The organism is Streptomyces sp. NPDC001530, assembly GCF_042894545.1.
Classification (GTDB): domain Bacteria; phylum Actinomycetota; class Actinomycetes; order Streptomycetales; family Streptomycetaceae; genus Streptomyces.
Map to the genome: position 1 here is coordinate 114,915 of NZ_JBIAVS010000015.1, position 112,568 is coordinate 227,482.

At 70.5% G+C, this 112,568-nt stretch carries 99 protein-coding genes, 1 tRNA gene, 1 pseudogene and 1 riboswitch (2 of these 102 cut by a window edge); of the genes and pseudogenes, 51 read left to right on the forward strand and 50 right to left on the reverse strand.

Features of this window, described 5'->3' with window-relative positions:
- Positions 1-398: the 3' end of an ABC transporter permease gene (locus tag ACFY0T_RS29885; RefSeq protein ID WP_388877114.1), read on the forward strand. The gene continues 478 nt to the left of window position 1, outside the view; the window shows 398 of its 876 coding nt (coding positions 479-876); the start codon falls outside the window, past its left edge; the stop codon is at positions 396-398.
- Between the two features lie 48 nt (positions 399-446).
- The gene (locus ACFY0T_RS29890) at positions 447-1,511 is read left to right on the forward strand and encodes an ABC transporter substrate-binding protein (RefSeq protein WP_388877117.1); all 1,065 of its coding nucleotides are present in this window, start codon (positions 447-449) and stop codon (positions 1,509-1,511) included.
- Between the two features lie 51 nt (positions 1,512-1,562).
- On the opposite strand, the gene ACFY0T_RS29895 is transcribed toward ACFY0T_RS29890, so the two are convergent.
- From ACFY0T_RS29895 to ACFY0T_RS29910, 4 genes are all read right to left on the reverse strand, one after another.
- On the reverse strand, positions 1,563-2,243 hold the full coding sequence (locus ACFY0T_RS29895) for a response regulator (RefSeq protein WP_388877120.1): 681 nt from the start codon (positions 2,241-2,243) through the stop codon (positions 1,563-1,565).
- Positions 2,240-4,009, reverse strand: a complete 1,770-nt coding sequence (locus ACFY0T_RS29900; protein ID WP_388877122.1) for an ATP-binding protein — start codon at positions 4,007-4,009, stop codon at positions 2,240-2,242. The genes ACFY0T_RS29895 and ACFY0T_RS29900 overlap by 4 nt, the downstream gene beginning before the upstream one ends.
- A 214-nt stretch (positions 4,010-4,223) precedes the next feature.
- Positions 4,224-5,168: a sucrase ferredoxin gene (locus ACFY0T_RS29905; RefSeq protein WP_388877125.1), complete on the reverse strand. Its 945-nt coding sequence runs from the start codon at positions 5,166-5,168 to the stop codon at positions 4,224-4,226.
- 172 nt (positions 5,169-5,340) lie between these two features.
- A complete protein-coding gene (locus tag ACFY0T_RS29910; protein ID WP_388877128.1) occupies positions 5,341-6,600 on the reverse strand; it encodes a citrate/2-methylcitrate synthase in 1,260 nt (419 codons plus the stop codon).
- Positions 6,601-6,697: 97 nt separating this feature from the next.
- Here ACFY0T_RS29910 and ACFY0T_RS29915 point away from each other — a divergent pair, with 97 nt between their 5' ends.
- The gene (locus ACFY0T_RS29915) at positions 6,698-7,864 is read left to right on the forward strand and encodes a citrate synthase (protein ID WP_388877131.1); all 1,167 of its coding nucleotides are present in this window, start codon (positions 6,698-6,700) and stop codon (positions 7,862-7,864) included.
- A gap of 48 nt (positions 7,865-7,912) precedes the next feature.
- On the opposite strand, the gene ACFY0T_RS29920 is transcribed toward ACFY0T_RS29915, so the two are convergent.
- From ACFY0T_RS29920 to ACFY0T_RS29935, 4 genes are all read right to left on the reverse strand, one after another.
- The gene (locus ACFY0T_RS29920; RefSeq protein WP_388877134.1) at positions 7,913-8,512 is read right to left on the reverse strand and encodes a DUF6082 family protein; all 600 of its coding nucleotides are present in this window, start codon (positions 8,510-8,512) and stop codon (positions 7,913-7,915) included.
- A 204-nt stretch (positions 8,513-8,716) separates the two neighbouring features.
- Positions 8,717-8,953: a hypothetical protein gene (locus ACFY0T_RS29925; RefSeq protein ID WP_388877137.1), complete on the reverse strand. Its 237-nt coding sequence runs from the start codon at positions 8,951-8,953 to the stop codon at positions 8,717-8,719.
- A gap of 470 nt (positions 8,954-9,423) precedes the next feature.
- Positions 9,424-9,660 carry a hypothetical protein gene (locus ACFY0T_RS29930; RefSeq protein WP_388877140.1) on the reverse strand — a complete coding sequence of 79 codons (237 nt, stop codon included), beginning with the start codon at positions 9,658-9,660 and terminating at the stop codon, positions 9,424-9,426.
- A 133-nt stretch (positions 9,661-9,793) separates the two neighbouring features.
- A complete protein-coding gene (locus ACFY0T_RS29935; protein WP_388877143.1) occupies positions 9,794-10,318 on the reverse strand; it encodes a DUF6082 family protein in 525 nt (174 codons plus the stop codon).
- 439 nt (positions 10,319-10,757) lie between these two features.
- On the opposite strand from ACFY0T_RS29935, the gene ACFY0T_RS29940 reads away from it, so the two are divergent.
- Positions 10,758-11,840, forward strand: coding sequence for a CobW family GTP-binding protein (locus tag ACFY0T_RS29940; RefSeq protein ID WP_388877550.1), 1,083 nt, complete (start codon positions 10,758-10,760; stop codon positions 11,838-11,840).
- A gap of 1 nt (position 11,841) precedes the next feature.
- On the opposite strand, the gene ACFY0T_RS29945 is transcribed toward ACFY0T_RS29940, so the two are convergent.
- Positions 11,842-14,310: a DNA topoisomerase (ATP-hydrolyzing) subunit A gene (locus ACFY0T_RS29945; RefSeq protein WP_388877146.1), complete on the reverse strand. Its 2,469-nt coding sequence runs from the start codon at positions 14,308-14,310 to the stop codon at positions 11,842-11,844.
- A 258-nt stretch (positions 14,311-14,568) separates the two neighbouring features.
- Here ACFY0T_RS29945 and ACFY0T_RS29950 point away from each other — a divergent pair, with 258 nt between their 5' ends.
- The 4 genes from ACFY0T_RS29950 to ACFY0T_RS29965 all read left to right on the forward strand — a co-directional run bounded on the left by ACFY0T_RS29950 (position 14,569) and on the right by ACFY0T_RS29965 (position 19,372).
- Positions 14,569-15,921, forward strand: coding sequence for a M16 family metallopeptidase (locus ACFY0T_RS29950; protein ID WP_388877150.1), 1,353 nt, complete (start codon positions 14,569-14,571; stop codon positions 15,919-15,921).
- Positions 15,918-17,306, forward strand: coding sequence for a M16 family metallopeptidase (locus ACFY0T_RS29955; protein ID WP_388877153.1), 1,389 nt, complete (start codon positions 15,918-15,920; stop codon positions 17,304-17,306). The genes ACFY0T_RS29950 and ACFY0T_RS29955 overlap by 4 nt, the downstream gene beginning before the upstream one ends.
- A gap of 235 nt (positions 17,307-17,541) precedes the next feature.
- Positions 17,542-17,702, forward strand: a riboswitch (cyclic di-AMP (ydaO/yuaA leader).
- Between the two features lie 12 nt (positions 17,703-17,714).
- Positions 17,715-18,479 (forward strand): M23 family metallopeptidase, encoded by a 765-nt coding sequence (locus ACFY0T_RS29960; protein WP_388877156.1) that lies wholly within the window; start codon positions 17,715-17,717, stop codon positions 18,477-18,479.
- A 197-nt stretch (positions 18,480-18,676) separates the two neighbouring features.
- A complete protein-coding gene (locus ACFY0T_RS29965; protein ID WP_388877159.1) occupies positions 18,677-19,372 on the forward strand; it encodes a GntR family transcriptional regulator in 696 nt (231 codons plus the stop codon).
- Between the two features lie 237 nt (positions 19,373-19,609).
- On the opposite strand, the gene ACFY0T_RS29970 is transcribed toward ACFY0T_RS29965, so the two are convergent.
- The gene (locus ACFY0T_RS29970) at positions 19,610-19,891 is read right to left on the reverse strand and encodes an HPr family phosphocarrier protein (protein ID WP_388877162.1); all 282 of its coding nucleotides are present in this window, start codon (positions 19,889-19,891) and stop codon (positions 19,610-19,612) included.
- Between the two features lie 178 nt (positions 19,892-20,069).
- On the opposite strand from ACFY0T_RS29970, the gene ACFY0T_RS29975 reads away from it, so the two are divergent.
- From ACFY0T_RS29975 to ACFY0T_RS29990, 4 genes are all read left to right on the forward strand, one after another.
- Positions 20,070-23,015 carry a GNAT family N-acetyltransferase gene (locus ACFY0T_RS29975; protein WP_388877165.1) on the forward strand — a complete coding sequence of 982 codons (2,946 nt, stop codon included), beginning with the start codon at positions 20,070-20,072 and terminating at the stop codon, positions 23,013-23,015.
- A gap of 215 nt (positions 23,016-23,230) precedes the next feature.
- On the forward strand, positions 23,231-23,818 hold the full coding sequence (locus tag ACFY0T_RS29980) for a DUF5998 family protein (protein ID WP_388877168.1): 588 nt from the start codon (positions 23,231-23,233) through the stop codon (positions 23,816-23,818).
- Positions 23,818-25,005: an alkaline phosphatase family protein gene (locus ACFY0T_RS29985; protein WP_388877170.1), complete on the forward strand. Its 1,188-nt coding sequence runs from the start codon at positions 23,818-23,820 to the stop codon at positions 25,003-25,005. Before ACFY0T_RS29980 ends, ACFY0T_RS29985 begins: the two co-directional genes overlap by 1 nt.
- Positions 25,006-25,066: 61 nt before the next feature.
- On the forward strand, positions 25,067-25,714 hold the full coding sequence (locus ACFY0T_RS29990; RefSeq protein ID WP_388877173.1) for a thymidine kinase: 648 nt from the start codon (positions 25,067-25,069) through the stop codon (positions 25,712-25,714).
- Between the two features lie 21 nt (positions 25,715-25,735).
- Here ACFY0T_RS29990 and ACFY0T_RS29995 read toward each other — a convergent pair whose 3' ends face one another.
- Positions 25,736-26,539: a VOC family protein gene (locus ACFY0T_RS29995; RefSeq protein ID WP_388877176.1), complete on the reverse strand. Its 804-nt coding sequence runs from the start codon at positions 26,537-26,539 to the stop codon at positions 25,736-25,738.
- 323 nt (positions 26,540-26,862) lie between these two features.
- On the opposite strand from ACFY0T_RS29995, the gene ACFY0T_RS30000 reads away from it, so the two are divergent.
- Positions 26,863-27,690 carry a sulfurtransferase gene (locus ACFY0T_RS30000; RefSeq protein ID WP_388877179.1) on the forward strand — a complete coding sequence of 276 codons (828 nt, stop codon included), beginning with the start codon at positions 26,863-26,865 and terminating at the stop codon, positions 27,688-27,690.
- Positions 27,691-27,823: 133 nt separating this feature from the next.
- Here ACFY0T_RS30000 and sepH read toward each other — a convergent pair whose 3' ends face one another.
- From sepH to ACFY0T_RS30015, 3 genes are all read right to left on the reverse strand, one after another.
- Positions 27,824-28,915, reverse strand: a complete 1,092-nt coding sequence (gene sepH, locus ACFY0T_RS30005; RefSeq protein ID WP_388877182.1) for a septation protein SepH — start codon at positions 28,913-28,915, stop codon at positions 27,824-27,826.
- 596 nt (positions 28,916-29,511) lie between these two features.
- Positions 29,512-30,831, reverse strand: coding sequence for a D-arabinono-1,4-lactone oxidase (locus ACFY0T_RS30010; RefSeq protein WP_388877185.1), 1,320 nt, complete (start codon positions 30,829-30,831; stop codon positions 29,512-29,514).
- Entirely contained in the window at positions 30,791-32,029 is a 1,239-nt protein-coding gene (locus ACFY0T_RS30015; RefSeq protein WP_388877187.1) for an MFS transporter, read from the reverse strand. The genes ACFY0T_RS30010 and ACFY0T_RS30015 overlap by 41 nt, the downstream gene beginning before the upstream one ends.
- Before the next feature lie 213 nt (positions 32,030-32,242).
- Between ACFY0T_RS30015 and ACFY0T_RS30020 the strand changes: the two genes are divergently transcribed.
- Together ACFY0T_RS30020 and ACFY0T_RS30025 are read left to right on the forward strand one after the other, a co-directional pair.
- A complete protein-coding gene (locus ACFY0T_RS30020) occupies positions 32,243-33,370 on the forward strand; it encodes a ferrochelatase (protein WP_388877190.1) in 1,128 nt (375 codons plus the stop codon).
- A gap of 8 nt (positions 33,371-33,378) precedes the next feature.
- The gene (locus tag ACFY0T_RS30025) at positions 33,379-34,194 is read left to right on the forward strand and encodes an inositol monophosphatase family protein (protein WP_388877193.1); all 816 of its coding nucleotides are present in this window, start codon (positions 33,379-33,381) and stop codon (positions 34,192-34,194) included.
- 174 nt (positions 34,195-34,368) lie between these two features.
- Here ACFY0T_RS30025 and ACFY0T_RS30030 read toward each other — a convergent pair whose 3' ends face one another.
- Positions 34,369-34,542, reverse strand: coding sequence for a hypothetical protein (locus ACFY0T_RS30030; protein ID WP_167459062.1), 174 nt, complete (start codon positions 34,540-34,542; stop codon positions 34,369-34,371).
- 413 nt (positions 34,543-34,955) lie between these two features.
- On the opposite strand from ACFY0T_RS30030, the gene ACFY0T_RS30035 reads away from it, so the two are divergent.
- From ACFY0T_RS30035 to ACFY0T_RS30050, 4 genes are all read left to right on the forward strand, one after another.
- Entirely contained in the window at positions 34,956-35,609 is a 654-nt protein-coding gene (locus tag ACFY0T_RS30035) for a response regulator transcription factor (RefSeq protein WP_010983842.1), read from the forward strand.
- Positions 35,610-35,615: 6 nt separating this feature from the next.
- A complete protein-coding gene (locus ACFY0T_RS30040; protein ID WP_388877197.1) occupies positions 35,616-36,863 on the forward strand; it encodes a sensor histidine kinase in 1,248 nt (415 codons plus the stop codon).
- A 393-nt stretch (positions 36,864-37,256) separates the two neighbouring features.
- Complete coding sequence (locus tag ACFY0T_RS30045; RefSeq protein WP_003997302.1) at positions 37,257-37,553, forward strand: DUF4193 domain-containing protein; 297 nt, start codon at positions 37,257-37,259, stop codon at positions 37,551-37,553.
- A 13-nt stretch (positions 37,554-37,566) separates the two neighbouring features.
- Entirely contained in the window at positions 37,567-38,478 is a 912-nt protein-coding gene (locus tag ACFY0T_RS30050; RefSeq protein ID WP_388877200.1) for a hypothetical protein, read from the forward strand.
- A 191-nt stretch (positions 38,479-38,669) separates the two neighbouring features.
- Here ACFY0T_RS30050 and ACFY0T_RS30055 read toward each other — a convergent pair whose 3' ends face one another.
- Positions 38,670-39,131, reverse strand: a complete 462-nt coding sequence (locus tag ACFY0T_RS30055) for a DUF3093 domain-containing protein (RefSeq protein ID WP_388877203.1) — start codon at positions 39,129-39,131, stop codon at positions 38,670-38,672.
- 58 nt (positions 39,132-39,189) lie between these two features.
- Here ACFY0T_RS30055 and ACFY0T_RS30060 point away from each other — a divergent pair, with 58 nt between their 5' ends.
- From ACFY0T_RS30060 to ACFY0T_RS30080, 5 genes are all read left to right on the forward strand, one after another.
- A complete protein-coding gene (locus ACFY0T_RS30060; RefSeq protein WP_388877207.1) occupies positions 39,190-39,774 on the forward strand; it encodes a PaaI family thioesterase in 585 nt (194 codons plus the stop codon).
- Positions 39,771-40,286 carry a dUTP diphosphatase gene (gene dut, locus ACFY0T_RS30065; RefSeq protein ID WP_388877210.1) on the forward strand — a complete coding sequence of 172 codons (516 nt, stop codon included), beginning with the start codon at positions 39,771-39,773 and terminating at the stop codon, positions 40,284-40,286. The genes ACFY0T_RS30060 and dut overlap by 4 nt, the downstream gene beginning before the upstream one ends.
- Position 40,287: 1 nt before the next feature.
- Positions 40,288-41,052 (forward strand): DUF3710 domain-containing protein, encoded by a 765-nt coding sequence (locus tag ACFY0T_RS30070; protein WP_388877213.1) that lies wholly within the window; start codon positions 40,288-40,290, stop codon positions 41,050-41,052.
- A gap of 207 nt (positions 41,053-41,259) precedes the next feature.
- On the forward strand, positions 41,260-42,480 hold the full coding sequence (locus ACFY0T_RS30075) for an alginate lyase family protein (protein ID WP_388877216.1): 1,221 nt from the start codon (positions 41,260-41,262) through the stop codon (positions 42,478-42,480).
- A 59-nt stretch (positions 42,481-42,539) separates the two neighbouring features.
- Positions 42,540-43,232 carry an ABC transporter ATP-binding protein gene (locus ACFY0T_RS30080; RefSeq protein WP_388877219.1) on the forward strand — a complete coding sequence of 231 codons (693 nt, stop codon included), beginning with the start codon at positions 42,540-42,542 and terminating at the stop codon, positions 43,230-43,232.
- Positions 43,233-43,260: 28 nt separating this feature from the next.
- Here the strand turns inward: ACFY0T_RS30080 and ACFY0T_RS30085 are convergent, their stop codons facing one another.
- Positions 43,261-43,500 carry a hypothetical protein gene (locus ACFY0T_RS30085; RefSeq protein ID WP_388877222.1) on the reverse strand — a complete coding sequence of 80 codons (240 nt, stop codon included), beginning with the start codon at positions 43,498-43,500 and terminating at the stop codon, positions 43,261-43,263.
- Between the two features lie 119 nt (positions 43,501-43,619).
- On the opposite strand from ACFY0T_RS30085, the gene ACFY0T_RS30090 reads away from it, so the two are divergent.
- The 5 genes from ACFY0T_RS30090 (at position 43,620) to ACFY0T_RS30110 (ending at position 51,989) form a co-directional block, all read left to right on the forward strand.
- Positions 43,620-47,267, forward strand: a complete 3,648-nt coding sequence (locus ACFY0T_RS30090; RefSeq protein ID WP_388877225.1) for an NACHT domain-containing protein — start codon at positions 43,620-43,622, stop codon at positions 47,265-47,267.
- A gap of 182 nt (positions 47,268-47,449) precedes the next feature.
- The gene (locus ACFY0T_RS30095; RefSeq protein WP_388877228.1) at positions 47,450-50,053 is read left to right on the forward strand and encodes an ATP-binding protein; all 2,604 of its coding nucleotides are present in this window, start codon (positions 47,450-47,452) and stop codon (positions 50,051-50,053) included.
- On the forward strand, positions 50,047-50,763 hold the full coding sequence (locus ACFY0T_RS30100) for a response regulator (protein ID WP_388877231.1): 717 nt from the start codon (positions 50,047-50,049) through the stop codon (positions 50,761-50,763). The genes ACFY0T_RS30095 and ACFY0T_RS30100 overlap by 7 nt, the downstream gene beginning before the upstream one ends.
- Positions 50,764-50,825: 62 nt before the next feature.
- The gene (locus ACFY0T_RS30105; protein ID WP_099920258.1) at positions 50,826-51,224 is read left to right on the forward strand and encodes an OB-fold nucleic acid binding domain-containing protein; all 399 of its coding nucleotides are present in this window, start codon (positions 50,826-50,828) and stop codon (positions 51,222-51,224) included.
- Between the two features lie 3 nt (positions 51,225-51,227).
- A complete protein-coding gene (locus tag ACFY0T_RS30110) occupies positions 51,228-51,989 on the forward strand; it encodes a DUF3159 domain-containing protein (RefSeq protein WP_388877234.1) in 762 nt (253 codons plus the stop codon).
- 170 nt (positions 51,990-52,159) lie between these two features.
- Here ACFY0T_RS30110 and ACFY0T_RS30115 read toward each other — a convergent pair whose 3' ends face one another.
- Complete coding sequence (locus ACFY0T_RS30115) at positions 52,160-52,837, reverse strand: TrkA family potassium uptake protein (protein WP_099506151.1); 678 nt, start codon at positions 52,835-52,837, stop codon at positions 52,160-52,162.
- Positions 52,837-53,508: a potassium channel family protein gene (locus tag ACFY0T_RS30120; RefSeq protein WP_388877237.1), complete on the reverse strand. Its 672-nt coding sequence runs from the start codon at positions 53,506-53,508 to the stop codon at positions 52,837-52,839. The genes ACFY0T_RS30115 and ACFY0T_RS30120 overlap by 1 nt, the downstream gene beginning before the upstream one ends.
- A 474-nt stretch (positions 53,509-53,982) precedes the next feature.
- On the opposite strand from ACFY0T_RS30120, the gene ACFY0T_RS30125 reads away from it, so the two are divergent.
- Positions 53,983-56,034, forward strand: a complete 2,052-nt coding sequence (locus tag ACFY0T_RS30125) for an APC family permease (RefSeq protein ID WP_388877240.1) — start codon at positions 53,983-53,985, stop codon at positions 56,032-56,034.
- Positions 56,035-56,125: 91 nt separating this feature from the next.
- Positions 56,126-57,457, forward strand: coding sequence for a class I SAM-dependent RNA methyltransferase (locus ACFY0T_RS30130; RefSeq protein ID WP_388877243.1), 1,332 nt, complete (start codon positions 56,126-56,128; stop codon positions 57,455-57,457).
- A gap of 466 nt (positions 57,458-57,923) precedes the next feature.
- Here ACFY0T_RS30130 and ACFY0T_RS30135 read toward each other — a convergent pair whose 3' ends face one another.
- The gene (locus ACFY0T_RS30135) at positions 57,924-58,283 is read right to left on the reverse strand and encodes a nuclear transport factor 2 family protein (RefSeq protein WP_388877246.1); all 360 of its coding nucleotides are present in this window, start codon (positions 58,281-58,283) and stop codon (positions 57,924-57,926) included.
- A gap of 70 nt (positions 58,284-58,353) precedes the next feature.
- Positions 58,354-59,139, reverse strand: coding sequence for an SDR family oxidoreductase (locus ACFY0T_RS30140; protein ID WP_388877249.1), 786 nt, complete (start codon positions 59,137-59,139; stop codon positions 58,354-58,356).
- Positions 59,140-59,238: 99 nt separating this feature from the next.
- On the opposite strand from ACFY0T_RS30140, the gene ACFY0T_RS30145 reads away from it, so the two are divergent.
- Both ACFY0T_RS30145 and ACFY0T_RS30150 read left to right on the forward strand, forming a co-directional pair.
- Positions 59,239-59,757, forward strand: a complete 519-nt coding sequence (locus ACFY0T_RS30145; protein ID WP_388877252.1) for a winged helix-turn-helix transcriptional regulator — start codon at positions 59,239-59,241, stop codon at positions 59,755-59,757.
- Positions 59,758-59,987: 230 nt separating this feature from the next.
- Positions 59,988-60,524: a hypothetical protein gene (locus tag ACFY0T_RS30150; protein WP_388877254.1), complete on the forward strand. Its 537-nt coding sequence runs from the start codon at positions 59,988-59,990 to the stop codon at positions 60,522-60,524.
- 338 nt (positions 60,525-60,862) lie between these two features.
- Here the strand turns inward: ACFY0T_RS30150 and ACFY0T_RS30155 are convergent, their stop codons facing one another.
- From ACFY0T_RS30155 to ACFY0T_RS30180, 6 genes are all read right to left on the reverse strand, one after another.
- Positions 60,863-61,549, reverse strand: coding sequence for a response regulator (locus ACFY0T_RS30155; protein ID WP_388877257.1), 687 nt, complete (start codon positions 61,547-61,549; stop codon positions 60,863-60,865).
- Positions 61,550-61,653: 104 nt separating this feature from the next.
- Entirely contained in the window at positions 61,654-62,835 is a 1,182-nt protein-coding gene (locus tag ACFY0T_RS30160) for a sensor histidine kinase (protein WP_388877260.1), read from the reverse strand.
- Positions 62,836-62,946: 111 nt separating this feature from the next.
- Positions 62,947-65,157, reverse strand: a complete 2,211-nt coding sequence (locus tag ACFY0T_RS30165) for an MMPL family transporter (protein WP_388877263.1) — start codon at positions 65,155-65,157, stop codon at positions 62,947-62,949.
- Between the two features lie 296 nt (positions 65,158-65,453).
- Entirely contained in the window at positions 65,454-66,497 is a 1,044-nt protein-coding gene (locus tag ACFY0T_RS30170; protein ID WP_388877266.1) for a zinc-binding dehydrogenase, read from the reverse strand.
- 46 nt (positions 66,498-66,543) lie between these two features.
- Positions 66,544-67,314 carry an SDR family NAD(P)-dependent oxidoreductase gene (locus ACFY0T_RS30175; protein ID WP_388877268.1) on the reverse strand — a complete coding sequence of 257 codons (771 nt, stop codon included), beginning with the start codon at positions 67,312-67,314 and terminating at the stop codon, positions 66,544-66,546.
- Between the two features lie 74 nt (positions 67,315-67,388).
- On the reverse strand, positions 67,389-68,339 hold the full coding sequence (locus tag ACFY0T_RS30180; protein ID WP_388877271.1) for an SGNH/GDSL hydrolase family protein: 951 nt from the start codon (positions 68,337-68,339) through the stop codon (positions 67,389-67,391).
- Positions 68,340-68,920: 581 nt separating this feature from the next.
- Here ACFY0T_RS30180 and ACFY0T_RS30185 point away from each other — a divergent pair.
- Positions 68,921-69,436, forward strand: coding sequence for a MarR family winged helix-turn-helix transcriptional regulator (locus tag ACFY0T_RS30185; protein WP_388877274.1), 516 nt, complete (start codon positions 68,921-68,923; stop codon positions 69,434-69,436).
- A 341-nt stretch (positions 69,437-69,777) separates the two neighbouring features.
- On the opposite strand, the gene ACFY0T_RS30190 is transcribed toward ACFY0T_RS30185, so the two are convergent.
- Positions 69,778-71,547, reverse strand: coding sequence for a hypothetical protein (locus tag ACFY0T_RS30190; protein ID WP_388877276.1), 1,770 nt, complete (start codon positions 71,545-71,547; stop codon positions 69,778-69,780).
- A 97-nt stretch (positions 71,548-71,644) separates the two neighbouring features.
- The gene (locus ACFY0T_RS30195) at positions 71,645-72,064 is read right to left on the reverse strand and encodes a molybdopterin-binding protein (RefSeq protein ID WP_388877279.1); all 420 of its coding nucleotides are present in this window, start codon (positions 72,062-72,064) and stop codon (positions 71,645-71,647) included.
- 226 nt (positions 72,065-72,290) lie between these two features.
- Between ACFY0T_RS30195 and ACFY0T_RS30200 the strand changes: the two genes are divergently transcribed.
- The 4 genes from ACFY0T_RS30200 to ACFY0T_RS30215 all read left to right on the forward strand — a co-directional run bounded on the left by ACFY0T_RS30200 (position 72,291) and on the right by ACFY0T_RS30215 (position 75,045).
- Complete coding sequence (locus ACFY0T_RS30200; RefSeq protein WP_388877282.1) at positions 72,291-72,680, forward strand: cell division protein SepF; 390 nt, start codon at positions 72,291-72,293, stop codon at positions 72,678-72,680.
- A 97-nt stretch (positions 72,681-72,777) separates the two neighbouring features.
- The gene (locus ACFY0T_RS30205) at positions 72,778-73,935 is read left to right on the forward strand and encodes an ATP-binding protein (RefSeq protein ID WP_388877284.1); all 1,158 of its coding nucleotides are present in this window, start codon (positions 72,778-72,780) and stop codon (positions 73,933-73,935) included.
- A gap of 95 nt (positions 73,936-74,030) precedes the next feature.
- Positions 74,031-74,363, forward strand: a complete 333-nt coding sequence (locus ACFY0T_RS30210; RefSeq protein ID WP_388877287.1) for a nucleotide pyrophosphohydrolase — start codon at positions 74,031-74,033, stop codon at positions 74,361-74,363.
- A gap of 202 nt (positions 74,364-74,565) precedes the next feature.
- Entirely contained in the window at positions 74,566-75,045 is a 480-nt protein-coding gene (locus ACFY0T_RS30215; RefSeq protein ID WP_388877553.1) for a DUF6099 family protein, read from the forward strand.
- Positions 75,046-75,242: 197 nt separating this feature from the next.
- On the opposite strand, the gene ACFY0T_RS30220 is transcribed toward ACFY0T_RS30215, so the two are convergent.
- Together ACFY0T_RS30220 and ACFY0T_RS30225 are read right to left on the reverse strand one after the other, a co-directional pair.
- Positions 75,243-75,407, reverse strand: a complete 165-nt coding sequence (locus ACFY0T_RS30220; protein ID WP_388877290.1) for a hypothetical protein — start codon at positions 75,405-75,407, stop codon at positions 75,243-75,245.
- Positions 75,408-75,697: 290 nt separating this feature from the next.
- Complete coding sequence (locus ACFY0T_RS30225) at positions 75,698-76,624, reverse strand: LLM class F420-dependent oxidoreductase (protein ID WP_388877292.1); 927 nt, start codon at positions 76,622-76,624, stop codon at positions 75,698-75,700.
- Positions 76,625-77,056: 432 nt separating this feature from the next.
- Between ACFY0T_RS30225 and ACFY0T_RS30230 the strand changes: the two genes are divergently transcribed.
- Positions 77,057-79,294: a heavy metal translocating P-type ATPase gene (locus ACFY0T_RS30230; protein ID WP_388877556.1), complete on the forward strand. Its 2,238-nt coding sequence runs from the start codon at positions 77,057-77,059 to the stop codon at positions 79,292-79,294.
- Complete coding sequence (locus tag ACFY0T_RS30235) at positions 79,291-79,974, forward strand: copper chaperone PCu(A)C (RefSeq protein ID WP_388877295.1); 684 nt, start codon at positions 79,291-79,293, stop codon at positions 79,972-79,974. The genes ACFY0T_RS30230 and ACFY0T_RS30235 overlap by 4 nt, the downstream gene beginning before the upstream one ends.
- Positions 79,975-80,097: 123 nt before the next feature.
- On the opposite strand, the pseudogene ACFY0T_RS30240 reads toward ACFY0T_RS30235, so the two are convergent.
- The 3 genes and pseudogenes from ACFY0T_RS30240 to ACFY0T_RS30250 form a co-directional block, all read right to left on the reverse strand.
- A pseudogene (locus ACFY0T_RS30240) lies at positions 80,098-80,747 on the reverse strand (hypothetical protein).
- 370 nt (positions 80,748-81,117) lie between these two features.
- Positions 81,118-82,551 carry a rifampin monooxygenase gene (rox, locus tag ACFY0T_RS30245; RefSeq protein ID WP_388877298.1) on the reverse strand — a complete coding sequence of 478 codons (1,434 nt, stop codon included), beginning with the start codon at positions 82,549-82,551 and terminating at the stop codon, positions 81,118-81,120.
- 443 nt (positions 82,552-82,994) lie between these two features.
- Positions 82,995-83,279: a DUF6233 domain-containing protein gene (locus ACFY0T_RS30250; RefSeq protein WP_388877301.1), complete on the reverse strand. Its 285-nt coding sequence runs from the start codon at positions 83,277-83,279 to the stop codon at positions 82,995-82,997.
- Positions 83,280-83,446: 167 nt separating this feature from the next.
- Here ACFY0T_RS30250 and ACFY0T_RS30255 point away from each other — a divergent pair, with 167 nt between their 5' ends.
- Entirely contained in the window at positions 83,447-83,965 is a 519-nt protein-coding gene (locus ACFY0T_RS30255; RefSeq protein WP_388877304.1) for an ATP-binding protein, read from the forward strand.
- A 133-nt stretch (positions 83,966-84,098) separates the two neighbouring features.
- Positions 84,099-84,221, forward strand: a complete 123-nt coding sequence (locus tag ACFY0T_RS30260) for a hypothetical protein (protein ID WP_388877307.1) — start codon at positions 84,099-84,101, stop codon at positions 84,219-84,221.
- Between the two features lie 343 nt (positions 84,222-84,564).
- Here ACFY0T_RS30260 and ACFY0T_RS30265 read toward each other — a convergent pair whose 3' ends face one another.
- On the reverse strand, positions 84,565-85,011 hold the full coding sequence (locus tag ACFY0T_RS30265) for a hypothetical protein (protein ID WP_388877310.1): 447 nt from the start codon (positions 85,009-85,011) through the stop codon (positions 84,565-84,567).
- Between the two features lie 397 nt (positions 85,012-85,408).
- Here ACFY0T_RS30265 and ACFY0T_RS30270 point away from each other — a divergent pair, with 397 nt between their 5' ends.
- The 3 genes from ACFY0T_RS30270 (at position 85,409) to ACFY0T_RS30280 (ending at position 91,008) form a co-directional block, all read left to right on the forward strand.
- The gene (locus ACFY0T_RS30270) at positions 85,409-86,869 is read left to right on the forward strand and encodes a 3' terminal RNA ribose 2'-O-methyltransferase Hen1 (RefSeq protein ID WP_388877313.1); all 1,461 of its coding nucleotides are present in this window, start codon (positions 85,409-85,411) and stop codon (positions 86,867-86,869) included.
- A complete protein-coding gene (locus ACFY0T_RS30275; protein ID WP_388877316.1) occupies positions 86,866-89,415 on the forward strand; it encodes a polynucleotide kinase-phosphatase in 2,550 nt (849 codons plus the stop codon). The genes ACFY0T_RS30270 and ACFY0T_RS30275 overlap by 4 nt, the downstream gene beginning before the upstream one ends.
- Before the next feature lie 303 nt (positions 89,416-89,718).
- Positions 89,719-91,008, forward strand: a complete 1,290-nt coding sequence (locus ACFY0T_RS30280) for a class I SAM-dependent methyltransferase (protein WP_388877318.1) — start codon at positions 89,719-89,721, stop codon at positions 91,006-91,008.
- Between the two features lie 48 nt (positions 91,009-91,056).
- On the opposite strand, the gene ACFY0T_RS30285 is transcribed toward ACFY0T_RS30280, so the two are convergent.
- Both ACFY0T_RS30285 and ACFY0T_RS30290 read right to left on the reverse strand, forming a co-directional pair.
- A complete protein-coding gene (locus ACFY0T_RS30285) occupies positions 91,057-93,588 on the reverse strand; it encodes an ABC transporter permease (protein WP_388877321.1) in 2,532 nt (843 codons plus the stop codon).
- Positions 93,589-93,720: 132 nt separating this feature from the next.
- Positions 93,721-94,491, reverse strand: a complete 771-nt coding sequence (locus tag ACFY0T_RS30290; protein ID WP_388877324.1) for an ABC transporter ATP-binding protein — start codon at positions 94,489-94,491, stop codon at positions 93,721-93,723.
- A gap of 415 nt (positions 94,492-94,906) precedes the next feature.
- Here ACFY0T_RS30290 and ACFY0T_RS30295 point away from each other — a divergent pair.
- From ACFY0T_RS30295 to ACFY0T_RS30305, 3 genes are all read left to right on the forward strand, one after another.
- Positions 94,907-94,989 (forward strand) — tRNA-Leu (locus ACFY0T_RS30295).
- A gap of 153 nt (positions 94,990-95,142) precedes the next feature.
- Positions 95,143-96,318: a 4-hydroxybenzoate 3-monooxygenase gene (locus ACFY0T_RS30300; protein ID WP_388877327.1), complete on the forward strand. Its 1,176-nt coding sequence runs from the start codon at positions 95,143-95,145 to the stop codon at positions 96,316-96,318.
- 179 nt (positions 96,319-96,497) lie between these two features.
- The gene (locus ACFY0T_RS30305; protein WP_388877330.1) at positions 96,498-97,400 is read left to right on the forward strand and encodes a Bax inhibitor-1/YccA family protein; all 903 of its coding nucleotides are present in this window, start codon (positions 96,498-96,500) and stop codon (positions 97,398-97,400) included.
- Positions 97,401-97,513: 113 nt separating this feature from the next.
- On the opposite strand, the gene ACFY0T_RS30310 is transcribed toward ACFY0T_RS30305, so the two are convergent.
- Positions 97,514-97,744, reverse strand: coding sequence for a DUF4287 domain-containing protein (locus ACFY0T_RS30310; RefSeq protein ID WP_033323288.1), 231 nt, complete (start codon positions 97,742-97,744; stop codon positions 97,514-97,516).
- Between the two features lie 104 nt (positions 97,745-97,848).
- Here ACFY0T_RS30310 and ACFY0T_RS30315 point away from each other — a divergent pair, with 104 nt between their 5' ends.
- The gene (locus tag ACFY0T_RS30315) at positions 97,849-98,160 is read left to right on the forward strand and encodes a hypothetical protein (RefSeq protein ID WP_388877334.1); all 312 of its coding nucleotides are present in this window, start codon (positions 97,849-97,851) and stop codon (positions 98,158-98,160) included.
- Positions 98,161-98,339: 179 nt separating this feature from the next.
- Here the strand turns inward: ACFY0T_RS30315 and ACFY0T_RS30320 are convergent, their stop codons facing one another.
- From ACFY0T_RS30320 to ACFY0T_RS30330, 3 genes are all read right to left on the reverse strand, one after another.
- A complete protein-coding gene (locus tag ACFY0T_RS30320; RefSeq protein ID WP_388877559.1) occupies positions 98,340-99,122 on the reverse strand; it encodes a hypothetical protein in 783 nt (260 codons plus the stop codon).
- A gap of 304 nt (positions 99,123-99,426) precedes the next feature.
- Positions 99,427-100,647, reverse strand: coding sequence for an acetyl-CoA C-acetyltransferase (locus tag ACFY0T_RS30325; protein ID WP_388877337.1), 1,221 nt, complete (start codon positions 100,645-100,647; stop codon positions 99,427-99,429).
- Between the two features lie 436 nt (positions 100,648-101,083).
- Positions 101,084-102,103: an SGNH/GDSL hydrolase family protein gene (locus tag ACFY0T_RS30330; RefSeq protein WP_388877340.1), complete on the reverse strand. Its 1,020-nt coding sequence runs from the start codon at positions 102,101-102,103 to the stop codon at positions 101,084-101,086.
- 143 nt (positions 102,104-102,246) lie between these two features.
- On the opposite strand from ACFY0T_RS30330, the gene ACFY0T_RS30335 reads away from it, so the two are divergent.
- Positions 102,247-103,641, forward strand: a complete 1,395-nt coding sequence (locus tag ACFY0T_RS30335) for a cystathionine beta-synthase (RefSeq protein ID WP_388877343.1) — start codon at positions 102,247-102,249, stop codon at positions 103,639-103,641.
- A 594-nt stretch (positions 103,642-104,235) separates the two neighbouring features.
- Here ACFY0T_RS30335 and ACFY0T_RS30340 read toward each other — a convergent pair.
- The 5 genes from ACFY0T_RS30340 to ACFY0T_RS30360 form a co-directional block, all read right to left on the reverse strand.
- Positions 104,236-104,673, reverse strand: a complete 438-nt coding sequence (locus ACFY0T_RS30340) for a hypothetical protein (RefSeq protein ID WP_388877346.1) — start codon at positions 104,671-104,673, stop codon at positions 104,236-104,238.
- Positions 104,674-104,683: 10 nt separating this feature from the next.
- A complete protein-coding gene (locus ACFY0T_RS30345; RefSeq protein WP_388877348.1) occupies positions 104,684-106,297 on the reverse strand; it encodes a SulP family inorganic anion transporter in 1,614 nt (537 codons plus the stop codon).
- Between the two features lie 248 nt (positions 106,298-106,545).
- Positions 106,546-107,238 carry a carbonic anhydrase gene (locus ACFY0T_RS30350; protein ID WP_388877351.1) on the reverse strand — a complete coding sequence of 231 codons (693 nt, stop codon included), beginning with the start codon at positions 107,236-107,238 and terminating at the stop codon, positions 106,546-106,548.
- A 149-nt stretch (positions 107,239-107,387) separates the two neighbouring features.
- Positions 107,388-107,888: a cysteine dioxygenase gene (locus tag ACFY0T_RS30355; protein WP_388877354.1), complete on the reverse strand. Its 501-nt coding sequence runs from the start codon at positions 107,886-107,888 to the stop codon at positions 107,388-107,390.
- Positions 107,885-108,820 carry an amidohydrolase gene (locus tag ACFY0T_RS30360; RefSeq protein WP_388877357.1) on the reverse strand — a complete coding sequence of 312 codons (936 nt, stop codon included), beginning with the start codon at positions 108,818-108,820 and terminating at the stop codon, positions 107,885-107,887. Before ACFY0T_RS30360 ends, ACFY0T_RS30355 begins: the two co-directional genes overlap by 4 nt.
- A 173-nt stretch (positions 108,821-108,993) precedes the next feature.
- Between ACFY0T_RS30360 and ACFY0T_RS30365 the strand changes: the two genes are divergently transcribed.
- Positions 108,994-109,998 carry a LacI family DNA-binding transcriptional regulator gene (locus tag ACFY0T_RS30365; protein WP_388877359.1) on the forward strand — a complete coding sequence of 335 codons (1,005 nt, stop codon included), beginning with the start codon at positions 108,994-108,996 and terminating at the stop codon, positions 109,996-109,998.
- 117 nt (positions 109,999-110,115) lie between these two features.
- On the opposite strand, the gene ACFY0T_RS30370 is transcribed toward ACFY0T_RS30365, so the two are convergent.
- The 4 genes in view from ACFY0T_RS30370 to ACFY0T_RS30385 are tightly spaced (at most 14 nt apart) and all read right to left on the reverse strand, a layout consistent with a single transcriptional unit that may run on beyond the window.
- Complete coding sequence (locus ACFY0T_RS30370; protein ID WP_388877361.1) at positions 110,116-111,048, reverse strand: ABC transporter substrate-binding protein; 933 nt, start codon at positions 111,046-111,048, stop codon at positions 110,116-110,118.
- A 14-nt stretch (positions 111,049-111,062) separates the two neighbouring features.
- Positions 111,063-111,737 carry an ABC transporter permease gene (locus ACFY0T_RS30375; protein ID WP_388877562.1) on the reverse strand — a complete coding sequence of 225 codons (675 nt, stop codon included), beginning with the start codon at positions 111,735-111,737 and terminating at the stop codon, positions 111,063-111,065.
- Positions 111,737-112,378 carry an ABC transporter permease gene (locus ACFY0T_RS30380; protein ID WP_388877364.1) on the reverse strand — a complete coding sequence of 214 codons (642 nt, stop codon included), beginning with the start codon at positions 112,376-112,378 and terminating at the stop codon, positions 111,737-111,739. The genes ACFY0T_RS30375 and ACFY0T_RS30380 overlap by 1 nt, the downstream gene beginning before the upstream one ends.
- A protein-coding gene (locus tag ACFY0T_RS30385; RefSeq protein WP_388877368.1) for an ABC transporter ATP-binding protein crosses the window boundary here: on the reverse strand, positions 112,375-112,568 show its 3' portion. Its footprint extends 841 nt past the window's final position; only the last 194 of its 1,035 coding nucleotides appear in the window; its start codon lies beyond the right edge, outside the window; its stop codon occupies positions 112,375-112,377. Before ACFY0T_RS30385 ends, ACFY0T_RS30380 begins: the two co-directional genes overlap by 4 nt.

Consider the following 112,568-nt stretch of genomic DNA (forward strand, 5'->3'; position numbering starts at 1 on the left):
TCGCGTCGGCCGTGGTGCTCGTCTTCTTCCCGGTCTTCTTCAACGCCTTCCAGGGCGCCCGGGAGGTCGACCGCAACCTGGTGGCCAACGCCAGGATCCTCGGCGCCAGCGACCGCAGGGTGACGCTTCAGGTCGTCATCCCGTCCGCCACTTCGTGGATCTTCACCAGCCTCCACGTCAGCTTCGGCTTCGCGCTCATCGGCGCCATCGTCGGCGAGTACATCGGCGCCACCAAGGGCATCGGCCTGCTCGTCGCACAGTCGCAGGGCACCTTCAACGCGGCCGGTGTGTACGCCGCCATGGTCATCCTCGCGGTCGTCGCCCTGCTGGCCGAGGGACTGCTGACCTTCGCCGAGCGCCGCATCTTCCGGTGGAAGCCGTCGGACTCCGACCGCTGACCCAGCCGTACGCACCAACCCTCTTCTCTCACAAGGACGTGACCCACCATGCGCAAGACCGCCAGATACTCCGCGCTGGCAGCCGCCGGTCTGCTCGCCCTCACCTCGCTCACCGCCTGCGCCAATGACGCGGCCAGTACGACGGCCGACTCCGGAAGCAATGGGGGTGGCGGCAAGGGCGAACACGTCAAGATCATGGTCGGTGGCCTGGACAAGGTCATCTACCTGCCCGCGATGCTCACGCAGCGGCTCGGCTACTTCAAGGACGAGGGTTTGGATGTCCAACTCCTGAGTGAGCCGGCCGGCGTTCAGGCCGAGACCGCCCTCGTCTCCGGACAGGTGCAAGGAGCCGTCGGCTTCTACGACCACACCCTGGACCTGCAGACAAAGGGCAAGTCGGTGGAGTCCGTCGTGCAGTTCTCGCACGCGCCCGGCGAGGTGGAGATCGTCTCCAACAAGCGGGCCGACGACATCACGTCGCCCAAGGACTTCAAGGGCAAGAAGCTCGGCATCACCGGCCTCGGCTCGTCGACCGACTTCCTCACGAAGTACCTGGCGGTCAAGAACGGTGTGAACGTCAGCGAGTTCACGCCGGTCGCCGTCGGCGCCGGACCGACGTTCATTTCCGCCCTCCAGAAGGGTGCCATCGACGGCGGCATGACGACGGACCCGACCGTCGCCACGGTCATGCAGAAGAACCTCGGCAAGGTGCTCATCGACATGCGTACGCCGCAGGGGTCGCAGAAGGCGCTCGGCGGGCCGTACCCCTCGTCCAGCCTCTACATGCAGACGGACTGGGTGAACAGCCACAAGGAGACGGTCCAGAAGCTGGCCAACGCCTTCGTGAAGACCCTCAAGTGGATGTCCACGCACAGCGCCGCCGACATCGCCGACAAGATGCCCGCCGACTACTCCCAGGGCAACAAGACGCTCTACGCCGGGGCGATCCAGAGCACGCTGCCGATGTTCACCAAGGACGGCGTGATGCCCGCGGACGGTCCCGAGACCGTCGAGAAGGTCCTCAAGGCGTTCAACCCCAACATCAAGAACGCCAAGGTGGATCTGAGCAAGACGTACACCACGGAGTTCGTGAAGAAGGCCGTCACAGGTTGATCAGGTGAGGGAGGCCGGTCACGGTCGCTTCCCCCCTTCTCGGCCGTGCCCTCAGGCGCGGGTCGCCCAGACGTAGCGATGCTCCGGGCGGCCCGCGTCGCCGTATTTGAGGGTCAGCCTGGCCCTCCCCGTGCGCTCCAGGAGCTTCAGATAGCGCTGTGCGGTCTGCCGGCTCAGCCCGGTCTCCTCCGCGACCTCCTGGGCCGACAGCGGGCCCTCGGCGTTCACCAGGGCGCGGCGCACCAGCTCCGCGGTGGTGGGGGAGTGGCCCTTCGGCAGATCCGGCTCCGCGGTCGCCGACAGGGCGCCAAAGATCCGGTCCACCTCGGACTGTTCGGCCTCGCCGCCGCCGTCGAGGGTGCGGCGCAGATCCGCGTACGCCTCCAGCTTGGCGCGCAGGCCCGCGAAGGCGAAGGGCTTGACCAGGTACTGGAGCGCGCCCTGCCGCATCGCCGCCTGGACGGTCGAGATGTCACGGGCCGCGGTCACCATGATCACGTCGGTCTGGTGGCCGCGACGGCGCATCTCCTGGACGACGGCGAGTCCCGTCTCGTCCGGCAGATAGTGGTCCATGAGGACCAGGTCCAGGTGGGGCAGCGCCTCCATCCGGTGCAGCGCCTCGGCCGCGCTGTGCGCCTCGCCCGCGACATGGAAGCCCGGAACCTTCTCCACATAGGCGGCGTTGACCCGCGCGACACGGGTGTCGTCGTCCACGACCAGGACCTCGATCATCGCGACTCCTCCTTGGCGTCCGTGGCGTCCTTGACGTCCAGGGCGGTGGCAGCGGCCTCCGCAGAGGGGGACGGCGTCGGCACGAGCCGCGGTCCGGGCTCTGCCGCAAGGCCCGCATCCAGTGTCGTCGCAACCTCAGGCTCCGGCGCGAGCCCCGGCTCCGTGAGCGCCTCCGGCAGGACGATTGTGAACTCCGCGCCCCCGCCGTCCGCCTCGGCCACCTCGGCGCTGCCGCCCTGCCGCTCGGCGAGCCGGCGCACCAAGGAGAGGCCGATTCCGCGCTTTCCGTGCGCCGGGGGCTTCTTGGTGGTCCATCCGTCGGTGAAGATCAGCTCTCGCCGCTCCTCCGGGATGCCGGGCCCGGTGTCCCGTACCCGCAGTACGGCGGTACGCCCCTCGGCGCGCAATTCGACCTCCACGCGCGCGTGGGGCGTCCCGGCGACGGCGTCGAACGCGTTGTCGACGAGATTCCCGACGACGGTCACCAGCCCCCGTGGGTCGATCAACCGATCCGGCAGCAGGGTCTGGTCCGAGATCCACAGGGCCACACCGCGCTCGGCCGCGACGGTCGCCTTGCCGACCAGCAGGGCGGCGAGCAGCGGATCGTGGATCTTCTCGGTGACCTGTTCCGCGGTGACCCTGTGGTCGCCGACCACCTCTCCTACGAACTCCACGGCGTCGTCGTACATCTCCAGTTCGAGCAAACCCAGGAGCGTGTGCATGCGGTTGGCGTGCTCGTGGTCCTGGGCGCGCAGCGCGTCGATCAGACCGCGCGTGGAGTCGAGCTCGCGGCCGAGCTGCTCCAGCTCCGTGCGGTCGCGCAGGGTGGCGACGGCGCCGCCGTCGTCGGTGGGCATGCGGTTGGCGACCAGGACGCGCTGGCCGCGGACGGTGAGCAGGTCGGTTCCGGTGACGCGGCCGGCCAGCACATCGGTCGTACGTCCCGGACCGAGCGCGTCGTCGAGCGGCTGCCCGATGGCCTCGGCGTCGACGCCCAGCAGACGTTGCGCCTCGTCGTTCAGGAGCCGCACCCGGCCGCCGCGGTCCAGGGCGACGACGCCCTCCCGTATGCCGTGCAGCATCGCCTCGCGCTCCGCGAGCAGCGCGGAGATGTCGGAGAAGGCCAGGTCACGGGTCTGCCGCTGCACCCTTCGGGAGATCAGATACGCGGCCAGCGCACCGACGGCCATGGCCCCGCCGGCGTACGCGAACAGTCCTGGGATCGCGTCGATCAACCGGGCCCGCACACTGTCGTACTTGATGCCGACGGAGACCGCTCCGATGATCTTCCCGTCGGCGTCACGCAGCGGCACCTTGCCGCGTGCGGAGCGGCCCAGGGTGCCGGTGTCGATCTCCATGACGTTCTTGCCGGCCAGGGCCTGCTTCGGGGAGGTCGAGACGAGTTTGCCGATCTCCGTGGTGTCGGTGTGCGACCAGCGCACACCTTTCATGTTCATGACCACGACGTACTCGGCTCCGCTTGCCTTCCGTATCCGCTCCGCCTCGGCCTGCACGGGTCCGTCCGCGGACGGCCGAGTCGTCTGCAGGTCCTCGGCGATCTGCGGCTGGACCGACGTCGTCTGCGCGATCGCGAGAGCGCGGCGCATCGCCTGGTCGTCCAGCTGCGCGCTGAGCGGTGCGAGGAACAGCCCGGTGGCGAGCACGGCGACTCCCGCCGCGATCGCCACCTGCATCAGCAGCACCTGCGAGAACACCCGCCGCGGCAGACCGAGGCGCAGTCGTCGTGCGGGGGGAGTGGGGCTCATGCCTATGACGGTACGGGGGCGGGCGCGCCACGCCGTAGGGAGTGTGGCGTGGATCTCTTGATCGTCGGGTGGGGGAGCCCTGGAAGAGGTCAGAGGGACGCGTCGGCGCGTCAAGATCGGAGGCGCTTGTCAGTGGGTCACGGTCACTGGTTCGTGCGGGCGCCGTGTCGCAGGAATACCGGTATGGGGCCGCCGGGTGCGGGATCCGCTGCCGTCAGCAGGGCACGGCGAGAGCCGTCCGCGCCAGCTCCCGTACCGCCACCACGTCCATCCGGGCCGGCGACCCCAGTGCCGAACCGCAGCTCTCCGGGCGGGGCGGCAATGAGGCGCCCTGCGCGACGACGACGCGCCACAGGCGGCCGTCGCTGTGGGCGACGGTGACCTCCCAGCGCGGGGCGGCGCCATCCGTGCGGACCACGGTCAGGGCATCGGCGGCGTGCTCTCCCGTGGCCGTACGTACGGCCAGCTCTGCCGCCTGGCCCGGCCGCTCCCAGGCGGAGTTTCCCCGGCACCCCTCGGTGACCACACGCCCCTCCTGGACGCCCTGGAGGATCTCCTTGACGGCATGGGCCTCGGCGCGCCCGTACGCGTATCCGTACGGCAGGACGAGCAGCGTGGGTGAGAAGCGGTGACCGCCCAGGTGAGTGACCTCCCAGGTGCTCTCCACCCGGGAGGCGGCGAGCTCGGCCGCGAGGGGGCGTCCGAGCAGGGCGCAGCAGCGGTCGCGCTTGCCGTTGGTGCAGACGAGGGCGAGCGGGTCACCGGTATGGGGCCGACCCTGGAGAACCGCGTCGAAGGTATGCGGATCACCCATTCCGAGCGCGGCGAAGTCGAGGTTGAGCACCTGCTCGGGGTCGGACGTGATGGCGCTGTGCAGCCATACGTTTCCCGGAGTGGTGTGGGCCGCATACACATGGCGTTCGGCGGGCGTACCGCAGTCGGCGTGCCGTCCGGGGCGGCGGATGAGCGCGATCCGTACGCCGGTGCCCTCGGCTGCCGCTTCGAGGGCGCGGCCGAGCACGGGGTCCAGGTGGCTCGACGTGAGCGCCTTGGCACCCCAGGGCCCGGGCTGCTCGATCAGCAGCCATGTCCTCGCGGTGGCCGCGGTCCCCGCGAGGGGCTCGTCGAGGTGCCGCGACGCGGTCGTGCACGTACTCACGGAGGTGAGCCTAACCTGACTTGGGTCGGCGCGACTTCCAGCCGCGCATACGGGGGCGCGGTCGGGGCGCATTCGGCGCGCGTCAGGGCGTGCGGAAGCGTGTGGGCGAGCCCTCGGAGAGCGCCCAGCGTGTGCGGCGCCCAGCGTGTGCGCGCCCCGCGGGCGGACCGCGTCAGCCAGGCAGCGGCTGCGGTGGTCGCGCGCCCGCGTACTGGCCGCTCGGGCGCATGCGCAGCGGGCGCTCCTCGTACTCCTCCAAGGTGTGGGCGATCCAGCCCGCGGTACGGGCGATGGCGAAGACCGTCTCGCCCGCGGAGGACGGCATGCCGGAGGAGACGGTGAGCACGGCCAGGGCCAGGTCGACGTTGGCGTGCAGAGGCGTGTGGCGGGCGGTGGTGGTCACGATGTCGTGGGCCGCGGCCAGGGCGGGCGCCGCGCCGGGGACGTCCTCCAGGAGGGCGAACAGCGCACGCGCGCGTGGATCCTCGCCGGGGTAGAGCCGGTGGCCGAGCCCGGGGACCCGGCGCCCTGCGCGCAGCTCATCCGCGACCACGGGAGCCGCGGTGCCGCGGTCCAGCACGTCGAGGAGCAGCCGGTGCGCGAGACCGCTGGCCGCGCCGTGCAGCGGGCCTTCGAGCACGCCGAGGCCCGCCGACACGGCGGCGTACGCGTGGGCCCGGGCCGACGCGGCGACCCGGACGGCGAGCGTCGAGGCGGCCAGGTCGTGGTCGACGAGCAGTCCAAGTGCCGTGTCCAGCACGCGCAGTGACGCCTCGTCGGGCTTGCGGCCGGTGAGCCGTGGCCAGAGGCGGTGGGCCAGCGGGCCCTCGTCGCGGTGGTCGTGTCTCAGGGGCGGAAGCGCGGCGACGAGGGTGGGGATGAGGGTGCGTCCGGTGCCGAGGACGGCGTTCTCGGAGAGGTCGAAGCGCAGCGGGTCGGCGGCCCCCGCGGCGATCGCGGCGACGCGCAGCCGGTCCGTCGGGCCGCTGTGCTCGGGCAGCGCGTCGACGGCGCGGCGGGCGACGGCGACGGACGCCTCCGGGGCGGTGAACGTGACGCCGGGACGCAGCTCTCCGGTCCACAGCCATTCGGCGATCTCTTCGTAGGAGTACCGCGCGGCCAGCTCGGTCGCGTCGACGCCGCGGAAGTAGTACCGGTCCTTGTCGATCAGGGTGATGCGGGTGCGGACCGAGAGCTCGCCGCCGGTGCTCGAACTCCCGCCGGTCTCCCGCTTGTTGCGGTGTGCGAGCGCCTCCACCTCCTTGGCGTCGAACGTGCTCCCTCGCCCGCCGGGTTCACGCCGACTGCTGAGCTGGCCGCGGCTCACATACGCGTACACGGTCTCGGGCTTCACGCCGAGCAGCTCGGCGGTCTCCTTGGTGGTGAGCCGTCGGCCCTCGTGCCCTGGCGCTGCCGCTTCTCGATCCCTCATGGACGCCACCGTATCTGTGTATCCGCATATTGATTGAATCAATATTGACAGGAATTGAGTCAATCATAGACAGTCGAATCAAGTTCAGGGAGGAAACATGCCGATCAACCGGGCCGCGTCCACCTCTGTCGACGTACCGCGAGGGCTCGCGGGCGTCGTCGTCACCGACACCGAACTGGGTGACGTCAGGGGGCTGGAGGGCTTCTATCACTACCGCCAGTACTCGGCCGTCGAACTCGCGCAGACCCGTGGCTTCGAGGACGTCTGGCACCTGCTCGTCCACGGCGAACTGCCCGACGCGGCGCAGCGCGCCGCCTTCGTCGCACGGACCGCCGAGCTGCGCCGACTGCCGGACGACGTACGGGCCGCGCTGCCCGTGGTCGCGGCGGCGACGGGACTGTCAGGGCCGCTGGCCGGACTGCGCACCGCGCTGTCCCTGCTCGGCGCCTCGTTGGGGTTCCGGCCGGTGTACGACATCGACGTCGACCGGCGGCGGGCGGACACCCTCGCGGCGACCGCGGCCGTACCGACGTTGCTCACCGCGCTGTATCGGATCGGGCAGGGGCTGGAGCCGGTGGAGCCGCGCGAGGACCTCGGGCATGCCGCCAACTACCTCTACATGCTGACGGGTTCGGAACCGGATGCCGCGCGTGCCCGTGCGGTCGAGCAGTACTTGATATCGACCATTGACCATGGATTCAATGCATCAACGTTCACGGCGCGGGTGATCGCGTCGACGGGGGCGGACGTGGCGGCGTGCCTCGTGGGTGCGGTCGGTGCGCTCTCCGGGCCGCTCCACGGTGGCGCGCCCAGTCGTGCCCTGGACACCCTCGATGCGATCGGCACTCCCGAGCGCATCGATCCATGGATCCGTGAACGCGTTCTCGCGGGCGATCGCATCATGGGCTTCGGGCACCCCGTCTACCGCACGGAAGACCCCCGCTCGCGCATGCTCCGCGGCATCGCGCAACAGTTCGGCGGCCCGTTGGTCGACCTCGCCGTCGAGGTCGAACGCCAGGTGGAAGCGATCCTGGCCGAGCTCAAGCCCGGCCGCGAGCTGCACACGAACGTGGAGTTCTACGCGGGCGTGGTCATGGAACTCTGCGGCCTGCCCCGCGAGATGTTCACCCCCACCTTCGCCGCGGCCCGCGTCGTCGGCTGGAGCGCCAACATCCTGGAACAGGCGGAGGACTCGAAGATCATCCGACCGGCGGCTCGGTATGTGGGGCCGGGGGCCCCAGTGGCCGTGCCGGAGGTGGCCTGACCAGAGGGTGCGCGCCGTGGGCCCGGGAGGCCGACACCTGCCGCGCCCTCACGTGGAGGGCGGGTGCGCGCGGCGGTCCAGATCCGCGAGAGCCTGCTCGAAGAAGTGGAAAACGCGCCCTTCGTCGCTCTCACGCGGCAGCTGACTCTTACGGCCCTTGGTGGCCTCCCAGTAGCGGCGGAAGATGGGGCTGCGCAGCATGCTGTGGGCGTTGACCAGTAGCTCCGTCTCCGAAAAGCTTCCCCAGCTCTGGGCGAGCACGAAGTGATTGAAGGTTAAATTGGCGAAGAGCATCTGACGGCGCCCGGAGTCGGATTCGCCGGGGAAGACGTTCCAGACGTCGGCGAGTGCGCTGTCGGTCATGGCCATCTGCGTCAGCTGCATGTGCAGGCTTCGCATGTCGGAGGCGGCGCTCCGCCGCAACTCATCGCGGGATGCGGCGAGTTCCTCACGTTGTAGGGAGAGCTCCTGTCTCTGCAGCCGAAGTTCGTGCTGCTGGTACAGCAGTGCGACGACGAGCAGGAGCAGTGCGAGTCCGGAGAAGACGGCACTGACCCCGCCGAAGTACTGCCCGAGGGCGCTGCGCTCCGCGGCTGTCCGCCGGTCGGAGTTGAGCTGTTCGACTCCGTCTATGAGCCAGCCGCTCATGGCAACGGAAGCGGCTCCTACCAGGGCGATCCCAGCAGCCCCGGCGCTCAGCCACGCGAGTGACGAAATCACTGAGCGCCGTATCCGACCAGGCGTCATCCAGCCCTCCCCCCCTGCGGTCCCGCGTCATTGCTTCCCCCTGTGAGGGGTGGAAAACGGGAGCCTTGGAGCAAGGGGGTGCGGATCAGCCGATGCGCGCGGAGATTAGGCGTCCGGGATGTCGGCTTTGGCTCGAGTCAACGTCTCACGGCTGATGATGACGATGCGATCGCGGTCGGCGAGTGCACCATCGTCGGGCAGCTGGCCTCGGAGTTGGGCGGTGGCTTCGGTGCCGATGACGGCGAAGTTCCCGTCGCTGAGAAGGAAGATGTCGGGGCAGGTCTCGCCCAGGAGGCTGCCGCGTTCACGTGGAGATGCGCCTATACGATACACAATCTTCAAGGGTGTGCCTCTTCCTGTGAGTTGAAGCTGATTTGCGGTGGTGCAGATTAACGTATTGCGTTCTCGGACGCGGTCCGTTGCCGTGGGGGCTTCCGGCGATTGCGGACGTCGAGGTTCGCTTGCTCGAGAGGCATGGCTGACCTGCGAGCTTGTGCTGCTGCTGATGGCTTCACGAGGAGTGACATGGCGGCGCGGCGGCTCGCGCCGAACGAGGAGGAGGTGGGCGCCGCAGAGGCGGCGGCCCGGAGGCGCAGTGGTCCACGGCGACGTCGGTCGGTGGCGGCGTGCGCGGCGCCCCGGCGGCGTAGCACGTGAGGCCCGGAACCGGTCTGGCGCCGGGCCTGATGAAGTGTGCCGCCAAGCAAGGACCGGGTGATGCGCTGCTCGGTCGGGGTCGGCCCCGGCACGCAGATGGCGTGCGGTGGGGGCGTATCGCAGAGCGAACGGGGTGGACTCGCTGTCCGACGAGCTCAGGCGTCGGGAATTTCGGCCTTGGCGCGAACCAAGGTCTCCCGGCTGACGATGACGATGCGTTCGTAGGGGGCCCGTGCGGCGTCGGCGGGCAGTTCGTTGTCGAGCGTGGCGGTGGCTTCGGTCCCGATAACGGCGAAATTGCCGTCGCTGAGTTCGAAGATGTCGGGGCAGGTCTCGCCTGTCACGCTGCCGCGTTCACGGGGAGATGCACCGATGCGGCGCACAATCTTCAAAGGTGATCCCGGTCCTCAGAGCAGTAGGGGATGGGGGCGGGCTCAGATTACCTCCTGATGCCTGTGGTGCGATCGGAGAAGCTCTAGTCCAACTGGGCTTACTTCAAAGGAGGTTCGCTGACCGCCGCAGCGCTTAATCCGAGGGCAGTTCACCCACCACCCACCACTCTTCCGTGTCCGCATCTTCCAGATCGCGGACAAGACCATCCACCATTCGGCCCACACGCGCCTCGTCCGACGACTGGTCGAGGCTGTCCCGGTGGTGTCGGGTCGCCTCCCAGTAGTCGCGGAAGACCCCGCTCTGGCAGAGCACCCGAAGGTGGCCGTGCAGCTCGTGCCAGTTGACGTTGCCGGCGCGGTAGGTCTGCAGGGCATTCGTGTACAGGGCGTTGGCGAAGAGGTATTGGCGGCGCAGCCTGGTGTGCTCCTCCGCAGGCTCGCCGCTGAGATCGACGGTGCTCATCACGGCGGCCAGCTCAGGGTCGTCCATGGCCTTGCTCAACAGCTGGAAGTGCCTATGTTGCTGCTCCACCCGCAATCGCAGTTCGTTGTACTTGCGCTGCTGTGCGGTGAGGAGTGCGAGAGCTCCTGCCGTGAAGGCGAGTCCCGCCGCGGCGGCGGAACCCCACCCCCGTACCCCGAAATTCCGTGTGGCCATGTCAACCCCCGAATCAGGCGACCGTCCGCCGGTCGTCGGGTGCGGGGCGACAGGGAGCGGACCGGCGAGCGGTGGGCGGCGCGCTTGCCGTCTCCCAGTTTTGCCGAGCGGCTCTGATCGGCAGGGAGGCGGAGAGGAGGCGCACGGAGGGAAGTGCGGGTCGCGTTTCCCGGCGCCATGTCCAACGTGTGCCCCGCGAGCGCCGCTAACAATCGTTCACTTCGCGGCGATTCCTCCCGCTCGTATCCTGGGTCGGCATTGATTCCTCGTACGAGTGCCGGTGCGTGAGCCGCCTTCGTACGGGAGCCGGTCCGCGAGCCGGTGTACGCACTGGTGTGAAAGAGGTCGCCCGTTGAGCCAGCCCAGTCAGCAGCCGATCCCGATCGAGCAGCCCCTGATCGAGCAGCCCCTGATCGAGCAGCCCCTGATCGAGCAGCCCCTGATCGAGCAGAGCGCGGCCAAGCAGATCCCGGTCGTCGTCCTCGCCGGATTCCTGGGCTCCGGCAAGACCACCGTGCTGAACCATCTGCTGCACCGCAGCGGCGGCAGCCGGATCGGGGCCATCGTCAATGACTTCGGCGCGATCGAGATCGATGCCATGGCGGTGGCGGGAGCGCTGGGGGACTCCACCGTCTCCCTGGGGAACGGGTGCCTGTGCTGTGCCGTCGACGCCGGCGAACTCGATGCGTACCTGGAGCGGCTTGCTCAGCCCTCGGCCCGGATCGACGTCATCGTCATCGAGGCGAGTGGACTCGCCGAGCCCCAGGAGCTCGTACGGATGGTGCTCGCCAGCGAGCATCCGCGGATCGTGTACGGGGGGCTCGTGGAAGTGGTCGACGCCGCCGAGTTCGACGGCACGCGCGAGAACCATCCCGAGATCGACCGGCATCTCGCGCTCGCCGATCTCGTCGTCGTCAACAAGGTCGACCGGGCCGATGACGGCGAGCGTGTGCTCCGTGCCGTCCGGGAACTCGCTGATCGCGCCGCCGTCGTACCCGCCACCTACGGCCGCGTCGACCCCGAATTCCTCTTCGACTGCAGGCCGACCGAGGAGCGCATCGGGCAGCTGTCCTTCGACGACCTCCACCGGCAGGAGGAGGGCGGTCATGAGGTTCACCGTGACCATCTGCACTCCGCCTACGACACCCTCTCCTTCACCTCCGAAGTCCCGCTCGGCCCCCGGCGGTTGATGGACTTCCTCGACAGCAGGCCCGAGGGGCTCTACCGGATCAAGGGGTACGTCGATTTCGGCGTCCAGGACAGCGTCAACCGGTATGCCGTGCATGCCGTCGGGCGGTTCCTGCGCTTCTATCCGGAGCCCTGGTCCCGTGCCGAGGCGCGGCTCACTCAGCTCGTCCTCATCGGCTCCGGCATCGACACGGCGGCTTTGACCAAGGAGCTGGACGCGTGCAAAGAGGACGCCCCACACGCCGACGAACACAGCATGTGGGGCGTCCTCCGCTACGTACATGACGGCCACGCACAGGACGAGGAGCCCGAAGGTCTCGACGAGGCCGGCTGAGCTACACCGGGCCCGCCACCACCGACACGGTCTTCGCCAGGGACACGCCCGAGCCGTCGCGGCGCGGGTCGATCTCCGGCAGCTCGACGGGCGTGCCGTTCTTCTGCGCGGCCCGTGCCGGGACAGCGCCGGCCCAGGCCAGGGACAGGCAGTCCTCGCCCTTCAGGAACCGCTGGCAGCGCACGCCACCCGTGGCGCGGCCCTTGCGCGGGTACTGGTCGAAGGGGGTCAGCTTGGCCGTGGTCTGGACGGAGTCGTCCAGCGTGCCGCGCGAGCCCGCCACCGTGAACACCACCGCGTCCACCGCCGGGTCGACCGCGGTGAAGGAGATCACCTTCGCGCCGTCGGCGAGCTTGATGCCCGCCATGCCGCCCGCCGCGCGGCCCTGCGGGCGCACCTGCGAGGCCTGGTAGCGCAGCAGCTGGGCGTCGTCCGTGATGAAGACCAGGTCCTCCTCGCCGGTGCGCAGCTCGACCGCGCCGACGATCCGGTCGCCCTCCTTGAGGGTGATGACCTCCAGCTCCTCCTTGTTCGAGGGGTAGTCGGGCACCACACGCTTGACGACACCCTGCTCCGTGCCGAGCGCCAGGCCCGGCGACGACTCGTCGAGGGTGGTCAGGCAGACCACCGTCTCGTCCGCCTCCAGGGAGGACAGGAACTCCGAGATCGGCGCGCCCCCGGAGAGGTTGGGCCGCGCCGCCGTCTCCGGCAGCTGCGGGAGGTCGATCACGTTCAGCCGGAGCAGGCGGCCGGACGACGTGACCGCGCCGATCTCGCCCAGGGCTGTCGCGGGGACCGCGGAGACGATCACGTCGTGCTTGGTGCGCTTGGCCTCGTCGGCCTCGTCGGCCTCCTCGAACGGGTCACCGTTCGCCGTACGGGCCAGCAGGCCCGTCGAGGACAGCAGGACCCGGCACGGGTCGTCCGCCACCTGGAGCGAGACCGTCGCGGCGGGGGTGCCCGCGGACTCCAGGAGCACGGTGCGCCGGTCGGTGCCGAACTTCTTGGCCACCGCGGCCAGTTCGCCGGAGACGAGCTTGCGCAGCTCCGCGTCCGACTCCAGGATGCGGGTCAGCTCGTCGATCTCGCCGTTGAGCCGGTCGCGCTCCGACTCCAGCTCGATGCGGTCGAACCTGGTCAGGCGGCGCAGCGGCGTGTCCAGGATGTACTGCGTCTGGATCTCGCTCAGCGAGAAGCGCTCGATCAGGCGCTCCTTGGCCTGCGCCGAGTTGTCGCTGGAGCGGATGAGGCGGATGACCTCGTCGATGTCCAGGAGGGCGACGAGGAGGCCCTCGACCAGGTGCAGCCGGTCGCGCTTCTTGCCGCGGCGGAACTCGCTGCGGCGGCGCACGACGTCGAAGCGGTGGTCGAGGTAGACCTCGAGGAGCTCCTTGAGGCCCAGGGTGAGCGGCTGGCCGTCGACCAGCGCCACGTTGTTGATGCCGAAGGACTCCTCCATCGGCGTCAGCTTGTAGAGCTGCTCCAGGACCGCTTCCGGCACGAAGCCGTTCTTGATCTCGATGACCAGGCGCAGGCCGTGCGCACGGTCCGTGAGGTCCTTCACATCGGCGATGCCCTGCAGCTTCTTGGAGCCGACCAGGTCCTTGATCTTGGCGATCACCTTCTCCGGGCCGACAGTGAAGGGCAGTTCGGTGACGACCAGGCCCTTGCGGCGCGCCGTCACGTTCTCCACCGACACCGTGGCGCGGATCTTGAAGGTGCCGCGGCCCGTCTCGTACGCGTCCCTGATGCCGGAGAGGCCGACGATCCGGCCGCCGGTGGGCAGGTCGGGACCCGGGACGTGCTTCATCAGCGTCTCGAGGTCGGCGCCCGGGTAGCGGATGAGGTGGCGGGCGGCGGAGATGACCTCGCCGAGGTTGTGCGGCGGCATGTTGGTGGCCATGCCGACGGCGATGCCCTGCGAGCCGTTCACCAGCAGGTTCGGGTAGGCGGCCGGGAGGACGGACGGCTCCTGCTCCTGCCCGTCGTAGTTCGGCGTGAACTCGACCGTGTCCTCGTCGATGGACTCGGTCATCAGTGACGTGGCGTCGGCCATCCGGCACTCGGTGTAACGCATGGCGGCCGGCGGGTCGTCGTTGCCGAGCGAGCCGAAGTTGCCGTGGCCGTCGACCAGCGGCAGGCGCATCGAGAAGGGCTGCGCCATGCGCACCAGCGCGTCGTAGATCGACGCGTCGCCGTGCGGGTGGAGCTTACCCATGACCTCGCCGACGACGCGGGCGCACTTCACATAGCCGCGGTCGGGGCGCAGGCCCATCTCGTTCATCTGGTAGACGATGCGGCGGTGCACGGGCTTGAGGCCGTCGCGCGCGTCCGGCAGGGCTCGCGAGTAGATGACCGAGTACGCGTACTCGAGGAAGGAGCCCTGCATTTCGTCCACGACGTCGATGTCGAGGATCTTCTCCTCGTACGAGTCGTCGGGCGGCGGGGTCTTCGTGCTGCGGCGGGCCATCGCTGCTGCGGCTCCTTCACAGTCTCTGCCGGGGCATGAACGGGATCTGACGCGGTCCATTGTGGACCGCCCCACTGACAACGCGGACCGCGACCCATCCGTAGCGGGCCTCGGAGGGCCTCCTGGCACACGGCTGTGACCTACCCGAGTCTCGCTCTCGGCGTACGAGGTGCGGGAACTTCGCCACCTGTCGGCGCGCTTGCATACAGTGGCAGGACCGACAGGAACGACGCAGTTTCCGCGATCGAAGGGACGTACATGCCCATGGGTCACACGGCCACAGCTGAGGCAGGCTCCGGCGGCCTGACAGCGACCGAGCACCGCCTGGCCAACGGCCTGCGCGTGGTGCTCTCCGAGGACCACCTGACCCCGGTCGCGGCGGTGTGCCTCTGGTACGACGTCGGCTCGCGCCACGAGGTCAAGGGCCGTACCGGCCTGGCTCACCTTTTCGAGCACCTGATGTTCCAGGGCTCCGGCCAGGTGAAGGGCAACGGCCACTTCGAGCTGGTGCAGGGCGCGGGCGGTTCGCTCAATGGCACCACGAGCTTTGAGCGCACCAACTACTTCGAGACCATGCCCGCCCACCAGCTGGAGCTCGCGCTCTGGCTGGAGGCCGACCGCATGGGCTCGCTGCTCGCCGCGCTCGACGACGAGTCCATGGAGAACCAGCGGGACGTCGTGAAGAACGAGCGCCGGCAGCGCTACGACAACGTGCCCTACGGCACCGCGTTCGAGAAGCTGACCGGGCTGGCGTACCCCGAGGGCCACCCGTACCACCACACCCCGATCGGGTCGATGGCGGACCTGGACGCGGCGACCCTGGAAGACGCCCGCGCGTTCTTCCGTACGTACTACGCGCCGAACAACGCCGTCCTGTCGGTCGTCGGGGACATCGACCCCAAGCAGACGCTCGCCTGGATCGAGAAGTACTTCGGCTCCATCCCTGGGCACGACGGCAAGCCGGCCCCGCGCGACGGATCGCTGCCCGTCACCATCGGCGAGCAGCTGCGCGAGGTCGTCGAGGAGGAGGTCCCGGCGCGCGCCCTGATGGCCGCCTACCGGCTCCCGGAGGACGGCACGCGCGCGTGCGACGCGGCCGACCTGGCGCTCACCGTCCTCGGCGGCGGCGAGTCCTCCCGGCTCTACAACCGGCTCGTACGCCGCGACCGTACCGCCGTCGCGGCCGGGTTCGGCCTGCTGCGGCTCGCCGGGGCGCCCTCTCTGGGGTGGCTGGACGTGAAGACGTCCGGCGACGTCGAGGTCCCGGTCATCGAGGCCGCCGTCGACGAGGAGCTCGCCCGGTTCGCCCAGGAGGGCCCCACGGACGAGGAAATGGAGCGTGCCCAGGCCCAGTTGGAGCGCGAGTGGCTGGACCGGCTCGGCACCGTCGCGGGCCGCGCCGACGAACTGTGCCGGTACGCCGTCCTGTTCGGCGATCCGCAGCTCGCCCTGACCGCCGTGCAGCGCGTCCTCGCCGTCACCGCCGAGGAGGTCCAGGAGGTCGCCAAGTCCCGCCTGCGTCCCGACAACCGCGCGGTGCTCGTCTACGAGCCGATCGCCCCCGAGGACACCGACGCCGCTGAAGACACCGACGAGGAGGCGGCGAAGTGACCGAGCTCGCCAGCATGGACTTCCACCCGCAGCCCCAGGCCGGCGAGGCCAAGCCGTGGGCCTTCCCGTCGCCCGAGCGCGGCACGCTCGACAACGGCCTGACCGTCCTGCGCTGCCACCGCCCCGGCCAGCAGGTCGTCGCCGTCGAGGTGATCCTCTCCGCGCCGCTGGAGGCCGAGCCCGCGGGCCTCGACGGCATCGCCACGATCATGGCGCGTGCCTTCTCCGAGGGCACCGACAAGCACTCCGCCGAGGAGTTCGCCGCCGAGCTGGAGCGCTGCGGCGCCACCCTCGACTCGCACGCCGACCACCCCGGCGTACGCCTGTCGCTCGAAGTGCCCGTCTCGCGCCTGCCCAAGGCGCTCGGTCTGCTCGCCGACGCCCTGAGGGCACCGGCGTTCGCGGACAGCGAGGTCGAGCGCCTGGTCCGCAACCGCCTGGACGAGATCCCGCACGAGACGGCCAACCCGGCCCGCCGCGCCGCCAAGGAGCTCTCCAAGGAGCTGTTCCCGGCGACCTCGCGCATGTCGCGCCCGCGCCAGGGCACCGAGGAGACCGTCCAGAAGATCGACTCGGCGGCCGTACGGGCCTTCTACGAGAAGCACGTACGCCCCGCGACGGCCCACGCCGTCATCGTCGGTGACCTGACCGGCGTCGATGTCGACGCGCTGCTCGGCGACACGCTCGGCTCCTGGACCGGCTCGTCCGCAGAGCTGCGCCCCGTGCCGCCGGTGAGCGCCGACGACACCGGCCGGGTGATCATCGTGGACCGCCCCGGCGCCGTCCAGACGCAGCTGCTCATCGGCCGCGTCGGCGCGGACCGGCACGACCGCGTCTGGCCCGCCCAGGTGCTCGGCACGTACTGCCTCGGCGGCACCCTCACCTCGCGCCTGGACCGCGTCCTGCGCGAGGAAAAGGGCTACACCTACGGTGTGCGGGCCTTCGGTCAGGTGCTGCGCTCCGCGCCCGACGGCACGGGCGTCGCGATGCTCGCCATCAGCGGCTCGGTGGACACCCCGAACACCGGTCCGGCGCTCGACGACCTGTGGAAGGTGCTGCGCACCCTCGCCGCCGAGGGCCTGACGGATGCCGAGCGCGACGTCGCCGTACAGAACCTGGTGGGTGTGGCGCCCCTCAAGTTCGAGACCGCGGCGGCTGTCGCGAGCACGCTCGCCGACCAGGTCGAGCAGTACCTGCCGGACGACTACCAGGCGACGCTCTATCAGCAGCTGGCAGCGACCGGCACCGTGGAGGCCACCGCAGCCGCCGTGAACGCCTTCCCGATGGACCGTCTGGTGACCGTCCTGGTGGGTGACGCCGCGCAGATCGCGGAGCCCGTCAAGGAGCTCGGAATCGGTGAAGTGACCGTCGTCCGGGCCGAGTAGAGCGGCGCGACTCCCTGCGGACCCAGGTGGCTGAAGAGCCACCTGGGTCTTCTCTTGCCTGGACTTCGTCCCTTTTTCCCGGACTTCGTCCTCAAGTCGTCCGTATTGGTAGGGAGGTCGCCTGTCTGCCCTGTGGCATGCGCTACAAAAGCCGTGATCCGTTTGTTGATTGAAAGATGCCCCGTTTAGCGTCGGTCCGGCTGTCCGTCAGGCAGTGCGCCGCGCCCGCGGCACCGGACAGTCATCGCCGAGTCCCCGTACGGCGCGAGCCAGGGGAGCCGGGGACCCACACGCAGTCCCTGGGGTGAATCGGACGCCCTCCCAGGAGGGAGTCCGTAGGAGACCTTCCTGCTCCGAACCCGTCAGCTAACCCGGTAGGCGAGAAGGAAGGAAAGGATCAGCCCCTACATGGCGTTCACCTGTGGCACAGGGAAGCACCGTCGTCCGAGCCGCGTGAAGCGCACGACCACGAACGCCGTCGGCGTCGCGGCGCTCACCACCACCGGTGTCATCGGAACCCTGGCCGCTCCGGCGCTCGCCGCGGAGACCTCCGCCGAGCAGACCGGGCTGACCCCGGTCATCACCATCGGCGACACCCTCGCCGAGAAGATCGACGCGCAGGCCGCCGCGCAGCAGCACGCCGCCGACGAGGCCGCCGCGCAGAAGAAGGCCGAGGAGGCCGCCCGCAAGCGGGCCGCGGAGCAGGCCAAGGAGGCGCGCGAGGCCAAGGAGCGCGCCGCCCGCGAGGCCGAGCGCAAGCGCCTCAACTCCTTCGTCCTGCCGGTCACCGGCTCGTACATCTCCACCGGCTACAAGGCCGGCGGCAGCCTCTGGTCCTCCGGCAGCCACACCGGCGTCGACTTCCACGCCGCGTCCGGCACCTCGGTGCACGCCGTCGGCTCCGGGACGGTCGTCACGGCCGGCTGGGGCGGCGCCTACGGCAACCAGGTCGTCATCAAGATGCACGATGGCACGTACACGATGTACGGCCACCTGTCGTCCATCGGCGTCTCCGTGGGCCAGGTGGTCACCCCGGGCCAGCAGATAGGCCGCTCCGGGTCCACCGGCAACACCACCGGGCCGCACCTCCACTTCGAGGCTCGTACGACCGCGGAGTACGGCTCGGACATCGACCCCGTCGCGTATCTCCGCTCGCACGGCGTGAACGTCTGACGACCGCCGCACCGCCTCTTCACCACTTCCGACGCCCCGGCTCGCCGAGCCGGGGCATCGTCGTTTCGTGCGACCGTCTGTCCAAAAAATATCCATGGATTCCGGCCTGCCATCGGAAATTCCGGCTCCCTGCAATAGAGTCACTGAACAAGCGTCAATCGACGGCGTTTCACGGGGATTAAAGCGGAGGTCCGGTCATGCGTATTCCGGCGCACTCGGTATGCACGGCGATCCGTGACGACATCGTCGCGGGTGTCTACGAGCGAGGAAGCCGGCTCACCGAGGAACTGCTCGCGCGCCGCTACGGCGTCTCGCGCGTCCCCGTGCGCGAGGCCCTGCGCACGCTGGAGGCCGAGGGCTTCGTCGTCACCCGCCGGCACGCGGGCGCGTGCGTCGCGGAGCCCACCGAGCAGGAGGCCTCCGACCTGCTCGAGATGCGCGTGCTCCTCGAGCCGCTGGGCGCTGCGCGGGCCGCGCAGCGCCGCACCGAGGCCCACCTCAAGGTGCTGCGAGGCCTGGTCAGGTTGGGTCAGGAGCGGGCCAGGAGGGGGCACAGCGAGGATCTGCGCTCGCTCGGCGGCTGGTTCCACGAGACCCTCGCCCAGGCCTCCGGAAGCCCCGCGCTGACCTCCACGCTGGCCCAGCTGCGGCACAAGATCGCCTGGATGTACGCGGTGGAGGCGCCGGCCAACCCGGCGGAGTCCTGGGCGGAGCACGGCGCCATCGTGGACGCCGTCGCCCGCGGCGACAGCGAGCGGGCCCGGGCGATCACGGCCCTGCACAGCGAGCGCGCCACGACCGCGCACCGGCTCCGTTTTCCCGGCGGCGGAGACCGTCCGGAACGTGTGAGGACTTCGCAACATCCCGTAAACATGACAGGCCCGCGGCATTAACAAGGGCACCGTATACAAAGAGGGATATTCGGCGGGGGTCTATTTACGCTGCCCCTCTTTTCGCGTGCCGGGAATTCCGGTGCGCGTCATTTTCGTGTGTGCGGTGCGAGGTACGTGGGCCGCGTTCGGAGAATTCCTGGACGGTGTACGGAAAACGGCGGAGCCGCGCCGCCCGGCAAGGGGCGACGCGGCTCCGCCGCACAAAATCCGAGACGTTCGGCTCGGTGTCCCGGAGGCTCAGACCGTCTCGGGGAGCTCCTCGAGCCCCTCGGCGACCAGCTTGGCCAGACGGTCGAGGGCCGCGTCCGCGCCCTCGGCGTCGGAGGTGAGGACGATCTCCTCGCCGCCCTGGGCGCCCAGGCCGAGGACGGCGAGCATGGAGGCCGCGTTGACGGGGTTGCCGTCGGCCTTGGCGATCGTCACGGGGATGCCGGAGGCCGTGGCCGCCCGGACGAAGATGGAAGCGGGGCGGGCGTGGAGGCCCTCGGCCCAGCCGACGTTGACGCGGCGCTCAGCCATGTGATGCTGCCCTTCAGGTATTCAGGGTTGTCTAGACCAGTGTCCCATATCGTGAAGCGACCCCGGAGCGGTCCTTCGTCCCGTCCCGGAGTGTCGTCGAACCGCGGCCTCGATCCGACCTCCGTCCCCCACAGACTGCCTCGCGCCGTTGTCGGACGCGAGCCGTACTCTGGGGCCCATGCAGACCTCGTCGGACCGGCACGAGTACCCCGCTCACTGGGAGGCGGACGTGGTGCTGCGTGACGGTGGTACCGCACGCATCAGGCCCATCACCGTTGATGACGCCGACCGCCTGGTCAGTTTCTACGAGCAGGTCTCTGCCGAGTCGAAGTACTACCGCTTCTTCGCGCCGTACCCACGACTGTCCGCCAAGGATGTCCACCGCTTCACGCACCACGACTTTGTGGACCGGGTGGGGCTCGCGGCCACGGTGGGCGGCGAGTTCATCGCCACCGTACGCTATGACCGCATTAATGCCGACGGCCTGCCCGCCTCCGCACCCGCCGACGAGGCCGAGGTCGCCTTCCTCGTGCAGGACGCGCACCAGGGCCGCGGTGTCGCCTCGGCCCTCCTCGAACACATCGCGGCCGTGGCCCGCGAGCGCGGTATCCGCCGTTTCGCCGCCGAGGTGCTGCCGGCCAACACCAAGATGATCAAGGTGTTCACGGACGCCGGGTACCAGCAGAAGCGGCACTTCGAGGACGGCGTCGTACGCCTGGAGTTCGACCTCGAGCCCACCGACCGGTCGCTCGCCGTGCAGCGCGCGCGGGAGCAGCGCGCCGAGGCCCGGTCCGTGCAGCGGCTGCTCGCACCCGGCTCGGTCGCCGTCATCGGCGCGGGCCGCTCCCCCGGCGGCGTCGGCCGCAGCGTCCTCGCCAACCTCCGTGACGCCGGATTCACCGGCCGGCTGTACGCGGTGAACAAGGCGCTCCAGGACAAGGAACTCGACGGAGTCCCCGCGTACCGCTCCATCCGCGACATCGACGAGCCCGTCGACCTCGCCGTCGTCGCCGTGCCCGCGCCGCACGTCCCCGAGGTCGTCGCGGAGTGCGGCGAGCACGGGGTGCAGGGGCTCGTGGTCGTCTCCGCCGGGTACGCCGAGAGCGGCCCCGAAGGGCGCGAGCGCCAGCGCGAACTCGTCCGCCAGGCGCGTACGTACGGGATGCGCATCATCGGCCCCAATGCCTTCGGGGTCATCAACACGTCCCCCGGGGTGCGCCTCAACGCCTCGCTCGCCCCCCAGATGCCGCGCCCGGGGCGGATAGGCCTGTTCGCCCAGTCCGGCGCCATCGGCATCGCCCTGCTGTCCCGGCTGCACCGGCGCGGCGGCGGTGTCACGGGCGTCACCGGCGTGTCCACCTTCGTCTCCTCCGGCAACCGGGCGGACGTGTCCGGCAACGACGTACTCCAGTACTGGTACGACGACCCGGACACCGACGTCGCCCTGATGTACCTCGAATCCATCGGCAACCCGCGCAAGTTCACGCGCCTCGCACGGCGGACGGCGGCCGCGAAGCCGCTGGTCGTGGTCCAGGGGGCGCGGCACGGCGGGGCGGCTCCCCAGGGGCATGCCGTACGGGCCACGCGGTTGCCGCACGCCACCGTGTCCGCGCTGCTGCGGCAGGCCGGGGTGATTCGGGTGGACACGATCACCGAGCTCGTCGATGCGGGGCTTCTGCTGGCGCGCCAACCGCTTCCTCTTGGGCCCCGGGTGGCGATCCTCGGGAACTCCGAATCGCTCGGGCTGCTCACGTACGACGCGTGTCTCGCCGAAGGGCTTCGGCCGCTGCCTCCGTTGGACCTGACCACGGGGGCTTCGGCGGAGGACTTCCACAGGGCGCTGTCGGAAGCCCTCGCCGACGACGGCTGTGACGCAGTCGTGGTGACCGCCATTCCCGCGGTGGGGGAGACCTCGGCCGCGGATGAGGCCTTGGCCGAGGCCCTGCGTTCCTCTGCCGCGGCGGCTCCGGCGAAGCCGGTGCTTGTGGTGCATGTGGAGCTTGGCGGGCTTGCTGAGGCGTTGTCCGCGGCGGCAAGCACTGCACCACAGGCAGGTTCAGCACAGGTAGCTTCACCACAGGTAGGTTCAACGGCACCCGGCGCTACAGGCGATGCCCACCCTTCCCCACTCTCGGCTTCGCTCGAGCGGGGGGACCCCCATCGCCCCGCGGAACGCCTGCCCACCGAGAGAGCCGGAGCGGCACGTCAGCCCGGCGAGGAAGCGGTGCAGTCGCCCGCCGCGCGCGCGACCCCGCCCGACTCCCGTCTCATCCCCGCCTACCCCGCCGCCGAGCGTGCCGTGCGTGCCCTTGCCCAAGCAGTGAAGTACGCACAGTGGCGGCGGGAGGCCGGCGATCCCGGCAAGGTGCCCGAGTGCGAGGACATCGACGAGAGGGGGGCCGCCGAGCAGATCGACGGCCTGCTCGCGCGCGGCGAGGGGCTGACGCTCGGCGCGGAGGAGACCTGCGTGCTGCTCGGGCGGTACGGCATCGACGTACGCCGTGCGCTGCCCGCGCCCACGCCGGACGACGCCGTGGCAGCCGCCCGCACCCTGGGCTACCCCGTGGCCCTCAAGACCACCGCCCCGCACCTGCGGCACCGCGCCGACCTGGGCGGCGTACGGCTGGACCTGGCGGACGAGGAGCAACTGCGACGGGCGTACGCGGAGTTGACCGAGCTGTTCGGGAAGCCTGAGGAGCTGCGGCCGGTCGTCCAGGGGATGGCACCACGCGGGGTCGACACCGTCGTACGGACGGTGATCGACCCGGCGGCCGGGGCCGTGCTGTCGTTCGGGCTCGCCGGGGCCGCCTCGGAGCTGCTCGGGGACACGGCGCACCGGCTGATTCCGGTCACGGACCGGGACGCGACCTCGCTGGTCCGGTCGATCCGGACGGCGCCGCTCCTGTTCGGCTGGCGGGGCTCCGCCCCGGTCGACACGGCGGCCCTCGAAGAGCTGATGCTGCGGGTGTCGCGGCTGGTGGACGACCACCCGGAGGTCGTCGCGGTCTCGCTGGAGCCCGTGGTCGTCGCCCCGCGCGGCCTGAGCGTGCTCGGCGCCACCGTGCGGCTGGCCCGGGCCCCTGCCCGCGACGACCTCGGCCCACGGACGCTTCCCGTCGTCTGATCCGCAAGGGAGCACTTGATCCGCAAGGGATCACTTGATTTGCAAGGGATCACCTGGTCTGCGCGGGAGCAGCTGATCCATAAGGAAGCACCTGGTCTGCAAGGGATCACATGATCCGCTACGGATCACCTGTTCCGTAGCCGTATCTGATCCGTCCACGACAGAGACCCGCGAGCGGTGCCTCGCAGTCAGTGGGCCCCCGTAGGATGGACGTCATGGCCAAGACCAGTACGACGACCCAGGGGCTGCGAGCGGCGATCGAGCGCAGCGGCTACTACCCGGCCCTCGTGGCCGAGGCGGTGGAGGCCGCGATCGGCGGCGAGACCATCCGGTCGTACCTGGTCCATCAGGAGACGACGTTCGACGCGAACGAGGTGCGGCGGCACGTCACCGTGCTCGTCCTCACCGGCAACCGCTTCATCGTGAGCCACACCGACGAGCAGGCCGCGGACACCACGTCGCCGACGCCGTACGCGACGACGTCCACGGAGTCCGTGAAGCTCGGCCGGATCTCGTCGGTCGTCGTCAGCCGTGTCGTCGCCAACCCGGAGTCGTACACGCCGGGCACGCTGCCCCGCGAGGTCGTCCTGACCATCGGCTGGGGCGCCGTCTCCCGCATCGACCTGGAGCCCGCCGCCTGCGGCGACCCCAACTGCGAGGCGGACCACGGCTACACGGGCAACTCGACGGCGGACGACCTGAGCCTCCGCGTCAGCGAGGCCGGAGACGGCCCGGAGACGGTGCGCCAGGCCCTCGCCTTCGCGCAGTCCCTCTCCGAGGCGACCGCGGACATCACCCGCTGATGGCACTGCCCACCTGGGACCACCCGGAACCGCTCGCCGTCGACACCGCGCCCGTCCCCGAGTACGGCACCGGTTCACTGGCCGACCTGCTGCCCACGCTCGCCGCGGGCATGGCCGTACCCGGCATGACCGCCGCCATACCGGAGCTGACCGAGGCCGACCGGAACTGCGTCTTCCTGATCGACGGCCTCGGCTGGGAGCAGCTGAAGGCGCACCCCGACGAGGCCCCCTTCATGACGTCACTCCTGGCGTCCTCCCGCGGCGGCACGGGACGGCCGATCACCGCCGGTTACCCCGCGACCACCGCGACCTCCCTCGCCTCCGTGGGCACCGGCCTGCCGCCCGGCGCGCACGGCCTGCCCGGCTACACCGCGCGCAACCCGGCGACCGGCGAGCTGATGAATCAGCTCCGCTGGAACCCATGGACGTCTCCGCGCGTCTGGCAGCCCTACCCCACGGTCTTCGAGCTGGCCGACGCGGCCGGTGTGCACACCGCCCAGGTCTCGTCCCCCGCCTTCCAGAACACACCCCTGACGAAGATCGCGCTGAGCGGCGGCACGTTCCACGGACGGCTGTCCGGCGAGGAGCGCATGGACCTCGCGGCCGAGCAACTGGCCGCCGGTGACCGCTCCTTGGTCTACACGTACTACGCCGAGGTGGACGGCAAGGGGCACCGCTTCGGCGTCGACTCGGACCCCTGGCGCGGCCAGCTCATGTACGTCGACCGGCTGGTCCAGCGCCTCGCGGAGCAACTGCCGCCGCGAACGGCCCTGTACGTCACCGCCGACCACGGCATGATCGACGTCCCCTTCGACGAGCAGCACCGCATCGACTTCGACGAGGACTGGGAGCTGCGCGCCGGCGTCGCCCTGCTCGGGGGCGAGGGCCGCGCCCGGCACGTCTACGCGGTGCCGGGCGCCGAGGCGGACGTCCTGACCTGCTGGCGCGAGGTGCTCGGCGAGCAGTTCTGGGTGGCCTCGCGGGACGAGGCGATCGCGGCGGGCTGGTTCGGCCCACAGGTCGACGAGCGGGTGTACGCCCGGATCGGCGACGTCGTGGCGGCGGCCCGCGACGACGTCCTGATCATCGCGTCGGAGCGGGAGCCGAAGGAGTCGGCGATGGTCGGCAACCACGGCTCGATGACCCCCGTCGAGCAGCTCGTGCCCCTCCTGCAAGTACGCTCCTGACGCGTCTTCCTGCCCGTCTTCCGTCCCCGGTCCTCCGCTGCCGAAAGGTGCTCAACTTCCCATGCCCGAGCTGGTGTTCTTCTCCGGAACGATGGACTGCGGGAAGTCGACGCTGGCCCTCCAGATCGAGCACAACCGCTCGGCGCGGGGTCTGCAGGGCATGATCTTCACGCGTGACGACCGCGCGGGCGAGGGCAAGCTCTCCTCGCGCCTGGGCCTGGTCACGGACGCGGTCGAGGTGGCGGACGACCAGGACCTGTACGCCTACCTCGTCGATCACCTCTCCCAGGGCGGCCGGGCGGACTACGTGATCGCCGACGAGGCCCAGTTCCTGGCCCCCGGGCAGATCGACCAACTGGCCCGCGTGGTGGACGACCTGGGCATCGACGTCTTCGCCTTCGGCATCACCACCGACTTCCGCTCCAAGCTCTTCCCCGGCTCCCAGCGCCTCGTGGAGCTGGCTGACCGGGTCGAGGTCCTCCAGGTCGAGGCCCTGTGCTGGTGTGGCGCCCGCGCCACCCACAACGCCCGCACGATAGGCGGCGAGATGGTCGTCGAGGGTGCCCAGGTCGTCGTCGGCGACGTCAACCAGCCGGAGGACATCGGCTACGAGGTCCTGTGCCGCCGGCACCACCGCCGCCGGATGACGGCCGCCACGGCTCGCGCGGGCGCCCTGTCGCCTGACGTACTGCCGATCGCCTCGGCCTGACCCCGCGAGCTTTTCAAGGCCTCAGCGGACGGCGTGGATCAGCGAGAACACCGCGCCCTCCGGATCCGCCACCGTCGCCACGCGCCCGTACGGCGAGTCGTGGGCGGCCTTGAGGAGATGTCCGCCGAGTTCGGTGACCCGGCGGGCGGCGTCGTCCACGTCCGCGACTTCGAAGTACGTCATCCAGTGCGGGCCCCGGTCGCGCGGCAGACCGTGTCCGACGCCGTGGATGCCGGCCACCGGGCGACCGTCGACGTGCAGGGTCACGTAGTCGAAGTCCGCCGAGACGACCGGCTCCAACTCGTAGCCGAAGACCCCCTGGTAGAACTTGACGACGCTTTCGGTGTCGCGGGTCACGAGCTCGTTCCAGGCGGGCGTGCCCGGCACGCCGGTGATCCCCGTGCCGAGGTGGGCCGCCGCCTGCCAGATGCCGAAGACGGCGCCCGTCGGGTCCGAGGCGATCGCCAGGCGCCCGGCGTCGGCGGCGTCGAGTGGACCGACGCCCACGGTGCCCCCGCTGTGCCGTACCGTCTCGGCGGTCAGGTCCACGTCGTCCGAGGCGAGATACGGCGTCCACGCGACGGGCAGATGCCGGTCGGGCGGCAATTGGCCGATCCCCGCCACCTCATGGTCGTCGAGCAGCGCCCGCACGTATGGGCCGAGCTGCTGCGGCCCCGGCCGGAACTCCCAGCCGAACAACGCTCCGTAGAACTCCTGGGTCGCGGCCATCCCGTGCACCATCAGACTCACCCAGCAGGGTGTGCCGGGCGCGTGCCGAGCGTGCGTTGTGCCGTTCAGGCCGGCCGACCCCCGTGCCTCGGTCATCGTCACTCTCTTCTCGGCCCCTCGCGGTGGCCGGTCACCTTCCGCCTACGAACACGCCTACCGCGGTCGCGTGCGTGCGCGCCCCGTGCCGATGTTCGCACCACCGGTCGCACCGTACGCCCGACCGCGCCGCCCTTCAGCGGCTCACGGCCGGAGGATGCCCGATGTGCCGTTTCCCATCCGTTTCGGCGTGATTGCCGCATGGTGTCCATCGGCTGTACAGCATGTGCCCGATCCCATACGCCTCGTGATCGGACCTGTCCGGCCGAGCAGAGTAGCCGGACCTGGACGACGCGGCCACCCCGTGCGCAAGGATGGTGGCCATGAACGCCATCATCTCCGCATCCGAACTCGCGAGCGACCTGGCCGGACCGACCCCTCCGGTCCTCCTCGACATCCGCTGGCAGCTGGGTGGCCCGAACCTGCGCGCCGAGTACGAGAAGGCGCACATCCCAGGGGCCGTTTTTGTCGATTTGGATTCCGAACTTGCAGGTCCGGCCGGTTCGGAGGGCAGGCATCCGCTGCCCGACCTGGAGATCTTCGGCGCGGCGATGCGGGCCGCGGGAGTGTCCACGGACCGCGATGTCGTCGTGTACGACGGCGGCCTGGGGTGGGGCGCCGCGCGCGCGTGGTGGTTGCTGGGCTATACGGGTCATCCGTCGGTACGCGTGCTTGACGGCGGGTTCGCCGCCTGGAGCGGACCGGTGTCCTCGGAGGTCCCCACACCAGGCCCCGGGAGCTTCGTACCGGCGCCCGGCGCCCGGCCGTTGATCGATGCGGACGGGGCGGCGGCGCTCGCCCGCACCGGGGTGCTGCTCGACGCCCGGGCCGGTGAACGGTACCGGGGCGAGGTCGAGCCGATCGACCCTGTCGGCGGGCACATCCCCGGGGCGCTCTCCGCGCCGACCACGGAGAACGTCGCCGACGACGGACGGTTCCTGCCCGCCGCCGAGCTCGCCGACCGCTTCAAGTCCCTCGGCGCGACCGGGACTTCCGAGGTCGGCGTCTACTGCGGCTCCGGTGTCTCCGGCGCCCATCAGGTGCTCGCACTCGCTGTGGCGGGCATCCCCGCCGCCCTGTACGTGGGCTCCTGGTCGGAGTGGTCCCAGGACGAGAGCCGCCCGGTCGCGGTGGGGCCCGACCCGCAGTAGCGGCGCTGCGCACGGGAGTCCGGCCCGCAGTGACGGCGATGGGGCTCGCACCGACCTGGCGCGGGCCCCGAGCGGTGGTAACGAAAAGAGGGCTCGCACCGAACCGGCGCGCGCCCTCTCCTCGTACAACTGACTAGTCCTGCTTCTTCCGCCGCGTCCCGAAGACGATCTCGTCCCAGCTCGGGACCGCCGCTCTGCGGCCCGGGCGGACGCCGTCGGCCTCGGCCTGGCGGTCGGTGGAACCGACGAGACGGTCGCGGTGACTGCCGACCGAGCGGGGCATGAGGACGTCCGCGTAGGCGGAACCGGCACCGGCCGAGGCCGCGGGAGCCGGGGGCTCCTCCGGCTCGGGCTCGGGAGCGGGCTCCTCCGTGGCGGGCCGCTCCGTCGTGGCGGGCCGCTCGGGCACCACCATGTCGCCCCGGAAGCTGGGCACCGCTTCCAGGAGGCTGGTGAGCGAATCCCGGTCGCCGGACTCCTCGACCGACTCCGGGGACGGCGACGGAGAGGGCAGGCTCGGGCGCTCCATCTGCCGGTCCAGGGCACGGTCCAGCGGACGGTCGCGCGGCAGGCGTGCGATCCGCGGCACGAACGGGAAGCTCGGCTCGGGCGCCGCGAGGTCGTCGGACTCGCCGATCAGTGAGCGCGCCTCGTCGTCGACGGCCTGGACGAGCCGCCGCGGCGGGTCGTAGGTCCAGCTCGCCGAGTGCGGTTCGCCCGCGACCCGGTAGACCAGCAGGACTTCCCAAGTGCCGTCGTCACGACGCCAGGAGTCCCACTGGACGGTGTCCTTCTCGGCGCCGCGCAGCAGCAGTCGCTCCTGGACGGCCTCGCCGAGTTGGGGTCCGGCGTTCTCACCGGGGCGGCGGACGGGGGTCTTCCTGGCACGCTCGGCCATGAAGGCGCGCTCGGCAAGCACGGGGCCCTCGAAGCGGCGTACGCGATCGACGGGGATTCCGGCGAGCTGGGCGACTTCCTCCGCGGAGGCGCCTGCACGTATCCGCGCCTGAATGTCTCGGGGGCGGAGATGGCTCTCCACCTCGATCTCGATCTGGCCGAGGCGGGGACGGTCGCCGCGTACGGCGGCGCGCAGACGCTCGTCAATCGGAAGCGTGTACTCCGTGCTGTCCGCAGCCTTCAGCACCAGCCGTGTGCCGTCGTTAGAGACGGCCACGACACGCAGTTCGGGCATGGGGACCTCCCGGGTGGTGCCTGCCGACGTCACGTGCGTCGCTGCTTCCGCTAGTCGAGTGTGGCCTGCCCGGGTGCAGCCTGCCACAACCTTGCCGAGTTGCCCGGCGTGTCGGGCACGGGCCCGGGATCGCCGTTATGGCACGGTTACCTTTTCGCAACGCTAAGTGACGAACTTCATCACCCTGTGCAACGAGCCCCCTCCCGGCGGTCCTGCAAGGCCCCGGACACCCTGGCGGGAGTCCGGACCCAGGGCTCGCAACAGTACTCCATTCGGACCACCTGCGTGGATCGGCACGCCGCCCAACTTCTGGCGGGGGGTGGTAGTTGGCCGCCCGATGCGCCGTTTTCGCAACCATGGAACGCGCTGCACTTCACGTAATCACCAGAAATGGAACGAATCGTTTCGCCCGCACGTCCCTTTCTCGTGCAGTCGGTCGATCAAGTTCTGAGGGCCTATCACGTACGGGAAGGCAGGCAAGGTCCGCGCACGCGTGAGAAGTTCGGATGCCCAGGACGTCTTCCGGCAGAACTCGTGTCGGGCGAGAGCTTCAGCGGCGACGGCACTGTCGCCGTCGTCCTCCGACGCGGAGGCCGGGGACGCCACCCTGCCCCCCACGCCCAGCGCGACTACGAGCCCAGCACTCGACGCAAGTAGTCATTCCCAAAGCGCCGATCCGGGTCAAGTCGATCCCGCAGAGCAGTGAACTCGCCGAAGCGCGGATAGACCTCGGAGAAGTACTCGGCGTCGCGCGTGTGCACCTTGCCCCAGTGCGGCCGGCCCTCGTGCGCGGTGAAGATCCGCTCGGCGGCGGTGAAGTACGCCTGATAGGGGGTGCCTCTGAACATGTGGACGGCGATGTACGCGGTCTCCCGCCCCGACGCCGTGGAGAGCGTGATGTCGTCGGCGGGGGCCGTACGCACCTCGACGGGGAAGCTGACCCGCAGGGGCGAGCGGTCGACCATCGCCTTCAGCTCGCGCAGCGTCTCGACCAGGGCCTCGCGCGGGACGGCGTACTCCATCTCCACGAAGCGCACCCGGCGCGGAGAAGTGAAGACCTTGTAGGGGATGTCGGTGTACGTGCGCGCGGACAGTGCGCGGCTGGAGATCTTCGCGATCGTCGGGATGGTGGCGGGCACGGCGCGGCCGAGCAGATTGGCCACCTGGAAGACGCCGTTGGAGAGGAACTCGTCCTCGATCCAGCCGCTCAACTGCCCGACGGGCTTCTCGGGGCCGGCGCTGCGGTTGTTGCGCTTGGTGTTGCAGTTGCCCGTGTGCGGGAACCAGTAGAACTCGAAGTGCTCGTTCTCGGCGAAGAGTTCGTCGAAGTCGGCGGTGACCTTGTCGAAGGTCATCGGCTCCTCGCGGGCCGTGAGCAGAAATATGGGCTCTACGGAGAAGGTGATCGCGGTGACGATCCCCAGGGCGCCGATGCCGATCCGGGCCGCCGCGAAGACCTCCGGATTCTCCTTCTCCGAGCAGGTGAGGACCGAGCCGTCCGCCGTGACCAGCTCAAGTTCCTTGATCTGCGCGGCGATCGAGGCCGAGTCGCGTCCCGTGCCGTGCGTTCCGGTGCTGGTCGCCCCCGAAACCGTCTGCTCCATGATGTCGCCCATGTTCGTGAGCGACAGCCCCTCGCGCGCGAGAGCCACATTGAGACGCTTGAGCGGGGTGCCCGCCTCGACGGTGACCGTGCCGGCCTCACGATCAATCTTGCGGATGCCGGTCAACAGTTGAGGGCGGATCAATACGCCGTCGGTCGCGGCGGCGGCGGTGAAGGAGTGCCCAGTGCCGACGGCCTTCACCTGCAGACCGTCGTCGGCGGCCTTGCGTACGGCCGCGGAGAGTTCCTCGACGGAGGCGGGAGCGACCTCCCGTACCGGACGGGCGGTGACGTTCCCCCCCCAGTTACGCCACGTGCCGCTCTTCCCGCTCACTGTGGTGCTCATGGGACCCTCCCCGCTGCGGAACCGGCCTGCTCAGCCGGCGAAACCCGAGGAAACCCACCGCGACCGCGACGGCCCCGGACACCGCCGGAACCCCGTACCCGGCCTTCGCACCGGCGGCGTCGATCACCCAGCCGGCCACGGAGGAGCCGAGCGCGACCCCGACCGCGAGTCCGGTGCTCACCCAGGTCATGCCCTCGGTCAGTTTCGCGCGTGGTACGTGCTGTTCGATGAGGGACATCGTCGTGATCATCGTGGGAGCGATGGACAGGCCCGCAACGAACAGCGCCACGGCCAGGAACGGCAAGTTTCCGACCAGTAGGAGGGGGATCATACTCACGGCCATCGCGCATATGCCCAGCAGCCACCGACGTTCGGGCGCCCCCTTGAAGTGCAGCAGTCCGAACACGGCTCCCGCGACGCAGGAGCCCGCCGCGTACAGGGCCAGGACGACGCTCGCGGCGCCCTTGTGGCCCTGCTCCTCGGCGAAGGCCACGGTGACCACGTCGACGGCTCCGAAGATCGCCCCGGTCGCCACGAACGTGGCCACCAGGACCTGGAGTCCGGCCGAGCGCAGCGCCGAACCGGCGGTGTGCTGCTCGCGCGGATGCCGCATGGGCTCGGTCGCGCGCTGGGCGGTCAGCCAGAAGACACCGGCCGCGAGGAAGCAGGCGGCGAGCAGCGGCCCGGCCTCCGGGAACCACACCGTGGACAGGCCGATGGAGATGATCGGCCCGAAGATGAAGCAGATCTCGTCGACCACGGACTCGAAGGAGTACGCGGTGTGCAGTTGCGGGGTGTCGCGGTAGAGGGCGGCCCAGCGGGCCCGGATCATCGCGCCGATGCTCGGGACGCACCCGATGCCGGCCGCGCAGACGAACAGCACCCAGTCCGGCCACCCGAAGTGCGCGGTGAGCAGCAGCCCGGCGGCCGCGCCCAGCGCGAACAGCGTCACGGGGCGCAGCACCCGCCGCTGCCCGTACTGGTCCACCAGGCGCGAGACCTGCGGGCCGAGGACCGCGGCGGCGAGGGCCATGGTCGCGGACAGCGCCCCCGCGAGCCCATACCGGCCGGTGAGCTGGGAGATCATCGTGACCACGCCGATGCCCATCATCGACAGCGGCATCCGGCCGAGGAAGCCCGCGGCGGAGAAGCCCTTGGAGCCGGGAGCGGCGAACAGGGCGCGGTACGGGCTGGGCAAGGGGGTCTCCGGTCGGCTCGGCCCGGCCACCCGGTCACCACGGGCGGTCCGAACTCCGGTAAGGCGTGAAGCTAGCCGATACAGCTTACGGGTTAGGTGAACCTAACGCACTCCCTCGTTCCGCATCGTCATATGGCTGTCGTTCGGTCGCTGTGCGGCCGTAGTCGGGTGGCTGTTGTCCGGCTGTCAGTCGCGGGTGGCAGGATCGGAGACATGCCAGATGCGCTCGATGCCACTCCCTACGACGCCCTGCTCCTGCTCTCGTTCGGCGGCCCGGAAGGCCCGGACGACGTGGTCCCGTTCCTGGAGAACGTGACGCGGGGGAGAGGCATCCCCAAGGAACGGCTCAAGGAGGTGGGGCAGCACTACTTCCTGTTCGGCGGGGTCAGCCCCATCAACGACCAGAACCGCGCCCTGCTCGACGCCCTCCGCAAGGACTTCGCGGACCACGGCCTGGACCTGCCCATCTACTGGGGCAACCGCAACTGGGCGCCGTACCTGACCGACACCCTGCGTGAGATGGTCGCCGACGGCCGCCGCCGCATCCTCGTCCTCGCCACCAGCGCGTACGCCTCGTACTCGGGCTGCCGCCAGTACCGCGAGGACCTCGCCGGTGCCCTGGCCGCGCTCGAAGCCGAAGGCCTGGAGCTGCCGAAGATCGACAAACTGCGGCACTACTTCAACCACCCCGGCTTCGTGGAGCCCATGACCGAGGCTGTCCTGAAGTCCCTCGCCGAACTCCCGGAGGACGTGCGCGCGGGCGCGCACCTCGCCTTCACCACGCACTCCATTCCGAACGCCGCGGCGGACACCTCCGGTCGGGTCGAGGACCACGGCGACGGCGGCGCGTACGTCAAGCAGCACCTGGACCTCGCGCGGCTGATCGCCGACACCGTGCGCGAGCAGACCGGGATCGAGCACCCCTGGCAGCTCGTCTACCAGTCGCGCTCCGGAGCCCCGCACATCCCCTGGCTGGAGCCCGACATCTGCGACCACCTGGAGGAGCTGCACGGCGCCGGGGTGGCGGCCGTCGTGATGGCGCCCATCGGGTTCGTCTCGGACCACATGGAGGTCCTGTACGACCTGGACACGGAGGCGAAGGCCAAGGCCGAGGAGCTGGGGCTGCCGGTGCGCCGCTCGGCCACCGTGGGCGCCGACCCCCGGTTCGCCGCGGCGATCCGTGACCTCGTCCTGGAGCGCGCCGCGACCGAGAGCGGCCGCCAGGTGACCCCGTGCGCCCTCGGCGCGCTCGGCGCGAGCCACGACCTGTGCCCGGTGGGCTGCTGCCCGGCCCGCTCCCCCAAGCCCGCCGCCGCGGGCGCCGACAGTCCGTACGCGTGAGGAACCCCGTGACCGAGCCCCTGCACACCGAACTGCTCCAGCTCGCCCAGGAGGCCGCCCGTCGCGCCGGTGCACTGCTGCGGGACGGCCGCCCGGCGGACCTCGCGGTCGCCGCGACCAAGTCCAGCCCGATCGATGTCGTCACCGAGATGGACATCGCCGCGGAGAAGCTGGTCACCGACCTGATCTCCGAGCACCGCCCCGACGACGGCTTCCTCGGCGAGGAGGGCGCTTCCACGGAGGGCACCAGCGGCATCCGCTGGGTCATCGACCCGCTCGACGGCACGGTCAACTACCTGTACGGACTGCCGACCTGGGCCGTGTCCATCGCGGCCGAGCAGGACGGCGAGGCCGTCGTCGGAGTCGTCGCGGCTCCGATGCGCGGCGAGACGTACCACGCGGTGCGCGGCAGCGGAGCCTGGGCCGTCGGGGCCTGGGACGGCGAGCGCCGGCTGGCCTGCCGCCCGGCGCCGCCCCTGGACCAGGCCCTGGTCTCGACCGGGTTCAACTACGTGGCCGAGGTCCGCGCCCATCAGGCCGACGTCGCCCAGCGGCTGATCCCGCTGCTGCGCGACATCCGGCGCAGCGGCTCGGCGGCGGTCGACCTGTGCGACGTCGCGTCGGGCCGCCTCGATGGCTACTACGAGCGCGGCCTCCACCCCTGGGACCTCGCGGCGGGCGACCTGATCGCCCGTGAGGCGGGCGCCCTGACCGGTGGGCGCCCCGGAGAGCGCCCCGCACGCGATCTCGCGGTGGCTGCCTCCCCAGGCGTCTTCGAGCCCCTCCAGCGGCTCCTGGAGGAGTTCGGCGCCTGGCACGACTGACGGCGCGTACGCATGACGGCGACTGACGGCGCGTACGCGGACTGATGGCGCGTACGCGCGACTGTCGACGCGTACGACAGCGCGGTGACGACCGCGCGGACAACAGGCGGCAAACGGAGCGGGGCCCCGGCACTGGATCGATACCGGGGCCCCGCTCTCGTACGAACGAACTGATCAGACGCGCGTCGCGCCGACCTCCACACCGTGCTCGGCGGCAAGGCGGTGCAGGTCGTCCAGCTCGGCCTGCTCGACCTCCGCGAGGAAGTCGTCGCCTGTTTCGCGAGCCCGCGTCAGGTCGGACTCGGTCGCCCTTATGCGCTGCAGAAGTCCTGCGGTGAATGCGTCCATGCTGCGCCCCCTCGTCCTGGGTCGTGGGTCGGTGGCACGGGGGTGTGCCGTTCGGAAGGGGCGATCACGTCTCCAGATGGGTGCCCAGCGCTGCCCAGGCTGGGCGGCGACGGTGCCGGACACCCACGCCCGCTCTGCGGAAGCGGTTGGACCTACCACAAGGTGGCTTGCCACATGCAGAGCGTGATCGCGGGGTGTAAAGCCGTCCTCCCCCCACTCCCTTCCGTGGAAACCTCAACCCGACGAGAAAATCTGGCATTCCCAGGCCCCAGGACCGTGTTCTCGGGGCCTCCCACCGTCTTACAGCCGGTTTATGGCCGAAAAGGGCAGGATGGAGGTCTCATCCGTGACAGACCTGCCCGCGTGGTGCCCTCAAGCGCGCCACGCGGGTAGACAGAGGAAGGACAAGCGACGTGCGCGTACTCGTCGTCGAGGACGAGCAACTGCTCGCCGATGCGGTGGCCACCGGACTGCGCCGGGAGGCCATGGCCGTCGACGTCGTGTACGACGGTGCGGCCGCCCTGGAGCGCATCGGCGTCAACGACTACGACGTGGTCGTCCTCGACCGCGACCTCCCGCTCGTGCACGGCGACGACGTCTGCCGCAAGATCGTCGAGCTCGGCATGCCCACGCGCGTACTGATGCTCACCGCCTCCGGCGACGTCAGCGACCGCGTCGAGGGCCTGGAGATCGGCGCCGACGACTATCTCCCCAAGCCGTTCGCGTTCAGCGAGCTGACGGCACGCGTGCGTGCCCTCGGACGCCGTACGAGCGTGCCGTTGCCGCCCGTCCTGGAGCGCGCCGGGATCAAGCTCGACCCCAACCGCCGCGAGGTCTTCCGCGACGGCAAGGAGGTCCAGCTCGCGCCCAAGGAGTTCGCCGTCCTGGAGGTGCTGCTGCGCAGCGAGGGCGCCGTCGTCTCCGCCGAGCAGCTCCTGGAGAAGGCCTGGGACGAGAACACGGACCCGTTCACCAACGTCGTACGGGTCACGGTCATGACCCTGCGCCGCAAGCTCGGTGAGCCACCGGTGATCGTCACCGTGCCCGGCTCCGGCTACCGGATCTGATCCCCGGTGGCCACGACCCCCGCGCCCCCCGCGGCGCCTCCGAAGCCCACGTGGGACCCCAGGCGGCAGGAGCCCCCGTTCCCCTGGCTGCGCCCGACCATCCGGATACGGCTCACGCTGCTGTACGGCGGCATGTTCCTGATCGCCGGCATCATGCTGCTGTCGATCATCTATCTGCTGGCGGCGCAGGCGCTGAACACCGGCAACGAACCGCTCTTCAAGATCGTCGGCGGCGCGCAGATCAAGGTCACCAGCGAGAACTGCCCCACGGTCAACACGAGCAACCTGTCACTCGACGCGTTCAACGCCGCGATCAGCGACTGCATCGACCACCAGCGCCAGGCGGCCCTGGACAACCTGCTCAGCCGTTCGCTGCTCGCCCTGCTCGGTCTCGCGATCATCGCCTTCGCCTTCGGCTACGCGATGGCGGGCCGCGTCCTGTCGCCGCTCGGCCGGATCACCCGCACCGCGCGCGCGGTGGCGGGCTCGGACCTGTCCCGGCGGATCGAGCTGGACGGCCCGGACGACGAGCTCAAGGAGCTGGCGGACACCTTCGACGACATGCTGGAGCGGCTCCAGCGGGCCTTCACGGCCCAGCAGCGGTTCGTGGGGAACGCCTCGCACGAGCTGCGCACCCCGCTCGCGATCAACCGCACGCTCCTGGAAGTGCACCTCTCCGACCCGGGTGCCCCGATGGAGCTCCAGCAGCTCGGCAAGACGCTGCTCGCCACCAACGAACGCAGCGAACAGCTCGTCGAGGGCCTGCTGCTGCTCGCCCGCAGCGACAACCAGATCGTCGAGCGCAAGCCCGTGGACCTCGCCGAGGTCGCCTCGCAGGCCGTTGACCAGGTGCGCGCCGAGGCCGAGGCCAAGGGCGTGGAGATCCGCGGGGAGCGTGCCGTGGCGGTCGTCCAGGGCAACGGCGTCCTGCTGGAGCGGATCGCCCTGAACCTCGTCCAGAACGCCGTTCGGTACAACGTGCCCCAGGACGGCTGGGTCGAGGTCACGACGCACGTCCAGAACGCCCAGGCGGTCCTGGTGGTGTCGAACACCGGGCCGGTGGTACCCGCCTACGAGATCGACAATCTCTTCGAGCCCTTCCGGCGGCTGCGGACGGAGCGCACGGGCAGCGACAAGGGCGTGGGCCTCGGCCTGTCGATCGTCCGGTCGGTGGCCCGTGCTCACGGGGGACACATCGTCGCGGAGCCGCGCGAGGGAGGTGGACTCGTGATGCGCGTGACCCTTCCCATCTGAGAGCATGTCGCCGACACGCGACGATGTTCGCTTTGCGCGGAATTTTCTGGTCACCCATCCGGGAGGCCCGTGTGTGATCGATCACAAGGGCGATTTTCCGGCCATCTACTCTCCGTGATCATGCAAGCTGTCGGAAAGCCGGGAAAATCCGGGTTTTCGGGGGTCGTGATCACGGGAAGTACACGGTGGGACGCCTTTGAAGTGCGGCCTTCGGACCGTGTACGGTCCGCATCGCCATCCAAGCCGATCACTCTTGAGGAGTCCGGTTGGGTGTCGATTGAGTAACAGACCTTGATGTGAGGCAAAATCTCCGCCTCGGGTCGGGCACAAGTCCGGCCTCTCACGCGTTACGTGCGCTGGAGACACCGCAGACACCCAGAGGGGGAGAGCGACATGGCAACGGATTACGACACCCCACGCAAGACCGACGACGACGTCGACTCGGACAGCCTTGAAGAACTGAAGGCCCGCCGGAATGACAAGTCGACCTCGTCCGTCGACGTAGATGAGTTCGAGGCCGCAGAAGGCCTCGAGCTGCCCGGAGCCGACCTCTCGAACGAAGAGCTGGCCGTCCGGGTCCTGCCGAAGCAGCAGGACGAGTTCACCTGCATGAGCTGCTTCCTGGTGCACCACCGCAGCCAGCTGGCCCGCGAGAAGAACGGTCAGCCGATCTGCCGCGACTGCGACTGAGGCAGGGTCGGCCGTGACTGGCTCGACCCCTCCTTGGAAGCGCCGCTTCCCCCCGCGGGAAGCGGACGACGGGCCGTCCGACGGCTCTGAAGGCGTGCGTGACGACGAGCGGGGCTCTTCCGAACCGGGATCAGCCTCGCTCGATCTGGCGCCCGCCACAGGCGACCTGCCGGCCCGCACGGGCACGCCCGCGCCCGCTGCCAGGCGCCGCGCGGCGGCCGTCCGGGACGGGGTCAGGAAAGGCGTCCAGAAGGGCGGCAGCCGGGCCAGGGCAGGCCTGGCGTATCTCGCCGACCGGATCATCGACATCGCCCCGCGTATCCCCGTACGGGACCTCGCGACCCTTCGCAAGCAGTTCCCGGGCCTCGGTCCCGAGCAGCTCGCGGACAAGCTCGTCGCGGGCGCGGCCGCCGCGACGTCCACGGTCGGCGCCGGGATCGGCGCGGCCGCGATGCTGCCGGTGCCGCCCGCGATGCCCACGGAGCTGGCCGCCGAGATCACCGGCGTCGCCGCGATCGAGCTGAAGCTGATCGCCGAGCTCCATGAGGTCTACGGACTGCGGCCGCCCGGCAATCTCAAGCAGCGCAGTACCGCGTATGTGAGTTCCTGGTCCTCGGAGCGCGGGATCGACGTGACCAAGCCGTCGACCGTCAACGCTGCGCTGGGCGTCCAGATGAAGCGTGAGCTGCGTCAGCAGATCATGAAACGCGTGGTGCGGGATCTGCCCAACCTGATGCCGTTCATGGTCGGCGCTGCGGTCGGGGCGGTCATGAACCGCCGCGATACGAAACGCGTCGCGGCGCGTATTCGCAAGGACCTGCGCAAGGCCCAGGTGCCGTGGGACGCGCTTCCCGAACTGCCGCCGCTGGAGAAGCCGGCGGATCCGCTGCGGGTCGGGGAGATCCCCAGAGAGCTCGGGCGCTAGCCCGCCACGCCCTGCCTGCCGCTCGCCCTACGGGCGGATTCCCTTGGAGGTCGCGCTCTCTGAGTGGTCGCGTTCTCTCGGTGCTCGTGCCGATTTCGGCAGCGCCGGACAGCGCCGCCGTGGCGCATCGCCGCTGCGGCGGAGAACGACGCTCCCGCCGGACGTGCGCCCCGCGCTCGCGGGAAGGCGGGCTACGCCGTCGCTCGTGCGGCCTTCAGCGCTGCCGACAGGCGTTCCGGCTCCCGGGTCGACAGGTACAGGTACGGCGTCGGGTCGGCCGGGTCCGTGACCTGGACGCGCAGGGCCGTGGGGATGTAGGCGCGCAGGAGCATGAAGGCGCGGGGGTCGGCCTTGTACGTGCGCCAGGCGCGCGCCTCCTCCTGGTCCAGGATCTCGGCGTCGCCGAGGGCCGCGACCGGGATCTTGGCCTCGCCGGCGATCAGGGAGTCGCCCACGACACGGATGCGGATCGAGCCGTACGAGCTGGCCACGACCGCCGAGACCGCGGCGCCGCCGACCAGGCCGCCCAGCAGCGGCAGTGTGCCGAACGGGAGGAGGATCAGGGCCATCGCGACCCCGACCATGAAGCAGACCAGCCACCAGGTGCGGGGCGCGGTGAGGCGTTCTTCGTACGGCGAGGCGGAGAGCTGCATGAAGCCAAGCTTGGCACGGTGCCAACAGATGGTGGACGCGCGGGTAAGGTCTGCGGCTGTGAGTGGTACTTCCGCAGCTCTGACGCCCCCCGCCGACGCCATAGCGCCGGTGCGGCACCCCGACGCGCCCGCCCCCGGCGAGCTCCTCGGGGCCCACTACGAACAGTGTTTCGGGTGTGGCGGAGAGCAGCCCCATGGACTGCACCTGGAGGCCCGCGCGGGCGAGGGGGTGCGGATCACGGCCGAGTTCACCGTGCGGCCCGCCCACCAGGGCGCCCCGGGTCTCGCGCACGGTGGCGTCCTCGCCACCGCGCTGGACGAGACGCTCGGCTCGCTGAACTGGCTGCTGCGCACGATCGCCGTGACCGGACGTCTGGAGACCGACTTCCGCCGCCCCGTGCCCGTCGGCACCGTGCTCCACCTGGAGGCCGAGGTCACCGCGGTGGCCGGGCGGAAGATCTACTCCACCGCCACCGGGCGGCTCGGCGGTCCCGACGGGCCCGTCGCCGTCCGCGCCGACGCCCTCTTCATCGAGGTGAAGGTCGACCACTTCATCGACAACGGCCGCCCGGAGGAGATCCGGGCCGCCATGAACGACCCGGACCAGATCCGGCGCGCCCGCGCCTTCGAGGTGAACCCGTGACCCGTCATCCCGTGAACGTGCTGATCCGGCGCGTCGACCCGGAAGTCCCCCTTCCCGAGTACGCGCACCCCGGTGACGCGGGCGCCGATCTGCGCACCACCGAGAGCTGTGAACTGAAGCCGGGTGAACGGGCGGTTCTGCCCACGGGCGTGTCCATCGCGCTGCCCGAGGGGTACGCGGCCTTCGTGCACCCGCGTTCCGGGCTCGCCGCCCGCTGCGGTGTCGCCCTCGTGAATGCCCCGGGGACGGTGGATGCCGGGTACCGTGGGGAGATCAAGGTGATCGTGGTGAATCTCGACCCGCGCGAGACCGTGCGGTTCGAGCGCTTCGACCGGATTGCCCAACTGGTCGTCCAGCAGGTCGAGAAGGTCCGCTTCCAGGAGGTCGCGGAGCTTCCCGACTCGGCGCGGGCCGCAGGGGGCTTCGGGTCCACTGGCGGTCATGCCGCTGTGGGCAGCACAACGGGTGGGAATCGATACGCTTCGGTCGTATCCGACCGGGAAGGACAGTGACGTGTTCGGACGTCGCAAGAAGGGCAGTGCCGCCGAGGACGCGGCGAGCGAGGCCGAGCAGGTCGTCGACGACGTCGACACTGAGGCGGACGAAGAAGCCGAGCGCGAGCGCGTACGGCTCGAGCCCGAGCCGCGGCCCGACGGGCCCTGGGACAGCTCCGAGGTGCGCGATCCGGCCGAGGGCCGGGTGGACCTGGGCGGTCTCTTCGTGCCCGGAATCGACGGCATGGAGCTGCGGGTCGAGGTCGCGGGCGACGCGATCGTCGCGGCCACCGTCGTTCTGAGGGACAGCGCCATCCAGCTGCAGGCCTTCGCCGCTCCCAAGCGCGAGGGCATCTGGGGCGAGGTGCGCGAGGAGATCGCCTCCGGCATCACCCAGCAGGGCGGTGTCATCGACGAGGTCGAGGGCCCGCTGGGCTGGGAGCTGCGGGCACAGGTGCCGGTGCAGCTGCCGGACGGCACGGGTGGTTTCCAGGTCGTGCGGTTCGTCGGCGTGGACGGCCCCCGCTGGTTCCTGCGCGGAGTGATCTCCGGGCAGGGCGCGGTGCAGCCGCAGGCCGCGGGTCTGCTGGAGCAGATCTTCCGCGACACGGTCGTCGTCCGCGGTGAGGGTCCGATGGCCCCCCGCGACCCGATCGTCCTGAAGCTGCCGAACGACGCGCAGATGGTCCCCGAGGGTGTCCAGCAGGAGGAGCAGAGCGGTTCCCGCTTCTCCGGCGGCATGGGGCAGCTGCAGCGCGGACCGGAGATCACCGAGGTCCGCTGACCGTTCTCCGACATACGAGTCGGGCCGCACCCCCTTCGCCGGGGGTGCGGCCCTTTCGTATGCCCAAGTTCTCCTCCATGAAGGGCGGTTGAGCAGCACGTCTTACTTCACGTATTGACGGAAGCATGGTCTGGACCTATGTTCTGCGGCCAGCGCGCGTGTTCAGAAGTCCATGTGTCGTTCACGTACGAGAACGGATGGCCCCACATGTCCGATGCCCCCACCCGTCACCGCCGCAGACCACGCCCCGCACTCCTCGCCACCGTCGCCGCCGTGACGGCGGCCCTCGTGGGCGGGCTCCTCGCCTGGCCCGGCGCCCACCGTGCCGATGCCGCGCCCGCCGCCTTCGCGCACCCCGGAGTCACCGTCTCCAAGGGCCAGTTGGACTTCGCCCGCGGCAAGGTCAACGCCGGCGCCCAGCCCTGGAAGGGCGCGTACGACCAGATGATGGCGAGCAAGTACGCCTCGCTGTCCCGCACCGCGACGCCCCGCGCGACCGTCGAGTGCGGCTCGTACTCCAACCCGAACTACGGCTGCACCGACGAGCGCGAGGACGCGATCGCCGCGTACACCGATGCCCTCGCCTGGTACATCACCCGCGACGAGCGGTACGCGAAGAAGTCCATCGAGCTGATGGACGCCTGGTCGGCGGTGATCAAGGACCACACCAACAGCAACGCGCCCCTGCAGACCGGCTGGGCCGGCTCCTCCTGGCCCAAGGCCGCCGAGATCATCAAGTACACGTACACCGGCACGTGGGCCAACTCCGGCCGCTTCGCGACCATGCTGCGCACCGTCTACCTCCCCGAGATCATCAACGGCTCCAACTCCAACGGGAACTGGGAGCTGTCGATGATGGAGGCCGCCGTCGGCATCTCCGTCTTCCTCGAGGACAAGACGTCGTACGACAAGGCCATGGCGAAGTTCCGGACGCGTACGGCCGCGTACGTCTATCTCTCGTCCGACGGCGCTGTGCCGAAGACGGTGCCGAGCCAGAACCTCGACACGACCGCGAAGATCGTCAGCTACTGGCAGGGACAGTCCACCTTCGTCACCGGGCTGACCCAGGAGACCTGCCGCGACTTCACGCACACCGGGTACGGCATCTCCGCCATCTCGCACGTCGCCGAGACCAGCCGCATCCAGGGTGCGGACCTGTACGGCACGGACGTCGGCGAGCGGCTGCGGCAGGCGCTCGGCTTCCAGTCCAAGTACCAGCTGGGCGAGGCGGTGCCGAGCTGGCTGTGCGGCGGGTCGCTGAAGCTCGGCCTCGGACCGGTCACCGAGGTCGGCTACAACGCCCTGCACAACCGTCTGGGCATCGCGATGACCAATACCCAGAAGCTGACCGAGCAGAACCGCCCGGCCGGCAGCAACAACCTCTTCGTGGCCTGGGAGACGCTGACCCACGGGGACAACCCGAGCTGACCCATTGCCCGGCCGGGCGCCCGCTGGACATACTGGCGCCCGGTCGACGGGGGAGGATCATGAGCCAGGTCGTCACGGACACCATGGTGCGCGTCGAGAACGTCCATCGCTCGTACGGCACCGGAGCCGCCGCCGTGCACGCGCTGCGCGGCGTCTCCTTCGACGTACCGCGCGGCGAACTCGTCGCCCTCAAGGGCCGCTCCGGGTCCGGCAAGACCACGCTCCTCAACCTCGTCGGCGGGCTCGACGAGCCGGACGAGGGGCGCATCACCGTCGACGGCCTCGACCTCTCGACGCTCGACGAGAACGGGCTCCTGGGGCTGCGCCGCGACCGCATCGGCTTCGTCTTCCAGTCCTTCGGGCTGATCCCCATCCTCACCGCCGCCGAGAACGTCGGCGTCCCGATGCGGCTGCGCCGGGCCGATCCGCGCGAGCGCGAGGAGCGCGTCGAGCTGCTGCTCTCCCTCGTCGGCCTCGCGGACCACGCGGCGCAGCGCCCCGGCGAGCTGTCCGGCGGCCAGCAACAGCGCGTGGCCATCGCCCGCGCCCTCGCCAACGACCCCTCGCTCCTCATCGCCGACGAGCCCACCGGGCAGCTCGACGCCGAGACCGGTATCGCCGTGATGGAGCTGCTGCGCGCCGTCGTCCGCAGCGAACACGTGACGGCGCTGGTCGCCACGCACGACGCGACTCTGCTCGATCTGGCCGACCGGGTACTGGAGTTGAGCGACGGGGAGATCGTCGAGCACTGAGCGCCGCGGAGCCACGCGTCGCGGCACCTCACCGTCCGCTCCCCGGGTGCCGCTCCACCGTCGAGTGCAGCTCGGCGCACGCCCGCACCACCGCCGCGCGCCGGGCCGGATCCGACCCCTCCACGGCGATCAGGGTGCGGCGCGTGTTCTCCTCCTCGGTCCGTACCACGGTCCGGTGCCGGATCCAGGACCGGGCCAGCGCCAACGCCCCCGGAGCGAGGGCGAGAAGGGCGGCGGTGAGGGAGGCGAAGGGGTCGATCCCGGTCATCAGGTGCTCCTCGGTGTCGGTGGCGACGGGCTTGCCCCAACTCTCCGAGCAGGCAAGGGTTTCCCACTACGCTGGGGAAACTGCGGGAAACCGAGTGCCGCCGGGTTGCAGGGAGACGTATGGCTGGGGGGCGTCCGCCGAAGGGCGACACGGAGCGGTACCCCGCGCTCGAAGAACTCGCCGAGTGGTTCCGCCGGGCGATAGCCGACGCGGGCTACGAAAGCCCCAACGCGGTGGTCCGCGCGGAGATCGCCCACAAGAACGTCGTCTACGGCGCCTGCAGTGCCACCCGGCTCCTGAAGCTCCCCGTCCTCAAGTCGCTCGCCGTCGCGTTGGAGCGCGACCCGGACGAGATCGTCCCGCTCTGGGTGCGGGCCAAGGAGGCCCTGGACCGGGCCGGCGCCGAGAGCAGGCAGGCGGCCGCACCCCGGCTGAAGGAGTGGACCGAGCTCCCGCTGCCGAATCCGGCCGTCCGCAACCTCCTCGAAGCGCAGGCGAAGGCGGTGGAGCGGCTGCCGTACGACATGCTCGGCGTGGCCGAGCCGCCGCTGTCGGCGGTCTACGTACGCCAGAGCATGCGGGCCCAGTGGCACTCCGCGGAGGGCGGTGCCCGCAACTCCACCCAGCTGGACGGCGGTTCGGCCACTCAAGGCGACTCCGCCGCGCGCGACGAGACGCAGACCATCGACGCACAGCTCCCGGTCCCGGAGGCCCTCGCCCGGCACGAGCACCTCCTGATCACCGGGGAGCCGGGCGCCGGGAAGTCGACGCTGTCGAGCCACCTGGCGTGGACCCTCTCGCGGATCTGGCTGCGCGAGGACACCAGCCTGGAAGCGCCTGTCGCCGAGCCGGTGCTCCCGGTCAGGGTCGCGGCCCGCACGCTCGTCGACCAGCCCGGCTCATGGAGCACGGTGCTGTGCCAGGCGTTACGGCGGACGCTGGGCCACAGCCTGGTCGCCGACCCCGACGCACGGCTCTTCCTGGGACGGATGCACGGAGCGCGCTGGATGGTCCTGGTCGACGGGCTCGACGAGATCGCGGACCGTGAGTCGCGTGCCGAGGTCGTCCGGATGATCGCGCAGCACGCGCGCACCGACAGCGACTACCGCTTCGTCATCACCAGCCGCCCGCTGTCCGACCCCGAACTGGCACCGTTGCGGGGGGCGTTGATCGGCGAGTACCGCATGGAGCCGTTCGGCACCGACGAGTTGAGCGACTTCGCCGCCAAGTGGTTCGCGGCGCAGTACCAGGATAAGGAACAGGCGCGCACCGCGGCGGACCGCTTCCTCGGCGAAACCGAGGACGGCCGGCTGCGCGACCTGGTCCGCAACCCGCTGCTCGCCACCATCGCCGCGGTCACGGCGACGGCGGTCCCCACGCATCCGCTGCCCACCAGCAGACTCAGCCTCTACCAGCGGTTCTTCGAGCATCTGCTGACGCGGGGAGCGGGCAGTGAGGGCGCCGTACGGCAGGGGCTGATGCGGCGCTACCGCGACGACCCCGGGCGGCGCGAACTGCACCTGTGGCTCAACCAGCGGAAGCGGGACGTCCTCGGTGTGCTCGGGAGGTGCCGCCTCGAAGGGGAGTCGTCGCTTCTGGAGGCGGCCCTGGAGTGGGTGCGGCCGCAGTTGCGGGAGGGCTGGGCCGTGACGGGCTGGGAGGCCGACGTACGGGAATTCCTGCAGGGCACCGGCCTGCTCGTCAGGGACGAGGACGACTACCGGTTCCTCCACCACTCGTTCGCCGAGTACTTCGCCGCCCAGTCGTACGCGCAGCGGATACCGCCCTCCTTCCCGGACGCGGAGGACTGGATCCTGCGCGCCTTCAAGGACGACGAACGCACGCTCGCCATGTTCGTGTTCTGCCTGTGGGGCGAACGCGACGACTGCGACGGTGGCCGGCTCGCCGAACAGCTGCGCACGGGTGCCGTCGGCGGCCATGAACGGCCCCTGCTCGCCGGGCTGCTGGTCGCCGAGGGCGTCACGTTCGGCGAGGCGGACCGGGAGCAGACGTTCGACCGCCTGGAGGCCGTGGCCCGGTGCTCCGTCGACGACGAGTACCGGGAGCGGGCGGCCCAGGTCCTGGGGGCGCTCGGGGGACAGCCCGGGGTGCTGGAGCGGCTGGAGCGCATGGCGCGCTGCGAGTTCCTCGACGCGAGCATCCGGTTCTACGCGGTCGAGGCGTACGGAAAGGCCGGGACGGCGGAGGTCACCCAGGAGCTCCTGGGCCTCGTGCTCAGCGGTGTCTACGGGCTGCTCGGCAGGGCCGCGCGGATCGCCTGCACCCTCGGCGAGGACGCCCGGGAGGCCGTGCGCGGACGGGCCTGGCAGATGGTGGCGGAGCCCGACGCCAACAGTTGGGAGATGTCATTCGCGACGGAGGCACTGGCCGGCTTGGGCCGGGCGCAGGAGGCGGAAGAGCTGGCGCGGCGCATACTCCAGGAGACGACATCGTGGCCGACCCATACGGAGCGTGCCGTCGAGGCCTGGCTGACCTCGGCGTCGGATCGCGCGATGGCAGAGGCTGAGCGGCTGACCCTGGCCCTGCCCGAGACCGACCAGGCGCGGCGATGGGTGGTCGGCAAGGTCCTCGACAAACTCGGCGCGGAGGAGGCGGCCGCGCGTATAGCCCACCAGATACTTGGCGCGAACGCGTTCCATCTGAGCGCCCTGGAGTGGGCGGCGGAGATGTGGGTCAAGGCCCGTGGGGCCGGGGCTCGTGAAGCGATCACCGCGGCGTTCGAGCGCAGCAGCGCCGATATAGGCCACTTCTACTGGCATCCGGCCTCTCTGCTGCGCACGATCGCCCCCTTCGATCCGGACGAGAGCACGGCCGACTGGGCGCGGGGAGTCTTCGGCGTGGAGCGGTGGGCTGTGTACGGGACCGGTGAGGCCGTCCGGACCTGGCTGGCCGCGGCCGGTGTCACCGAGGCCGAGCAGATCATGCAACGTCTCGACCGGGGGCATGTGCTCTCCTCATACGATCGCTCGCGGGCCGCGAAGGCCTTCTTCGAGGCCGGAGCCCTCGACCAGGCCAGGGAGATGGCGGAACTCGCGCTGAGCACGCCCAACGCGCGCCGGGACAGTTTCGAGGAAGCGGCACGTGTGCTGCTCAAGACGGGCGGGGACGACGGGGTCGTCCAGCTGAAGGAGATCTGGTTCGCCCACCCGATGCTGAGCGCGGATGTCAACTGGCTGAACGGAGTACTGGACGCGCTGCCGCGCTTCGAGGACCGGGCGACGGACGCCGTCGTCGGACGATTCGCCCGGGAGCTCGTCGGTCTCCCCGCGGCGGCGACAGCCGATGTGCTCCGTGGGTTGCAGGTGCTGCTCAGCAACGAGGGCCACGCTGTGGTGCCGTGGGTGCTGGAGACGGCCATGGCGCATCGTGATCTGTTCTGGGTCCAGCGGTGCACCCTTGCCCGGGAGCTGGCGGCCCTCGGTGAGCGCGACGCCGCGCTGACGCTCTGGCGGCATGTGCTGGGCTTCCCCAACTCGCCGCGGAGCGGTGAGCTGCAGTTGCTGTCGGACCTGCAGGCCGCGGGGGAGACCGAGACGGCGGTGACCTGGCTGTCCGAACTGATCGCGGACCCGGCCACGGCGGCACCCCGGCGGCTGCGGCTCCGGCAGCTCCTGGCATGGCTCGTCACGGCCGATCCCGGCCTGCTGGCCCTGGTCCCGCACGACGCGGGGCCGGTGGCGGGTCTCCAGGCGGTGCAGCGCACCGCCTCGGCCCTGCCCAAGGAACCCAGGGAAGCCTCCGCCTGACGCGCGGTGCACCAGAGCTGCGTCGCGTTGCGTCACGCGGTGCATCGGAGCTGCGTCGCGGTGCGGTGCATCAGAGTTGCGTCAAAGACGTCCCTGACCGACCCCTCGGTCCCTTTTGCCGGGATTCTTGGTCGTAAGGTCGACGCTGCGTACACAGTGGTGACAGGAAGACAATAGGGGTCATGGGACGCGGCAGGCTTCGGATCTACCTCGGTGCGGCACCGGGCGTCGGCAAGACGTACGCGATGCTCTCCGAGGCGCACCGCCGCGTCGAGCGGGGCACCGACTGTGTGGTCGCGTTCGTGGAGCCTCACCGCCGGCCGCGCACCGAGGTGATGCTGCACGGGCTGGAGGAGCTGCCGCGCAAGGAGCTGGAGTACCGGGGGTCCGTCTTCACCGAGATGGACGTGGACGCGGTGCTCGCACGGCACCCCCAGGTGGCCCTGGTCGACGAGCTCGCGCACACGAACATCCCCGGCTCGCGCAACGACAAGCGCTGGCAGGACGTGGAGGAGCTGCTGGCGGCCGGCATCGACGTCGTCTCGACGGTCAACATCCAGCACCTGGAGTCGCTGGGCGACGTCGTCGAGTCGATAACGGGCGTACGGCAGCGGGAGACCGTGCCGGACGAGGTGGTGCGCCGGGCGGACCAGATAGAGCTGGTCGACATGTCGCCGCAGGCGCTGCGCCGGCGGATGGCGCACGGCAACATCTACAAGCCCGACAAGGTCGACGCGGCCCTGTCCAACTACTTCCGGCCCGGCAACCTCACGGCCCTGCGTGAGCTGGCGCTCCTCTGGGTCGCCGACCGGGTCGACGCCTATCTGACCGAGTACCGCAGCGAACACCAGGTCTCGGCGATCTGGGGGTCGAGGGAGCGGATCGTCGTCGGACTGACCGGCGGCCCCGAAGGACGCACGCTCATCCGCCGGGCCGCGCGGCTCGCGGAGAAGGGCGCCGGCGGCGAGGTGATGGCCGTCTACATCGCCCGCAGTGACGGTCTCACCTCCGCCTCACCCAAGGAACTCGCCGTCCAGCGCACTCTGGTCGAGGACCTGGGCGGCACCTTCCACCACGTCATCGGCGACGACGTCCCCGCGGCGCTCTTGGAGTTCGCGCGCGGGGTCAACGCCACCCAGATCGTGCTCGGGGTGTCCCGCCGCAAGGGCTGGCAGTACGTCTTCGGGCCGGGCGTCGGCGCCACGGTCGCCCGCGAGTCGGGGCCCGATCTCGACGTCCACCTGATCACCCACGACGAGGCGGGCAAGGGGCGCGGCCTGGCCGCCATGCCGCGCACCAAACTCGGCCGCTCCCGCCTCATCTGGGGCTGGCTCGTCGGCATCGGCGGTCCCGCGCTGCTGACCCTGCTGCTGAGCACGGCCGCCCCGGACCTCGGTCTCGCCAACGACATGCTGCTGTTCCTGGCGCTGACCGTGGCGGCGGCTCTGCTGGGTGGCCTCTACCCGGCGCTGGCCTCGGCGGCCCTCGGCTCTCTGCTGATCAACTGGTACTTCACCCCGCCCATCCGCACGTGGACGATCGCCGACCCCGAGAACATCCTCGCCATCGCGGTCTTCTTCGGCGTTGCCGTGTCCGTCGCCTCGGTGGTGGACCTGGCGGCCCGCCGCACCCACCAGGCGGCGCGCCTGCGTTCGGAGTCGGAGATCCTCTCCTTCCTCGCGGGGAGTGTGCTGCGCGGCGAGACCAGCCTGGAGGCGCTGTTGGAGCGGGTCCGGGAGACCTTCGGCATGGAGTCGGTCGCGCTGCTGGAGCGGGAGAGCGACGTCGATCCGTGGACGTGTGCGGGCAGCGTCGGGCCGCGTCCGCTGGTCGAGCGCCCCGAGGAGGCCGACGTCGACATGCCGGTCGGCGACCACATGGCCCTCGCCCTGTCCGGCCGGGTGCTGCCTGCCTCCGACCGCCGGGTGCTCGCCGCCTTCGCCGCGCAGGCCGCCGTGGTCCTGGACCGGCAGCGCCTCCAGCACGAGGCCGACCAGGCCAAGGAGCTGGCCGAGGGCAACCGGATCCGCACCGCGCTGCTGGCCGCCGTCAGCCATGACCTACGCACCCCGCTGGCCGGGATCAAGGCGTCCGTCTCGTCTCTCCGCTCCGACGACGTGGCCTGGTCCGAGGAGGACCGGGCGGAGCTCCTCGAAGGCATCGAGGAGGGTGCCGACCGCCTCGACCACCTGGTGGGCAACCTGCTGGACATGTCCCGGCTGCAGACCGGCACGGTCACCCCGCTGATCCGCGAGATCGACCTCGACGAGGTGGTCCCGATGGCGCTCGGCGGCGTACCGGATCCCGAGGAGAGCGTCGAGCTGGAGATCCCGGAGAGCCTGCCGATGGTCGCCGTCGACGCGGGGCTGCTGGAGCGCGCGGTCGCCAACCTCGTCGAGAACGCCGTCAAATACAGCCCCGTCGAGGAACCGGTCCTGGTCTCCGCGAGCGCCATCGCCGACCGGGTGGAGGTGCGGGTGGTGGACCGTGGTCCGGGCGTCCCGGACGAGGCCAAGGACCGTATCTTCGCGCCCTTCCAGCGCTACGGCGACGCCCCGCGCGGCGCCGGAGTCGGCCTCGGCCTCGCGGTTGCCCGCGGTTTCGCCGAAGCGATGGGCGGCACCCTCGACGCCGAGGACACCCCCGGCGGCGGACTCACCATGGTGCTCACGGTCCGGGCGGTGGCCGGCCGGCCGGACCTGGCCACGACAGCAGAACGAGCCGCGGCGACAGCACGAGCTACGGCAACAGCAGGACCAGTGACAGAAAGGCAGGCCCCATGCTGAGCTCGACCGGGGGAGACCCGCGGACCCCCACAAGGGTCCTCGTGGTCGACGACGAGCCGCAGATCACCCGAGCCCTCGTGATCAACCTGAAGGCACGCAAGTACGAGGTCGACGCCGCCCCCGACGGAGCCACCGCGCTCGAGCTCGCCGCCGCGCGGCACCCCGATGTCGTCGTGCTCGACCTGGGCCTGCCCGACATGGACGGCGTCGAGGTGATCAAGGGGCTGCGCGGCTGGACCCGGGTGCCGATCCTGGTGCTCTCCGCCCGGCACTCCTCCGACGAGAAGGTCGAGGCGCTCGACGCGGGCGCCGACGACTACGTCACCAAGCCCTTCGGCATGGACGAACTGCTCGCCCGGCTGCGCGCCGCGGTCCGCCGCGCGGAGCCCACCGGGGGCGGCGAGGACGACGTGATCGTCGAGACCGACGACTTCACCGTCGATCTGGCCGCCAAGAAGGTCAACCGCGCGGGACGCGATGTCCGTCTGACCCCCACCGAGTGGCACCTCCTGGAGGTCCTGGTGCGCAACATGGGCCGCCTGGTCAGCCAGAAGCAGCTTCTCCAGGAGGTGTGGGGGCCGTCGTACGGCACGGAGACGAACTACCTCCGGGTCTACATGGCACAGCTGCGCCGCAAGCTGGAGGTGGATCCCTCGCATCCGCGGCACTTCATCACGGAACCCGGGATGGGGTACCGGTTCGAGAAGTGAGCGTGCTTGAGGGGTGATGCCGCGGGTACGTCGCTGTCACCGCACCCCGGTACGCTTTCGGTATGAGTGCTGTTCCTCGTTCCGAAAAGCCGGCGGGCCGGTTCCGGCGCATGATAGACCGGCTCTCCTCGTCCCAGCAGGACCTGGAGTCCGAGGAACTGCGGGAGGACGCCGAGACCGCGGGCTGTACGCGCATCGGTGACTGCCACGACCGACAGATCGTCACGGTTACTGGTACGTTGCGCACGGTCACTCTGCGGCCACGGGCCGGTGTCCCGGCCCTGGAGGCCGAGTTGTTCGACGGCTCGGCCGCCCTGGACGTGGTCTGGCTCGGCCGGCGCTCCATCGTCGGCATCGAGCCGGGGCGCAAGCTGATCGCATCGGGCCGCATCTCGATGAGCCGGGGCCGTAGGGTGCTGTTCAACCCGAAGTACGAACTCAGACCGCTTGGACGGGAGTAGCCGGTGACGTCGCTCGACAAGCCGACCAAAGACGCCCAGCAGGATTCGAGGGCGGTGACCGAGGCCGCGCTCTTCGAGGCATTCGGCGGCGTGCGGGGCATGGTCGAGACCGTGGTGCCCGGCCTCCTCTTCGTCACCATCTTCACGATCAACAAGGACCTGCACTGGTCGGCGATCGCCGCCCTCGCGGTGTCCCTGGTGCTCGTCGTGGTCCGCCTCGTGATGCGGGACACCGTCAAGCACGCCTTCAGCGGCGTCTTCGGCGTCGCGTTCGGCGTGGTCTTCGCGATGATGACGGGCAACGCGAAGGACTTCTACCTGCCGGGCATGCTCTACACGCTCGGCCTGGCCATCGCCTACATCGTCACGACCCTCGCGGGCGTCCCGCTGATCGGCCTGATCCTCGGCCCGGTCTTCAAGGAGAACCTCTCCTGGCGCACCCGCAACCCCGGCCGCAAGAAGGCCTACGCGAAGGCGAGTTGGGCCTGGGGCCTGATCCTGCTCGCCAAGTGCGCGGTCCTCTTCCCGCTCTACTGGTGGGCCGACACCACCAAGTTCGGCTGGATCCTGATCGCCCTCAAGATCCCGCCCTTCCTCCTCGCCGTCTGGCTCACCTGGGTCTTCCTCGCCAAGGCGCCCGCCCCGATCGACGTGTTCGCGGAGATGGAGGCGGAGGAGAAGGCCGAGAAGGCCGAGAAGGAGCGCCGGGCGGCTGCCGCCGAAGGGAACGAGACGACTGCGGGCCGACACCGTCGAGAGGCGTAACCAAGCGCTGGTACGGGCGTCTCGCTGAGGGCTGCCGCCCCCAGACCCCCGCTTCGGCCTGAACGGCCTCGTCCTCACGCCGGACGGGCTGACAATGGGGCGCCCGGAGATCTCCGGGCGCCCCATCCTCGTACGGCCGCCAGATCGGCCATCCTCGTATGACCGCCGGATCAGCTCGTCGCGTCCTCGCGGCGCACCGAGAGCAGGTCCTCCAGCTGTTCCTCGCGGGCCTGGGCGGCCACGAAGAGCAGTTCGTCGCCCGCCTCCAGGGAGTCCTCCCGGGACGGCGTGAGGACGCGGGTGCCGCGGATGATCGTCACCAGGGACGTGTCCTCGGGCCACTCGACGTCGCCCACCGTCGTGCCGGCCAGGGCGGACTCCGGCGGCAGGGTCAGCTCGACGAGGTTGGCGTCGCCGTGGCTGAAGCGGAGCAGCCGGACGAGGTCGCCGACGCTGACCGCCTCCTCCACGAGGGCCGACATCAGGCGCGGGGTGGAGACGGCGACGTCGACGCCCCAGGCCTCGTTGAACAGCCATTCGTTCTTGGGGTTGTTCACGCGGGCGACGACCCGCGGGACCCCGTACTCGGTCTTCGCGAGCAGGGAGACGACGAGGTTGACCTTGTCGTCACCCGTGGCCGCGATGACTACGTTGCAGCGCTGCAGCGCCGCCTCGTCCAGGGAAGTGATCTCGCAGGCGTCGGCGAGCAGCCACTCCGCCTGCGGGACGCGCTCCACCGAGATGGCGGTCGGCGCCTTGTCGATCAGCAGGACCTCGTGGCCGTTCTCCAGGAGCTCGCCCGCGATCGAGCGGCCCACGGCACCGGCACCGGCAATGGCGACCCTCATCAGTGACCGGCCTCCTCTTCAGGGCCTTTGGCGAACGCCGCCTCGACCTTGTCCACCTCGTCGGTGCGCATCATCACGTGCACCAGGTCGCCTTCCTGCAGCACCGTCTGGGAGGAGGGCAGGATCGCCTCGCCCAGCCGGGTGAGGAAGGCCACGCGCACGCCCGTCTCGTCCTGGAGCCGGCTGATCTTGTGGCCGACCCAGCCGGCCGAGGCGTGCACCTCGGCGAGCTGCACCCCACCGGTGGGGTCCCGCCACAGCGGCTCGGCGCCCGAGGGCAGCAGCCGGCGCAGCATCTGGTCGGCCGTCCAGCGGACGGTGGCGACGGTCGGGATGCCGAGGCGCTGGTAGACCTCGGCGCGGCGGGGGTCGTAGATGCGTGCCGCGACGTTCTCGATGCCGAACATCTCGCGGGCCACCCGGGCAGCGATGATGTTCGAGTTGTCGCCGCTGGAGACCGCGGCGAATGCGCCGGCCTCCTCGATGCCCGCCTCACGCAGGGTGTCCTGGTCGAAGCCGACGCCGGTGACGCGACGGCCGCCGAACCCGGAGCCCAGTCGTCGGAAGGCGGTGGGGTCCTGGTCGATCACGGCGACCGTGTGCCCCTGTTGCTCCAGGGTCTGGGCAAGAGCGGAACCCACTCTTCCGCAGCCCATGATGACGATGTGCACGACCGTCCTTCCGCACGCGAATGGTTACAGCTCAGGCTAATCAGGGTCTCAGACCGCCGCCCAAGCTACACAGGCGCGGTCCGTCGGGGGCACCCCTGTGCACGTTCGCCTGCGGGTTTTCGTGGAGCGGCGGCGAACGGGCGCATGGAGCGGCGGCGAACAGGCTTCGTGCAGCGGCGGCGAACTGGGGGAAGGTCAGCGGCGTGTGATGCTGCGGACACTCGCCAGGGTCAGGATTCCGAGGCCGACGAGTCCGGCGACGGCGCCGATGAGTTCCGCGGTCATGTGCATGGAACCTCCAATGCGGGACAGGGGCGGGGTTTTGTCATATAGACACGTGGATCTCCAGGACCACGGAATCCGCAGCGGGACCCGTCCCCGTTTTCACTCGTAGAGCAGATGGAGAGAAGATCCGGAGCCGATGCGGGACGGCGGGTGGGCGACCGCCAGTTCGAAGCCCTACGATTCTCTGTTGTGTCCAAACTGACCGACGTGCCCAAACGGATCCTGATCGGGCGCGCACTGCGCAGTGACCGGCTCGGAGAAACGCTCCTGCCGAAGCGCATCGCCCTCCCCGTCTTCGCTTCCGACCCGCTCTCCTCCGTGGCGTATGCGCCCGGCGAAGTGCTCCTGGTGCTGTCCATCGCGGGTGTGTCGGCCTACCACTTCAGCCCCTGGATCGCGGTCGCGGTCGTCGTGCTGATGTTCACGGTGGTCGCCTCCTACCGGCAGAACGTGCACGCCTACCCGAGCGGCGGCGGCGACTACGAGGTCGCCAACACCAACCTCGGGCCCCGGGCCGGACTCACCGTCGCCAGCGCCCTGCTCGTCGACTACGTCCTCACCGTCGCCGTCTCCATCGCCTCCGGCATCGAGAACCTCGGCTCGGCGGTCCCCTTCGTGGTCGAGCACAAGGTGGCCTGCGCGGTGGCCGTCATCGTGCTGCTCACGCTGATGAACCTGCGCGGAGTCAAGGAGTCCGGAAAGCTCTTCGCGATTCCGACGTACGTCTTCGTGGCGGGCGTCTTCATCATGATCGCGTGGGGCGCCTTCCGCGGACTCGTCCTCGACGACACCATGCGGGCGCCGACCGCCGACTACCACATCAAGGCCGAGCATCAGGGGCTCGCGGGCTTCGCCCTCGTCTTCCTGCTGCTGCGCGCCTTCTCCTCCGGCTGTGCAGCCCTCACCGGCGTGGAGGCGATCTCCAACGGCGTCCCGGCCTTCCGTAAGCCGAAGTCCAAGAACGCCGCGACCACGCTCGCGATGATGGGCCTGCTCGCCGTCACCATGTTCTGCGGCATCATCGCCCTGGCCATGGTGACCAAGGTCCGGATGGCCGAGAACCCGGCCACCGACCTGATCCACAACGGCGTCGCGCTCGGCTCCGGCTATGTCCAGAACCCGGTGATCTCGCAGGTCGCCGAGGCCGTGTTCGGCAAGGGCAGCTTCCTGTTCATCGTGCTGGCCGCCGCCACCGCGCTGGTCCTGTTCCTCGCGGCCAACACCGCGTACAACGGCTTCCCGCTGCTCGGCTCGATCCTCGCCCAGGACCGCTACCTCCCGCGCCAGCTGCACACCCGCGGCGACCGCCTCGCCTTCTCCAACGGCATCGTGCTGCTCGCGGGCGCGGCCACGCTCCTGGTCGTCATCTACGGTGCCGACTCGACCCGCCTGATCCAGCTCTACATCGTCGGCGTGTTCGTCTCCTTCACGCTCAGCCAGACCGGCATGGTGCGGCACTGGAACCGCCACCTGGCCGTCGAGAAGGACCAGGCCAAGCGGCGCCACATGGTCCGCTCCCGCGCGATCAACGCCTTCGGCGCCTTCTTCACCGGGCTGGTGCTGGTCGTCGTCCTGGTCACCAAGTTCACGCACGGCGCCTGGGTCGCGCTGCTCGGCATGGTGATCTTCTACGCGACGATGAGCGCGATCCGTAAGCACTACGACCGGGTCGCCGAGGAGATCGCCGCGCCCGAGGGCCCGAGCGACGACAGCGTACGGCCGTCCCGCGTCCACTCGGTCGTCCTGATCTCCAAGATCCACCGCCCCACCCTCCGGGCCCTCGCCTACGCCAAGCTGCTGCGCTCCGACACCCTCGAAGCGCTCAGCGTCAACGTCGACCCGGCCGAGACCAAGGCCCTGCGCGAGGAGTGGGAACGGCGCGGCATCGACGTACCGCTGAAGGTCCTCGACTCGCCGTACCGCGAGATCACGCGGCCGATCATCGAGTACGTGAAGGGGCTGCGCAAGGAGTCGCCGCGCGACGCGGTCTCCGTGATCATCCCCGAGTACGTGGTCGGCCACTGGTACGAGCACCTGCTGCACAACCAGAGCGCCCTGCGCCTCAAGGGCCGGCTGCTGTTCACGCCCGGCGTCATGGTGACCTCCGTGCCCTACCAGCTGGAGTCCTCCGAGGTGGCGAAGCAGCGGGCCCGCAAGCGGCAGGACTGGAACGCGCCGGGTGCGGTACGCCGGGGTCCGGCCGAGGAGCGGCCCAAGGAGCCCTCGAGCACCAAGAGGTGACGGCCTCGTGGTGAGCGGCCGGGCAACGTCCACGTAGACTGGTGGGCTGTTGTCCGGCCGTTCCCCTTTTCGCATCTGGAGTCACCCCGCCATGCAGGCAGAACCGAAGAAGTCGCTGGTGGGGGAGGAGTACGAGGTCGAGATCGGTCCCGTCGCGCACGGCGGGCACTGCATCGCCCGTACGACCGAGGGCCAGGTCCTGTTCGTCCGGCACGCCCTGCCCGGCGAGCGCGTCGTCGCGCGCGTCACGGAAGGCGAGGAGGGCGCGCGCTTCCTGCGCGCGGACGCCGTCGAGATCCTGGACGCCTCCAAGGACCGCGTCGAGGCCCCCTGCCCCTACGCGGGCCCCGGCCGCTGCGGCGGCTGCGACTGGCAGCACGCCAAGCCGGGCGCGCAGCGCCGCCTCAAGGGCGAGGTCATCGCCGAGCAGCTCCAGCGGCTCGCGGGGCTCACGCCCGAGGAGGCGGGCTGGGACGGCACGGTGATGCCCGCCGAGGGCGACAAGCTGCCCGCGGGCGAGGTCCCGGCGTGGCGGACGCGCGTGCAGTACGCGGTCGACGCCTCCACCGGCAAGGCGGGCCTGCGCCGCCACCGCTCGCACGAGGTCGAGCCCATCGAACACTGCATGATCGCGGCGCCGGGCGTCAGCGAGCTGGGCATCGAGCGGCGCGACTGGTCCGGGATGGAGTCGGTCGACGCGATCGCCGCGACGGGTTCCCAGGACCGCATGGTGATCCTGGAGCCGCGGCCGGGCGCCCGCCTGCCCCTCGTCGAACTCGACCGGCCCGTCTCCGTCATGCGCGTCGAGGAGAAGGACGGCGGCATCCACCGCGTGCACGGCCGCCCCTTCGTGCGCGAGCGCGCCGACGGCCGTACGTACCGTGTCGGCAGCGGTGGCTTCTGGCAGGTCCACCCGAAGGCCGCCGACACCCTGGTGCTCGCCGTGATGCAGGGCCTGCTGCCGCGCAAGGGCGAGATGGCGCTCGACCTGTACTGCGGCGTCGGCCTCTTCGCGGGCGCCCTCGCGGACCGCCTCGGCGACAAGGGCGCGGTCCTCGGCATCGAGTCCGGCAAGCGCGCGGTGGAGGACGCCCGCCACAACCTCGCCGACTTCGACCGGGTCCGCATCGAACAGGGCAAGGTCGAGGCGGTCCTCCCGCGCACCGGCATCACCGAGGTCGACCTCATCGTCCTCGACCCGCCCCGCGCCGGCGTCGGCAAGAAGACGGTCGAACACCTGTCATCCCTGGGCGCCCGCCGCATCGCCTACGTCGCCTGCGACCCGGCGGCACTCGCCCGCGACCTGGCGTACTTCCGCGACGGCGGCTACAAGGTGCGGACGCTGCGGGCGTTCGACCTGTTTCCGATGACGCATCACGTGGAGTGCGTGGCGATTCTGGAGCCTGTGGCGAAGGGTTCCTGACCTGCGGTATCTCGGGTGCTCGTGACGGGTATTGGGTGCGGTACGGGTCGGACTGACCATCGCGGCGCGTGGGCGGCGGTCATGACCGGCCGCCCCTTGTCGAAGGCGCCCCGGCCCAGGTGGTCAGGGCGTCGGTCCGTTCCATGCGCCGTGCGACCGCGTGGGTGGTACGCGGGATCCAGGCGATGTGACCGCGTCAGGGCGCACGAGGACTTCGGTCACTCCGGTGAGGCCCGGGTGCATGTCGTGCTCGGTGAGGGGCGCGGGGGTGATCCGCGAGCCCCACTCGGGTGACGGTCTGCAGCAGGTCGGCGTCGCCAATCCCGCGTCTCGCCGCGACCGTGCCCACTCTGACCAGAGCCGATCACACCGCCCACTTCGCATTCGGCCCGCGCCTGCCCGTCGACGGGCTGGGGGTGCCGCGCACATCCGGTGCAGGACCGGTGGGGCCGGCACCAGAGTGGACTCAGGGTTCGATGACGAGGCGTTCGATCAGGTCGTCGCGGAGTGTGAACCGATAGTTCAGATCGATGGTGCCGCCGGGGAAGTTGCCTTCGAGGTGGTGCGTGGCGATGTAGTCGGTCGTGTCGGTCTGCTGGGCGCCTGTGAGGTGGGTGGTGTAGGTGAATTCGGTGGCGGATCGGCCCAGCCACCTCTCGATCGCCGGGGTGCCCTCGTAGGTGTTGCCGTCGTCGATCACCGTCGCGTCGCCGGTGAAGGCCGTGACCGCGGTGGCGGTGTCGTGGGTGCGGTGGGCCTTGAGGTAGAGGGTGATCACGTCGGGCAGGGCGTCCGGGGTGATGGTCCGGGGCTGGTCGTGCTGCATGAGGTCCTCACGGTGGTGACGGGTTCGGGCGGTGGGGGCGGTGCCGGGGTCGATGTGGTGGTGGCGGGGTTCAGACGGTGGGGGTCGTGCCGCCGTCGATGACGTGCTCGGCGCCCACGATGGACGAGGCGCGGTCGGAGACGAGGAAGGCGACCAGTTCGGCGACTTCCTCGGGCCGGTTGGGGCGGCCGAGGGGGATGCCTCCCAGGGTGTCCATGAGCCGGCCCAGCGCTGCTTCGTGGGTGATCCCCGCGTCCTGGGCGATCCGGGCGACGAGATGGTCGGCGGCCGACGTCTGGACGAAGCCGGGCGAGACGGTGTTGACGCGGACGCCGTGCGGGGCGACCTCGTTGGCCAGGCCCTTGCTGTAGGTGGTCAGGGCGGCCTTGGCGGCGGCGTAGGCCAGGGTTCCGTTCCACAGCGGCATGCGGCGCTGGATCGAGGTGACGTGCACGATCACGCCCTTGCCCGTGGCGATCATGCGCGGGAGGAGAGCGCGATCCAGACGGACGGCGGCGAGCAGGTTCACGTTCAGCTCCCTGGCCCAGTCGTCCTCGCCGAGCGCCGCGAATCCGCCGGCCGGTGCCTCGGAGCCGCCGAGGGTGTTGACCAGGATGTCGACGCCTCCCATGCGGGCGTCCGCCTCGGCGACGACGTGATCGGCGCCGGCGGCGGTGGACAGGTCGGCGGCGATGAACGTCTTCTCCTCGACGTCGTCGGGATGGCTGCGGGCGGTGACGAGCACGGTCGCTCCGGCCTCGGCGAGGCGTCGGGCGATGGCGGCTCCGGTGCCCTTGGTGCCACCGGTGACCAGAGCGCGCCGGCCTTCGAGGGATTCGCTGATGGATGTGGTCACGGTGTGTTCCGTTTCCGGGTGCGGCCGTGGGAATCGCCGCTCCCCTTGGTACTGCTAAAATAGAAGCCAATAACTTCGACTTTAGCAGTTACTGAGGGGATGGTCGCCGTGGCGAGCCGGATCAGGCTGGAGGACCGGGAGTGCCCGCTGTCCACGACGGTGGAACACGTCGGCGAGTGGTGGACGCTGCTGATCCTCCACGACGCCTTCGACGGCTACACCCGCTTCGACCAGTTCCAGGAGAACCTGGGCATCTCCTCCAGCATGCTCACCACCCGGCTGAAGACCCTCGTCGCGGACGGACTGTTGGAGCGCCGGCCGTACCAGACCAACCCCGTCCGCCACGAGTACGTCCTGACCGAACTCGGGCGCTCCCTGCGCCCGGTGATCGTCGCCCTGGCCGCATGGGGCAACTCCCGCCTCACGCCCGCGGAGCGCAGCATGATCCTCGTCGACACGCACAGCGGCGAGGAGGTCGAGCCCGTCGTTGTCGATGCCAGAACCGGCCACCGACTCGACGACAGCGACACGTACGTCTTCAGGGCAGGGCCCGCAGCCGGCGAGGCCATGCGCAGCCGCTATGCGTCACGACCGGGGGGCCCGGCGGAAGGGGCGTGAGGCCCGCGCAGTCGTTTCGAAGAATCGCCATCAGGCCGCCGCCCATCCTCGGAGCGGGGCGACCTGCTTCTCCGCTCTCGCGTACTTCACCGGTCGCAGCCCCCTGAGGCACCCTCACCCGATCGGCCGCCCCCATGTGGCGGAGCGCCCGGACCGGGCGGAGGCTCGGAGTCGCCTCGGCGTTCGCCGCACCGGGCGGGGACGCGCCGACACCACGCAAGGGGTCGACCATGAGCCAGGAGGCCTCGCAGCCGTCGGGCACTCCGCACGGCACCGGTACGGGAGCACAGCCGACCGGTGAGGACAGACCGCTCGGGGGAGAGCAGGGACAGCGGGCGGGGAAGGCCCCGGGCGAGGGCGGCTCGGGAGCGCCGCCGTCGGGCCGGAGCGCCTGGGCGACCGGGGGCGTCACCTTCGCGGGCGTCCTGATGCTGGTGAACGGCGTCCTCAACGTCCTGCAGGGCATCGCCGCGATCGTCGAGGACGAGGTGTACGCGCGCGTGGACGACTACATCTACCGGATCAACCTCACCGGCTGGGGCTGGATCCTGGTGGTCCTGGGCGTCGTCGTCGCCGTCACCGGTTTCGGCATCCTCAAGGGTGCCGACTGGGCACGCCTCACCGGCATCGTGCTCGCCTCGCTGAGCATCATCTTCCAGTTCATGTTCCTGCCGTACGCGCCCCTCTGGGGTCTCATCATGATCGCCGTCGACTTCTTCGTGATCTGGGCGCTCGCCGTGTACAAGCCCGGCGCCGCACAGGCGTGAGCCGGCGCTCTTCAGCCCTCGCGGTTCGCAGCCCTCGCGTTTCCCCAGTCCCCGGGCAAGGAGCCTGTCATGGCTGCCCTCCCCGACCCCTCGGTGCTCGACGGCCGTCGGACCGTCCCGCCTCTGACGTCCAGGAGCCGACCGTGCCGGACATCGACCGCGCGCCATGGGTGACGCGGCAGGCGCGCCGGACACGCAGCATGAGCTCACCGAACTACGGGCCCGGGTTGCGGAGTTGGATACGCGCGGCGGTCCCGCGGCCTCCAAGCACCGGCCGTGGTCGCTCGTCGCCGCCTTGCTCATCCGGCACCGCACCTCGCCAACTCCATCGGGAGCGGTCAGCGCGGCGCGGGCGGCGGTGTGGGGCGTACGAGCCCTGACTGGTAGGCGATCACGACCAGTTGGGCGCGGTCGCGGGCGTTGAGCTTCGTCATGGCGCGGTGGATGTGCGTGCGTACGGTCAAGGGGCTGACGACGAGCTGCTCGGCGATCTCGGTGTTGGACAGGCCCTCCGCGGCCAGGGCCATCACCTCTCGTTCGCGGGCGGTGAGCGCGTCGAGGGACTCGGGGAGCGCCAGCGGATCGGCGGGTGCCGGAGCGGTGAGGAAGCGGGCGATGAGGGCGCGGGTGGCGACAGGGGAGAGCAGGGCGTCGCCGCAGGCCACGGTGCGGAGGCCGTCCAGGAGGGCGTCGGCGCCCACGTCCTTGCCGAGAAAGCCGCTCGCGCCGGCGCGCACGGCCTGCGCGACGTACTCGTCGATCTCGAACGTGGTCAGGATGAGGACCCGCGTGGCCGACAGGTCCGGGTCGGCGCAGATGGCGGCGGTGGCGGTGAGACCGTCGGTGCCGGGCATACGGATGTCCATGAGAACGACGTCGGGGTGGTGCACGCGCGCGAGTTCGACCGCTTCCTTGCCGTCGGTGGCCTCGGCGACCACCTCGAGATCGTCGCAGGAGTCGATCAGGATCCGGAAGGTGGCTCGCAGCAGGGCCTGATCGTCGGCGAGCAGTACGCGGATGGTCATCTGGGGCGGTCTTCTTCCGAGGTCGGGGGCTGGGGAGGACTGGGGGATCCTCGGCCGAGGATCCCTGGCCCTGGATCCTCGGCCGAGGGCCAGGATGCTCGGCTCTACGTGCGGATCGGCAGTTCGGTGGTGACCGTGAAGCCGCCCTCCGGGCGGTGCCCCGCCTGGAGGCGGCCGCCGACCGACTGGGCGCGCTCCCGCATGCCCATGAGCCCGAAGCCGCCGCCCGGAGCCGGGGCGGTGGGGGCCGCGGCGTCTCCGTCGTCGCTGACCGTGAGGGTCACGTGGTCGTGGGTGTAGGCCAGCTTGACGCGCGCCGTCTTCGCCGCGGCGTGCTTGGCGACGTTCGTGAGCGCCTCCTGCACGATCCGGTACGCCGTCAGGTCCACGCCCGGCGAGAGGGGCTGTTCGTCCCCTTCGGTGGTGACGGTGACCGTGAGCCCGGCGGCCGCGAACGCGGTGGTCAGGTCGGAGAGCCGGCCGAGTCCGGGGGCCGGCTCCAGGGGCGCGTCAGGGTCGTTCACCTGGCGCAACAGGCCGACGGTGGCCTTGAGTTCGCGCAGTGCCGAGGACGTGGTGCCGGCCAGGTCGTCGAGGATCCGCTGGACCTGGTCGGGGTGGGTGCGCGCGAGATGTGCGGCGGTGCCCGCCAGCGCGTTGGCCAGCGCCATGTGGTGGGCGACGACGTCGTGCAGTTCGCGGGCGATGCGCATGCGCTCCTCGGCGACCCGGTGCCGCGCCTCCTCCTCACGCGTGCGCTCGGCGTACTCGGCGCGAGCGTGCGCGGCCTCCAGATAGGCGGCCCGCAGTCGGCTCGCGGTCCCCACGGCGACCGGCGTCACCACCCAGAAGGCGGGGCCGATCGTCTTGAGGGGCCAGGGATGGCCGTAATGGTCGGTGGTCATTGCCGTGATCACCAGCAGGGCGACGACCGCGAGGAGGGTGATGCGTCCCGTCTTGCGGTTGGTGTACCTGGCGAGCGCGTACAGCGCGAGCATGAGCGGCGCGAGCAGCAAGGGCGTGATCAGATAGCCCACCGCGCTGGCGGCGTTGGCGCCGGCCGCGGTCACCGCCACGACGGTGCGGGGGTGGCTGCGGCGCCACCACAGAGCCGCCGAGCCGACGCACCCAAGAAGCGCGCCGGGCCACCAGGGGATCAGGTCGCCGGAGGGTTCCCGGAGGCTCGTCGCGCTGCCGAGCGTGGCGAGGAGGAACACCTGCAAGATGACCATCACGTCGACGACGCGGGGGTGGGCGTCCACGTACCGCTTCAAGCTAGTGATCATCGGTTCTCCGGTCGGGATGAGCTGGGTCCATGGTGGGCGCCGCGGTGCGGAAACCGCCGATGAGGGCCGCCCGTGCTGCCACGGGCGGCCCTCGGCGCGGGCGGGGGAGTGTCAGACGCGAGCCGATTCCAGTTCGGCCGCGTCGTCCCGCGCCGGGACGGTGGAGGACTGGCGGCTGAGCGCCTCGCCCTCCACGTCGACCTTGGGCAGCAGCCTGTCCAGCCAACGCGGCATCCACCACGCCGCCTTGCCGAGCAGGGCGAGGACCGCGGGCACGAGCGCCATGCGGACCACGAACGCGTCGAAGAGGACGGCGATGGCCAGCCCGAAGCCGATCATCTTGATCATGGATTCGCCGGCGCCGATGAAGCCGGAGAACACCGCCATCATGATCAGCGCGGCGGCCACCACGACGCGGGCGCTGTAGCGGAACCCGGAGACGATCGCCTGCCCCGGCCCGTCCCCATGGACGTACGCCTCCCGCATCCGGGCGACGAGGAACACCTCGTAGTCCATCGCGAGTCCGAAGACGATGCCCACCAGGAAGATCGGCATCATGCTCATGATCGGTCCGGTCGTCTCGACGCCGAGCAGGTCGGCGCCCCAGCCCCACTGGAAGACGGCGATGACGGAGCCGAGGGCCGCGAGCACCGAGAGGAGGAAGCCGAAGGCCGCCTTGACCGGTACGAGGACGGAGCGGAAGACGACCATCAGGAGCACGATGGCCAGGCCCACCACGACCACGAGGTACGGGATCAGCGCGTCCTGCATCTTCTGGGCGATGTCGATGTTCAGCGCGGTGGTGCCGGTGACCTCGAACTCCGCGCCGGTCGAGGCCTCGGTCGCCGGGCGCCCGTCGCGGATGGTGTGGACGAGGTCCTTCGTCTTCTCACTGGTGGGCGCCTCGGCCGGGACCGCGGAGAAGACCGCGGTGTCGCCCGAGGTATTGAACCGGGCCGGCGAGACGGACACGATTCCTTCGGTCGCGTCGATCTTCTCCTCGATCGTCGTGACCGCGGTCTTCGGATCCTCGGCGCCCTTCGCGTCCACGACGATGGTCAGCGGGCCGTTGAAGCCGGGACCGAAGCCCTTGGCGAGGTCGTCGTAGGCGCGGCGCTCGGTGGTGGAGGTGGGCTTGGCCTCGTCTCCGGTCATGCCCAGCTGCAGGTCCATCACGGGTATCGCGAGCGCGCCGAGGCCGGCGACCGAGGCGAGGAGTACGGGCAGCGGGCGGCGCAGCACGAACCGGGCCCAGCGGGTGCCCCCGTTGTTCTCGCCGGCTTCCTTGATCCGGCCGTGCTTGCGGGCGGAGCGGGACAGGACGGCGTTCGGCCAGAAGCCGAGCACGGCCGGGACCAGCGTCAGTGCGATGAGCACGCCGACGGCGACCGCTCCGGCCGCGGCCAGGCCCATCTTGGTGAGCATCGGAACGCCGACGACCGAGAGACCGGCCAGCGCGATGACGACGGTGAGTCCGGCGAAGACGACCGCGGACCCGGCGGTGCCCGCGGCGAGCCCGGCCGCCTCCTGGGGCGTGTGGCCCTTGGCGCGCTCCTCGCGATAGCGGGAGACGATGAACACGGCGTAGTCGATGCCGCACGCGAGGCCGAGCATCGAGGCGAGCGTGCCGGTGGTCGAGGACAGGCCGAACGTACTGGCCAGGGCCATGATCGCGGCCATGCTGACGCCGACGCCGATGATCGCGGTCAGCAGCGGAAGCCCGGCGGCGGCCAGCGAGCCGAAGGTGATCAACAGCACCAGCGCCGCGATGGCGATGCCGATCGCCTCCGCCGACCCGCCCGCGGCGGGCTGCGTCGCCAGCGCGGTGCCGCCCACCTCGACGGTCAGGTCCGAACCCTGCGCCTGCTTGATGGCGTCCCTGAGGTGGTCCTTGCTGACGTCGGTGAGGTCGTCTGCCTTGACCTTGTAGGTGACGGTGGCGTACGCCGTCGAGGCGTCCTTGCTGACCGCCTTCGCCCGGAAGGGGCTGACCGCGCTCGCGACCTGCGATCCGTCGGCGGCCTCGGACACGAACTTCTCGATGGCCGCCCGGTTCTCCGAGGCGGTGACCTTCTGCCCGTCCGGAGCGACGAAGACGACCCGGGCGCTCGCCCCGTCGGCCTTCGCTCCGGGGAAGCGCTGTTCCATCAGGTCGAACGCCTTCTGCGACTCGATGCCCGGCATCGAGTCGCTCGCGTCGGGGGCGGCAGGCGCCGTAGCCGCGCCGAAGCCGACAGCGCCCAGCACCGCCACCCACAGGAGGGCGACGAACCAGCGCCGCCGGAAGGCCAGACGGCCCAATCGATAGAGGAAAGTAGCCACGAGCAGGGGTCTCCACATCTGATCTCGGATACGTCCCCCAGACTCCCGGGGGCGGGGGTGTCCTGTCGTCGTGCGCCTGCCGACAATCCGGACTACTGAGAACGCAGTACACGCGGCCCGGCGCATGGTCCCCGAGCAGGACAGGGCCCGCACGGAACCTGGACGGCTCCGTGGCCGCACCAGGCGCCCGGCGCGGCACGGCCACGGTGGGGATGGCCTTACGGGTTGGCGTTGCGGGTTGGCCTTACGGGCTGGCTAGCGGGTTGGCCTTACGGGATGGCCTTACGGGATGGTGCCTACGACTCGTCGTCGAAGGTGACGACCACCTTCTCGGCGGCCCCCGGCGTCAGCGCGAGCTCAAAGGCGTGCTCGGCCTCGGCGAAGGGAACGCGGTGGCTGATCAGCTTGGCGAACCGCTCGTGGTGCTCGGCGATCTCCTGAGTGACCTCGAAGATCTCTGTCGGGTAGCCCTGGGAGGCGATGAGGGTCAGTTCGCTGCGGAGCATGCCGCCGAGGTCGATGGCGTCGGACTTCTTCTGTACGGCGACCATGACCATCTTGGCGCCCCACTTCGCGGAGGCGATGGTGGCGTTGAAGACGGCGGGGGCGCCGGCGGCGTCGATGTAGATGTCGGTTCCGGCGCGGGGCTGGCCCAGTGCGTTGGCGGCCTGGCCGTGCAGTTCGCTCAGCCGGGCGGTGACGTCCCGCTCGGCGGAGTTGATGACGGCGTCCGCGCCGACCGCCAGCGCCGTCTCCAGCCGCTCGGGGAGGACGTCGGCGACGACCACGTGCTCGACCCCGCGCAGCTTCAGCCAGATGGTGGCGCCCAGGCCGATGGGCCCGGCCCCGAACACCACCACCTTGTCGGACGGCTTGGCCTCGGAGCGGTTGACGCAGTGCCGGGCGACGGCCATGGGCTCGTTGAGCGCGGCGACATCGAAGGGAACCGTGTCGGGGAAGACCGCCACGCTCTTGCCCAGCACGGCGTCCTCGAGGAGCAGGTACTCGCTCATGCCGCCGTGCTTGCCGCCGCAGCCGATGATGCCGGACGGGGCGCCCTGCGGATTGACGACCACCCGGTCGCCCACCCTCAGGTCCGCGACCTCGGCGCCCACCTCGACGATCTCACCAGCCGGCTCGTGGCCGAGAGGAAGGGAGACCATCGACCCGCCCGGGCCGAACGGAGCGCCGCCCAGGTGGAGGAAGTGGGTGTCGGTGCCGCAGATGCCACAGGCGCGGATCCGCATCAGGGCGTCCTTGGGACCGGGCACCGGTCGCTCGATCTCGACGACGTCGATCTTGCCGACTCCACCGGTCTGTACGGACTTCATCGTGGACATGGAATAGCTCGCCTTCTTGTGAAGGGGTAGGGCTCTTGACGGGTGGTCAGACGGCTGCCCAGCCGAAGTCGACGGGCAGGACGGCGCCGTTGATGTTGCTGGCGGCGTCGGAGGCGAGGAAGACGATGGCGGCGGCCTGCTCCTCGGCTTCGGCGACCTTGCCGGAGAGGCCGATGTACGGACCGATGAGGCCGGGACCATGGGCCTTGGGCCGGGCGTCGACCTGGATGTTGGTCGCCGTGGGGCCGGGGGCGATGGCGTTGGTGCGGATTCCCTGGCTCCGGTACATCACGGCGAGGGACTTCGTCAGGCCCACGATGCCGTGCTTGGACGCGGTGTACGCGGCACCGGCCGCGCTGCCCCGCAGGCTCGCCTCGGACGCGGTGAACACGATCGAGCCGCCGCCCGCCGCCAGCATGTGCGGCAGCGCGGCACGGGTCAGCAGGAAGGGCGCGGTCAGATTGACCCGGAGGACGCGCTCCCACTCGGCGTCGCTGGTGTCGCCGAGGGCCGACATGTGATCCATGACGCCGGCGTTGTTCACCAGCACGTCCAGGCCGCCGAAGGTGTGCACGGCCGTGGCGACGACCTCGTCCACCACCCGTGGGTCACTGACGTCGCCGACGACCGCGCGGGCGACGCCTCCCGCGTACTCGATCGTCTTGACGACCTGGTCGGCGGCGTCCTTGTGCAGATCGGCGACGAGGACCTTCGCGCCCTCCTCGGCGAACTCCAGGGCGGCGGCCCGGCCGATGCCCGATCCGGCCCCGGTGACGACGACGCCGCGCCCTTCAAGACCTGTGCTACGGCTGCTCATGGCATTCCTCTTCCTCTTTCGCAGGGGGGTGTTGCGGTGGGTGGCGCGCGGTGGGTGGGCCCATCGGGCGGTCGCTACGAGCCCTTGAGCGTGTGCAGGACGGCGTCGGCCATGCCGCGCTCACCGCGCTCGTTGGGATGGACCGGGGCGGCCTGGGCCGCCGGGAGCAGGGGCTCCACCCAGCGGGTCCCGCTCGCGGAACAGGCGTCGCGCCCCACGGAGGGGGTGTACGTGTCGACGTATCCGGCCCCGGCGGCTTCCGCCCGCTGCCGCAGCGCGCTGTTGAGCTGCTGTTCCTTGTCGTTGAGGAACGTCGCGTCGTCGGGTGCGAGGGTCATGTCGTCGTCGCAGCCGACGCCCTTGTCCGGCAGGATCGACGGGTATCCCACGACGTACACCCGGGCTTTCGGCGCCCGCTGCCTGACCTCGCTGAGCGTGTCGGCCAGGCGTTCTCCCGCCGCCCGGATCCTCTGCCGCACCTCGTCGGTGCCGCCGGAGACGTACGTGCCCCGGCAGGGCGCGTCGTTCCCGGTGTACTCGCCGCGGCCGGTCGCGACGTAGAGGGCGCCCTGCTTGACGCAGTTCTTGACCAGCGAGCTGAAGCCGATGTCGTTGCCGCCGATGCCGATGGTGACCAGCCGGGTCGAGGCCGAAAGGGCGGACAGCTGGGCCGGGTTGACGCCGTTGTCGGTGGTCTGCGGCGCGGACAGGTCGGCGATGGTGGCGCCGCTGCAGCTCATGTCGCGGAAGCCGGCCTCCTTGATCTCCAGCTCCTGGGCGACCAGCGCGGGGTAGTTGTGGTCGGAGCGCTCGCAGCCCGCGGGCTCGCCGGTCCGGTCGGGGATCTTCGGTCCCGCGGTGTACGAGTCGCCGAGCGCGACGTACGGGCCCTTCAGCGACGCGGCGGCGGCCGGTGCCGTGCCGTTCCCGCCGTTCCCGTCGTCGTGCGCGACGCTGACGGCGAGGAGCAGCACACCGAACGTGACGCCCACGCCGACCAGTCCTGCTCGTGTGTAAGTTCCCATCGGAGTGTCCTGTCTTCCGTCTCAGGTGGTCCCGTGCGGGGTGTGCGCGTGGTGCGAAGTGGCCTACGAGGAGCCGCACTTCGCGGTGGACACCAGGCCGGTGATCGGCGTACGGAGGGCCGATGAGCAGTGACACGGGCGCTGAGCCGACGTCCGCCCCGGTGAAGAGGGGAGAGGCGTGGTCGGCCGGTGTCCTCGAACCCGGCGACGGACAGGGGGTATCCGGCCGCCGGGTCCGGGACTGCGCCGTTCCCCGTCCCCACGGGTTCGGCGCTGCGGGGCCACGTCCGCTCGGTGTGGCCCCGGTCTGCGGCCCACGGCCCGGACGGCCGTGGGGTTTCGGCGACCGCGGGCGGTCACCGGGGGAGGATCAGGTGCGGTGCTCGAGGCCGTCCTGCTCCGTTACCGGGGTGGTGGTGTCGGTCATGAGAACTCCTGTGGCTCTGGAAAGAGGGCCGTCAGGGCCCGCTTGCGGCGGAGGTTGGCTTGCTTGAGTTAGGCAAGCATGTGGGAGTTACTTGAGTCAAGCAAACTAATCAGGAATTTACTTGAGTCAGGCAATTAGCTGTTAAGCTGAGTCCATGCCCACCACACCTTCGGCAGACGCCCCCTCCTCGACCGACATCGAGGAGATCGAGGGCGCGCTCAACCGCATCGCCTATCTGACCGGTCGGGTCCGCCAGCACGACAGGCTGATGGCCCTGGCCGGCGTGTCTCTGGACCGTGCCGGCGTGGCGCTGCTGCGGCAGATCGCCGACTCCGAGCCGATGCGGCTGGGCGAGCTGGCGAACCTTCTGGCCGTGGAGGCATCCCACGTCACCCGGCAGGTGCAGCAACTGCAGAAGTCCGGTTACGTGACCCGGGTGCCGGACCCGGACGACCGCCGGGCCCAGCGCATTCAGATCACCCCGACCGGCCAGGAGGTGATCAACCGCGTCCGCGAGGCGAGTTGCCGGGGCATGCAGGTCGCCCTGAAGAACTGGTCCCCGGAGGAGCTGCGGCAGCTCGCCACCCTGTTCCATCGGATGGTCGACGACTTCTACTCCGCGGAGGACGTGGACATCGCGGTCGAGGCCGCCCAGGCGTCACGCGCCTGACGGCACGGTGCGGGCGCGCGGCGGCACGGTGCTCTTCGGGGCGTGCGTGGGTGCGCCCGGCCGTTCCGGAGCGCGCATGGGTGGCCCCCGGCCGTTCCAGGGCGTGCGTGGGCGCCCCCGGGCCCCCGGCCGTTCCGGAGCCTCACGGCTGCTGTGCGGCAGGAGGCCCGGGTGGCGATCGGCGGGAGCGGAGGGCTCGCGGCGGGCGGGAGCGGGGGCTCGTGTCGGCCGCCGTTCGCGACGGCGGCGTAGAACTCCTCGGGAAACTCGTGCTCCCGGTCCAAGTCCTAGAGGTGCGCGCGGATGGCCGCACGCGGCGGGCGCTGGTTGGCTCGCGGCCGTCAGCGGCGGAGGGCCGACAGGGGAACGTCCGCGCTCGACAGGGTCATCGGCGACGCCGAGACGGCCCGTACGCGGATGCGGACGCCCGCCCTGGGGAGGGCGAACCTGCCGTCGGGCGGCAGGAGCTCGTAACGGGCCGAGTCATGGCCGGGGAGTGTGGCCGGGCCGGCCGCGACGGACCAGTAGCGGCTCATGCCCTGGCCCGTGGTCAGGGTGAAGTGGGGGGTCAGGGCCGCGTCGCCGAGGTTGGTGACGCGGACGGTGAGTTCGGTGAGCGCGCCGGTGGCCCGGCGGGCGCCGACGACGTCCATACGAAGGGGCGGTGACCCCGTCGCCGCCAGGGTCACCGCCGCGGAGGTCGGGGCCAGCAGGAGCACGGCCGCGGTCACCCGGGCCGACCGCCCGTGCCGGCCGCGCAGGAGGGCGGGGCGGGGCTGCCACGCGGTGGTGAAGGACGGCCAGGGCGCGGTGACGGCCGCCGCCAGCCACAGCGGGGTCATCAGCAGGTAGTAGCCGTCCTGCGAGCGCGTCGCCACATAGAACGCGCACCAGGGCAGCACCGTCGCCGCAGGACCCAACCGCCGTACGAAGAGGACGAAGAGACCCAGCAGTCCCGCGGCCAGCAGCAGACTCGCGTGCGAGTACCAGGCCAGCCGGTCGCTGCCGTCGGTGAAGTAGAGCGAGATACCGACCAGACCCTGGCCGTGGATGTCCGCCTTCTGGGTGAGCGGGAGCGCGATGCCGGAGATCCAGGCGCTGGGTTCGCTCACGATGAAATACGCGTTGATCAGCAGCCAGGTCGTCGCGGCCACACCGACGATCCGGCCCACGGCGACCGCCGCCGCACGCGGGCCCAGCTCACCGCGGCGCAGCGCGTAGACCCCGGCCAGCAGGAACGGCGTGAGGAACCACGGCAGTTGCTGGGCCGCGCAGGCCGCGCCCAGGCACACCGCCCGCACCCAGTCGCCCCGGCCGCCGCCCCCCATCCGGGGCCAGCCCACCACCACGGGGACGAGTAGCGCGCAGGCGACGATCGCCGGATAGCCGAGCCGGGCGTACGCGGGCAGCAGACCGAAGCCGAGACAGACCAGCGTGGCCGCGGAACGCCACGGTACCGGCAGCAGCCGCCACATCACGATCGCGCCCACGATCAGTGCCCCCGTGCTGACCATCGTCGCCGCGGCCGAGCCGTGGCCGATCCAGAGGAGCGGCGCGGTGAGCATCAGGGGCAACGGCGGATAGCCGTACGTGAAGTCGTAGCCGCCGTTCATCGTCGCGGTGAGGGCGACGCCGTGACCGAAGAGCCACGGCCAGGGCCGCCCGTAGACCTGATGCCCGGCGAGGAACTCGTGGGCGGCCTGCGTGGTGAGGACCGACTCGTCACTGCCGCCGTGGTTCATGACGGCCCCGCACACGGCGAGCGTCACGGCGGTCACCAGGACGCACAGGTCGAGCCGGGCCAGCGTACGGCCCCGGCGTACGACCAGGGTCAGTACGCCCGTGACGAGGATGGAGGCGTAGCAGAGCGAGACGATCGCGGCCACGACGAGACGGTGGCTCGCGGCCTGCGCCCACAGCGGGCGCGTACCGATGAAGAGGCTGATGTCGGCGAGCAGGGTCAGAACGCGGTGCCACTGGGCGGGCGCCTCGTCCGGGTGCCATCGGGCGGGTGCTTCCTCCGGGTGCCACTGCGCGGGCGCCCCGTCGGGCGATGCCTCCGAGGGGGCCTGCCGACTCGTGGGCGACAGCCTGGTTTCTGCCAAGTACACGGCTCCAGACGCTAATTCCCGCAGGTGAGCGGCGCGCGGCCGGACGTGAAGAGTCCGGTGTGAGGCAGGTAAGAAGCACGGCCGCCCGCCGTGCGGGTCACGCGTTGGACAGGGACACCTCGGTCGACTTGATGAGTGCCACGACCGGGGACCCGGCGGCCAGGCCGAGGTCCAGGGCCGCGTCCTTGGTGATCGCCGAGGTCAGCTCGCCGCCCGCGACCTCGACCTTGACGCGGGCCATGGCTCCGCCGGTGACGACCTCGGCGACCGTGCCCGGCAGCTGGTTGCGGATGCTCACCCCGTTCACCGGGCCGGTGGCCAGGGACACCTCCGTCGACTTGACCAGGGCGCGCACCGTGGACCCCGCGGTCAGACCCATGTCCTCGACGGCCTCCAGGGTGATGGCGGCGGTGATCTCCTGGCCGCCGTCGAGACGGACCTTCACCGTCGCCATCACCTCGCCCGGAGTGACGGAAGTGACGCTGCCGGGGAGCTGGTTGCGGATGCTCAGACTCATGGGGAGGCCTCGATTGCGGTGAGGGGAGATGATTTTGAACGGCTATGCGCAGTTTGCCGTAGCCGCCGTTCCCGCGACCGCGTCGCGGACCGTGTCGCTGTTGGGCCGAACGGGTGACCATGCGTAAGAATTGCCCGGTGCAGACAACGAGTGCGAGCCAGCAACAAGAGGTGTGGCGCGGAGCGCCTCGTTCAAGGGCGGCGGTGGGCGACGGGTGGGAAGTCCAGTGAACAGCCACGACGTCACCGACGAACAGTGGGAAGGGCTCGCCCAGGTCGTTCCGTTGCGGGGCCGGGACGCCTGGCCGTCGGCGGTCGACCACCGGTCGATACCCGAAGCCGCGACCGAGGCCCGCCGCCGCTTCGTGGTCCTGCGGGTCAATGTCTTCGCGGACGCCCGCGAGGTCGCCGAGACGCTGATGGCGGGCATACCCGTGCTCCTCGACCTGACCGGCGCGGAGACCGAGGTCGCCAAGCGCGTACTCGACTTCAGTACGGGTGTGGTCTTCGGCCTCGCCAGCGGCATGCACCGGGTCGACCGGAACGTGTTCCTGCTGACGCCGCCGGGAACCGAGGTGCGGGGGCTGATGGAGGGGGCGGGGGTTCCCGGGGTCTGAAGCCCGGGACCAGGGATTACGTGCGTCGGTCCCTCGATCGTAGGAAGATCTCCTGGGCGGAACGGTTCGCCCGACGGCGGAGGCCTACCGTCCGGATATGACCCTGTCATCCTCGGAGGCCCCCGCGGCGGCGGAGGTGCGCCCCGACCGCCCGGGCGTCACCGAGCTGCGGCTCGCCGCCTTCGCCACGCACCGCCGCGTCCGCTTCCCGCTCGGACCGCTCACCCTCGTCGCGGGCCCGAGCGGCAGCGGCAAGACCGTCGCGCTGCGGGCCTACGAGGCACTGGCGCGGCTCGGCAGCGGCGCCGAGCTCGCAGAGGTGTTCCCGGACCCGACCACCTGCGTGCCGGAACGGGCCCGCCCCGACGCCCAGCACCGCCGCGGCTTCCGCATCGGCTGCACAGTCGACGGCCCAGAAGGCCCGGTACGGCTCGACATCGCCGTACAGGCCGAGCCCGAACTGCGCATCGTGGGAGAGCGGTTGACAGCGGGTGGGCAGACCCTGCTGGAGACCGCGTTGCGCGACCCGGGCCGCCGGGTCGTCCAGGCGGCCTGGCACACGGCGGGCTCGTCCGCCGTGACCCGGGGCCCGCTCCCCGACGACCGCCTCGGCACCGCCCTGCTGCCCCTGCGTGTCGCGGGCCGCACGGACGGCGAACGCCAAGTCCTCGCCGCCGCCGAGCAGATGGTGCTCGCGCTGCGTTCCGTCTACGCCTGCGACCCGAGCCCGCAGCGCATGCGCGCCCCCGCCCCCGTCGGCTCGGGACGGCTGCTGCCGGGCTGCGGCAACCTCGCCGAAGTGCTGTGGCGTACGAGATCGGAGTGCGTTCACCGCTACGCGCACCTGGTCACGGCCGTCCGGGGCGGATGCGCGGGCCCGGTCACCGACGTGCTGGCCGAACCGCTCGCCGACGGCACGATCCGCGCCCTCCTCGACCGCGGCGACGGCGTCCGTACGCATCTCGGGCTGCTCGGGGACGGCGAGTTGCGGTATCTCGCGCTGGCCCTGGTGCTGCTCACCGGCCCCGGCGTACTGGAGGTCGACCAGGCGGGAGAGGTCCCCGCGGCACTCCAGTCGCTGACCGTCCTGGCCGACGGCTTCGACCGCTGCCTGGACGCCCGGCAGGCGGGGGAACTGGTGCGGCTGGCGGCGCGGATGTGCGAGCGCGGGCATATACGGCTGGTGGGCGCGGTGAGCGACGCCTCCTGGGCCTACGGGGTGGCCGGGGTCACGGTGGTGGACCTTTTGCCGTGACGGAACGGGGCGGTGGTAGACCTTGAGCCGTGACGGAACGGGGCGGTGGTAGACCTTCAGCCGTGACAGAACGGGGCGGTGGTAGACCTTGAGCCGTGACAGAACTGGACGTAGCGACGCTGCAGCGCAGACTGGCCGAGTTCGCGGCCGCGCGGAACTGGCAGCCGTACCACACCCCGAAGAACCTGGTCGCCGCGCTGAGCGTGGAGGCGTCCGAACTGGTCGAGATCTTCCAGTGGTTGACGCCGGAGGAGTCGGCCCGGGTCATGGACGACGCGGACACCGCCCACCGCGTCACCGACGAGGTCGCGGACGTCCTGGCGTATCTGCTCCAGCTGTGCGACGTGCTCGACATCGACCCGCTCGCGGCACTCGACGCGAAGATCGACCGGAACGAGCGGAGATTTCCGGTGCCGGACGGGCCGTGAGGGCGGGGGGGGCCGGTCGTGGGGGTGTGTAACGGACACGCTCGTCACTCTATGGAGTCAGTGAGTTGTCCACATCCAACTCCGTGTCCACAGATTTCGGGCTTCCTCTGGCTTTTCGTCCCATCGGCCTTCACTCTGGGTAGTGGACAAGGGAGTTCGGGCGGACGTGCGGCGAGCGCGTCGGGACAGACGGGGGCAGCGCATGGACGCGGTGCGGCTCATCGTGGCGAGCAGGCGTGCCCTGGCGGAGAGCGGTGACACCCCGGAGGTGATGGCGGAAGCGTGGCAGGCACAGGCCCTGGCCCAGGCGATAGGCAGCCGCTTCGCCGTCTCCGGACCGCCCGAACTCCGGGGCGAGGCCCTCGGTCTGACCGAACTGGCGGGCCGGGGCTGCGGAGTCCTGGATACCCCCGCCCTCGGCGTCGGCGCCTTGCGTGCCGCCCAGCTCACCGAGTTGGGCGAGGCCCGCGAGGCGCTGCTCTGCCTCGGCGGTCTCCTCGGCGAGGTCGGCATCGCCCTCGTCGGGATCGCCTGCGCGGCGGACGACGAGGGGACGTACTGGCAGTGCATGGAAGCCATCGACGCGGCGGACGAGTCCCGGGACCGCGTCCTGGAGATGCTGAGACGGCTGGCGGTACGGGACCAGAAGCGGGTGGTGGAACGGGACGCGGCGGCGGGGTAGTTGTTTTCGCCCCCTGCGCCCCAAGCCGTCCCGTTCCTCAAACGCCGGAGGGGCTGAACTTTTGCCGGCCGGAGCTGGAAGATTTCAGCCCGTCCGGCGTTTGAGGACGAACGCGAAGCGCGATACGGGGGTCTGGGGGCGGAGCCCCCAGAGATGGGACGGGCAGGGGCGGAGGGGGCGAAAACCAGTCCTGGCCGTCAGCCTCGCTCGCCCTCGTCCGAAAGCCCGCCCCGCGAGCCCGAAAGATCCGCGTCCAACTGGGACAGATCCGCATTGAGCGCAGCCATCAGCTCCTCCATCTGCTGGAGCAACCCCTTCGGCTGTGCGGGCGCCCCCTGCTGTGGCACGGCTTCCTGGGACACGACGGCCTCCTCGGCCTCCGCGAGGGAGGCCCACTGACGAGGGTGACGCCCCGGCGACCGCCGGCGACGGGTGCCGGGCGGTCCGGCACCGCCCGAGCCAACGACTCCCCACCGACCCGAGTCACTGGCACGGACCCGCCCCACCCACCGGGTTGACGGATTTTCACCCGCCCGGGGAACGGAATCCCCGGCGGCCCGGAGGGAGTTGACCGACGCCAGGGCCCGGACACCGACAACCCGCGCAGCGGCCTGGCGGAAGCCCTGGCGCCCCTCGGCGGCCCTGGTGGTCGTTACCCGAGCTGACGCATCACTTCGGACGCGATCAACTCCAGGTGATCCAGGTCGTCGAGGTCCAGCATCTGGAGATACATGCGCTGCGATCCGACGGCCTCGTACTGAGCGATCCGTTCGACCACTTCCGCGGGCGAGCCCGCAAGCCCGTTCGCCTTCAGTTCGTCGACGTCACGCCCAATCGCGTCCGCCCGCCGCTTCACCTCGATGTCGTTCTTCCCGACACAGGCCACGAGCGCGTTGGAGTACACCAGCTCGTCGCCCTTGCGCCCGGCAACCTGCTCGGCCGCGGCGCGCACCCGGGCGAACTGCTGCTCCGTGTCCGCGATGGACGCGAAGGGAATGTTGAACTCGTCGGCGTACTTCGCCGCGAGCGCCGGGGTCCGCTTGGCTCCATGGCCGCCGATGAGGACGGGCACCTTCGACTGCGCGGGCTTCGGCAGCGCGGGCGAGTCCTTGAGCTGGTAGTACGTCCCGTCGAAGGAGAACCGCTCGCCGACGGGCGTGGCCCAGAGCCCGGTGACGATGGCGAGTTGTTCTTCCAGCCGGCCGAACTTCTCCTTGGGGAACGGAATGCCGTACGCCTCGTGCTCGGCCTCGTACCAGCCGGACCCGAGACCGAGTTCCACACGCCCGCCGGACATCTGGTCGACCTGTGCGACCTGGATCGCGAGGACGCCGGGCAGCCGGAAGGTCCCCGCGGTCATCAGGGTGCCGAGGCGGATCCGGCTGGTGTCACGGGCGAGACCGGCCAGCGTGATCCATGCGTCGGTGGGCCCGGGGAGGCCGTTGACGGATCCCATGTGCAAGTAATGGTCCGAGCGGAAAAAAGCTCCGTAATTGAGGTCTTCAGCGGCCTTTGCGACGCGGAGCAGCGTCTCGTAGGTCGCGCCTTGCTGCGGTTCTGTGAAGACTCGAAGATCCATGCATCCATCATGCACCGGTCACAACAACCGCCCAGCCTTGAACCGCTGGCACACCTGCGACTCCCGCTGCCCGGCAACAGACCTCTGCGATGCGATCTGAATGCGATGTGTTCTGAAGCGAAAACGCCAGAAGGTAATTTATCTGAACATGCCACATAAAGGCTCTGCTTGATATGCCACAGCCACTCATCACCTGCGATGCCGCAGGGAGCAGGGGGACGGCATGCGCTGACCCGCGCCCTACTGGGGTGCGTGACAGGCCTCGTGCTCCACCATCAGCTGGCCGGCGCCTACGCGGCTGTCGCCGTGGGGGTCGGCCCTCGGGCCCGTCGCGCCCGGCATGCACGGGACCGGATCCGACTCGGGCGGTGGCGACACGGCGCCGGACGGCGGGAGCGGTGGCATGGGTGACATGGGCGGGATGCGCTGATGATGACCACGGAAGCCACGAGCGCGCCGGCGACCACCGATCTGAACGTCGGCGGCATGACCTGTGCCGCCTGCGTGCGGCGGGTGGAGAAGCGGCTGGAGAAGCTGGACGGGGTGAGCGCGACGGTCAACCTGGCCACCGGGCAGGCCCGGGTGAGCCATCCACAGGACGTCACGCCCGAGGATCTCGTCGCCGCTGTCGAACGGGCCGGATATACGGCGGAGCTGCCCGCGCCACCCAAGCCGGAGCCCGAGCACGCGAAGCGGACGGACGCGCACGAGGACCGCGACCGGCTGGTCGTCACCCTGCTGCTCTCGATCCCGGTGCTCGTGCTGTCGATGGTGCCCGCCCTGCAGTTCCGCAACTGGCAGTGGCTGTGCTTCGTGCTCGCCGCGCCGGTCGCGGTGTGGAGCTCGTGGCCGTTCCACCTCCGTGCGCTGCGCGGGCTGCGGCATGCGGCGGCGACCATGGACACGCTGGTCTCGCTGGGCGTGGCGGCGTCCTTCGGCTGGTCGGCGTACGCGCTGTTCCTCGGGGGCGCGGGCGAGTCCGGCATGACGATGCCCTTCAGCCTGCTGCCCTCCGCCGAGGCGGGTGGTGGGTCCGCGGAGATCTATCTGGAGGCGGTAGTCGTGGTACCGCTGTTCGTGCTGGCCGGGAGATTTCTGGAGGCGCGGGCCCGGCACGGCACCGGTGAGGCCCTGCGCTCACTCGCGGGGCTCGCGGCCAAGGACGTTGCCGTACGGGAAGGCGGGGTCGAACGGCGTATCCCGATCGAGGAGTTGGGGCTCGGCCAGACCTTCGTCGTACGGCCGGGAGAGCGGGTGGCCACCGACGGCGAGGTCGTGGAGGGCAGTTCCGCGGTGGATCTGTCCCTGGTCACGGGCGAGAGCGAACCGGTCGAGGTCGGGCCCGGCTCGGCGGTGGTCGGCGGCGCCGTCAACGCGGGCGGTCTGCTGCTGGTGCGGGCCACGGCGGTCGGCGCCGACGCCCAACTGGCGTGGATCACACGGCTGGTGACCGAGGCGCAGGCGGGCAAGGCGCGCGCCCAGCGCCTGGCGGACGTGGTGGCAGGGGGGTTCGTGCCGGTGGTTCTGACGATCGCCGTCACGGTGCTCGGCTTCTGGCTCGGTGCCGGAGCCGATCCACAGGCGGCGATCACCGCGTGCGTGGCGGTGCTGGTCGTCGCCTGCCCGTGCGCCCTGGGTCTGGCAACGCCCACGGCACTGCTCGCCGCCACCGGCCGCGGCGCCCAACTCGGCGTCCTGGTCAGTGGACCGCAGGCACTGGAGACCCTGCGCCACATCGACACCGTCGTGCTGGACAAGACCGGCACGCTCACCTCCGGGCACATGAGCGTCACACAGGTCGGGGTGATGCCGGACGGTATCGGCAAGGAGGCGGTCGTGCGCCTCGCCGGGGCCGTGGAGCAGGGCTCGGAGCATCCGCTGGGACGGGCGATCGTCGCGTACGCCGGACGGCCGCTGCCCGACGTGACGGACTTCCGCGCGTTGCCGGGGCTGGGGGTGAGCGGTCATGTCGAGGGCCATCTGGTCGAAGTCCAGGCGTCCGACGGCGAGTTGCCCGAGACGCTGGTCCGTGCCCTGGAGGCTTGTGAGTCCGCCAGGCACACCCCGGTCCTGGTCCGGGTGGACGGCGTGCCCGAGGCCCTGATCGCGGTCGGGGATCTCGTACGGCCGGGGAGTTACCGTGCCGTGGACCGGCTCCGCCGTCTGGGCGTGCGCCCGGTGCTCGCCACGGGCGGCCGTGAGTCGACCGCCCGCGCGGTCGCCGCCGAGCTGGGCATCAGCGACGTACGCGCCCGGTGTAGGCCCGAGGACAAGGCGGATCTCGTACGGCAGTTGCGGGCCGAAGGCTGCCGGGTCGCGGTGATCGGCGACGGCGTCAACGATGCCGCCGCCCTGGCCGGCGCCGACCTCGGGATCGCCATGGGCAGCGGCACGGACGCGGCCATCGGGGCCGCCGATGTCACCCTCGTACGCGGCGACATCGAGGCCGTCGCGGACGCGGTCCGCCTCGCCCGCCGCACCCTGGGCACCATCCGGACCAACCTCATCTGGGCCTTCGGCTACAACGCCGTCCTTGTGCCGCTCGCCGCCGTAGGCCTCCTCAACCCCATGCTCGCCGCCGCCGCGATGTCGGCGAGCTCGCTGCTGGTCGTGGGCAACAGCCTGCGGCTGCGGACTTGGCAGCCGCGACGACAGGGCGGTGCACGATGACGGAACCGGCCGTGTGGCGACCCTCCCGGCGCCGGCTCACCGACGCGCTCCTCACCGCGCTCGCGCCCGTGGCGGCGTGCGCGCTCGCGCTCGGCGGTCTGGCCGTGTGGACCGCGTCCGGGGCGGCGGGCACGCCTGCGCGCATCAAGGTCACGTCCGGGCGGGTGTTCCTCCCGTTCGGGGAGAGCGAGGAATCCGCCGCCTTCTTCCGGATCTCGAACTCGGGTGACGCCGACGACGTGTTGACGCGCGTGACCTCGACCGCCGCCGACGGGGCGATGCTCGGCCGCAACACGACGACGGACGGCAACACTGGGTCCATGCGCGCGGTGGACTCCGCCACCGTTCCGGCGGGCGGCACGCTCGCGATGTCACCGCAGGACCTGGACGTGATGGTGACGGTGCGGGGCACATGGCGTGCCGGGGACCTGGTCCCGTTCGTGCTGCACTTCCGGCACAGCGGGCGGGTCAAGACCCTGGCGGTCGTGGTCCGTCCGGGTACGGACTGGCAGGCGTGGACCTACGACCGTACGGCGGCCCGGACCTCCCTGCAGGGCGCTGCGCACACGGGTCGTATCTTGCCGCCTCGGGTGAGGACGCGAGGCGCCTTCGCGCTCGACGATCCCGTCGACCACCTTGCGCGTTCGGGCGAAGAGATGGGGCGCGACCTGCGGTCTTGACGACGATCAGCACCTGGTGCGGTGGGCCGCCTGCGGCCTGGAGGTGAGGCTTGCCCGTCTCCGCTCTCTGACCAGGGGCGTTCCGTCCCTGTCGGTCGGTGCGACGTCTGGTGGTGCGGCGCGTCAGCCGTTCTGCTCGAGGCCGATCAGGGTGAGGGTGTCGTGGATGGCCTGTTCGAGGAGCTGGTCGGAGAGTCGTCGGTCGGCGAGGGCGCGGGAGAGCTGGAGCGTTCCGGCCAGCTGGGCGAGGATGCTGAGCGCCTTCACGCGCGCCGAGGGCGGGTCGTCGGGTGCCAGGCGGGCGGCGATGTCGTCGACGAGGTGCAGCACCCCGTCGGTGTACGCCTGCTTGGTAGCGTCCGTGGAGCGCCCGATCTCGTCGAGGGCGGCGGAGGGGCAGCCGTCGTCGGGGTTGTCGCGGTGCCGGGCAGAAAGGTACTCGACGGCGGCCTTCGCGCCGGATTCGGCCCAGGCCCGGCAGTCGTAGCGGTTGCCAGGCAGCGGGCGCCCCACCACGACCACCAGGCGGGTGTCGGCGTCGATGACGACCTGGTGGTTCGTCGAGTAGCGACCCTGCGGCCGACTGCGAGACCCCGCGGTGCCAGTTGCCGCAGCGTGAGGTTGGTCCGCCAGTTCGCTGCCACCAGTGGCATCCGGTCTTCCAGGGGCAGCTTCCATGGTCGGCCCCGGCGCCGTGCGTCGGCTCCCTCACGGCGCAGCTGCGTTGCCAACTTGTTCAAGGCGCGCGGGCTCAGCCCGGTGAACGGGGCTATCCAGACACCTCAGGGTCCTCACTCGTCAAGCCGAGTGCACTGTCGGGCATCCCCGGCGTCGAACCGTGGTGGGCGGCTGCCTTGTGCTTGCGCACGGGACTCTGGGCAGGGGGGAGTGCCATCGGTGGCAGGGCCTTGGGAGAACAACGTCGTGCGACATGGGGGCCACAAGGATGTGCGTGTGGGACGCGGCGGCCAAAGAGGCGGAGGTCGCCAGGTTTCTTCACGAGTACCCGCAAGCAACTCGAGCCGACGGCGGGCATCCCGCACTTCGCGGCTGTGACGAGGTCGCCTGGACCGAGATTCCCGGATGTCCCGCCACTCCAGTGTCTCGATCAAGGCCCCACGCTTTCGGGCCACCACTGCGCGCTCAGCTGACGGCAGCGCCGAACCACTTGGGCAGCTGGCTGAGCAGATCCTGCTGATCTTCACCGATCCACGCCACGTGGCCGTCCGGCCGCAGCAGCACCGCGGGCGCGTCCAGTTCCTCGCTGACGTCGACGACGTGGTCGACCCGATCCGCCCAGCCTGCCACCGTTAGCCGGCCCGTCTGGTCGAGCAGTAGTCCGCGGCCGCCGTGCATCAGCTCGTAGAGGCGACCCTGCTTCAGCTTCACGTCCCGCAGCCGTCGGCCGAGCAGTTCGTGGCCCTCGCCGAAGTCGTAGCGGACCCCGACCCCGGTGATCATCTCGGTCACGTACCGGTTCACTTCCTCGAAGTCCATCAGCTTCGAGAACAGCTCCCGCAGGGCTGTCGCACCCGGATCGGTCCCCAGCAGCGTGATCTGCGCGCGGGTGTTGTCCAGGACGCGGGCGCCCACCGGGTGCCGTTCGGCGTGGTAGCTGTCCAGCAGCCCTTCCGGCGCCCAGCCGTTGACCGCGGCGGCCAGCTTCCAGCCGAGGTTGAACGCGTCCTGTACGCCGAGGTTGAGCCCCTGCCCGCCGGTCGGCGGGTGGATGTGCGCCGCGTCGCCGGCCAGCAGCACCCGGCCGACCCGGTAGCGCTCGGCCTGCCGGGTGGCGTCGCCGAACCGGGACAGCCAGCGCGGTGAGTGCACGCCGAAGTCGGTGCCCGCCAAGGCCCGTAGCCGCTGCCTGAACTCCTCGAGGGTCGGCGCGGTCGCACCGTCCTCGGACACGCCCTCGGCGGGCACGATGACGCGGTACGTCCCGTCCCCGTTGGGGATGGTGCCGAACCGCAGTTGGGTCTTGCGGACTTCCGCGACGACGACGGCAACCGTCGCCGGATCCTCGGTCATCTCCATGTCACCCAGCAGCGTCTCGACCTTGGCGGGCTCGCCGGGGAAACCGACGCCGAGCCGCTTGCGCACCGTACTGCGGCCGCCGTCGCACCCGACGAGGTAGCGCGAGCGCAGGTGCGTGCCGTCCGCCAGCTCGACGGTCACCCCGGCCCTCTCGTCGGCCTGACTCGCCCCGACCACTTCGCAGCCGCGCCGGATCTCGGCGCCAAGTTCGAGGGCACGCTCGTTGAGCAGCCGCTCGGTGACCGGCTGCAGGGTGGAGAGGCCGTACGGGTGCGCCGTGTCCAGCCGGTCCGGCCACGGCTTGAGGATGCCGCCGAAGAAACCGCCGACCTGGAACTTCTCACTGACCGCGAGGAACCGGTCCAGCAGGCCGCGCTGGTCCATCATCTCGACGCTGCGCGTGTGCAGGCCGCGTCCGCGGGACTGCTCGGTCGGTTCGGTCAACTTCTCCAGCACGACCACGTGCACGCCGTGCAGCCGCAACTCGCCGGCCAGCATCAAGCCGGTCGGTCCGCCGCCGACCACGATCACGTCAATCATCAAAACGCCCATTCAACGAGACTGGATTTCGGCCAGCCGCTCCGCGCAGTCCGGCGGCGCGCACACCCGCACCTCCGCGCCGAGTCCCCGCAACCGCACCGCGAGTCCACCGGCGGTTCGACGTTCTCGCGCAACCCAAACGCCGACAACAACACACGCACTTCGCGAATCTGTTATTTCCGCAGGTTCTGGCCTTGGCCGGCCATTCTGCGGCACGACCCGGGCCTTGCCGCAAGCCCCCCGGTGCGCTATACGTTGAGAGTGGCAAGGAGTGGGTAACCTCCTTGCCTTTGCCTTTTGTTGTCCGCTGTGGACGGACAAGCTCCTCCCGAAGCGGTGACGCGCCGCGTACGGCGATGCCGACGGTCCAGGAGGGCCTTCCATGGGCCTGCGGATGCAGCCGCGGAACGAGAGGTTCTTCACCCTCTTCAGCAAGAACAGGCTCACTGGTCGAGGATCCCCAACCCGGTGTCCGGACGGCAGTGCGGGCAGGCCGGCACCCCGCCCTCCGCGAGCGCCCGCACCGCCTGATCCCGCTCTACTCCACGGCTCCGCTTCCCGGCATTCCAGCAGCCGCCGACGTGGACGTACACGGGCTCGCGTCCTGAGAGGCCCTGCTCGATCAGCCAGTCCGCGGCGCCACGGGGTCTGATCGTCGCCGAATCCCAGACGTAGTGTCGGCTGAAGCTGACGGTGGCCTGCTGTGACTCGCGGCGATAGATGGCCACTCGCAGTGCTACTTGGTCACCAAGGCACCCTGGGTGATTTGTCCTTGTGATTCGAGATAGGTGACACCTGATCCTGATGGTTGACACCACCCTGGGAAACGCCGAAGCCGTACCGGATTTCTGCCGTGCCCGTTCCCTCGGCCCGCACGGCGCTAGCGTTGGGTCCCGTGATCGTATGGCTCAATGGCACCCACGGCGCAGGCAAGACGACGACCAGTGCACTCGTGCAGCAACTGATCCCGGATTCACGGGTGTTCGACGCCGAGAAGGTCGGCGAGACACTCATGGACATCACGCCGGGGCTGCCCGAGACGGACAACTTCCAGCACTGGCCGCCGTGGCGGCCGCTCGTCGTCGAGACCGCCCGCCGCGTACTCGACTACACCGGCGGCACTCTGGTGATGCCCATGACTGTCCTGGTCGAGCGGTACTGGCGCGAGATCAGCACGGGCCTCGCCCAACATGCCATCCCAGTAAGGCACTTCGTCCTCCACGCTGACCAAGACACCCTCCGCGGGCGCATCGAGGGGGACACTCCCGTCCCCTCCCCGTTCCGCCTCAAATACCTCGAGCCCTACGCCGAGGCGGCCCGCACGTGGCTACACGGCGAGGCCGAGGTCGTCGACACCACGCACCTCACGCCCGCCCAGGCCGCCCTGCAGATCGCAGAGGCCGTCAAGAGTTGAGGTCCGCCCGCCACGCGAAAGACTGAGGTCGGACGCCCCACCCCGCTCTGCTGTCGCCACCGCCATCCTTCTGGACGGAGCCGCCACGCTGCTCGCCCTGGAACGACCGGCGCTCCGGGAGGCTCTGCGCACCATGCTGCCCTCCGCAGCAGCGAAGTCGTCCAAGCAGTGGGGACGCACCTGGCTCCACCTCAAGAAGCACGCCTCCACGCAGCTCCGCGATGACGTCGAGGCCGCAGTGGCCAACTATCTCTGAGCAAAATGGCCGACTGTCTTTGAGTACAGGCCGTTCACCAGAGGTCTTGCCACCGCCTCTGGCCAACTATCGCCGACGGTCACACCTGCCATTCCGGCCCGTAGAACCGCGGCCGCACCCACGCGACGGACCGGCCGCCCGGCCCGTGGAAGTGGGCCCGCAGCCCACCCTCGTGCCAGCGGCCCCCCCCAACGCGCACCTCGACCGCGCGGTGCGGTCAGTAGGAGACCGGCCTGGTGGTCAGGCAAGTCCACCTGCGTGTAGCCCGCGTGCAGGCCCGCCAGGAGTCCGTCCGGCAGCTCGCAGGCGTCGTACAGCTTCCCTGGACCGAACAGCGACTCGCTCAGTACCAGCTCCACCCAGGCCACGGATACGCGGTCGAGGAAGGGGAGCCACCCCTCGTGCGACTCCACCACCACTGGGGGTCGTCCTGCTCGATCTGATCCAGGGGGATCCCCCATGCCGCGCAGTCTTGGTTTTCGCGGCGGAAGGCCAGGACACCGCCGAAGCCGTCGTCCACGTAGAGCTCAGCCGGCGTGACCAAGGGTTCCTCCTGCCTGGTCAGGTCGTCGCGGCGGCCGCACAGCGCGTATCCCTCCCGCAGCGCGGCAGGCAGTTCGAAACCCAGATCGGCCTGCGCAGCGTCCAGTTCGGCCGCGGTGCAGCCGTCTCCGGACCGCAACGGGCGGCCCGTCCACTCGTCGGCAAAGCGGCGCACGAAGTCCCAAGCAAAGGAGCGGCTGGTCACTCCGCCTCGCAGTGCCACCGACACGTCAAGGGCATCCGGCATGGCCCAGACGCTACTGCCTGAGTTGACCACGCAACGGCGCGGGCTCCTGCCTCCTTCGAGGAGTCGTACGGCCTCCCGGAGCCGGCCGGGCTCCTGGAGTCGGCCCTGGTGCCCCGGCGGAGCGAGTACGGCGGAGGGAAAATGCCTGAGTACGCCAGGGACGTTCGCTGTACGTTGTGCAGGCGCGCCGAAGAAGGGGCGCCGCGCGGGCGGCTGACCGCAGCGCGGCGTATGCACCGCTACGAGGGCGAGGAAGGGCCTGGAGCAGTGATCACCGAGGCGCGTTCTCCCCTCGCTGCGGTTCACCACTTTTAGGCGTGTGTGCACGCGATGTGCACGGCGTTGGACCGCACGGCAAGTTTCCGCAGCTCAGAAGACGTTTCGAGGCAGGCCCACAGTGTTCCTGACGATCAGTACCACCGGTACCCCAGAGCGCCCAGCGACCGACCTCGGCTTTCTGCTGCACAAGCATCCCGACAAATCGCAGGCGTTCTCGACCTCCTACGGCACAGCGCACGTCCTCTACCCCGAGGCGTCCGTCGAGCGGTGCACGGCCGCGCTGCTGCTCGAGGTCGACGCGGTGGCCCTGGTCCGGCGCGGCAAGGGCAAGGGGCGCGGCGGGGCACCCGACGCCGCGCTCGCGCAGTACGTCAACGACCGCCCGTACGCGGCCTCGTCCCTGCTCGCCGTGGCGCTGAGCGGCGTGTTCTCCAGCGCGATGAAGGGCCAGTGCACCGCGAAGCCCGAGCTGCCGGAGCAGTCCAGGCCGCTGCGCATCGAGGTGCCCGCGCTGCCCGCACGGGGCGGCGCCGACCTCGTACGGAAGCTCTTCGAGCCGCTGGGATGGACGGTGACGGTCGAGGCCGTGGCGCTGGACGACCGGTTCCCGGAATGGGGCGACTCCCGCTACGTACGTCTGGAACTGGAAGCGGAGCGGCTGACGCTCGCCGAGGCCCTGCGCCATCTCTACGTGCTGCTTCCCGTGCTCGACGACGCCAAGCACTACTGGGTGTCGTCCGACGAGGTCGACAAGCTGCTGCGGGCCGGTGAGGGCTGGCTGCCGGACCACCCGGAGCAGAAGCTGATCACCAGCCGGTATCTCTCGCGCCGTTGGTCGCTGACCCGGGAGGCGATGGAGCGCCTCGAACTCGTACGGCTCGCCGAGGCCGACGACACCGAGGTCGAGGAGATCGACAACGCGGTCGACGAGGAGACCGACACGGAGGACAAGCCTGTGCCGCTCGCCGTGCAGCGGCGCGACGCGATCCTCGCCGCGCTGGGCGCCTCCGGTGCCGGGCGTGTGCTCGATCTCGGCTGCGGCCAGGGCCAGTTGGTGCAGGCGCTGCTCAAGGACACGCGGTTCACCGAGATCGTCGGGGTCGACGTGTCGATGCGCGCGCTCACCATCGCCGCGCGGCGGCTCAAGCTGGACCGGATGGGGGAGCGGCAGGCATCGCGCGTGCAGCTCTTCCAGGGCTCGCTCGCCTACACCGACAACCGCCTCAAGGGGTACGACGCCGCCGTGCTCAGCGAGGTCATCGAGCACCTCGACCTGCCCCGGCTGCCCGCCCTGGAGTACGCGGTGTTCGGCTCCGCACGCCCGAGGACGGTCCTCGTGACGACGCCGAACGTCGAGTACAACGTCCGCTGGGAGACCCTCCCGGCCGGACACTCCCGGCACGGCGACCACCGCTTCGAGTGGACGCGCGAGGAGTTCCGGGCCTGGGCCGGGCAGGTCGCCCAACGCCATGGCTACGACGTGGAGTTCACGCCCGTCGGCCCCGAGGATCCCGAGGTGGGGTCACCGACCCAGATGGCCGTATTCAGGCTCGCTACGAAGGAGGAGAAGGCCGCATGACCGACGAGACCAAGAAGGCACGTACCCTGCCCGTCACCGACCTCTCCCTCGTGGTGCTGATCGGCGCGTCGGGCTCGGGCAAGTCGACCTTCGCCCGCCGGCACTTCAAGCCGACCGAGGTCATCTCCAGCGACTTCTGCCGCGGCCTCGTCGCCGACGACGAGAACGACCAGAGCGCCAGCCGCGACGCCTTCGACGTACTCCACTACATCGCGGGCAAGCGGCTCGCCGCGGGGCGGCGCACGGTGGTGGACGCCACCAACGTTCAGCAGGAGAGCCGCCGCCAGCTGATCGAACTCGCCAAGCAGTACGACGTGTTGCCCATCGCGATCGTGCTGGACGTACCGGAGGAGGTGTGCGCCGAACGCAACGCGGCCCGCACCGACCGCGCCGACATGCCGCGCCGCGTCATCCAGCGCCACATCCGCGAACTCCGCCGCTCCCTGCGGCACTTGGAGCGCGAGGGGTTCAGGAAGGTGCACGTGCTGCGCGGCGTGGAGGAGGTGGAGAGCGCCGAGGTCCGCACCGAGAAGCGGTTCAACGACCTGACCCACCTCACCGGCCCCTTCGACATCATCGGCGACATCCACGGCTGCGCGTCCGAACTGGAGTCGCTGCTGGGCAAGTTGGGGTACGTCGACGGGGTGCACCCGGAGGGCCGTACGGCCGTCTTCGTCGGCGACCTCGTCGACCGCGGCCCGGACACCCCGGGCGTACTGCGCCGCGTGATGTCCATGGTCGGGTCCGGCAACGCCCTGTGCGTGCCCGGCAACCACGAGAACAAGTACGGGCGTTACCTCAAGGGCCGCAAGGTCCAGCACACGCACGGTCTCTCCGAGACGATCGAGCAGATGGAGGGGGAGAGCGAGGAGTTCAAGAAGCAGGTGCGGGAGTTCCTCGACGGGCTCGTCAGCCATTACGTCCTCGACGGCGGGCGGCTGGTCGTCTGCCACGCGGGTCTGCCCGAGAAGTACCACGGCCGCACGTCGGGCCGGGTGCGCTCGCACGCGCTGTACGGCGACACGACCGGCGAGACGGACGAGTTCGGGCTGCCGGTGCGCTACCCGTGGGCGGAGGACTACCGCGGCCGCGCGGCCGTCGTCTACGGTCACACCCCGGTCCCGACGGCCACCTGGCTGAACAACACCATCTGCCTCGACACGGGTGCCGTCTTCGGTGGCAAACTCACCGCGCTGCGCTGGCCGGAGCGCGAGCTCGTCGACGTACCAGCCGAGCAGGTCTGGTACGAGCCGACGAAGCCGCTGGCCAGCGAGGCGCCCGGCGGCCACGAAGGCCGTCCGCTGGACCTGGCGGACGTGCACGGACGGCGGATCGTCGAGACGCGGCACGCCGGACGGGTGTCGGTCCGTGAGGAGAACGCGGCGGCTGCCCTGGAGGTCATGAGCCGCTTCGCCGTGGACCCGCGGCTGCTTCCGTACCTGCCGCCGACCATGGCACCGACCGCGACCTCGCACATCGAGGGCTACTTGGAGCACCCCGCCGAGGCCTTCGCGCAGTACAAGGAGGACGGCGTCGCCCGTGTCGTGTGCGAGGAGAAGCACATGGGCTCGCGGGCGGTGGCGCTGGTCTGCCGGGACGCGGGGGTGGCGCGCGAGCGGTTCGGCGTCACCGGGGGAGGCCCGACCGGGTCGCTGTACACCCGTACCGGCCGTCCCTTCTTCGACGACGCCGCCGTCACCGAGGAGATCCTCGGGCGGATACGGGCCGTGGTGACCGAGTCCGGTCTGTGGGAGGAGCTGGAGACGGACTGGCTGCTGCTCGACGCGGAGCTCATGCCGTGGTCGCTGAAGGCGTCCGGGCTGCTGCGCAGTCAGTACGCGGCGGTCGGCGCCGCGTCCGGGGCGGCGTTCCCGGGCGCGCTGGCCGCACTCGAGGGCGCGGCCGAGCGTGGGGTCGACGTACGGGAGCTGCTGGCGCGCCAGCGTGAACGCGCCGCCGACGCCGAGGCGTTCACGGACGCCTACCGGCGGTACTGCTGGACGACGGACGGCCTGGACGGCGTCCGGCTGGCGCCCTTCCAGATCCTCGCGGTCCAGGGACGCAGTCTCGCCGCGCTGCCGCACGACGAGCAGCTCGCCCTGATCGACCGGCTCGTCGAGCACGACGGGAGCGGACTGCTGCAGACCACCCGGCGGCTCTTCGTCGACACCGGTGACCCGGAGTCGGTGCGGGCCGGCATCGACTGGTGGCTGGAGATGACGGGCCGCGGCGGCGAGGGCATGGTCGTCAAGCCGGTCGGTGCGGTGGTGCGCGGTGAGACGGGGCGGTTGGTGCAGCCCGGCATCAAGTGCCGGGGGCGTGAGTACCTGCGGATCATCTACGGTCCGGAGTACACCCGCCCCGAGAACCTCGCGCGGCTGCGCGGGCGCTTTCTGAACCACAAGCGGTCGCTCGCGATCCGTGAGTACGCGCTGGGGCTCGAGGCCCTGGACCGGCTGGCGGAGGGCGAGCCGCTGTGGCGGGTGCACGAGGCCGTCTTCGGGGTGCTGGCACTGGAGTCGGAACCGGTGGATCCAAGGCTTTGAGGTCTTCGCCCCCTCCGCCCCTGCCCGTCCCGTACCTGGGGGCTGCGCCCCCAGACCCCCGCTAAAAGACTGCGCAGTTCCCCGCGCCCCTAAAAGGGGCGCGGGGAACTGCGCAATCTTTTAGGGGGGTCTGGGGGCGCAGCCCCCAGGGGACGGGAATGGGCAGGGGCGGAGGGGGCGAAAAAACGTGGTAGATACAGCTATTTTGCTCAGCTGTAACGCGGAAGGGGGACTGCGCGGCAGGGCAGTTGGTGTTTACGTGGTGTTGGAGCGTTCGGGAGTGTTGTCTCGGAGGTGTACGCCATGCAGGACGCCGCGCTGCGGCTGAAGAGCCTTGTCGAACAGTTGCTGGGGGCCCCGCTCCCGCTGCGCATCCGCGCCTGGGACGGCTCGGAAGCAGGCCCCCCCGGCGCCCCCGCCCTAGTCGTACGCAACCGAAAAGCCGTCCGCCGGCTCCTGTGGAAGCCGGGCGAGTTGGGGCTGGCCCGGGCCTGGGTCGCCGGTGATCTCGGGGTGGAGGGGGATCTCTACACCGCCCTGGACCTGATGTCCGGGCTCGTGTGGGACCGGGGCGAGGATGCGAGGGGCGTCGGGGAGGCCCTGCGCGATCCCGAGGTGCGCGCCGCCGTCCGCGGGCTGGTGAAGATGGCCGGGCCCCCACTGCCCCCCACCCCACCCCGCGAGGAGGTCCGCAGGCGCCGCCACCTGCACACCAAGCGCAGCGACAAACGAGCCATCAGCCACCACTACGACGTGGGGAACGACTTCTACGAGATCGTCCTCGGGCCGTCCATGGTCTACTCGTGCGCCTACTGGGAAGACGCCGGCACCCTCGAGACCGCCCAGCGCGACAAGCTCGAACTCATCGCCCGCAAGCTGGACCTGAAGCCCGGCCAGCGCCTCCTCGACGTCGGCTGCGGCTGGGGCTCCATGGCCATGCACGCCGCCCGCGAGCACGGCGCGAACGTCGTCGGGGTGACGCTGTCCCAGGAACAGGCCGCGTACGCCCGTAAGCGGGTCGCCGACGCGGGACTGACCGACAAGGTCGAGATCCGCGTCCAGGACTACCGCGACGTCGCCGACGGACCGTACGACGCCATCTCCTCCATCGGCATGGCCGAACACGTCGGCGCCGAGCGCTACCTGGAGTACGCCGAGGTGCTGTACAGCCTGCTCAAGCCCGGCGGGCGGCTGCTCAACCATCAGATCGCCCGCCGCCCGCAGCGGGACGAATCGGCGTACTCCGTGGACGAGTTCATCGACGCGTACGTCTTTCCGGACGGCGAGCTCGCCCCCCTCGGCACGACCGTGACGCAGCTGGAGCGCGCCGGGTTCGAGGTCCGCGACGTCGAGTCCCTCCGCGAGCACTACGCGCTCACCCTGCGCCGGTGGGTCACCAACCTGGAGGCGCAGTGGGCACGGGCCGTCAAGCTCACCAGCCCCGGGCGGGCCCGCGTCTGGCGCCTGTACATGGCGGCCAGTGCGGTTGCCTTCGAGCGCAACCGCATCGGCGTCAACCAGGTGCTGGCGATCAGGACACCGGAGGCGTCCGGCGCCTCTGGGATGCCGCTACGGGCGAGATCCTGGAACTGACGGCGGATACGCGCATCGGGGCCCCGATGCGCGTACCGCCGAGAAGAGCTACTCCGACTTGATCGCCGTCAGCATGTTCAGGCGGGCCGCCCGCCGCGCCGGCCACAGCGCCGCCAGGACGCCGACCGTCGCCGCCAGGAGGAGGAAGATCCCCATCCGGGCCCAGGGCAGCACCAGTTCGTACGTCGCCATCTTGCTGCCCAGCAGCTCACCGGCCGCCCAGCCGAAGAACACGCCCAGGCCGATCCCGAGGACGCCGCCGAAGAGCGAGATGACCAGGGACTCCAGGCGGACCATCCGCTTGATGCCCTTGCGGTCGAGGCCGATCGCGCGCAGCATCCCGATCTCCTGGGAGCGCTCGAAGACCGACATGGCGAGGGTGTTGATGACACCGAGGACGGCGACGATGACCGCCATCGCGAGCAGGCCGTAGAGCATGTTCAGCATCAGGGTGAACATCTGCGCGATGCTGTTGGAGAGGTCCTGCTTGTCCTGGACCTTGATGGCCGGGTTGTCGCCGAGGGCCTTCTCCAGCTTGTCCTTGGTCGCGTCCGACGTGCCGTTCGACGTCTTCAGCATGACCTGCATGTCGGAGGCGGTGTCGGTCTGGTGGGGCGAGAGCGTCGCGTTGTCCACGATGATGCCGTGGATCATCTCGTTGCCCTCGTAGACCCCGGCGACGGTCAGCTTCTCCTTCTTCCCGTCCTCGTACGAGACGGTGACGTCCGAACCGGCCTTCCAGCCGTGCGACTTGGCGGTGTCCTTGTCGACGACGATCCGCTCGCCGCCGACCTTGAAGGAGCCGCCGGCGATCGTCAGGTCGGTGAGCTTGGCGATGGCCGCGCCGTTGACGCCGGTCAGGTACTCGGTCTGCTGGTCGATGCGGGAGGGCGCGTCGCGCAGGGAGCTGATGTCCGTGACCCCGGCGACGCCGGCGAGCTTCTTCTCGACGTCCGGGGAGAGCGAGTTGCCGTTCGCCATCGACACGACGTAGTCCGCCTTGATCGCGGAGCTGGCCATCTTGTCGATCGACTTCTGCAGGCTGCCCGCCATCACCGTCATACCGGTGATGAGGGTGAGGCCGATCATCAGGGCGGAGGCGGTGGCGGCGGTACGGCGCGGGTTGCGGACCGAGTTCTGGCGGGCCAGCTTGCCGGAGACCCCGAAGACGCGGAGCACCGGGGCCGCCGCCGCGATCAGCGGGCGGGAGAGCAGCGGGGTGAGGACGAAGACGCCGACGATCAGCAGGACCGCGCCGAAGCCCATCGGGGCCTGGCCGTCCGAGCCGTCCATGGTGGTCGCGTAGAGGACCACGGCGACACCCGCGGCGGCGAAGAGGGCGCCGATCGTGTTCCGCAGGACCAGGGACTTCGTCGTCGCCTTCGCGTGCACGCTGCTCATCGCGGCGACCGGCGGGATCTTCGCGGCGCGGCGGCCCGGCAGCCAGGCGGCCAGCATGGTGATGAGGATGCCGACGAGCAGGGCGGTGGCGATCGTGCCCGGCGAGACGACCAGCGGGCCGTCCGGCACGGTGGCGCCGAGCGTGCCCATCAGGGAGCGCATTCCGGCGCCGATGCCGATGCCCGCGGCCAGACCCGCGACGGCGGCGACCGCACCGACGACGAAGGCCTCGACGAGCACGGACCGGGTGACCTGCCGTCGGGAGGCGCCGACGGCGCGCAGCAGGGCCAGCTCCTTGGTGCGCTGGGCGACCAGCATGGTGAAGGTGTTGGCGATGATGAACGTGCCGACGAACAGCGCGATGCCGGCGAACACCAGCAGGCCCGTCTTCATCCCGCTCATCGCGGAGGAGATCTGCTCGGCCTGGTCGTCGGCCAGCTGCTGTCCGGTGGTGGTGGAGGCGACGTCCTTCGGTACGACGTCGTCGAGGGCGCCCAGCAGCGCGGTCTGGCTGGTGCCGGCCGTCGCCTTCACGTCGATCTCGTCGTACGAGCCGACCGAGTGGAAGAGCTTCTGCGCGGTCGCCGTGTCGAAGAGGGCGAGGCTGCCGCCCGCGGCGACGTTGCCGTCGTCGGTGGTGAAGACGCCGGTGATGGTGGGCGTCAGGACCGGCCCGTCCACGGACAGCCGTACGGTGTCGCCGACCTTGTACCCGGCCCGCTTCGCGGTCTCCGCGTCGATGGCGACCTCGCCCGTCCCCTTGGGCGCGTGACCACTCGTCAGCGGATAGCGGGGGTCTTTGCTGCCCCAGTAGTTCCCGCCCTGCGACTGGAAGCCGCCGCCGATGAGCTTGCCGTCCTTGTCGGCGATGGCGGTGAAGCCGTTCACGACGCCGATGGCGGAGGCGGCGCCCGGAACCTTGGCGGCCTTGTCGAGCAGCGGCTGCGTGAGCTTCGCCGTCTTGCCGATCCTGTCGCCCTCGTCCGCCTGGCTCTCCGGCTGGATGGCGACGTCGACCTGGTCGAAGCCCTTGGCGGAGCTCTTCTGGTAGGCGTCGGAGATGGTGTTGGTGAAGACCAGGGTCCCCGACACGAACGCCACGCCGAGCATCACGGCGAGCACGGTCATCAGGAGCCTGGCCTTGTGCGCGAGTACGTTGCGCAAGGCGGTACGGAACATGGGTTTCTCAGTCCAGGAAGTCGCGGGGAGGCGCAGGAGGTTGAAGGGGTCCGGCGGGCGTGGGCCCAGGGAGTCCGGCGGTTGTGGGCCCAGGGAGTCCGGCGGGCGTCGGCCGAGCGAGTCCGGCGGGCGTCAGCTCGTGCGGCCCTTGCCGTCGAACTGCTTCATTCGATCCAGGACCGAGTCGGCGGTCGGCTCGTACACCTCGTCGACGATCCGTCCGTCCGCGAGGAAGACGACCCGGTCCGCGTAGGCCGCCGCCACCGGGTCGTGGGTCACCATCACCACGGTCTGCCCCAACTCCCGTACGGAGTTGCGCAGGAAGCCCAGCACCTCCGCGCCCGAGCGCGAGTCCAGGTTTCCGGTCGGCTCGTCGCCGAAGATGATGTCGGGCCGGGAGGCGAGGGCGCGGGCGACGGCGACGCGCTGCTGCTGGCCGCCGGAGAGCTGGGAGGGGCGGTGGGTGAGCCGGTCGGCGAGGCCGATCATCTTGATGACCGTGTCCAGCCACTCCTTGTCGGCCTTACGGCCCGCGATGTCCATCGGGAGGGTGATGTTCTCCAGGGCCGTCAGGGTCGGCAGCAGGTTGAACGCCTGGAAGATGAAGCCGATCTTGTCCCGGCGGAGCTTGGTGAGCTGCTTGTCCTTCAGGGAGCCCAACTCGGTCTCGCCGATGCGTACGGAGCCGCTGCTGAAGGTGTCGAGGCCGGCCACGCAGTGCATCAGCGTGGACTTGCCGGACCCGGAGGGTCCCATGATCGCGGTGAACTCGGCCTGGCGGAAGTCGACGGTGACCCGGTCCAGGGCGACCACCTGGGTCTCGCCCTGTCCGTAGACCTTCGACAGTTCCGTGGCACGGGCTGCCACGGCGGTGGTGCGGCCGGCGAGGGGAGTGGTGGTCACGGGAGGGTGCTCCTGTCGGGACGACGACGTTTCTGGGGACGTGTCCCATCGTCGGACGCGCATCGCGCGATGTAGTCAGCCGCTGTTCTGGTTCCGGGGGCAGCCTGCGGTCGGACCGGGAGCGGTCGTGTCATACCTGGGGATGACGGCGCTCCCCTGAGCGGTCTCCGGGTACGGGATCCGGGCGCCCACGGCGCGGACTTCGTGGAGTGCGCTCGTTCGGACGGTGAAATTCCGTCATTCCGTATACGCCGCCCCGGACCGTCAGAAAGGCTATTGGCAAGTGCGGATGGCCCGTACCGAGGGCTGATGCACCCTCAGACGTCAATAAAATAAGACAACATCGGGCCGCCCGCCCGCTGTTGGGCGGATGCGTCCCGATAGGCTCGGAACCTCGATGCGGAGCCCATGGCCTGCCCGGATGGTGGAATGCAGACACGGCGAGCTTAAACCTCGCTGCCCCTCGCGGGCGTACCGGTTCAAGTCCGGTTCCGGGCACTTCCGACCTCTCACCTCGGCTGCGGCCTGCCTGGAGGAGTTCGCCACCGACCGTTGACAGCAAGCGCGTGCGGTCGGAGACTCCTTTCAGGAAATGGTGAAGTAATTTTCACCAGGCGAACATCAAACAGAGGAACGCGAAGGGGCGTGCCGATGCGTACCACCGTCGGGATCATCGGGGCCGGGCCGGCCGGGTTGCTGCTGGCGCGGTTGCTGCACAATGCGGGGATCGAGTCCGTGGTGCTGGAGAGCCGGGACCGTGCGTATGTGGAGCAGCGGCAGCGGGCCGGGATTCTGGAGCAGGGAACCGTGGATGTGCTGCGGGCCGCCGGTGCCGGTGAGCGGATGGACCGGGAAGGGCTGCGGCACGACGGGATAGAGCTGCGCTTCGCGGGCCGGAGGCATCGCGTCGACTTTCCCGCGCTCACCGGCGGGCGCTCCGTGATGGTGTACGCCCAGACCGAGGTGTGCAAGGACCTGATCGCCCTTCAGCTCAAGGAGGGCGGGCCCCTGCTCTTCGGCGCCGAGGCGCTCGCCGTGGAGGACGCCGAGAGCGACCGGCCGCGGATCCGCTACACGTACGAAGGGCGCGAGGACGTGCTCGAGTGCGACTACGTCGTCGGGTGCGACGGGTTCTGGGGGGTCGCCCGGAAGGCCGTGCCGGCCGAGCTCTCCCGCGTCTTCGAGCGGACGTACCCCTTCGGCTGGCTCGGCATCCTCGCCGATGTCCCTCCCTCGCACGACGAGCTGGTCTACGCCCGCCACGACCGCGGTTTCGCCCTGCTCAGCATGCGCTCGCCCGCGGTCTCCCGCCTCTACCTCCAGGTGCCCCAGGGCACCGACGCCCAGGCGTGGAGCGACGAGGAGATCTGGGACGAGCTGGAGCGGCGCTTCGAGACGGACGACGACTGGCGGCTCCAGCGGGGGCCCATCACCGCCAAGTCCGTCACCCCGATGCGGAGTTACGTCCACGAGCCCATGCGGCACGGGCGGGTCTTCCTCGCCGGTGACGCCGCCCACATCGTGCCGCCGACGGGAGCGAAGGGGCTCAACCTCGCCGTCGGCGACGTCGTCACCTTCGCGCGGGCCCTCTCGTACGAGAAGGAGAGCGGTTCCGGTGAGCTGCTCGACGCCTACTCCGAGACCTGTCTGCGCCGCGTCTGGCAGGCCGAACGGTTCTCGTACGACATGACGACCCTGCTGCACCGCGACCCCGGCGCGACCCCCTTCGAGGACCGCGTCCAGGTGGCCCGCCTGGAGCGGATGGCGAGCTCACGGGCGGCCGAGACCGACCTCGCGGAGGGCTACACGGGCTTTCCCCTGGACTGAACCGGGCTAAGCGTCACCTAAGTGCCCTGTCACGGCTTCGTACCAGTGCTCGCAGGGCATAAGTCACCCGCGTACCGTGGCACCACAAGGGAAAGATCCTCCCCAGGCAGTAGGGTCGATCCTTTGCCTACCTATTACTCTTGAGCCAAGGCCACGCAGGGTGGCCATGGAGGAGTGAAATGAGGAGCAGTAACCCGGTCTTCTCGCGACGGGGGTTCAGCCGCGACAACGGCTACGCGGGCTTCAACGCGGCGCCGCAGGCCGGGGGACCCGCTGTCGGCGCCCAGGGCAACCCGTACGCCCAGGGCAACCCGTACGCCCAGCAGGGCGGCAACCCCTACGCGCAGAACCCGTACGCACAGCAGGACCTGCAGTACGGCGCTCCGCCGCAGGCCCCGGTTACCACCACCGGCCGTATGACGATGGACGACGTCGTCATGCGCTCGGCCATGACGCTCGGCACCGTCGTCGTCGGCGCCATCCTGGCCTGGGCGCTGCTGCCCGTGTCGTCCACCAGCTACGGCCTGGCCGTCGGCTCCGCCCTCGTCGCCTTCGTGCTGGCGATGGTGCAGTCCTTCAAGCGCACCGCCTCGCCCGCGCTGATCCTTGGTTACGCCGCCTTCGAGGGCGTCTTCCTCGGCGTCATCAGCGAGATGTACAACACCGTCTGGAACGGCGCGCCCTTCCAGGCAGTGCTCGGCACCATGGCCGTCTCCGGCGCGACCCTGCTGGTCTACAAGGCGGGCTGGATCCGTGTGACCGCGCGGTACGCGCGCATCGGCATGACCATCGCCATCGCCTTCATCCTGGTCATGGCGGTCAACCTGCTGCTGGTCGTCTTCGGTGTCGCCGAGGACGGCGGACTGCGCAGCATGGGCCCGCTCGGCGCGGTCGTCGGCATCCTGGCGATCCTCATCGGCGCGTTCTTCCTCACCCTCGACTTCAAGCAGATCGAGGACGGCATCGCCTACGGCGCTCCCCGCGAGGAGGCCTGGCTGGCCGCGTTCGGCCTGACCATGACCCTCGTGTGGATCTACGTCGAGATGCTGCGCCTGGTCGCCATCTTCAGCGGCGACGACTAGGACGACGACCGAACAGGCCGGTCACGGCGGTAGTACGTGACTGAAGGGCCCGCGAACCTCGGTTCGCGGGCCCTTCGTCGTCATCGGATGCCTGTCGTCTTGGTGGTGCGCGCTCAGAGCAGTTTGCGCGCGGCCCTCCTCAGGTCGTACTCGTGAATGATCGCTTTGGCATGGCCGTACGCGAGGTTGTGCTCGGCGCGGAGCCAGCTGACCTTCTCCTCGAAGCGGAAGAGAGCGGGGCCTTCGTCGACGGTGCGAAGCCAGTCGGAGACTTCACGACCGGTGCAGTGAGGGATGCGGGCGAGCATGTTGCGATGGGTCTCCTCGGAGAAGACTTGGGACATCGGCGCCTCCGGACGCAATGGGGATGTAAGCCGGTCCTTCACGCCACCGTGCCTGAGGGTTGGGTTGTTGGCAACAGTCCTGCTGCGGCGCGTACGCTCGCCGCGTGCTTGATACGACGCCTTTGACCCGTGCCGTGGATCATTTCGCCGACCGGTTGCGGGCCGCGCCGCAGAGTCGGCTGCAGCGGGGGGCTGCCGCGGAAGCGCTGGCGCTGGCCAGGGAGTTGGCGCGGCGGGCGCAACTTTTGGAGGACCCCTCGGGCGAGCCCCGCGAGATGCCCGACGCGGGCATGTTCGCGGCGGCGGATCAGATCACGGTCGCCGCGCACGATTTGGCGGTCGTACTGAATGACGAGGGGGAGCTGGCGGAGGCGGTGGCCTTGGTGGCGGAGGCACAGAAACGCGCAGGGGTCTGATCGACTCCGGTGGGGGCGCTCCGCTGGGTGGTGCCGGGAAACCGCGGGGCGGTTGGTTGACTGCGGCTTGTCTGTGGCTGGTCGCGCCCACGCGGCGGAGCCGCATGATGTCAGAGCGTCGCGCCCCGTACGGGGCGCCCCAGCGACGCCCTTCTACGGGGCGCCTCCTGGGGGCGCCCTTACAGCGACGCTATGACGCGGTCCGCCAGGATGTAGATGTTCTGGTCGCCGTAGGCGAACGTCAGGGCGTACGCGCCCGAGACGCCGGAGCCGCCGAGGAGGACCGGGGTCTCGCCGGCGCGCAGGGCCGCGGCCAGCTGCTCCGCGGTCTTGCGGTGACCCGGCGTCATGCACAGGGTCGTACCGTCGGCGAAGACGTAGACGTCGAGGGTGCCGAGCGGGCCGGGGCGGACGTCGGCCAGCTCCGTGCGGGACTCGGCGAGTTCCTCCAGGCAGGCCACCGTGCGTTCGTGGTCGTTCACGACGGGTGACTGGACCGGGACGAAGTCCGGGTGCGAGGGGTGGCGGCGGCGGGCCGCGGCGAGTTCGGGGGAGTCCCCGGCGAACTCCTCGGCGTCCAGGCCGGCCTCGACCGCCGGCTCCAGGGGCTCCAGGCCCACGAAGTCCGAATGGCGCGGCAGGAACAGTTCGCTGTCGGGCAGGCCGAGCAGCGTGGGCGCGTCCGAGGCGTCACGCGCCTCCTGTGCGGCCCAGAACGCCCGGGCCTCGGCGAGCTCCCGCTCCCGCTCCTCGGCGAGCGCCTCGGCGACGGCAGCGCGTATCTCGTCCGTGTCGGCGGCCGTGCGGGCCGCGGGCACGAGGCCGCGAGCGGCACTGGCGCGGCTCTCGGCCAGTTCGCTGTGCAGGGCCGTGACCTGCCGGCGCAGCCCCTGCAGGGTGCGCAGAACGGCGACGCCCACGGCCGCGGTCGCGGCGGTGGTGAGCAGCAAAGCAATTGGCATGGCGCTCACTGACGTACTCCCGGTTCCAAAGTCGACCCCCCGACTTCCTACATCAGCTTGAAGGGCGGACCGTCCGGCTGTCAGTGCGTAACGTCACGAAAAGGACAGGACCTTGGCCCTGATGTTTAGTCTCGCAACGGCTCTGACCTGCGCAAATCCCTATCTGGAGGGAGATAGGTCACATCTTGGGGGGGATTGGATCACAAATCGGCCCGGAGTCCCAGTGATGACTGGGCTCCGGGCCGATTCGGTCACGCTGTGCTCAACAGCGGTCACCCGTAAGGGATTGGCCGAGGCGCTGGGATCAGCTGAGGCGCTCGATGACCATCGCCATGCCCTGGCCGCCGCCGACGCACATCGTCTCCAGGCCGAACTGCTTGTCGTGGAACTGGAGGCTGTTGATGAGCGTGCCGGTGATGCGGGCGCCGGTCATGCCGAAGGGGTGGCCGACGGCGATGGCGCCGCCGTTCACGTTCAGCTTGTCCAGCGGGATGTTCAGGTCGCGGTAGCTCGGGATCACCTGGGCGGCGAACGCCTCGTTGATCTCGAACAGGTCGATGTCGTCGACGGTGAGGCCGGCGCGCTGCAGCGCCTGCTTGCTGGCCTCCACCGGGCCGAGGCCCATGATCTCCGGGGAGAGGCCGGTGACGCCGGTGGACACGATCCGGGCGAGCGGGGTGAGGCCGAGCTCGCGGGCCTTGGTGTCGCTCATGATGACGAGCGCGGCGGCGCCGTCGTTGAGGGGGCAGCAGTTGGCGGCCGTGACGAGGCCGTCGGGGCGGAAGACGGGCTTGAGGCCCTGCACGCCCTCGAGCGTCACGCCCGCACGCGGGCCGTCGTCCTTGGAGACGACCGTGCCGTCGGGGGTCGTGATCGGGGTGATCTCCCGCTCCCAGAAGCCGTTCTTGATGGCTTCCTCGGCGAGGTTCTGTGAGCGGACGCCGAACTCGTCCATGTCCTGGCGGGTGACGCCCTTCAGGCGGGCCAGGTTCTCGGCGGTCTGGCCCATCGCGATGTACGCGTCCGGGACCAGGCCGTCCTCGCGCGGGTCGTGCCAGGTCGAGCCCTCCGTCTGCGCGACGGCGGCGGTGCGGGCCTCCGCCTCGGCGAAGAGCGGGTTGTGGGTGTCGGGGAGCCCGTCGGAGGTTCCCTTGACGGACCGCGACACCATCTCGACACCCGCCGAGATGAAGACGTCGCCCTCGCCCGCCTTGATGGCGTGCAGGGCCATGCGGGAGGTCTGGAGGGAGGAGGAACAGTAACGGGTGATGGTGCAGCCCGGGAGGTGGTCCATTCCCATCTGTACGGCCACGATGCGGCCGAGGTTGTGGCCCTGCTCGCCGCCGGGGAGGCCGCAGCCGAGCATCAGGTCGTCGATGTCCTTCGGGTCCAGCTCGGGGACCTTGGCGAGGGCGGCCTCGATGATCGTGGCGGTCAGGTCGTCGGGGCGCACGTCCTTCAGGGAGCCCTTGAAGGCGCGGCCGATCGGGGAGCGGGCGGCTGAGACGATCACGGCTTCGGGCATCACGGCTCCATGGCGTACGGGGATTGGCTGGGCTGTTGGGGAAGTTACCCGCACGTACCCGCGAGGTCACCGCTATCGGTGTGTGACTCCGGCCGCACTTTTCTAAGCGCTTGCTTTTCTCTGGTGGGGGCGCCGTTTGCGGGCGGGGGCGCGGGTAGAGGGTTTTCGCCCCCTCCGCCCCTACCCGTCCCGTTCCTTGGGGGCTCCGCCCCCAAACCCCCGCCAGGGGGGCTCTGCCTCCTGGACCCCCGTCGGCCTTGACGGCCTCGTCCTCAAACGCCGGACGGGCTAAAGATTTCTAGCGCCGGCCCGGGGGAAATCTTTCAGCCCGTCCGGCGTTTGAGGACGAGCGCGTCAGCGCGATACGGGGGGTCTGGGGGCTGAGCCCTCAGGTACGGGACGGGTAGGGGCGGAGGGGGCGAAAGAAACCCCACCGTTACGGGGACGGTGCCGGGGCCGGGTCGGTGGCCGGGAGCCGGCGGCGCCGGCGGCGTTTGAGGAGGGCCCAGGGGCCGCGAGGGCCGGTGGGCATGGCGGCGGTGACCTCGGTGCCGGGCTCCGAGGCCGCCTCCGCCGCCGCACGGGCGACCGGCAGGAAGCCCTCGTGCCGGGAGACATCCGGGCGCTCTTCCTCGGCCGGCCACAGGCCCAGCGCCGCGCACACCGTCGGAAGCACCGCCATCGCCGCGGTCGCGTACCCCTCCGCCGAGGGGTGGTAGTTGTCGGGCCCGAACAGCTCCCGCGGGTTCGCCTCGAACTCAGGGCCGAGGAGGTCGCCCAGCGACACCGTACGGCCCCCCTGCTCGACCGTACCGATCGTCTGCGCGGCGGCCAGTTGCCGCGACGCCCGCCGGGCCAGCCACCGCAGCGGCTGCTGCACCTGCTCCACCGTCCCCAGGTCGGGGCAGGTCCCGACCACGACCTCCGCACCGGCGGTACGCAGCCGCCGCACCGCCGCCGACAGATGACGCACCGACCGCGTCGGCGGCATCCGGTGCGTCACATCGTTCGCGCCGATCATGATCACGCAGATGTCGGGCACCCGGGAGGTGTCCGCGAGGGCGAGCGCCACCTGGCGGTCCAGGTCGTCCGACTGGGCCCCGGGCAGCGCCACGTTGCACAGCTCCACCGGCCGCTCGGCCACCGCCGCGAGCCCGGAGGCCAGCAGCGCGCCCGGCGTCTGGCGGGCCCGGTGCACGCCCTGGCCCGCGGCCGTGGAGTCGCCGAGCATCGTCAGGCGGAGGGGCGGATCGTCAGGACCGGTGTACGCGTACCCGTAGAGGCCGTCCGCGCGCGGCGCGTGACTGTGTCCATTGCCCACGTGGCGTTTCGCCAGCTGTACCTCGGCCAGAACCAGTCCGACGGTGGCCGCCCCGACCAGGCCGATCCCACCGCCGCCGTAGGCCGCGCCCGCCGCGATACGCCGGGCCACCCTCGCCCTCGACAAGCTCGACATCCGTCGCCGCCACCTCCTCGTAGCCGTACAACCACTGCTTGCCCCGTGGAGCAGGTCGGCCAATCTCAACGGCGCGTGAACGGTCCCCCAGGGCCGTAGGCTGACGGGACCATTCCTTTTGAAACGCAGCTCCGGAGACAACGGTGCAATTCCACGACTCGATGATCAGTCTCGTCGGCAACACCCCGCTGGTGAGGCTCAACAACGTGACCGCGGGCATCCAGGCGACCGTCCTGGCGAAGGTTGAGTACTTCAACCCCGGCGGGTCCGTGAAGGACCGTATCGCCCTGCGCATGATCGAGGCCGCGGAGGAGAGCGGCGCCCTCAAGCCGGGCGGCACGATCGTCGAACCCACCAGTGGGAACACCGGCGTTGGCCTCGCGATCGTCGCTCAGCAGAAGGGGTACAAGTGCATCTTCGTGTGCCCCGACAAGGTGAGCACGGACAAGATCAACGTGCTGCGGGCGTACGGCGCCGAGGTCGTCGTCTGCCCCACCGCCGTTGACCCCGAGCACCCCGACTCGTACTACAACGTCTCCGACCGGCTCGTGCGCGAGACGCCCGGCGCGTGGAAGCCCGACCAGTACTCCAACCCGAACAACCCCCTCTCGCACTATCACTCCACCGGCCCCGAGCTGTGGGAGCAGACGGAGGGGAAGATCACCCACTTCGTGGCGGGCGTGGGGACCGGCGGGACCATCTCGGGCACCGGGCGGTATCTGAAGGACGTCAGTGACGGTCGCGTCCAGGTGATCGGCGCCGACCCGGAGGGGTCCGTGTACTCGGGCGGTTCCGGGCGGCCGTATCTCGTCGAGGGCGTCGGCGAGGACTTCTGGCCCACCGCGTACGACCGGACCGTCGCCGACGAGATCGTCGCCGTGTCCGACAAGGACTCCTTCCAGATGACGCGGCGGCTCGCGAAGGAAGAGGGGCTGCTCGTCGGCGGTTCGTGCGGCATGGCCGTCGTGGCCGCGCTGCGGGTGGCCGAGCGGCTCGGACCGGACGACGTCGTGGTGGTCCTCCTTCCCGACAGCGGGCGCGGCTACCTCAGCAAGATCTTCAACGACGAGTGGATGGCCGACTACGGCTTCCTCGAGGACTCCGGCCCGAGCGCCCGCGTCGCCGACGTACTCAACGACAAGGCGCCCGGCGCCATCCCCTCCCTCGTCCACATGCACCCGGACGAGACCGTCGGCCAGGCCATCGAGGTGCTGCGCGAGTACGGCGTCTCGCAGATGCCGATCGTCAAGCCGGGCGCCGGACACCCGGACGTGATGGCCGCCGAGGTCGTCGGGTCCGTCGTCGAACGCGAGCTGCTCGACGCGCTGTTCACGAAGAGGGCCTCCCTGGAGGACCCGCTGGAGAAGCACATGTCGGCGCCGCTGCCGCAGGTCGGCTCCGGCGAGCCGGTCGGCGACCTGATGTCCGTGCTCGGCAGCGCCGACGCCGCGATCGTCCTCGTCGAGGGCAAGCCCACCGGAGTCGTCAGTCGCCAGGACCTGCTGTCCTTCCTGGCCAAGGGCGGCGCCAAGCAGTAGCGAGCAGTAGCGAGCAGTAGGCCGTGGCGGCCGCGCGGGAGGAACGTGGCGGCCGAGCTGGGGGGATCCGGGCGGGAGCCGTAAGAATTTTTCCGAAGTTCCCCTCCGAAGAGGGATCTTCCGGCTGTTTCGGCAGGGAACTTCGCGGAAGTGGTACGAGCGCGTCACGTCCGCGCAGCACCCGCTTAACACGGGTCCGGCACATTAGTGGGTGTCGGCAGGGCGGGAGCGGCTCCCCGCCCCGGCCGACACCGAAAACGGCGCCAAGGACCTCCGGAGCGGCTCCCGGACCTCCATGGACGCCACGGACGCGCAAGCCCGGCCCTGACCCGGCCCGCGTCCCTCGCGGGGACCGCCGTCGTCCCGCCCCCCGGTAACGGGGGTGCGGCGGTCCCCGCGCACCATGCGAGATGGGCCCGGCACTTGTCACAAGTGCCGGGCCCCTCTTTGCGTCTGAACCGGCGCCGCTCTCGCGGACCTGGTTGCTCGGCCCCCTTTGCGCCTAAACCGGCGCCGCTCTCGCGGACCTGGTTGCTCGCCGTCGTGGTTCCTCAATTAGTGGTTTCGGCGTTCGTCGCTTCAACAACCGGGGGGTTACTCGTCCCAGTCCGAGGCCGGTGACTTGTCCTTGCGGCGGCCGAAGAGATTCGGGGACAGGCGCGCGGCCTGGACCACGTTGACCCCCACGATGCCGCCCCAGGCGACCAGCAGGCCCGGCAGGTTCGCGACACCGCCGCCGATCGCGGACAGCGGGACCGCGAGGACGAGCGAGACGATCCCGAAGCCGAAGCGCTCGCCCCAGGAGTCGGACGACCCGGGTGAGCGCGCGCCGCGGGCCACCACCATCTGCTGTTCGGCGAGCTGGCGCCGCACCCGGCGGTCGACCGCGCCGTCGAGGCGCTGCTCGACCTTCTCCAGGAACGAGTCGACCAGCGCGGACTCGTACTCGTCGCCCAGCTCCTTGCGTGCGTGCAGGGTGGCGTCGAGTTCTTTCTTCAGTTCGGCGTCGCCGGGGGCTTCCATACTGGTCATGGTGCTCACGTTAGGGAGCCGAGGCCCCCGAGGCACTGGGGATAGCCCCCCTGTTGGGGCTGGGCTGCGCCCCCGTGGGAAGCACCCCGAGTGACTCCAGCACCCTGCGGTGACCCCGTTCCAGCCCCGTGATGCGGACCTCGATGCCCCGGCCCCGCAGATCGCCCACCGCGTCCTTCAGCGCCAGCGCGCCCGTCGCGTCGACCGCCGTCAGCCCCGACATCCGCAGGTCGACCGCCGACACCCCGTGCACTTCCGTGAGGCTGCGCCGGAACCGGTGGGCCGCGGCGAAGAGCAGGGGCCCGTCGAAGCGGTACGTGACGTCCGCGCACCCCGGCCCCTCGTCGGCCGCGGCGGGTGTGAGCCGGCTGCCCCGTACCGCCGAACGCAGGGCGAGCAGTACGGAGACCGTGAGGCCGATCAGCACCGCCCGCACCAGGTCGAGCGCGAGCGTCGCGCACGCGGTGAGCGCCAGCACGAGGGCGTCCCCGCGTGTCGCCCGTGCCATGGCCCGTACGGCGTCTGTCTCCACCATTCGTACGGCCGTGGCGAGCAGCACGCCCGCCAGCGCGGCCAGCGGGATCCGCGCCACCAGCGGGGCCGCCGCCGCGACGATCCCGGCGAGGATCACGGCGTGGGTGAGCGCCGCGAGGCGGGAGGCCGCGCCGGTACGGACGTTCACCGCCGTACGCGCGATCGCGCCCGTCGCCGGTACGCCGCCGAACAGCGGGGCCGCGAGGTTGGCGATGCCCTGGCCGAAGAGTTCCTTGCCTGGGTCGTGGCGCTCACCCGGGCGCATGCCGTCCGCCACGGAGGCGGAGAGCAGGGACTCCAGGGCGGCCAGGGCCGCGACCGCGGCGGCCGGGGCGAGGAGGGACGGCACGCGGGACACGTCGAGGAAGGCGAGGGAGGGGGCGGGGAGGGACGCGGGCAGGCTGCCGATCCGGGCGACGTGCAGCCCGAGCCCCTCCGCGACGAGGGTCGCGGCGACCACGGCGACGAGGGAGAAGGGCACTCCGGGCCGCCGGCGGGCTCCCGCCAGCATCACGGCCGCCGCCCCCAGCGACAGCGCGAGCGCCGCCCACTGCGGGCTCCGCCCGAACTCCTCCGCCGCCCGCGCCGCCACCGCCGCGACCTGGTCACCGCCCGGCACGGGCACCCCCAGCGCCGACGGCACCTGCTGCAACGCGATCACACACGCGATCCCGACGGTGAACCCGGCGATCACGGGGGCGGGCACGTACGCCATCGCGGCCCCCGCCCGCGCGAACGCGAGCGCCACCAGCATCACCCCGGCGATCAGCCCCACGGTCAGCACCCCGTCGGCCCCGTGCTCATGCACGATCGGCACCAGCACGACCGTCATCGCCCCCGTGGGCCCGCTGACCTGTCTCGCCGACCCCCCGAACAGCGCGGCGAGGGCACCCGCGACGATCGCGGTCGCGAGCCCCGACGCGGCTCCGAGTCCGGAGGTGACCCCGAACCCGAGAGCCAGGGGGAGGGCGACCACGGCGACCGTGAGCCCGCAGAGAAGATCGCGCCGGGGCGCCCGGCTCATGGAGCGAAAGTCGGCGGGGGCGGGCAGGACGGAGAGGACCCGGGTGAGGGCGGGGGAGTGCTTCATGGGGGTACGTGGCTTCTTCGCGTGGGGGGTGGGTGAGTAAGGGGGCGACGGCTGTGGCTACCGATGTGGCATGCACTGCCGCTCCGGCTACAGCTGTGGGCGTACCGCTGCGCCCACAGCTGTGGGCGCGAACGCAGCGGCTGCTACCGCTGTGGTGATCGCCGTGGTTACCGCTGTGGGCAGTCGTTCCGCAGCGCGATGGGGGTGTGGGCACAGCCAGGAGCGCCGGGTGCCGTGAAAGCAGGGGCTCAGGGCAGCAAGCCCACCCGCCCGCTGTCGAGATCGAACCGCGCGGCAGCGACCTCGGCAGAGGCGAACGCCGGGTCCGCCCGGATAACGTCCCGCACCCACGCCGCGTGGGCCCGCACGGTGTGATCGCCCCAGTCCCCGGGCACCGCCCGGGTACGCCGCGCCGCAGGCGCGATCTCGTCCACCAGCAGCCGCAGATGCCCTGGCACGGGCGCCCCGTCACGCAGATGCGAGAGCGTCGCCGCAACGGCCCCGCACCGCTCGTGCCCCAGCACCAGCACCAACGGAATGTGCAGAACCTCGACCCCGTACTGGATGGACCCGAGCACCGCCTCGTCCAGCACCTGCCCGGCGGTCCTTATGCAGAGCAGGTCCCCGAGCCCCTGGTCGAAGACCAGCTCGGGCGGCACGCGGGAGTCGACGCACCCGACGACGACCGCGAACGGATGCTGCTCGGCGGCCAGGACATGCCGCCGAGCACTCCCTTCGTGCGGATGCCGGGGGCGCCCGGCGGCGTACCGCCGGTTGCCCGCGAGGAGCTCGGCGAGGGCCGCGCGAGCGGTCGTCGGGTGCGGAGGGGGAGGAGGACTTGGACGCGGACGTGGATGCGGCGCGGCGGCGGCCGAAGCGGTCGGGGTCGCGGTGAGCGCGGCGGTGGTCGCCGCCAGAAAGGCCCTGCGGTTCGAGGGCATGACGCTCCCTCAGGAGTTGTGCTTGTAGCGCCCAATTACGGTACGCACGTGCACGCTCACCCTGGGTGCGCGTTTAACGACACTTGACGTATTCGTCGTCAGATCATCGCCGCCGCGATACCGGCCCTTGATCGGCAAACCCGGGCGCTTCAGGCGGCCGGGGTGTCCAAGGGGCGCAGCTCATCGGCGTACGAGACGGAGATCCTGCGCATCAGGCCGTCCTCGGTGATGTCGTACTGGCCCAGGCGCCACAGCGGCGGCGAGTACGCGTGGATCGAGACCGCGTCGTCGGTCGCGCCGGTGAGCCGGTGGATGTGCTCCGGGCCGAAGCAGAACGACTCGCCAGCGCCGACCGTGACGGACAGATGGCTGCCGCCTATGCGCGGGTTGGACTCGTTCAGCGCGCCCTGGACGACGGCGACCGCGCCGGAGGAGATGTCGTGGTCGTGCCAGCCGGTGTCGTTCTGCCGGGTCCAGCACAGCAGCCAGACGTCGACGTACTCGTCGCGGTACAGCGACGCGTAGTGCCGCTCCTCGTCGGAGAAGGCGACCTGTTCGCGCCACAGGTCGGGGCGGACGGCGAGGTCGTCGACGAGTGCCTGGAGCTCGCGCTTGTCGAGCGCGCGGTCCGGCAGGGCCTCGTACGTCATGGGTGGCTCCCTTCGTGTCGGTGTCCGCCGCGCGGCATGGCTCGGGCGGGGCCGTGCAGCAGGCGGGCGGGGTTGGCGGTGCGCAGGGCGTGGACGGCGGCGTCCGCGCCGAGGTCGGGGATGACGGGGGTGGCGTAGGGGCGGTCGCTGCCGCTGACGACCACGTCGATGCCGACGGCGCGGACGAGCGCGTCCACCGCGCGCGTTCCGTAGGACGAGGTCTCGTAGAAGGCGTCGAAGTCGACTTCGCCGCGCCCTCCGCCGCGGGCCGCGAACCGTTCGCCGTGCAGCGGGGCCAGGCCCGCGAGGGCGGCGAAGCAGACGCGCAGGCGCGGGTGCCGGGCGCGGCCGAAGGCGCGGAAGGCGAACCAGGACGCGTGCATCTGGTGGAGGTAGGGGACCAGGGCCGGCCACCAGGGCGGGGCGTCGGGGGTGGGAGGGGTCGCGCCCGGGTGGATGAAGAGGGGTTTGTCGTGGCGGGTGAGGACGTCGAGGAGGGGGGCGCAGTGGTGCCAGCCCGGCGCGTCGAGGAGGGCGGTGGCGGGGAGTTGGAGGCCGGCGCAGCCGCGGCTCAGTTCGCGTTCGACGGCCTCGGGGTCCGGGGCCGACAGGCAGGGTGAGGCCCAGACGCCGAAGGGTGGGGGCAGGGTGAGGGCGCCGTCGTGGAAGGCGTCGAGCAGCGGTACGGCTTCGGCGGGCGGCAGGTACTCGATGCCCAGCGGGCTGGAGAGGGACACCAGGGCCAGGTCGAGGCCGTCGGCGCGGGTCAGCTCGGTGCGGGCCGCGATGTCGTGGTCGGCCGGGTCGACCTCGTAGGGCGGCTCGCCCTCCAGGTGCAGGGTCCAGCCGTCGAGGTACGGCGGTGTGGTGCGGGCGCGCAGCAGCTCGACGAAGGCGGGCGGCCAGATGTGCTGGTGGACGTCGGTGGGCACGCGGCGGTCCTTGGGCAACTGGAGGGAGTAGGGAGTGTGGTTAACCGCTTCACTTATGCGGTTAACTTAAGCGGTTAACAAGGTGGTGTGTCAAGTGCGCGCCCAGGGAGTCGACGGTGCGGGGACGGCGCCGCGTGCCCACAATGCGGACGGCGCCCGGTAGGCTTCCCGGCATGGCCAGGCCCAACAAGCGCACCACCCTCCGGGAGGTGGCCGAGGCCACGGGCCTCTCCACCGCCGCCGTCTCCTACGCCCTGCGCGGCAAGCACGTCTCGAAGGAGACCGAGGAGCGGGTGCGCAAGGCCGCCGCCGAACTCGGCTACGAGGCCGATCCCATCGCCCGCGCCCTGGCCAGCGGCCGCACCAGCATGGTCGGCGTCCTCGCGGGCGACCTCCAGGACCTCTGGCAGCAGCAGCTGATGGCGGCCATCGGCCGGGAGCTGCTGGCCGGCGACCGCTACGCGCTGATCCTGGACGCGGGCGGCGACCCCGACCGCGAACTGGTCCTCGCCAAGCAGCTGCGCGACCAGCGCGTCGACGCGCTGCTGGTGTCCCCCGTCAACCCCTCCGCGGAAGGCTGGTCCGCGATCGCCGACGCCCTGCCGGTGGTGGCCGTCGGCGACTCCCTGAGCGCCGCCCGCACCGCCGGGCAGGTCATCTTCGACAACCGGGCCGGCATCGACGCCGTACTGGAGTACCTGTACGGCCTCGGCCACCGCCGGGTGACCGTGCTGACCCCGACCCGCCCGAGCACCCCGGACCGCCCCGCCGACGTCTACGTCCGCGAGGCCGCCGACCGCCTCGGCCTACGAGCCGAACTCGTCCCCTGCCCCCAGGAGCTGACCGAGGCGACGGTGGTCGCCCGCCGCGTCCTGGACGGAGCGCGGCCCGCGACGGCCGTCTTCTGCTTCTCCGACTCCCTCGCGTACGGGGTGTACGCCGCTGCCGCCGAGGCCTCCCTCGAAGTCGGCCGCGACGTCTCCGTCGTCGGCTTCGACGACCACCCGGTGTCCCGGGTCCTCACGCCGCCGCTGACCACCGTCGACTGGGGCCTGGCCGAGATCGCCGCCGAGGCCGCCCGCCTGACCGTCGCGGCGATCGAGGGCAAGCGGGTGCGGAAGAAGCGGATTCTCTGTGCGCCGCGGATGAGTGAGCGGGGGTCGGCGGTGCGGGTGTAGGGGCCTGGGTTTCTTTCGCCCCCTCCGCCCCTACCCGTCCCTTCCTGGGGGCTCCGCCCCCAGAGCCCCGTATCGCGCTTCGCGCTCGTCCTCAAACGCCGGACGGGCTGGACTCGCTCACGCCAGCTTCTTCCCCTTCAGCCAGGCCTCTGCCACCTCGTCCGGGTCCTTCTTGTCCTTGTCGACCAGGCGGTTGAGCTTGGTCAGTTCCTCCGAGGTGAGGACGTTGCCGAGGGTGGCCAGGGCCTTGCGGACCTTCGCGTCGGCCTTGCGGGAGGCGATGAGGGGGACTATGTGCTGGGACGGGATCAGGTTCAGGGGATCCGTCAGGACCACCCAGCCGTTCTCGATGACGTCCACGTCCGTGGTGAAGACGTTGGCGACGTCGATGTCGCCCTTCTTGAGGGCTCCCTTGACCAACGGGCCCGAGGAGTCGAGGGACTTGAACTCCTTGAACTCCACGCCGTACTTGTCCTTGAGACCCACTACGCCGACGACTCGCGTCTTCATCTCGGCCGCGGCGCCGAGGATCAGCTTGCCGTTGGCTTTGCGGAGGTCGGCGAGGGAGGTGAGACCGTACTTGTCGGCGGTCTCCTTGGTGACGGCGAAGCTGTCGCGGTCCTCTGCGGCCGCGTAGGGGAGGACTTCGAGGCCGCTGGGGAGCACGGTCGTGAGGGTGTTCTGCATCGCACCCGCCTCCGTGTCCGTGGCCTTCTCGTCCAGGTAGAGGAGAAGGCTGCCCTGGTACTCGGGGAGCAGGTCGATGTCGCCGCCCTTGAGCGCGGGGACGACGATCTCGCGTGAGCCGAGGTTCGGGCGGACCTTCGTCTTGACGCCCGCGGCTTCGAGTACGCCCGCGTACAGGTAGCCGAGGATCTGGTTCTCGGTGAAGTTGGCGGTGCCGATGGTCACGCCGCCGGCGCTCGATCCGGAGCCGCCGCTGCCGGCGTTGCCGGAGCCGTCGAGCGAGGTGATGCCGCTGCCGCAGGCGGCGAGGGCGGGGACGGAGGCCGCGGCGAAGAGGCCCCCGAGCAGAGTCCTACGGTTCATGGTTCTTCGGCTCCTCAGTGGGCTGCGGCGGTACGGCGGTGGCGGAACAGGAAGCGCTGGAGTCCGGCCAGCGCCAGGTCGAGGACGACGGCGACGACGGCGACCAGGGTGGCGCCGCCGAGGACCTGGACGAGGTCGCGCTGGGCGAGGCCGTCGAAGACGTACCGGCCCAGGCCGCCGAAACTGACGTACGCGGCGATCGTGGCGGTGGACACGACCTGGATGAGGGAGAGGCGCAGGCCGGTCATGATCAGGGGGAGGGCCAGGGGGATCTCCACCTGGAACAGGACCTGATGGCCGCGCATGCCCTGGCCGCGCGCCGCGTCCTTCACCTCCGGGTCCACCGCGCTCATGCCCGCGTAGGTGTTGGTGACGATGGCCGGTACGGCGAGGACGACCAGCGCCACATACACCGACCACATGGACAGGCCGCTGATCAGGAAGACCAGGACGACCAGGCCGACCGTGGGGAGCGCGCGGCCGAAGGACGAGAGGTTGATGGCGAGGAACGCGCCCTTGCCCGTGTGGCCGATCAGCAGGCCCAGCGGGAGGGCGATGGCGGCCGCGATGAGCGTGGCGAAGAGGGAGTACTCCAGGTGCTCGGCGATGCGGTGGGCTATGCCGTCCGTGCCGGCCCACTGGTCACCGCTGACCAGCCAGCTTCCGAGGTTCTTGAAGAGTTCGTACATCAGGCTCGCCGCCTCGTCCACGGGGTGAGTACGTACTGGATCGCGACCAGCAGCGCGTCCGCGACCAGGGCGAGCAGCAGGGTCAGCACGACACCGGCGACGACCGGGGTCGGGAAGTTGCGCTGGAAGCCGTCGGTGAAGAGCTGGCCGAGGCCGCCGTCGCCGATGTAGGTCGCCACGGAGACCAGGGAGATCGACATGACCGTGGCGATCCGGACGCCCGCCATGATCACCGGGAGGGCGAGGGGGAGTTCGACGGTCAGGAGCGTGCGCAGGGGGCGCGTGCCCATCGCCTTCGCCGCCTCCTTCGTCTTCGCGGGGACCGAGTCGAGGCCCTCGACCGTGTTCCGGAGCAGGACCACCAGGGAGTAGATCGTCAGGCCGATGACCGTCGTCGTGCGGGTGAGACCGCTCACCGGCAGCAGGAGGACGAAGATCGCGATCGACGGGATCGTGAACAGGACGTTCGAGAGGCCGAGGAGCACGCCGCGCAGGGGGCGGATCCGGTGGGCGACGACGGCCAGCGGGAGCGAGATCAGCAGGCCGAAGAAGACGGCCGAGAGCGCGGCCTGCAGATGGGAGAGGGTGAGCGTGGTGAGGTCGTCCGTGTGGTCGCCTATCCACGACCAGTCGATGGTCATGCGGGCACGCTCCCTTCCGTGTGGGCGCGGCCCGCGTGCTCGTGGATCTCGTCGCGGGAGGAGACACCGGTGAGGACTCCGGACGCGTCGACCCGGGCTATCAGGCCGGTGGGGGAGGCGATCGACTCGTTGAGGGCCGCCAGCAGGGAGTCGGTGTCGCGGAGCGGCCGTACGAGGATTTCGGCGCCCT

What these genes read in the sequence shown, in the direction of transcription:
- ACFY0T_RS29980 (WP_388877168.1), top strand. Translation starts at nt 23,231, where the DNA reads ATGGCCAAGACCAGTACGACGACCCAGGGGCTGCGAGCGGCGATCGAG.
- ACFY0T_RS30300 (WP_388877327.1), top strand. Translation starts at nt 95,143, where the DNA reads ATGCGTACCACCGTCGGGATCATCGGGGCCGGGCCGGCCGGGTTGCTG.
- ACFY0T_RS30370 (WP_388877361.1), bottom strand. Translation starts at nt 111,048, where the DNA reads ATGAACCGTAGGACTCTGCTCGGGGGCCTCTTCGCCGCGGCCTCCGTC.
- ACFY0T_RS29910 (WP_388877128.1), bottom strand. Translation starts at nt 6,600, where the DNA reads ATGAGGGATCGAGAAGCGGCAGCGCCAGGGCACGAGGGCCGACGGCTC.
- ACFY0T_RS30080 (WP_388877219.1), top strand. Translation starts at nt 42,540, where the DNA reads ATGAGCCAGGTCGTCACGGACACCATGGTGCGCGTCGAGAACGTCCAT.
- rox (WP_388877298.1), bottom strand. Translation starts at nt 82,551, where the DNA reads ATGATTGACGTGATCGTGGTCGGCGGCGGACCGACCGGCTTGATGCTG.
- ACFY0T_RS30100 (WP_388877231.1), top strand. Translation starts at nt 50,047, where the DNA reads ATGCTGAGCTCGACCGGGGGAGACCCGCGGACCCCCACAAGGGTCCTC.
- ACFY0T_RS30045 (WP_003997302.1), top strand. Translation starts at nt 37,257, where the DNA reads ATGGCAACGGATTACGACACCCCACGCAAGACCGACGACGACGTCGAC.
- ACFY0T_RS30155 (WP_388877257.1), bottom strand. Translation starts at nt 61,549, where the DNA reads ATGACCATCCGCGTACTGCTCGCCGACGATCAGGCCCTGCTGCGAGCC.
- ACFY0T_RS30095 (WP_388877228.1), top strand. Translation starts at nt 47,450, where the DNA reads ATGGGACGCGGCAGGCTTCGGATCTACCTCGGTGCGGCACCGGGCGTC.
- ACFY0T_RS30215 (WP_388877553.1), top strand. Translation starts at nt 74,566, where the DNA reads ATGGACGCGGTGCGGCTCATCGTGGCGAGCAGGCGTGCCCTGGCGGAG.
- ACFY0T_RS30170 (WP_388877266.1), bottom strand. Translation starts at nt 66,497, where the DNA reads ATGTCCACGATGAAGTCCGTACAGACCGGTGGAGTCGGCAAGATCGAC.
- ACFY0T_RS30320 (WP_388877559.1), bottom strand. Translation starts at nt 99,122, where the DNA reads ATGCCAATTGCTTTGCTGCTCACCACCGCCGCGACCGCGGCCGTGGGC.
- ACFY0T_RS30355 (WP_388877354.1), bottom strand. Translation starts at nt 107,888, where the DNA reads ATGACGTACGAGGCCCTGCCGGACCGCGCGCTCGACAAGCGCGAGCTC.
- ACFY0T_RS30330 (WP_388877340.1), bottom strand. Translation starts at nt 102,103, where the DNA reads ATGTCGAGCTTGTCGAGGGCGAGGGTGGCCCGGCGTATCGCGGCGGGC.
- ACFY0T_RS30055 (WP_388877203.1), bottom strand. Translation starts at nt 39,131, where the DNA reads ATGCAGCTCTCCGCCTCGCCGTACGAAGAACGCCTCACCGCGCCCCGC.
- ACFY0T_RS29935 (WP_388877143.1), bottom strand. Translation starts at nt 10,318, where the DNA reads ATGGCCACACGGAATTTCGGGGTACGGGGGTGGGGTTCCGCCGCCGCG.
- ACFY0T_RS30150 (WP_388877254.1), top strand. Translation starts at nt 59,988, where the DNA reads ATGAGCCAGGAGGCCTCGCAGCCGTCGGGCACTCCGCACGGCACCGGT.
- ACFY0T_RS30090 (WP_388877225.1), top strand. Translation starts at nt 43,620, where the DNA reads ATGGCTGGGGGGCGTCCGCCGAAGGGCGACACGGAGCGGTACCCCGCG.
- ACFY0T_RS30135 (WP_388877246.1), bottom strand. Translation starts at nt 58,283, where the DNA reads ATGCAGCACGACCAGCCCCGGACCATCACCCCGGACGCCCTGCCCGAC.
- ACFY0T_RS30030 (WP_167459062.1), bottom strand. Translation starts at nt 34,542, where the DNA reads ATGGACGCATTCACCGCAGGACTTCTGCAGCGCATAAGGGCGACCGAG.
- ACFY0T_RS30235 (WP_388877295.1), top strand. Translation starts at nt 79,291, where the DNA reads ATGACGGAACCGGCCGTGTGGCGACCCTCCCGGCGCCGGCTCACCGAC.
- ACFY0T_RS30325 (WP_388877337.1), bottom strand. Translation starts at nt 100,647, where the DNA reads ATGCCCGAAGCCGTGATCGTCTCAGCCGCCCGCTCCCCGATCGGCCGC.
- ACFY0T_RS30275 (WP_388877316.1), top strand. Translation starts at nt 86,866, where the DNA reads ATGACCGACGAGACCAAGAAGGCACGTACCCTGCCCGTCACCGACCTC.
- ACFY0T_RS30310 (WP_033323288.1), bottom strand. Translation starts at nt 97,744, where the DNA reads ATGTCCCAAGTCTTCTCCGAGGAGACCCATCGCAACATGCTCGCCCGC.
- ACFY0T_RS30365 (WP_388877359.1), top strand. Translation starts at nt 108,994, where the DNA reads ATGGCCAGGCCCAACAAGCGCACCACCCTCCGGGAGGTGGCCGAGGCC.
- ACFY0T_RS29945 (WP_388877146.1), bottom strand. Translation starts at nt 14,310, where the DNA reads ATGGCCCGCCGCAGCACGAAGACCCCGCCGCCCGACGACTCGTACGAG.
- ACFY0T_RS30230 (WP_388877556.1), top strand. Translation starts at nt 77,057, where the DNA reads ATGACCACGGAAGCCACGAGCGCGCCGGCGACCACCGATCTGAACGTC.
- ACFY0T_RS29970 (WP_388877162.1), bottom strand. Translation starts at nt 19,891, where the DNA reads ATGGCTGAGCGCCGCGTCAACGTCGGCTGGGCCGAGGGCCTCCACGCC.
- ACFY0T_RS29890 (WP_388877117.1), top strand. Translation starts at nt 447, where the DNA reads ATGCGCAAGACCGCCAGATACTCCGCGCTGGCAGCCGCCGGTCTGCTC.
- ACFY0T_RS30105 (WP_099920258.1), top strand. Translation starts at nt 50,826, where the DNA reads ATGAGTGCTGTTCCTCGTTCCGAAAAGCCGGCGGGCCGGTTCCGGCGC.
- ACFY0T_RS29960 (WP_388877156.1), top strand. Translation starts at nt 17,715, where the DNA reads ATGGCGTTCACCTGTGGCACAGGGAAGCACCGTCGTCCGAGCCGCGTG.
- ACFY0T_RS30180 (WP_388877271.1), bottom strand. Translation starts at nt 68,339, where the DNA reads ATGGGAACTTACACACGAGCAGGACTGGTCGGCGTGGGCGTCACGTTC.
- ACFY0T_RS29965 (WP_388877159.1), top strand. Translation starts at nt 18,677, where the DNA reads ATGCGTATTCCGGCGCACTCGGTATGCACGGCGATCCGTGACGACATC.
- ACFY0T_RS30285 (WP_388877321.1), bottom strand. Translation starts at nt 93,588, where the DNA reads ATGTTCCGTACCGCCTTGCGCAACGTACTCGCGCACAAGGCCAGGCTC.
- ACFY0T_RS30375 (WP_388877562.1), bottom strand. Translation starts at nt 111,737, where the DNA reads ATGTACGAACTCTTCAAGAACCTCGGAAGCTGGCTGGTCAGCGGTGAC.
- ACFY0T_RS30225 (WP_388877292.1), bottom strand. Translation starts at nt 76,624, where the DNA reads ATGGATCTTCGAGTCTTCACAGAACCGCAGCAAGGCGCGACCTACGAG.
- ACFY0T_RS29895 (WP_388877120.1), bottom strand. Translation starts at nt 2,243, where the DNA reads ATGATCGAGGTCCTGGTCGTGGACGACGACACCCGTGTCGCGCGGGTC.
- ACFY0T_RS30160 (WP_388877260.1), bottom strand. Translation starts at nt 62,835, where the DNA reads ATGATCACTAGCTTGAAGCGGTACGTGGACGCCCACCCCCGCGTCGTC.
- ACFY0T_RS29900 (WP_388877122.1), bottom strand. Translation starts at nt 4,009, where the DNA reads ATGAGCCCCACTCCCCCCGCACGACGACTGCGCCTCGGTCTGCCGCGG.
- ACFY0T_RS29915 (WP_388877131.1), top strand. Translation starts at nt 6,698, where the DNA reads ATGCCGATCAACCGGGCCGCGTCCACCTCTGTCGACGTACCGCGAGGG.
- ACFY0T_RS30265 (WP_388877310.1), bottom strand. Translation starts at nt 85,011, where the DNA reads ATGCCGGATGCCCTTGACGTGTCGGTGGCACTGCGAGGCGGAGTGACC.
- ACFY0T_RS29995 (WP_388877176.1), bottom strand. Translation starts at nt 26,539, where the DNA reads ATGACCGAGGCACGGGGGTCGGCCGGCCTGAACGGCACAACGCACGCT.
- ACFY0T_RS30185 (WP_388877274.1), top strand. Translation starts at nt 68,921, where the DNA reads ATGCCCACCACACCTTCGGCAGACGCCCCCTCCTCGACCGACATCGAG.
- ACFY0T_RS30020 (WP_388877190.1), top strand. Translation starts at nt 32,243, where the DNA reads ATGCCAGATGCGCTCGATGCCACTCCCTACGACGCCCTGCTCCTGCTC.
- ACFY0T_RS30075 (WP_388877216.1), top strand. Translation starts at nt 41,260, where the DNA reads ATGTCCGATGCCCCCACCCGTCACCGCCGCAGACCACGCCCCGCACTC.
- ACFY0T_RS30010 (WP_388877185.1), bottom strand. Translation starts at nt 30,831, where the DNA reads ATGAGCACCACAGTGAGCGGGAAGAGCGGCACGTGGCGTAACTGGGGG.
- ACFY0T_RS30195 (WP_388877279.1), bottom strand. Translation starts at nt 72,064, where the DNA reads ATGAGTCTGAGCATCCGCAACCAGCTCCCCGGCAGCGTCACTTCCGTC.
- ACFY0T_RS30305 (WP_388877330.1), top strand. Translation starts at nt 96,498, where the DNA reads ATGAGGAGCAGTAACCCGGTCTTCTCGCGACGGGGGTTCAGCCGCGAC.
- ACFY0T_RS30205 (WP_388877284.1), top strand. Translation starts at nt 72,778, where the DNA reads ATGACCCTGTCATCCTCGGAGGCCCCCGCGGCGGCGGAGGTGCGCCCC.
- ACFY0T_RS30260 (WP_388877307.1), top strand. Translation starts at nt 84,099, where the DNA reads ATGCTGCCCTCCGCAGCAGCGAAGTCGTCCAAGCAGTGGGGACGCACC.
- ACFY0T_RS30380 (WP_388877364.1), bottom strand. Translation starts at nt 112,378, where the DNA reads ATGACCATCGACTGGTCGTGGATAGGCGACCACACGGACGACCTCACC.
- ACFY0T_RS30145 (WP_388877252.1), top strand. Translation starts at nt 59,239, where the DNA reads ATGGTCGCCGTGGCGAGCCGGATCAGGCTGGAGGACCGGGAGTGCCCG.
- ACFY0T_RS29990 (WP_388877173.1), top strand. Translation starts at nt 25,067, where the DNA reads ATGCCCGAGCTGGTGTTCTTCTCCGGAACGATGGACTGCGGGAAGTCG.
- ACFY0T_RS29985 (WP_388877170.1), top strand. Translation starts at nt 23,818, where the DNA reads ATGGCACTGCCCACCTGGGACCACCCGGAACCGCTCGCCGTCGACACC.
- ACFY0T_RS30175 (WP_388877268.1), bottom strand. Translation starts at nt 67,314, where the DNA reads ATGAGCAGCCGTAGCACAGGTCTTGAAGGGCGCGGCGTCGTCGTCACC.
- ACFY0T_RS30115 (WP_099506151.1), bottom strand. Translation starts at nt 52,837, where the DNA reads ATGAGGGTCGCCATTGCCGGTGCCGGTGCCGTGGGCCGCTCGATCGCG.
- ACFY0T_RS29920 (WP_388877134.1), bottom strand. Translation starts at nt 8,512, where the DNA reads ATGAGCGGCTGGCTCATAGACGGAGTCGAACAGCTCAACTCCGACCGG.
- ACFY0T_RS30000 (WP_388877179.1), top strand. Translation starts at nt 26,863, where the DNA reads ATGAACGCCATCATCTCCGCATCCGAACTCGCGAGCGACCTGGCCGGA.
- ACFY0T_RS30085 (WP_388877222.1), bottom strand. Translation starts at nt 43,500, where the DNA reads ATGACCGGGATCGACCCCTTCGCCTCCCTCACCGCCGCCCTTCTCGCC.
- ACFY0T_RS30345 (WP_388877348.1), bottom strand. Translation starts at nt 106,297, where the DNA reads ATGAAGCACTCCCCCGCCCTCACCCGGGTCCTCTCCGTCCTGCCCGCC.
- ACFY0T_RS30280 (WP_388877318.1), top strand. Translation starts at nt 89,719, where the DNA reads ATGCAGGACGCCGCGCTGCGGCTGAAGAGCCTTGTCGAACAGTTGCTG.
- ACFY0T_RS30130 (WP_388877243.1), top strand. Translation starts at nt 56,126, where the DNA reads ATGCAGGCAGAACCGAAGAAGTCGCTGGTGGGGGAGGAGTACGAGGTC.
- ACFY0T_RS30350 (WP_388877351.1), bottom strand. Translation starts at nt 107,238, where the DNA reads ATGCCCTCGAACCGCAGGGCCTTTCTGGCGGCGACCACCGCCGCGCTC.
- ACFY0T_RS29975 (WP_388877165.1), top strand. Translation starts at nt 20,070, where the DNA reads ATGCAGACCTCGTCGGACCGGCACGAGTACCCCGCTCACTGGGAGGCG.
- ACFY0T_RS30340 (WP_388877346.1), bottom strand. Translation starts at nt 104,673, where the DNA reads ATGACCAGTATGGAAGCCCCCGGCGACGCCGAACTGAAGAAAGAACTC.
- ACFY0T_RS29950 (WP_388877150.1), top strand. Translation starts at nt 14,569, where the DNA reads ATGCCCATGGGTCACACGGCCACAGCTGAGGCAGGCTCCGGCGGCCTG.